Annotated in this window: 84 protein-coding genes; 38 read left to right on the top strand and 46 right to left on the bottom strand. The window is 64.4% G+C overall.

What is annotated here, in order from left to right:
- Positions 1–69 precede the first annotated feature (69 nt).
- Entirely contained in the window at positions 70–888 is an 819-nt protein-coding gene (locus tag QM672_RS22410; RefSeq protein WP_415085224.1) for an aldo/keto reductase, read from the bottom strand.
- A gap of 173 nt (positions 889–1,061) precedes the next feature.
- Here QM672_RS22410 and QM672_RS22405 point away from each other — a divergent pair, with 173 nt between their 5' ends.
- Positions 1,062–2,654: an acyl CoA:acetate/3-ketoacid CoA transferase gene (locus QM672_RS22405; RefSeq protein WP_415085222.1), complete on the top strand. Its 1,593-nt coding sequence runs from the start codon at positions 1,062–1,064 to the stop codon at positions 2,652–2,654.
- Positions 2,654–3,424, top strand: coding sequence for an enoyl-CoA hydratase/isomerase family protein (locus QM672_RS22400; RefSeq protein WP_415085220.1), 771 nt, complete (start codon positions 2,654–2,656; stop codon positions 3,422–3,424). Before QM672_RS22405 ends, QM672_RS22400 begins: the two co-directional genes overlap by 1 nt.
- Before the next feature lie 129 nt (positions 3,425–3,553).
- Here QM672_RS22400 and betI read toward each other — a convergent pair whose 3' ends face one another.
- Positions 3,554–4,201 carry a transcriptional regulator BetI gene (gene betI / locus QM672_RS22395; protein WP_149249479.1) on the bottom strand — a complete coding sequence of 216 codons (648 nt, stop codon included), beginning with the start codon at positions 4,199–4,201 and terminating at the stop codon, positions 3,554–3,556.
- Between the two features lie 174 nt (positions 4,202–4,375).
- Here betI and QM672_RS22390 point away from each other — a divergent pair, with 174 nt between their 5' ends.
- Together QM672_RS22390 and QM672_RS22385 are read left to right on the top strand one after the other, a co-directional pair.
- A complete protein-coding gene (locus tag QM672_RS22390; protein WP_415085219.1) occupies positions 4,376–5,407 on the top strand; it encodes an alcohol dehydrogenase catalytic domain-containing protein in 1,032 nt (343 codons plus the stop codon).
- A 206-nt stretch (positions 5,408–5,613) separates the two neighbouring features.
- Positions 5,614–6,522: a choline ABC transporter substrate-binding protein gene (locus QM672_RS22385; RefSeq protein WP_415085229.1), complete on the top strand. Its 909-nt coding sequence runs from the start codon at positions 5,614–5,616 to the stop codon at positions 6,520–6,522.
- 179 nt (positions 6,523–6,701) lie between these two features.
- On the opposite strand, the gene QM672_RS22380 is transcribed toward QM672_RS22385, so the two are convergent.
- Positions 6,702–7,175, bottom strand: a complete 474-nt coding sequence (locus QM672_RS22380) for a MaoC family dehydratase (protein ID WP_415085217.1) — start codon at positions 7,173–7,175, stop codon at positions 6,702–6,704.
- Entirely contained in the window at positions 7,172–8,188 is a 1,017-nt protein-coding gene (locus tag QM672_RS22375) for an aldo/keto reductase (RefSeq protein ID WP_415085215.1), read from the bottom strand. Before QM672_RS22375 ends, QM672_RS22380 begins: the two co-directional genes overlap by 4 nt.
- A gap of 154 nt (positions 8,189–8,342) precedes the next feature.
- On the opposite strand from QM672_RS22375, the gene QM672_RS22370 reads away from it, so the two are divergent.
- The 5 genes from QM672_RS22370 to QM672_RS22350 all read left to right on the top strand — a co-directional run bounded on the left by QM672_RS22370 (position 8,343) and on the right by QM672_RS22350 (position 13,431).
- Entirely contained in the window at positions 8,343–9,488 is a 1,146-nt protein-coding gene (locus QM672_RS22370; RefSeq protein WP_149249484.1) for an acyl-CoA dehydrogenase family protein, read from the top strand.
- Positions 9,485–10,267, top strand: coding sequence for a 3-ketoacyl-ACP reductase (locus QM672_RS22365; RefSeq protein WP_415085213.1), 783 nt, complete (start codon positions 9,485–9,487; stop codon positions 10,265–10,267). Before QM672_RS22370 ends, QM672_RS22365 begins: the two co-directional genes overlap by 4 nt.
- 10 nt (positions 10,268–10,277) lie before the next feature.
- The gene (locus QM672_RS22360; RefSeq protein WP_415085211.1) at positions 10,278–11,423 is read left to right on the top strand and encodes a dihydrodipicolinate synthase family protein; all 1,146 of its coding nucleotides are present in this window, start codon (positions 10,278–10,280) and stop codon (positions 11,421–11,423) included.
- Between the two features lie 9 nt (positions 11,424–11,432).
- Positions 11,433–12,293, top strand: a complete 861-nt coding sequence (locus QM672_RS22355) for a sugar phosphate isomerase/epimerase family protein (protein ID WP_415085209.1) — start codon at positions 11,433–11,435, stop codon at positions 12,291–12,293.
- A 358-nt stretch (positions 12,294–12,651) separates the two neighbouring features.
- Positions 12,652–13,431: a WYL domain-containing protein gene (locus tag QM672_RS22350; protein ID WP_415085207.1), complete on the top strand. Its 780-nt coding sequence runs from the start codon at positions 12,652–12,654 to the stop codon at positions 13,429–13,431.
- A gap of 45 nt (positions 13,432–13,476) precedes the next feature.
- Here the strand turns inward: QM672_RS22350 and QM672_RS22345 are convergent, their stop codons facing one another.
- Positions 13,477–14,415, bottom strand: a complete 939-nt coding sequence (locus tag QM672_RS22345; RefSeq protein ID WP_415085205.1) for an AEC family transporter — start codon at positions 14,413–14,415, stop codon at positions 13,477–13,479.
- A gap of 92 nt (positions 14,416–14,507) precedes the next feature.
- Here QM672_RS22345 and QM672_RS22340 point away from each other — a divergent pair, with 92 nt between their 5' ends.
- A complete protein-coding gene (locus QM672_RS22340; protein WP_415085203.1) occupies positions 14,508–15,425 on the top strand; it encodes a LysR family transcriptional regulator in 918 nt (305 codons plus the stop codon).
- 81 nt (positions 15,426–15,506) lie between these two features.
- Here QM672_RS22340 and ureG read toward each other — a convergent pair whose 3' ends face one another.
- The 15 genes from ureG to QM672_RS22265 form a co-directional block, all read right to left on the bottom strand.
- Positions 15,507–16,142, bottom strand: a complete 636-nt coding sequence (gene ureG / locus QM672_RS22335) for an urease accessory protein UreG (protein ID WP_367626083.1) — start codon at positions 16,140–16,142, stop codon at positions 15,507–15,509.
- Positions 16,139–16,828, bottom strand: coding sequence for an urease accessory protein UreF (locus QM672_RS22330; RefSeq protein WP_367626099.1), 690 nt, complete (start codon positions 16,826–16,828; stop codon positions 16,139–16,141). Before QM672_RS22330 ends, ureG begins: the two co-directional genes overlap by 4 nt.
- Entirely contained in the window at positions 16,785–17,252 is a 468-nt protein-coding gene (locus tag QM672_RS22325; protein ID WP_311936454.1) for an urease accessory protein UreE, read from the bottom strand. Before QM672_RS22325 ends, QM672_RS22330 begins: the two co-directional genes overlap by 44 nt.
- 191 nt (positions 17,253–17,443) lie before the next feature.
- A complete protein-coding gene (gene ureC / locus QM672_RS22320; protein WP_367626082.1) occupies positions 17,444–19,156 on the bottom strand; it encodes an urease subunit alpha in 1,713 nt (570 codons plus the stop codon).
- Positions 19,156–19,461, bottom strand: a complete 306-nt coding sequence (locus tag QM672_RS22315) for an urease subunit beta (protein WP_068281454.1) — start codon at positions 19,459–19,461, stop codon at positions 19,156–19,158. Before QM672_RS22315 ends, ureC begins: the two co-directional genes overlap by 1 nt.
- A 3-nt stretch (positions 19,462–19,464) precedes the next feature.
- The gene (locus tag QM672_RS22310) at positions 19,465–20,049 is read right to left on the bottom strand and encodes a HupE/UreJ family protein (protein ID WP_394311282.1); all 585 of its coding nucleotides are present in this window, start codon (positions 20,047–20,049) and stop codon (positions 19,465–19,467) included.
- Between the two features lie 164 nt (positions 20,050–20,213).
- Complete coding sequence (locus QM672_RS22305; protein ID WP_311936445.1) at positions 20,214–20,516, bottom strand: urease subunit gamma; 303 nt, start codon at positions 20,514–20,516, stop codon at positions 20,214–20,216.
- 14 nt (positions 20,517–20,530) lie between these two features.
- A complete protein-coding gene (locus QM672_RS22300) occupies positions 20,531–21,373 on the bottom strand; it encodes an urease accessory protein UreD (protein ID WP_415085199.1) in 843 nt (280 codons plus the stop codon).
- Positions 21,348–22,043 carry an urea ABC transporter ATP-binding subunit UrtE gene (gene urtE, locus QM672_RS22295; protein ID WP_367626098.1) on the bottom strand — a complete coding sequence of 232 codons (696 nt, stop codon included), beginning with the start codon at positions 22,041–22,043 and terminating at the stop codon, positions 21,348–21,350. The genes QM672_RS22300 and urtE overlap by 26 nt, the downstream gene beginning before the upstream one ends.
- An 8-nt stretch (positions 22,044–22,051) precedes the next feature.
- Positions 22,052–22,801 carry an urea ABC transporter ATP-binding protein UrtD gene (gene urtD, locus QM672_RS22290; protein ID WP_367626079.1) on the bottom strand — a complete coding sequence of 250 codons (750 nt, stop codon included), beginning with the start codon at positions 22,799–22,801 and terminating at the stop codon, positions 22,052–22,054.
- Complete coding sequence (urtC, locus tag QM672_RS22285) at positions 22,798–23,964, bottom strand: urea ABC transporter permease subunit UrtC (RefSeq protein WP_415085197.1); 1,167 nt, start codon at positions 23,962–23,964, stop codon at positions 22,798–22,800. Before urtC ends, urtD begins: the two co-directional genes overlap by 4 nt.
- On the bottom strand, positions 23,961–25,529 hold the full coding sequence (urtB, locus tag QM672_RS22280; RefSeq protein ID WP_311936434.1) for an urea ABC transporter permease subunit UrtB: 1,569 nt from the start codon (positions 25,527–25,529) through the stop codon (positions 23,961–23,963). The genes urtC and urtB overlap by 4 nt, the downstream gene beginning before the upstream one ends.
- Before the next feature lie 225 nt (positions 25,530–25,754).
- Positions 25,755–27,002: an urea ABC transporter substrate-binding protein gene (urtA, locus tag QM672_RS22275; protein WP_311937478.1), complete on the bottom strand. Its 1,248-nt coding sequence runs from the start codon at positions 27,000–27,002 to the stop codon at positions 25,755–25,757.
- Between the two features lie 284 nt (positions 27,003–27,286).
- Positions 27,287–29,572, bottom strand: a complete 2,286-nt coding sequence (locus QM672_RS22270) for a penicillin acylase family protein (RefSeq protein ID WP_415085195.1) — start codon at positions 29,570–29,572, stop codon at positions 27,287–27,289.
- Positions 29,573–30,071: 499 nt separating this feature from the next.
- Positions 30,072–31,328, bottom strand: coding sequence for an ROK family transcriptional regulator (locus QM672_RS22265; RefSeq protein ID WP_311936429.1), 1,257 nt, complete (start codon positions 31,326–31,328; stop codon positions 30,072–30,074).
- 330 nt (positions 31,329–31,658) lie between these two features.
- Here QM672_RS22265 and QM672_RS22260 point away from each other — a divergent pair, with 330 nt between their 5' ends.
- The 4 genes from QM672_RS22260 to edd all read left to right on the top strand — a co-directional run bounded on the left by QM672_RS22260 (position 31,659) and on the right by edd (position 36,608).
- Positions 31,659–32,693 (top strand): sugar ABC transporter substrate-binding protein, encoded by a 1,035-nt coding sequence (locus tag QM672_RS22260; RefSeq protein WP_311936426.1) that lies wholly within the window; start codon positions 31,659–31,661, stop codon positions 32,691–32,693.
- 105 nt (positions 32,694–32,798) lie between these two features.
- Positions 32,799–33,881 carry an ABC transporter permease gene (locus QM672_RS22255; RefSeq protein ID WP_311936424.1) on the top strand — a complete coding sequence of 361 codons (1,083 nt, stop codon included), beginning with the start codon at positions 32,799–32,801 and terminating at the stop codon, positions 33,879–33,881.
- Positions 33,881–34,663 carry an ATP-binding cassette domain-containing protein gene (locus tag QM672_RS22250; protein ID WP_311936420.1) on the top strand — a complete coding sequence of 261 codons (783 nt, stop codon included), beginning with the start codon at positions 33,881–33,883 and terminating at the stop codon, positions 34,661–34,663. Before QM672_RS22255 ends, QM672_RS22250 begins: the two co-directional genes overlap by 1 nt.
- Positions 34,664–34,796: 133 nt before the next feature.
- On the top strand, positions 34,797–36,608 hold the full coding sequence (gene edd, locus QM672_RS22245; RefSeq protein WP_415085191.1) for a phosphogluconate dehydratase: 1,812 nt from the start codon (positions 34,797–34,799) through the stop codon (positions 36,606–36,608).
- A 7-nt stretch (positions 36,609–36,615) separates the two neighbouring features.
- On the opposite strand, the gene QM672_RS22240 is transcribed toward edd, so the two are convergent.
- A complete protein-coding gene (locus tag QM672_RS22240) occupies positions 36,616–37,959 on the bottom strand; it encodes a PLP-dependent aminotransferase family protein (protein ID WP_415085190.1) in 1,344 nt (447 codons plus the stop codon).
- 173 nt (positions 37,960–38,132) lie between these two features.
- On the opposite strand from QM672_RS22240, the gene QM672_RS22235 reads away from it, so the two are divergent.
- The 4 genes from QM672_RS22235 (at position 38,133) to QM672_RS22220 (ending at position 42,153) form a co-directional block, all read left to right on the top strand.
- Positions 38,133–38,372, top strand: coding sequence for a DUF1127 domain-containing protein (locus QM672_RS22235; protein WP_415085189.1), 240 nt, complete (start codon positions 38,133–38,135; stop codon positions 38,370–38,372).
- A gap of 70 nt (positions 38,373–38,442) precedes the next feature.
- Positions 38,443–39,201 carry a sulfite exporter TauE/SafE family protein gene (locus tag QM672_RS22230; RefSeq protein WP_415085226.1) on the top strand — a complete coding sequence of 253 codons (759 nt, stop codon included), beginning with the start codon at positions 38,443–38,445 and terminating at the stop codon, positions 39,199–39,201.
- 184 nt (positions 39,202–39,385) lie between these two features.
- On the top strand, positions 39,386–40,519 hold the full coding sequence (locus QM672_RS22225; RefSeq protein WP_311936404.1) for an HlyD family secretion protein: 1,134 nt from the start codon (positions 39,386–39,388) through the stop codon (positions 40,517–40,519).
- On the top strand, positions 40,516–42,153 hold the full coding sequence (locus QM672_RS22220; protein WP_367626072.1) for an MFS transporter: 1,638 nt from the start codon (positions 40,516–40,518) through the stop codon (positions 42,151–42,153). Before QM672_RS22225 ends, QM672_RS22220 begins: the two co-directional genes overlap by 4 nt.
- 227 nt (positions 42,154–42,380) lie before the next feature.
- Here the strand turns inward: QM672_RS22220 and QM672_RS22215 are convergent, their stop codons facing one another.
- The 8 genes from QM672_RS22215 to QM672_RS22180 all read right to left on the bottom strand — a co-directional run bounded on the left by QM672_RS22215 (position 42,381) and on the right by QM672_RS22180 (position 54,587).
- A complete protein-coding gene (locus tag QM672_RS22215; RefSeq protein ID WP_415085186.1) occupies positions 42,381–45,212 on the bottom strand; it encodes an autotransporter domain-containing protein in 2,832 nt (943 codons plus the stop codon).
- A 656-nt stretch (positions 45,213–45,868) separates the two neighbouring features.
- The gene (locus tag QM672_RS22210; protein ID WP_415085184.1) at positions 45,869–47,524 is read right to left on the bottom strand and encodes a glycerol-3-phosphate dehydrogenase/oxidase; all 1,656 of its coding nucleotides are present in this window, start codon (positions 47,522–47,524) and stop codon (positions 45,869–45,871) included.
- Positions 47,525–47,564: 40 nt separating this feature from the next.
- Entirely contained in the window at positions 47,565–49,088 is a 1,524-nt protein-coding gene (locus tag QM672_RS22205) for an FGGY-family carbohydrate kinase (RefSeq protein WP_415085182.1), read from the bottom strand.
- A 69-nt stretch (positions 49,089–49,157) separates the two neighbouring features.
- Positions 49,158–50,024 carry a DeoR/GlpR family DNA-binding transcription regulator gene (locus QM672_RS22200; protein ID WP_415085180.1) on the bottom strand — a complete coding sequence of 289 codons (867 nt, stop codon included), beginning with the start codon at positions 50,022–50,024 and terminating at the stop codon, positions 49,158–49,160.
- A gap of 139 nt (positions 50,025–50,163) precedes the next feature.
- Positions 50,164–51,111 (bottom strand): D-ribose ABC transporter substrate-binding protein, encoded by a 948-nt coding sequence (locus QM672_RS22195; RefSeq protein WP_068281436.1) that lies wholly within the window; start codon positions 51,109–51,111, stop codon positions 50,164–50,166.
- A gap of 106 nt (positions 51,112–51,217) precedes the next feature.
- Positions 51,218–52,261, bottom strand: a complete 1,044-nt coding sequence (locus QM672_RS22190; RefSeq protein WP_394313527.1) for an ABC transporter permease — start codon at positions 52,259–52,261, stop codon at positions 51,218–51,220.
- 128 nt (positions 52,262–52,389) lie between these two features.
- Positions 52,390–53,934, bottom strand: a complete 1,545-nt coding sequence (locus QM672_RS22185) for a sugar ABC transporter ATP-binding protein (protein WP_415085177.1) — start codon at positions 53,932–53,934, stop codon at positions 52,390–52,392.
- The gene (locus QM672_RS22180; RefSeq protein WP_415085175.1) at positions 53,931–54,587 is read right to left on the bottom strand and encodes a DUF2291 family protein; all 657 of its coding nucleotides are present in this window, start codon (positions 54,585–54,587) and stop codon (positions 53,931–53,933) included. The genes QM672_RS22185 and QM672_RS22180 overlap by 4 nt, the downstream gene beginning before the upstream one ends.
- 727 nt (positions 54,588–55,314) lie before the next feature.
- Here QM672_RS22180 and QM672_RS22175 point away from each other — a divergent pair.
- From QM672_RS22175 to QM672_RS22125, 11 genes are all read left to right on the top strand, one after another.
- Positions 55,315–56,916: an FGGY-family carbohydrate kinase gene (locus tag QM672_RS22175; RefSeq protein ID WP_415085173.1), complete on the top strand. Its 1,602-nt coding sequence runs from the start codon at positions 55,315–55,317 to the stop codon at positions 56,914–56,916.
- The gene (locus QM672_RS22170; protein WP_415085171.1) at positions 56,913–58,454 is read left to right on the top strand and encodes a glycerol-3-phosphate dehydrogenase; all 1,542 of its coding nucleotides are present in this window, start codon (positions 56,913–56,915) and stop codon (positions 58,452–58,454) included. Before QM672_RS22175 ends, QM672_RS22170 begins: the two co-directional genes overlap by 4 nt.
- 7 nt (positions 58,455–58,461) lie before the next feature.
- Positions 58,462–59,394, top strand: a complete 933-nt coding sequence (locus QM672_RS22165) for a sugar phosphate isomerase/epimerase family protein (protein ID WP_415085169.1) — start codon at positions 58,462–58,464, stop codon at positions 59,392–59,394.
- Entirely contained in the window at positions 59,387–60,376 is a 990-nt protein-coding gene (locus QM672_RS22160) for a sugar-binding transcriptional regulator (RefSeq protein WP_367626062.1), read from the top strand. The genes QM672_RS22165 and QM672_RS22160 overlap by 8 nt, the downstream gene beginning before the upstream one ends.
- Before the next feature lie 64 nt (positions 60,377–60,440).
- Positions 60,441–61,208: a triose-phosphate isomerase gene (locus tag QM672_RS22155; protein WP_415085166.1), complete on the top strand. Its 768-nt coding sequence runs from the start codon at positions 60,441–60,443 to the stop codon at positions 61,206–61,208.
- Positions 61,209–61,253: 45 nt separating this feature from the next.
- Positions 61,254–61,691 carry an RpiB/LacA/LacB family sugar-phosphate isomerase gene (locus QM672_RS22150; RefSeq protein ID WP_149249587.1) on the top strand — a complete coding sequence of 146 codons (438 nt, stop codon included), beginning with the start codon at positions 61,254–61,256 and terminating at the stop codon, positions 61,689–61,691.
- Positions 61,692–62,015: 324 nt separating this feature from the next.
- Positions 62,016–63,050 (top strand): NADP-dependent oxidoreductase, encoded by a 1,035-nt coding sequence (locus QM672_RS22145; RefSeq protein ID WP_415085164.1) that lies wholly within the window; start codon positions 62,016–62,018, stop codon positions 63,048–63,050.
- A gap of 179 nt (positions 63,051–63,229) precedes the next feature.
- A complete protein-coding gene (locus QM672_RS22140) occupies positions 63,230–64,240 on the top strand; it encodes an ABC transporter substrate-binding protein (RefSeq protein WP_415085162.1) in 1,011 nt (336 codons plus the stop codon).
- A 47-nt stretch (positions 64,241–64,287) separates the two neighbouring features.
- The gene (locus tag QM672_RS22135; protein WP_415085160.1) at positions 64,288–65,196 is read left to right on the top strand and encodes an ABC transporter ATP-binding protein; all 909 of its coding nucleotides are present in this window, start codon (positions 64,288–64,290) and stop codon (positions 65,194–65,196) included.
- Positions 65,193–66,077 (top strand): ABC transporter permease, encoded by an 885-nt coding sequence (locus QM672_RS22130; protein ID WP_311936358.1) that lies wholly within the window; start codon positions 65,193–65,195, stop codon positions 66,075–66,077. The genes QM672_RS22135 and QM672_RS22130 overlap by 4 nt, the downstream gene beginning before the upstream one ends.
- 154 nt (positions 66,078–66,231) lie before the next feature.
- Positions 66,232–67,302, top strand: coding sequence for an LLM class flavin-dependent oxidoreductase (locus QM672_RS22125; protein WP_415085157.1), 1,071 nt, complete (start codon positions 66,232–66,234; stop codon positions 67,300–67,302).
- Positions 67,303–67,318: 16 nt separating this feature from the next.
- On the opposite strand, the gene QM672_RS22120 is transcribed toward QM672_RS22125, so the two are convergent.
- The 13 genes from QM672_RS22120 to QM672_RS22060 all read right to left on the bottom strand — a co-directional run bounded on the left by QM672_RS22120 (position 67,319) and on the right by QM672_RS22060 (position 76,397).
- Complete coding sequence (locus tag QM672_RS22120; protein ID WP_311936352.1) at positions 67,319–68,104, bottom strand: putative hydro-lyase; 786 nt, start codon at positions 68,102–68,104, stop codon at positions 67,319–67,321.
- A 222-nt stretch (positions 68,105–68,326) separates the two neighbouring features.
- Entirely contained in the window at positions 68,327–69,133 is an 807-nt protein-coding gene (gene sctT, locus QM672_RS22115) for a type III secretion system export apparatus subunit SctT (protein WP_311936350.1), read from the bottom strand.
- Entirely contained in the window at positions 69,133–69,405 is a 273-nt protein-coding gene (locus tag QM672_RS22110; protein WP_068281421.1) for an EscS/YscS/HrcS family type III secretion system export apparatus protein, read from the bottom strand. Before QM672_RS22110 ends, sctT begins: the two co-directional genes overlap by 1 nt.
- Positions 69,406–69,429: 24 nt before the next feature.
- Positions 69,430–70,083, bottom strand: coding sequence for a type III secretion system export apparatus subunit SctR (gene sctR / locus QM672_RS22105; protein ID WP_311936348.1), 654 nt, complete (start codon positions 70,081–70,083; stop codon positions 69,430–69,432).
- Positions 70,076–71,017, bottom strand: a complete 942-nt coding sequence (gene sctQ / locus QM672_RS22100) for a type III secretion system cytoplasmic ring protein SctQ (protein WP_415085154.1) — start codon at positions 71,015–71,017, stop codon at positions 70,076–70,078. The genes sctR and sctQ overlap by 8 nt, the downstream gene beginning before the upstream one ends.
- Positions 71,018–71,162: 145 nt before the next feature.
- A complete protein-coding gene (gene sctO, locus QM672_RS22095; protein WP_311936342.1) occupies positions 71,163–71,663 on the bottom strand; it encodes a type III secretion system stalk subunit SctO in 501 nt (166 codons plus the stop codon).
- Positions 71,656–73,008 (bottom strand): FliI/YscN family ATPase, encoded by a 1,353-nt coding sequence (locus QM672_RS22090; RefSeq protein ID WP_415085152.1) that lies wholly within the window; start codon positions 73,006–73,008, stop codon positions 71,656–71,658. The genes sctO and QM672_RS22090 overlap by 8 nt, the downstream gene beginning before the upstream one ends.
- Positions 73,005–73,628: a type III secretion system stator protein SctL gene (gene sctL / locus QM672_RS22085; protein ID WP_415085150.1), complete on the bottom strand. Its 624-nt coding sequence runs from the start codon at positions 73,626–73,628 to the stop codon at positions 73,005–73,007. The genes QM672_RS22090 and sctL overlap by 4 nt, the downstream gene beginning before the upstream one ends.
- Before the next feature lie 3 nt (positions 73,629–73,631).
- The gene (locus tag QM672_RS22080) at positions 73,632–74,246 is read right to left on the bottom strand and encodes a hypothetical protein (RefSeq protein WP_415085148.1); all 615 of its coding nucleotides are present in this window, start codon (positions 74,244–74,246) and stop codon (positions 73,632–73,634) included.
- Complete coding sequence (sctJ, locus tag QM672_RS22075) at positions 74,243–75,055, bottom strand: type III secretion system inner membrane ring lipoprotein SctJ (protein WP_311936335.1); 813 nt, start codon at positions 75,053–75,055, stop codon at positions 74,243–74,245. Before sctJ ends, QM672_RS22080 begins: the two co-directional genes overlap by 4 nt.
- A gap of 32 nt (positions 75,056–75,087) precedes the next feature.
- On the bottom strand, positions 75,088–75,522 hold the full coding sequence (locus QM672_RS22070; protein ID WP_415085145.1) for a hypothetical protein: 435 nt from the start codon (positions 75,520–75,522) through the stop codon (positions 75,088–75,090).
- 48 nt (positions 75,523–75,570) lie between these two features.
- Positions 75,571–75,753, bottom strand: a complete 183-nt coding sequence (locus QM672_RS22065) for a hypothetical protein (RefSeq protein WP_068281412.1) — start codon at positions 75,751–75,753, stop codon at positions 75,571–75,573.
- A complete protein-coding gene (locus QM672_RS22060) occupies positions 75,750–76,397 on the bottom strand; it encodes a type III secretion protein (protein WP_415085143.1) in 648 nt (215 codons plus the stop codon). The genes QM672_RS22065 and QM672_RS22060 overlap by 4 nt, the downstream gene beginning before the upstream one ends.
- 339 nt (positions 76,398–76,736) lie before the next feature.
- On the opposite strand from QM672_RS22060, the gene QM672_RS22055 reads away from it, so the two are divergent.
- Positions 76,737–77,384, top strand: a complete 648-nt coding sequence (locus tag QM672_RS22055; protein ID WP_415085141.1) for a L,D-transpeptidase — start codon at positions 76,737–76,739, stop codon at positions 77,382–77,384.
- 246 nt (positions 77,385–77,630) lie between these two features.
- On the opposite strand, the gene QM672_RS22050 is transcribed toward QM672_RS22055, so the two are convergent.
- The 3 genes from QM672_RS22050 to QM672_RS22040 all read right to left on the bottom strand — a co-directional run bounded on the left by QM672_RS22050 (position 77,631) and on the right by QM672_RS22040 (position 86,479).
- Positions 77,631–77,798 (bottom strand): hypothetical protein, encoded by a 168-nt coding sequence (locus QM672_RS22050; protein ID WP_367626048.1) that lies wholly within the window; start codon positions 77,796–77,798, stop codon positions 77,631–77,633.
- Positions 77,799–77,920: 122 nt separating this feature from the next.
- A complete protein-coding gene (locus tag QM672_RS22045; RefSeq protein WP_415085139.1) occupies positions 77,921–85,525 on the bottom strand; it encodes an SH3 domain-containing protein in 7,605 nt (2,534 codons plus the stop codon).
- An 84-nt stretch (positions 85,526–85,609) separates the two neighbouring features.
- A complete protein-coding gene (locus tag QM672_RS22040; protein ID WP_367626046.1) occupies positions 85,610–86,479 on the bottom strand; it encodes a MurR/RpiR family transcriptional regulator in 870 nt (289 codons plus the stop codon).
- A gap of 211 nt (positions 86,480–86,690) precedes the next feature.
- Here QM672_RS22040 and QM672_RS22035 point away from each other — a divergent pair, with 211 nt between their 5' ends.
- The 7 genes from QM672_RS22035 to QM672_RS22005 all read left to right on the top strand — a co-directional run bounded on the left by QM672_RS22035 (position 86,691) and on the right by QM672_RS22005 (position 92,836).
- A complete protein-coding gene (locus QM672_RS22035; protein ID WP_156771301.1) occupies positions 86,691–86,867 on the top strand; it encodes a hypothetical protein in 177 nt (58 codons plus the stop codon).
- A gap of 112 nt (positions 86,868–86,979) precedes the next feature.
- Complete coding sequence (locus QM672_RS22030) at positions 86,980–88,005, top strand: FHA domain-containing protein (RefSeq protein ID WP_415085136.1); 1,026 nt, start codon at positions 86,980–86,982, stop codon at positions 88,003–88,005.
- Complete coding sequence (locus QM672_RS22025) at positions 88,002–88,439, top strand: hypothetical protein (protein WP_311943935.1); 438 nt, start codon at positions 88,002–88,004, stop codon at positions 88,437–88,439. The genes QM672_RS22030 and QM672_RS22025 overlap by 4 nt, the downstream gene beginning before the upstream one ends.
- Before the next feature lie 152 nt (positions 88,440–88,591).
- The gene (locus QM672_RS22020; RefSeq protein WP_367626043.1) at positions 88,592–88,777 is read left to right on the top strand and encodes a hypothetical protein; all 186 of its coding nucleotides are present in this window, start codon (positions 88,592–88,594) and stop codon (positions 88,775–88,777) included.
- Entirely contained in the window at positions 88,764–90,926 is a 2,163-nt protein-coding gene (gene sctV / locus QM672_RS22015) for a type III secretion system export apparatus subunit SctV (protein WP_415085133.1), read from the top strand. Before QM672_RS22020 ends, sctV begins: the two co-directional genes overlap by 14 nt.
- A 78-nt stretch (positions 90,927–91,004) precedes the next feature.
- On the top strand, positions 91,005–92,348 hold the full coding sequence (locus tag QM672_RS22010; RefSeq protein WP_415085131.1) for a type II and III secretion system protein family protein: 1,344 nt from the start codon (positions 91,005–91,007) through the stop codon (positions 92,346–92,348).
- Positions 92,349–92,362: 14 nt separating this feature from the next.
- Positions 92,363–92,836 carry a hypothetical protein gene (locus QM672_RS22005; protein ID WP_415085129.1) on the top strand — a complete coding sequence of 158 codons (474 nt, stop codon included), beginning with the start codon at positions 92,363–92,365 and terminating at the stop codon, positions 92,834–92,836.
- A gap of 139 nt (positions 92,837–92,975) precedes the next feature.
- Here QM672_RS22005 and QM672_RS22000 read toward each other — a convergent pair whose 3' ends face one another.
- Positions 92,976–93,800, bottom strand: a complete 825-nt coding sequence (locus tag QM672_RS22000; protein WP_311943942.1) for a tetratricopeptide repeat protein — start codon at positions 93,798–93,800, stop codon at positions 92,976–92,978.
- Between the two features lie 142 nt (positions 93,801–93,942).
- Between QM672_RS22000 and QM672_RS21995 the strand changes: the two genes are divergently transcribed.
- Complete coding sequence (locus tag QM672_RS21995; RefSeq protein ID WP_367626039.1) at positions 93,943–94,986, top strand: EscU/YscU/HrcU family type III secretion system export apparatus switch protein; 1,044 nt, start codon at positions 93,943–93,945, stop codon at positions 94,984–94,986.
- Positions 94,987–95,037 lie beyond the last annotated feature (51 nt).

Raw genomic sequence — 95,037 nt, 5'->3', positions numbered from 1 at the left:
GCGAGATCAGACCCCCTTCAAGGCATGACACTCGCTCAACTACAGTTGCCAGGAAGAGCCGGAAAGGCTTCAGTCCCACTCCGGCGCCCAGGGGATGAGGTCGCGCCCGACGATGCGCAGGTTCTTCTGCGTCTGCGCGTCGATCCGCGCCATGTCGATGCTCGACAGCGTGAAATCCATGATGTCGAAATTCGAGCGGATGTTTTCCGGTTTCGTCGACATCGTGTTCAGCGGCACGCCTTTTTGCAGAATCCAGCGCAGGACGACCTGTCCCGCCGTCTTGTCGTAGGCTTGGCCGATCTCGGCGAAGAGGGGCTGCTCGAACACCTTTCCGCGTGCGACCGAGCAATAGGATGAAAGCGGGATGCCGGTCTCGTTGGCGGCAGCCAGCAGGACGTCCTGATTGAGGAAGGGGTGAAACTCGACTTGGTTGGTGACCAGCGGCGCGTCGACGATCGATCTCGCCTGCCTCATCATGCCTGCCGTGTAGTTCGAGACGCCGATGTGGCGGGCGAGGCCGAGCTGCCGTGCCTTTTGCAGGAGCCCGAGCGAGGCGGCGATATTGCCGTCGGCCGGCGCCCAGTGCAGCAGCAGGACGTCCGCGAAGTCGACCCGAAGGTCCCTCAGGCTCTGTTCGACCGACGGGAGAAAGCGCTCTTCGGAGAAATTGTGGATGCTGACCTTGGTGGTGATGCAAAGCTCGTCCCGCCTCACGCCGCCATTGGCCAGGCTTTCACCGACCTCGGCTTCGTTCTCATACATCTGCGCGGTATCGAAGGCGCGGTATCCGGTGGCCAGAGCCGTCTCGATCGCCTGCCGGCAGGCGTCGCCGCGCAGGGGGTAGGTGCCGAAGGAGCGCTGGAACGTCCGCGTGAAATAGATGCTCATCCCTGTCGTTTCCATTTTTATCGCACTATCTAGTTACTTATATATCGCATCCTGGCGGCGGGCAAGCCACTGAATGCTCCCGGCAACCTGGCCGCGGAGAAAAGAAGTTGAAGGTGCCAACGCTATAAGGTACTAACCATATAGTTACTTATAAAAATCCTCGCGAGGAGACGATGTCCAAAATCAGGAGTGCGCTCGAGGCGGCGCGGCGTATCGGCGACAAGGCGGTGGTTGCCGTGAATTCCTCCAGCGGGCTTTGCTGCCCGGACCTGGTTCTCCAGGCGCTCGGCGAGCGGTATCGCGAAGAGGGGCATCCCCGCCAGCTCACCATGATCCACCCGATTGCTGCCGGCGACATGTTCGGCACCAAGGGCGTCGACCATCTGGCCCAGGACGGCCTCATCGATACGATCATCGGCGGGTCCTATCCGTCGGGACCGTCTTCGGCGGAGCCGCCGCTGATCTGGAAGATGCTCGGCGAGAACAAGATCAGCGCCTACAACGTGCCCAGCGGCATCGTGTTCGACATTCTACGGGAAGCGGCCGGCAAGCGTCCCGGCGTCCTGACCAAGGTCGGGCTCGACACCTTCGTCGATCCTGCGCTCGACGGCTGCGCCATGAACGATCGCGCCCGCTCGCGGCCGATCGTGCGCAGGGTCCAGTTCGAGGGCGACGAGTGGCTCTATTTCCCGGCGATCGCACCCGACGTCGCCATCATCCGGGCCTCGACGGCAGACGAGCGCGGCAATCTGACCTTCGAGCATGAAGGTGCCTATCTCGGCGCGATGGAGTTGGCGCTGGCTGCGCACAATTCCGGCGGCACCGTCATTGCGCAAGTCAAGCGGATCGCCCAGTCGGGCACTCTGCGTCCGCATGACGTCAGGGTGCCCGGTATCCTCGTCGACATCATCGTCGAGGCGCCGGACCAGTTGCAGACGACGGCGACCGCCTATGACCCGGCCATTTCGGGCGAGTTGTTCCGCCCCCTCGATACGTTCACGATCCCCGCCTTCGATGCGGCCAAGGTGATGGCCCGCCGGGTGGCCATGGAACTCGAGAACGGCTGGGCCGTGAATATCGGCTTCGGCATTTCCGCGAATGTTCCGCGCATCCTGCTGGAGGAAGGCCGGCATGGCGAGATCACCTGGGTGATCGAGCAGGGCGCCGTCGGCGGCATTCCGCTGCTCGACTTCAAGTTCGGTTGTTCCTCCAATGCGGAGGCGTTCGTGGCCTCGCCGCATCAGTTCACCTATTTCCAGGCCGGTGGCTTCGATGCCTCCCTGCTGTCCTTCCTGCAGATCGGCGAGGATGGTTCCGTCAACGTCTCCAAGCTGGCGGTGCGGCCGCATGTGACGGCCGGCGCAGGAGGCTTTGTCGACATCACCGCTCGCGCCAGGAAGATCGTGTTCTCGGGCTACTTCAATGCCGGCGCGAAACTATCGGTGGTCGATGGCAAGCTGAGGATAGACAAGGAGGGCAAGGTCGCCAAGCTCGTGCCCGAGGTCGATCAGGTCTCGTTCTCCGGCAAGCGTGCCACGCTGCAGAACCAGGACGTGACCTATGTCACCGAGCGCTGCGTGCTGAAGCTGATCGAGGGCCGGCTCACCGTCACGGAGATTGCGCCCGGCGTCGATCTCAAGCGCGATATCCTCGACCAGGCGGCCTTTCCGCTCGCCGTCGCCGACCCGCTGGTGTCGATGCCGGCAGACCTGTTCGAGCCCGATCGCCGCAGCCGGCAGGCGGTCACCAGAGAGGCGGCCGAGTGATGAGCGGGAATGGTGTGCGTCTGAAGATCGAGGGGCCGGTTGCGATCATCGTCATCGAACGCGAGGGCAAGCTCAATGCCTTCGATGCTGCCATGGTGGCGGAGCTGCAACATCTGTGCGCCCTCATCGAGCACGATGCGGCCATCCGCGTGGCTGTCATGACCGGGGCAGGGGCGAAAGCCTTCTCGGCGGGCGGCGACATCGAGGCCTGGAGCCGGGAGACGCCGGAGGATTTCGGTCGGTTCTGGGTGCGCGAGGGGCACGCAGCCTTCGACGCGCTGGCGCGGCTGCGCCAACCTCTGATCGCCGTGCTGAACGGCCATGCCTTGGGCGGCGGCCTGGAGCTTGCCGCCTGCGCGGACTATCGCATTGCGGAGGCCCACGCCAAGATCGGGCAGCCGGAGACCGGGCTCGGCATCATTCCGGGATGGTCGGGTACGCAGCGCGCGACACGCCGCTTCGGTGCGCAGGCCGTGCGGCGCATGGCGGTCTTCGGCGATATCCTGACCGCGAAGGGTGCGTGCGAACTTGGTATCGTGGACGAGGTGGTGGAGAGCGGCCAGGGGCTTGCCCGGGCCATGGAAGTCGCGGAAAAGGTGTGCTCGCGCGCGCCCCTGGCAACCGAGATGACGAAGATGCTGGTGAACGCCGCCGAAGCGGAGGAGACGGAGCGGGTCTTCGACTGCCTGGCCGGCATGGCCGCCGCGCAATCGAAGGAGTTGCAGGCTGGCCTCGCCGCCTTCCGCGAAAGGCAGCCGCCGAAATTCTGACCGGCCATCTTACGGCCGGCACATACTTGTTCCCAGTCGCTCGCTACAGCGAATCGAGATTATCACGCCAGGGCGATCTGATTGCTGGCTCCCCTAGGCATCTCAGCGGGGAGCGATGACCTCTTGAGGCTATGCAGGCGCGAGAACGGAAGCAGGAAGCTGCTTCAATCTCAAAACCGTCTCTCCGCCAAGCATCTTCTCGGCATATTCGACCAGCAGCGCCTTCGCGTGCTCGCCGGAGATGATGCCATCGGCATGCCCGCGACGCAGCCAGAAGCCGTCCAGCATCGCGGCAAAGCCGATGACGAAATGGTCGATCCAGTCCTTTGAGCGGATCGGAAAAAGCGCCGACATCATGTTGGAGCGCAATCTCTTATAGAAAAGCTCCTGCAGCCGGGCATAGCGGGGCGAATGAGCGGCCTCCGCATAAAAGGAGACCCAGGCATTCGCCGTGTTGCGATCGAATTTCGACTCCGGAAAGTTGCCGTCGATGATCGCGATCAGGCGCTCCCAGCGGGTACGGGCCTGGCGCAGATTGATGACTACTGCGTCCATCAAGAGCCGGTTTGCGAACCGCACCATCTCGAACAGAACTTCGTCCTTGTCCTTGAAATAATAGGTCAAAATGCCTTGCGACATCCCCGCTTCATGGCAGATGCGGGTGGTGGTCAGGCCCCTCAGGCCTTCACGCAGGAAAATGCGATGGGCGGCCTCGATCAGCTCGACCCTTCTGATGTCCTCAATCCGAGTCTTCTGTTTCTTGCGCGTCCCGGCCATGGAAAATCAATAGCTGAACAAGATTTTGTACGCTCTAACAAAATTTTGTCTTGTCAAAAAAATTAGCAGGCGTAGTCTTCCTGACAACGGCTGGCCGCCGGGGGCGGCGCCTGCCCGTGAATTCTTCGCGGGGCGATGGCTCACGACAATGGATCGAGATCGGGGAGAGACTTGATGCTGGCAAGCCCAGACAGCATGAGTGCGGCCGTGCTCGCGGCTTTTGGCGAGCCCCTCGAAATCGTTCGGTTTCCGCGTCCGGTTCCCGGCCCGGGCCAATTGCTCGTGCGTCTCCTGGCCTGCGGTGTCTGCCATTCCGATGTTCACATCTGGAGGGGCAGCGGCATACCCCAGCATCCGGCCTCTCCTTTCGTGATGGGGCATGAGGGGATCGGCGTCATCGCGGCCCTGGGCGAGGGTGTAACCGGCTGGGCGGTGGGCGACCTGGCTGGCATACCATGGATCCACGACACCTGCTGCCGCTGTGACGAGTGCCTGGATGGACATGAATCCTTTTGCCAGCACCATCGCGCTCATGGCCTGAATGTGCCGGGGGCCTTTGCAGAATATGTGATCGCCGATGCGAGGTTCGCCGTTTCCCTGCCCCCGACGATTGATGCGCTCACAACCGCTCCGGTGATGTGCGCAGGTGTCACCGCATATGGCGCAATCAGGAAAGCCGAACTCGAAGCCGGGGACAGTTGCATCATTTTCGGCTGCGGCGGCCTTGGGCTCTACGCCGTGCAGCTTGCAAGCCGGCTGAACATCAGGGTCCTGGCCGTCGATCGCGATCCGGCAAAGCTTCAGATCGCAAGAACCTATGGTGCAACGGAAACCGAAATCGCCGACGATGGCCTGCCTTCCCGGCTGGCCGCGGGGGATACGCGCTATCATGCCTGCATCAATTTTGCCCCGACGACGGCCACCTGGGACTCGATGATCGCAGGTATCCGCCCTCGCGGTCGCATCGTCGCGGCGGCGATGGTCTTCGAGCCGGTGCCCCTGATCCAGGAATGGCTGACGGCAACCGGCGTCGTCATCACCGGGACCAGCGTCGGCACACGCCAGCAGATGCGCGAGCTGATCGCAATACATCAGGAACACCCACTCGAGGTCGAGATCGAGGTGATCTCGCTCGAGCAGGTCTCGGATGCGTTGCTCGCTCTTGAACGGGGCACCTCCAGGGGCCGTTTCGTCATCGAATTCTAGAGCGTTTTGCGATTTCTTGGAATCACCAAGAATCGCAAAGACGCGTCGAAACAATGAGTTAGAGAAAAGAAGCGGTTACGTGTAAACGCGCTTTGCTCTAGGGATTCGCCGCCCTCGCCAACGAGCGCAGGGCGGTACGTATAAGAAAGAGGGGAGATCGTGTGATGAGACGTATCGGTGTTGCGTTCGCAATTGCTGCCCTGGTCATGGGCGCGAGCGGCAAGCCGGCGATGGCCGGCGAGCCGGAAGCCTGCAGAACCGTCAGGTTCTCGGATGTCGGGTGGACGGACATCACCTCGACGACCGCGATCGCTTCCCACGTTCTCCAGGGCCTTGGCTATACGCCCAAGACCACCGTACTCTCGATCTCCGTCACCTATGCCTCGATGAAAAATAAGGACATCGACGTCTATCTCGGCGACTGGCAACCCAGCATGGTGAACGAGCGCAAGCCCTATCTCGACGACAAGTCGATCGTCGTCAGCGGTGCCAACCTGCCGGTCGGCGCAAAATACACGCTCGCCGTGCCGCAATACACCTATGACAAAGGGCTGAAGGACTTCGCCGACATCGCGAAGTTCAGGGATTCGCTGCAGGAGAAGATTTACGGCATCGAACCCGGCGACACCGGCAACAACCTCATTCACGGGCTGATCGACGGCGACAAGCACGGGCTAAAGGGATTCCAGCTGGTTGAGTCGAGCGAACAGGGCATGCTGGCCCAGGTTCAAGGTGCTGTCGCCCGCGGGGAGGACATCGTCTTTCTGGGCTGGGCGCCGCACCCGATGAACGTCAATTTCAAGATCCAGTACCTGACGGGCGGCGATGACACGTTCGGCCCGAATTTCGGCAGCGCCGTCGTCTACACGGACATTCGAGCGGGATGGGACGGTGAGTGCCCGAACGCCGCCAAATTCATCGGCAATCTGAAATTCAATGTCGATCTGGAGAACCAGGTCATGAACACGATCCTGACCGAGGGCAAAGAGGGGGCAGCCGTGGCAGCCGAATATCTGAAAGCCAATCCAGGCGTCCTCGACGCCTGGCTCGACGGTGTCACGACATTTGACGGTCAGCCCGGATTGCCGGCAGTCAAGAAAAGCCTGGGCCTATGAGTAAGGCAGCTCATTCGAGTGTCTGCGAGTTCGCGCGACCTTTGTCATTGCCGGGCTCGACCCGGCCATCCAGTTCTTCCGGCTGGTTGCGCCTGTGGCTTCTGGATAGCCGGGTCAAGCCCGGCTATGACAAATCGTGGCGTTTCCTCCTCTAAGCAAACGGCATTGGGGCCGTCGTCTCAGCGATAGACCATCAGCTGGTTTTCCCCGGATTGGACGGTCTCCCCGGTCTGCTTGCGCACGCAAAAGCCCAGTGTGAGGATGGCCCGGTCCGGCCGGGATGTCGTCCGCTTGTCCTTGATGCGGACGCGGGCGGTGATCGTGTCACCGGCCAGGACCGGGCGTTCGAAGCGAAAGTTCCAGCCCAGCGAGGCGATGGCGAGGAAGCGGGCCTGCGCCTGGTTCTTCAGCCCGTCGACGAGGGACAGGATCAGGAGGCCGTGGGCGACACGCGAGGGAAAGCCATGCGCGCGCGCCGCATCGTCATCCATATGGATTTCGAAGCGGTCTCCGGTCAGTTCGGCGAAGGCATCGATCAGTTCGATGCCGACATGCCTTGCCGGCGTCTCGAACCAATCCCCGATGGCGACATCCTCATAGCGCAGTCCGGTCGCCGTCAGGCGGCGACCGGTGTCGGGTGCGATCTCGTTCATGCCGGCACCGGCGCGTCCTCGCGCAGCAATTGCTTGCTTTTCAGCTCGGCCCAGAAATCCGAGGGTATGGGGTGGCTGAACCATGCCAGGTTCTGGTCGAGCTGCTCCACCGTGCGCGTTCCCGCGCAGAAGGCCGGGATGGCGGGGTGGGCGACGACGAATTGGAGCGCCGCGGCGGCAAGCGGCACCTTGTGGTCGCGGCACACCGCCTCGATCCTGGCGACCTTCTCCATCACCGCGGCCGGGGCGGGGGCGTAGTTGTACTTCGCACCGGGCACCGCCCCGGTTGCGAGGATCCCGGAATTGAAGCCGCCGCCGACCAGAATGGCCGCACCCCGCTCCTCGCAAAGCGGTAGGAAGCCGTCAAGGGCCTCCTGTTCGAGCAGCGTATAGCGGCCCGCCAGGAGGAAGCAGTCGAAATCGCGCTGCTTGAGCGCCTCGTGGCAGACTTGCCATTCGTTGACGCCGACGCCGATCGCCTTCACCGCGCCCTCCGAGCGCAGGCGTTCCAAAGCGCGCCAGCATCCGTCCATGGCCTGCCGGAAGACTTCGGGCTGGTCGTCGCCGCGGGTGAAGCGGTCGATGTCGTGAATGAACAGCATGTCGATGCGTTCGAGCGCGAGCCGCTGCAGGGAATCCTCGAAGGCCCTCATCGTGCCGTCATAGCTGTAGTCGAAGCTCATCGTATTCGGCGCCGCATTGACCCAGGGCGCGAAGTCGATCTGGGAGCGCCGGGCCGGGTGCAGGACGCGCCCGACCTTCGAGGCGACGACGAAATCGTCGCGGTTCTTCCAGCGCAGCGCCTGCCCCAGGCGCAGTTCCGAAAGGCCATGGCCGTACATCGGCGCGGTGTCGTAGAAGCGCACGCCGGCATTCCAGGCGTGCTGCACCATCTCGTCGGCAACCGGTTCGCTGATCTCGCGCAGGAAATTCCCGATCGGCGCCGTCCCGAAGGCAAAGGCGGTGACCTCGATGTCGCTGCGGCCGAATTTCCGCTTTTCCGATGGCTTCATGGCTTTCTCCCTTGGCATCGCTCTTGAATGGCTTGCCTGACCTGGCCTCGATCAGGTCGGTGACCCGCCGATTTCGAGGGGATCGTCAGGCTTGACCCGTTTGATCCACGTGCGTTATAGCAGTAACTAGATAGTTACAAAAGGGGAGAAGCGCATGTATCCGAGCGAGACGCAGATGCAGGTGCGCGACATGGCGCGGCAGTTCGCCGACGAGGTCGTCAAACCGCTGGCCGAGGGGCTCGATCGCGAGGAGCGTTTCCCCCACGAGATCTATGAGCAGATGGGAGAGCTCGGGCTGTTCGGCATCGGCGTTCCCGAAGCCATGGGAGGCCCGGGGTTCGATACGCTGACCTACGCGCTCGTGATGGAGGAGCTTTCGCGCGGCTATGCCTCGGTTGCCGATCAATGCGGCCTGGTCGAACTCATCTCCACGCTGCTGGTCAGGCACGGCACGCCGGCCCAGCGTGAGACCTGGCTGGCGCCGGCGATGCGTGGAACCAAGCGCGTGGCCTATTGCATCACCGAGCCGGAGGCCGGCACGGATGTATCCGGCATCAGGACCACGGCAGAGCGGGACGGAGAGGGCTGGCGCCTCAACGGTGGCAAGATCTGGATCCACAACGCGCCGGTCGCCGATGTCGGTTTCGTGCTGGCCCGGACGGATAAGGATGCAGGCCATCGCGGCATGAGCATCTTCATCGTCGATCTCAACGCCAAGGGCGTCGAGCGTGGCCCCAAGGAGCACAAGATGGGGCAGCGCGCCAGCCAGGTCGGCGCGCTCAATTTCACCGATGTCGTGCTCGGGCCGGATGCCTTGCTGGGAGAACTCGGCAAGGGCTTCCACATGATGATGAGCGTGCTCGACAAGGGCCGCGTCGGCATTGCGGCGCTCGCGGTCGGCATCGGCCAGGCTGGCCTGGAGGCAGCCGTCGACTATGCCCGCCAGCGCAAGCAGTTCGGCAAGGCGATCGCCGAGTTCCAGGGTGTGCAATGGCTGATTGCCGACATGGCCAAGGATATCGAGGCGGCCCGTCTTCTGGTGCACAGCGCGGCGGTGAAGATCGATCGCGGGGACAATGCGACGAAGGCCTGCTCGATCGCCAAATGCTTTGCGGGCGACATGGCGGTGGCCCGCACGGCCGATGCCGTACAGGTCTTCGGTGGTTCCGGCTACATCCGCGGCTTCGAGGTCGAGCGCCTTTATCGCGATGCCAAGATCACCCAGATCTATGAAGGCACCAACCAGATCCAGCGTATGATCATCGCCCGCGAATTGTTCAAGCATGGAGCGTTGGCATGAGCACACCACTCCGGCAGGCGGCCTTCATCACCGGCTCGAGCCGCGGGATCGGCCTGGCGGCCGCCATCGAACTGGCCAGGAGCGGGTTTGCGATCGCCTTGAACGGGCCCGTCGACGATGCGGAGCTAAAGGCTGCCGAGGAACGCGTGCGCGCCTTCGATGTGCCCGTCACCCGCGTCGCCGGCGACATCGCCGATATCGGTGCGCATGAGGCGATGCTCGACCTGGCCGAAAAGGCACTAGGGCCGCTCTCGACCCTCGTCAACAATGCGGGCGTATCGGTTCTGAGCCGCGGTGACCCGCTCGATGTCAGCGAGGAAAGCTACGACCGCTGCCAGGCCGTGAATGCCAAGGCGCAGTTCTTCCTGTGCCAGAAATGGGCAAGACGCGTGCTTGCGCGCGACCGCAATGACGGCCGCTTCTATGCCATCGTCAATGTGTCGTCGTCGAATGCCGATGCGGTCGCCGAGCCGCGCGCCGAGTATTGCATCTCGAAAGCGGGCTCGGCCATGGTCAGCAAGATATTCGCCGTTCGCCTGGGGCGCGAGAACATCGCCGTCTACGATATCAGGCCGGGCCTGATCGAGACCGCCATGACGCAGTCGGTGACCGGCCAATACCAGCGGCGCATCGATGAAGAGGGCCTGACCCTGATGCGGCGCCTGGGCCGGCCGGAGGATGTCGGCACCGTGATGGCGACGCTCGCCACCGGCAAGCTGCCCTATACGACGGGCCAGGTCATCGCCGTGGATGCCGGCATGCTGGTGCCGAGATTTTGAGGAAACTACGATGATCCGTCTTCCCGACGCCAAGGGCGTTTTCTCCGACTATCGGCTCGGCGGCAAGGTGATCTCGGCCGCCCGCCTGTCCGCCGGCGCGGCACGCGTCGTGTTTTCGGCGGCCCATGTCGTGGCCGATCCGTTCACCGCCAACGATCCTTCCGGCCCAGCCACGGTCGATTGGAAGGCAACGATGGCGTTTCGTCACCATCTGAACGATCTCGGCCTCGGCATTGCCGAAGCGATGGACACCGCCCAACGCGGCATGGGCCTGGACTGGCCCCGGGCGCTCGAGCTTATCCGGCGCACCCGCGAGGAGCTTCCGCAGGCACTGGTCTTCAATGGATGCGGCACAGATCAACTTGAGCCGATTGAGGCGCGAGGGCTGGACGACGTCCGTCGCGCCTATTTCGAACAGGTCGAAGCCATCCAGGCTCTGGGAGGGCGCCTCATCCTGATGGCGAGCCGAGCCCTTGCTGCGGTGGCCGGCTCGCCGGAAGACTATGTGAAGGTCTATGGCGATGTCCTGGCCCGTTGCGACCAACCCGTCATCCTCCACTGGCTTGGCGACATGTTCGACCCGGCGCTGAGGGGTTACTGGGGCAGCGACAGTTTCGAGGCCGCCATGGAAGTGGCGCTGCGTGTCATCGAACAGAACGCGGCAAAGGTGGACGGCATCAAGATTTCGCTCCTGGACAAGGACAAGGAAATCGCGATGCGGCGGCGCCTGCCCGCCGGCGTCAAAATGTATACGGGTGACGACTTCAACTATCCGGAATTGATCGCCGGCGACGAGATCGGCTTTTCTCACGCCCTTCTCGGCATTTTCGATCCCCTCGCGCCGGCTGCGGCCTTCGCCATCCAGAAACTGGGGGAGGGCGACAGGCAAGCCTTCCATGCGACGCTGGATCCCACCGTTCCGCTGGCACGGCTCATCTTCCGGGCGCCCACCCAGTTCTACAAGACAGGCGTCGTCTTCCTCGCCTGGCTCAATGGCTTCCAGGAGCATTTCGTCATGCTGGGCGGAGCGCAGGCCATGCGGCCGCTGCCCTATTTCGTCGAGCTCTTCAAGCATGCGGATGCCTGCGGCCTGCTGCGCGACCCGGAGCTGGCAACCGATCGCATGCGTAGGCTGCTTGCCCTTTACGGCGCCTGAGAGGTCGCGATGCGCGATTTCTCGACGGATCACTCGGCGCTCGCCCTGAATACCGCGACGCTCGGGCACAATCTGGATGGGCATGGCGCGGGCTGGCCCGTCGAGCGCGTCATCGATGCCTGCGCCGAGCGCGGCTTTGGCGGGATCGTGTTCTGGCGCCGGGAAATCGGGGACCGAGCCATCGAGATCGGCAATCGTGCCCGTCAGGTGGGCCTCGAAGTCGCAGGCCTGTGCCGCAGCCCCTTCCTAGTGGGGCCGATGGCGCCGCGGCCTCTATCCGCCCTCCGCGACGACTTCCGGGCTTCGATCGACATGGCGGCGGGGCTCGGGACCTCGATCCTCACCATCGTCGTTGGCGGGGTCGAGCCGGACAGCCTCGGGGTGGAGGAAAGCCTGAAACGCGTGGCGGAGCGGGTCGCTGAAGCCGCGCCCTACGCGGCGCAGCGGGGCGTTCGCCTCGCGCTGGAACCGCTCAACCCGGTCTATGCGGGCAATCGCTCCTGCCTGGTGACGGTGCGTGACGCGGTTGATCTCTGCGAGGTGATCGGGGAGGCCAATGTCGGCATCGCCGTCGATGTCTATCATGTCTGGTGGGACACTTCGCTTGCGCGCGAAATCCAGCGCGCCGGCAAGGAGCGCATCCTAGGATATCATTTGTGCGACTGGCTGGCCGAGACGCGCGATGTCCTGCTCGATCGCGGCATGATGGGGGATGGCGTCGCCGATCTCAGATCGTTGCGCGCGGCGGTGGAAGAGGCGGGCTATCGCGGATTTTGCGAGGTCGAGGTCTTTTCGGCCGGGAACTGGTGGAAACGTGATCCTGCCGAGGTGCTCGACACCTGCGTCGAGCGCTTTCGGTCCGTTTGCTGAAGCTTCCGCCGGTCGGCAATGGGGGCTCGAAAGGCCCTTATATTCCATCGGCAGGATTGCGCTCGAAGAGGCAATTCGCCTCCAGGCTGGTGAGGCCAGTGAATTCATCCTCGAGCCCGGCGATCCATCATCTGGACTGTCGCTCTTGCTGGCGGCGGGGACATGCCGATGCCGGCTGCCGCGAAAATTCCAGGCAAATCGGCCGTTGCATCCATGGCCCGCCCTGTTGACGCTCATGCGTCGCCCCTTCAAACATCGACCAGTCGCAATCGTCGAGGCCGATGGCCGCAGCCTTTCCGGTCCAGGGTTGCAGCCGCCTGATTCCCGTCACCCGGCGCCATGTGTCGAGAGGTCACCAATGCCCCAGAGAACGGGACCTCCTCCACCATCCGGATCCTCGCCCGATAAGGCAGGGCCGCCTTCGGGTGGCGCGGGCGTCAACGGTCTCCTCCTCGTCATCGAATATCAGGACGCGGCCGGCCGCCGACGGTTTCGGCCGGTCACGCTCTGGTCGGTCAAGCCGGGGCGCGACGGCATTCCACGTCTTCTCGGCTACAGCCACGATCGAGGCGACCTTCGCTCCTTCCGTCTCGACAGGATCCTGTCGATCGCCGACGCCGATGGCGTACTGCAGGAGCCGCTGGATGAGTTCTATCGGCAGGTGCTCGGCCTGTCCTGGCCGCAGGCGCGTGCCAGGCCTTCCACGGAGGAACAGGCGGGAGAGCGCTGGGCCGTCATTCGCAGGGTCGCGCGCGAAAGCGGCCTCGTCCTCGCCGTGGCGGTCGGCAGGGCCGACCTGCAAATGTCGGGCGAGGAGGTCAAGGTCATGCTCGATCATGTCGCGGCGGCCTGTGCCGCGGAGGGCATCGACCTGGACGCGGGCGAGATCGAGCGCACCCGCCAATGGATCCGGCGCATGAGGCCATCGACCGACGCGGTGAAGACAAGCTTGGGCGAGCTGGACGCGGCAGCACCGGCCGTAAAGGCCAGGCTGATCGAAATCTGTCTGGCGGTGGCGGACAGCGATGGTTTTCGTCATCATCGAGAACTCGCGCTCATCGATGAATTCTCGTGGGCACTTCTCGGCGAAAGCCTGCTGTCGCGCGGCCCGCCGCCGAGTGACGGCAAATCCGGCTGAAACGCCGAATGACGTCGAGAATCCGGTGCCGGGCGCAGAGCCTGCCTATCGTGAAACCGCGAGATACAGGGAGAGCGTCGCGACGGACAGGATCGTCGTGGCCAGGACGACACGGCTGGTGACCAGGGCCTGGCGTCCGTAGAATTCGGCCAGCATGAAGGGGCCTGTCCCGGTCGGCAGGGCCGCGAGGAGGACGGCAGTATGGACCGCGTCCGGCGCGAGGCCGAGGATGGGTGCGGCAATCACCCAGGTCGCGACGGGGTGGGCCACCAGCTTCAACCCGATCAGCAAGGCCTCGACCTTGCGCCCTGCCTCCGCCGCCCTGCCGGTGTTCTCCGCCAGGAAAAGGCCGAGCGCGATGAGTGCGCAGGGCGAGGCGGCGCCGCCGAGCAATTTGAGAAACCGGTCCAGCGTCTGGGGAAGGGGCCAGCCCGAAACCATCACCAGCGCCCCCAGGGCCGGTGCGACCAGCAGGGGATTGCGGATCAAGGCGAGCAGCGTCTTGCGAGCGATATCCCGTCGACGGGCTTGGGACTGCAGGCTGGCTTCGATCAGGACGATGGCGACGGCAAACAGGACACAGACGGTCACGATGGTCGCGACCAGGGTCGGTGCCATGCCGGATTGGCCGACCACTGCGAGGATCAGCGGGAAACCCATGAAGCCGGTATTGGCATAGCCGGCATTGAGGCCGTCGATGGCCGCATCGGCGAGATGGCAGCCCTGCCGCAGGCGGATCGTCAGGGCGAGGACGAAGATGAGGGCGCAGCCCAGGGCAAAGGCCAGGATGAAGCCGGGCTGCCAGATCCGGGCTGGGTCCGCGTTGGCCATGATGTCGAACAGCAGCGCCGGGAGCGCCAGATAGACCACGAGCCTGTTCACCTCGCGCGTGGCGTGCGGGCCGAGCGCATTGCTGCGCCGCGCGAGCCAGCCGGCGAGGATCAGGGCAAAGACGGGCAGGACGATGAGAAGGTTGGAAAGCATGGCAGGCCGATTGGGATGCCGTCTTTCATAGAAGAGGCAATCGATATAATCCAATCCAATGCATGGCCATTATCAATGCCCTGGAGGTATCGATGGATTCGCGCCAGATGCGCTATTTCGTGGCTCTCGCCGAGACCCTGCATTTCGGCCGAGCCGCTGCACGACTGCACATGACCCAGCCGCCCTTCAGCCGGCAGATCGCCAATCTGGAGCGTGAACTCGGCGTGCAACTGGTCGAGCGGAACTCGCGCCACGTCACCCTGACCCAGGCTGGGGAAAGGTTCCTGGCTGACTCACGCGCGGTCCTCGCCCAATTCGAGGATGCCTGCCGCGATGCGAGGCTGGTCGCTGAAGGCCAGAAGGGCGAGTTGCGCCTGGGCTTCATGATGCATGCCGCCCATCGCATCGTGCCGCAGATCGTCAGTTGCTATGCCGGGTTGAGGCCGGACATTCGCATCGTTCTCCTGGAGACGACGCCGGCCGAGATCGAGCACAGGCTTCTCGGCGGCGAACTCGATGCCGCCATCACCTTTGCCGGCCGGCCATTTCCTCAATTGCGGACAGTACCTGTCATCACGGACCATCTGTGCCTCATCGTTCCCCGCGAGCATGCCTTGGTCGGGCGGGACACCATTGCTCCACACGATCTGGCAGCAGAGGATTTGATCGCGGCGCCTGCAACCGTGGCGCCGACGCTCCGCGAGGCCATCACCGGCTATTTCGAGATGGCCGGCATCGTTCCGCGGTTTCGCTATGAACCGCAGTTGCAGCACACCATCGTCCGCCTCGTGGCGGCGCGGCTCGGTGTGGCCCTGGTGCCGGCATCGATATGCGACGAGTCGATCGTAGAGGTCGTGCCAAGGGCGCTCGCGGCTGCGCCGACATTGAAGGTCGTTCTCTCGGTTCCCGCTGAATCCGGCAATCCTGCCATCGCCCCCTTGATCGACATCATCCGGGATTGGAAAGGGCCGCTCGCTGCCGCAATGCCTGTGGCCCAGCCGACGCGCTGAGTCGAAGGTTCTGTGACTACAGTCGCAACTACAATCGCAATGACGCAGACCCAAGGTCTCCGTCAAATCAGGACTGCAGCGCTATGCTGTCAGGCCGCCTTGCTGTTCGATGAAGGCGACGACATCGGTGAGCCCGATGCGCCGGCGCATATCGGTGAAGACGAAGGGCCGCTTACCGCGCTGCTTCTCGGTATCGGCACGCATGATGTCGAGGTCGGCGCCGACATGGGGAGCCAGATCCATCTTGTTGATGATCAGGAGATCGGAGCGGGTGATGCCGGGACCACCCTTGCGCGGGATCTTCTCGCCCGCCGCGACGTCGATGACGTAGAGCGTGATATCGGCGAGGTCCGGCGAGAAGGTCGCCGCCAGATTGTCGCCGCCGGATTCGATGAAGACCACGTCGAGGTCGGGAAAACGCCGGCGCATTTCGGCGATCGCCGCCAGGTTGATCGAGGCATCCTCGCGAATGGCGGTATGGGGGCAGCCGCCGGTCTCGACACCGATGATGCGGTCCTGGGGAAGTGCCTGCACCCGGTTGAGGATGAGCTCGTCTTCCTTGGTGAAGATGTCGTTGGTGACGACGGCGACCGAATAGCTTTCGCGCATCGCCTTGCACAGCATTTCGGTCAGGGTGGTCTTGCCTGCGCCGACCGGGCCGCCGATGCCTACGCGCAAAGGACCGTTGCTGGAATGGGGGCCGTTGCTGGCGTTCATGAGCGGAAGATCCTCGAATATTGAGTTTCGTGTTGCATCGAGACGATGTCGGACATCAGGGTGCAGGCGCCGAGGTCATCGAGCGTCGCGAGGCAGGCGCGCCTTGCCGTGGCCAGCATGATCGGTTCGAGCGCGGCGAGCGCCTGGACGCCGTCGCGCTGGCCGAGCGGGACCAGCCGGATGGCGGCCTGGACCAGATTGGCGGTGAAGGCGTGCAGGAAGCCGGCCAGCGCCTGTTCGAGCCCGATGCCGTGCTGCGCAGCGGCCTGGCCGACGGCGACGGCATAAGGCGCAGGCTCGATCGCCTCGCCGGTCCAGTGGGAGACGGCCTGCCCGAAGGCCTCGCCCTGCAGCGTGGTTTCGCGGTGGCGTTCGCGCGTGCCGGCCATGGCCTCGGCAAGCTCCGCGACGGTGGCGCAGCTCTCTCCCCGAGAGGCAAGGCGCCAGGCCTCGCCCAGCAAAACGGCATCGTTCCAGCCAGACCCCGACCGGACGATCTCGCCGAGCCAGTCGACCAGCGTGGCTCGATCCTCGATCAGGCCATCGTGAACGGCCCGTTCCAGGCCGTGGCTATAGGCGAAGGCGCCGACCGGAAAGGCCGGCGATAGCCAGCTGAGCAACCGCACCAGACGCGCCGTATCGTCAATCATGACCATGCCCGTGATCGTGATGGTGGCCGTGGGCATGGCCATGATAGGCGCCGTGCACGGGCTGGAAGCCGGAGACCACCTCCTGGATTTCGGCCCCGAGACCCTGCAGCATCGTCCGGATTACGGGATCCCGTTCGATCAGGATGATTTCGGTGCCGATTTCGGCGGCGAGATGGCGATTGCCGAGATGCCAGGCCAGATGCGCGAGCGGGCATTGCCGGCCGGGCCGGACCGCGTAGAGTTCCTCGGGCGCTGCGAGGATGGTGAGGGTGCGGCCGTCTTTGAGCACGAGGGCATCGCCATCGGCGAGCAGCACGGCTTCGGGCAGGTCGATCATGACGATATCGCCCTGATCGGTGATGAGGCGCTTGCGGCGCAGATGACGGCCCCTGTGATCGAGCGTGATCGTGCCGACGGGAAGTCGGCTGTCATGATGGCAATGGGAAGTGGCGTGCAGCATGGTCAGTATCCGTTCAGAAATATGCGCTCCGTCATCCCCGGCCGAGTTTCTCACGAGCGCAGCGAGAGAGGGCGAGGGGAAGGGGATCCAGAGGTCATGAATTGCACCTGCTGGCCCTGGATCCCCTTCCCTCGGCCTATGGCCTCGCCGGGGATGACAACCTCTTCAATTCGACGATTCGTGCTGTCGCCTCAAAACAGGAAATAGCGTTGGGCCATCGGCAGTTCGGTTGCCGGTGGGCAGGTCAGGAGTTCGCCGTCGGCGCGGACTTCATAGGTTTCGGGATCGACCTCCATCTGTGGCAAGGCATCGTTCAGCACCATGGAGCGCTTGGAAAGGCCGCCTCGCGTGTTCTCGACCGCCACCATCGGTTTGGCGACGCCGAGCCGCTCCTTCAGGCCGTTGGCGAGGGCCGCTTTGCTGACGAATGTCAGGGAAGAGGCTGCCGGAGCACCGCCGAAACCGCCGAACATCGGGCGGTAATGCATCGGCTGCGGCGTCGGAATCGAAGCGTTGGGGTCGCCCATCGGAGCGGCGGCGATCGTGCCGCCCACCAGCACCATCTCCGGCTTGACCGCGAAGAAGGCCGGGTTCCACAGGACGAGATCGGCGCGCTTGCCGATTTCGATCGAGCCGACATGGGCCGACAGGCCCTGCGCGATGGCGGGGTTGATGGTGTATTTGGCGATATAGCGGCGCACCCTGAGATTGTCGTTGTCGCCGCTCTCGCCGGGCAGGCGCCCGCGCTGCAGCTTCATCTTGTGGGCGGTCTGCCAGGTGCGGATCAGGACCTCGCCGACGCGGCCCATGGCTTGGCTGTCGGACGAGATGATCGAGAAGGCGCCGATATCGTGGAGGATGTCCTCAGCCGCGATGGTTTCCTTGCGGATGCGGCTTTCGGCGAAGGCGATGTCCTCGGCGATCGCCGGTGATAGATGATGACAGACCATCAGCATGTCGAGATGCTCGGCGATGGTGTTCTTCGTATAGGGCCGGGTCGGGTTGGTCGAGGACGGCAGCACGTTGGCGAGGCCGCAGACCTTGATGATGTCGGGCGCATGGCCGCCGCCGGCGCCTTCGGTGTGAAAGGCATGGATGGTCCGCCCCTTGAAGGCGGCGACCGTGTCCTCGACGAAGCCGCTCTCGTTGAGGGTGTCGGTATGGATCATCACCTGGACGTCGTAGTCGTCGGCCACGCTGAGGCAATTGTCGATGGCTGCCGGCGTCGTACCCCAGTCCTCGTGCAGCTTGAGCGAGCAGGCTCCGCCCTCGATCATCTCGACCAGGGCCTCGGGCCGGGAGGTATTGCCCTTGCCCGACAGCCCCAGATTGATCGGGAAGGCGTCGAAGGAACGGATCATGCGGGCCAGGTGCCAGGGCCCGGGTGTGCAGGTGGTGGCGAGCGTGCCGTGGGCGGGGCCCGTGCCGCCGCCCAGCATGGTGGTGACGCCCGACATCAGGGCTTCCTCGATCTGCTGCGGACAGATGAAATGGATATGGGCGTCGACGCCGCCGGCGGTGAGGATCTTGCCCTCGCCGGCAATGATTTCCGTGCCGGGACCGATGACGATGGTGACACCCGGCTGGATGTCGGGATTGCCGGCCTTGCCGATCGCTACGATCAGGCCATCCTTCAGGCCGACATCGGCCTTGACGATGCCCCAGTGATCGATGATCAGCGCATTGGTGATGACCGTATCGACCGCGCCGGCGGCACGGCTCGCCTGGCTCTGGCCCATGCCGTCGCGGATCACCTTGCCGCCGCCGAACTTCACCTCCTCGCCGGGAATGGTGAAGTCCTTTTCGACCTCGATGAACAGCTCGGTATCGGCAAGCCTGACGCGATCGCCGACGGTCGGTCCATACATTTGGGCGTAGGCGGCGCGGGAAAGAGTAGCGGGCATCACAGTGCTCCCATGATCTTGCTCTGAAAGCCGAAGATGACGCGCTTGCCGCCGATCGGGATCAGCCGCACCTGCCGCTGCTGCCCCGGCTCGAAGCGGACGGCCGTGCCGGCGGGAATGTCGAGCCGCATGCCACGCGCCGCCTCCCGGTCGAACAGGAGCGCCGCGTTGACCTCGAAGAAATGATAATGGGAACCGACCTGGATCGGCCGATCGCCGGAATTGGCGACGACGAGAACGCTCGCCTCCGCTCCGGCGTTCAGCACGATGTCTCCAGCCATCGGCAGGACTTCGCCCGGGATCATGGTTTAGCCTCCCACGATCAGGGCCAACCCGGCGAGGGCGGTCAGCCCCCCGGCGAAGCGCGTGACCAGCCGACCGGCCTTGTCACCCGCGAGGCGGGCGATCCCCGGCCCGAGCAGGACACCGGCCGCGTGCAGCAGGGCCGTCGCCAGGGCAAAGCCGACCAGGAAGGGTGTGGCGCTGGCATTGCCCAGTTCGCTGCCATGGGCGAAACCATGGAACAGGGCGAAGAACCCGACGACGACCATGCCGATCGGCGTCGGCACCTTGAATGCCATCAGGGCCAGCAAGCCGAGCACCACGACGGAGGCTGCGATCGCCGGCTCGATGAAGGGCAGGGGCATGCCGGTGAGGGAGGCGCCGAAGCCTGCCGTCATGACGATGACGAAGGTCGCGGGAACCGCCCACAGCGCACGTCCGCCGAGCTGGGCGGCCCACAGGCCGACGGCGACCATCGCCAATATATGGTCCGCGCCCGAAAGAGGGTGCAGGAAGCCCGTGGAGAAGGAGGCATGCTCGGCCGGGTTGATATGAGCCATGGCCGGCGTGGCGGTGAGCATGGCGGCGAGTGCGAACAGATATTTCTTCATTCTGGCCTCTGAAAAATTGCCCTTGTCATGCCCGGGCTTGACCCGGGCATCCAGGGATTGGGGTCTGCATTGCCCGACAGGGGGGGGCTGGATTGCCGGGTCAAGTCCGGCAATGACAAAGATTGAGTTCGTTCGGTTCACCTATTCTCTGGTTCTCCGGCGGTCTATCGGATGGGCTCATGCACGGTGACCAGCTTGGTTCCGTCCGGAAAGGTTGCTTCCACCTGCACGTCGTGGATCATCTCGGCGATGCCGGGCATGACCTGCTCGCGCGTCAGCACATGCGCGCCGGCCTCCATGAGATCGGCGACCGAGCGCCCGTCCCGCGCACCCTCGACCACGAAATCGCTGATGAGGGCGATCGCTTCGGGGTGGTTGAGCTTGACGCCGCGTTCGAGGCGCCGGCGCGCCACCAGGGCCGCCATGGCTATCAGGAGCTTGTCTTTTTCGCGGGGCGTGAGGTTCATGCGGGTTCCGGTGGTTAGAGCTGCCATACTTTCGGCAGGGGACGGTCGACGAGCAGAAAGGACAGGAGAGGCTCGAGGCGATGCCTGAGCGACAGGCTGTCTTCGGCGAGGAGGCGCACCACCAGCTTGCCGTCCCAGGCGCTGGCGCCGCCATGGCTGCCGATGATGTCGCGTACCGCCTCGATCCGTTCCTCCGGCTCCGGGCAAACGGCAAGCATTGTCGCCATGGCGCGGTGTCCGCCCAACGTCGCGGGGGCAGCAAGGCGTTTGGCGATATCGCCGTCTATGCGGAAATCATCGGCGAAGATCAGTTTTCCGTTGCTGCGTACCCGCCAACGATCCATCAAGGCGCCGCTGCGCAACACTTCGCCCATGGCCGCGCGGCCGAACAGCACGGCTTCGACGGCAAGCAGTTGGGCGCCCTCGGCTAGGTCGACCTCGAGACGCCGGACGAGGCGGCCACCGTCGAACAGGATGGTCTCCTGCGGCAGCCAGGCGAGGTGAGAGCCGGCCTCGGCGGTCAGCCGGTTGACGACAACCGCGTCCTCGCCCGTCGAGCGGTAGATGCGTTCGCAGGCCTGGGTGGTGATGGTGGCCGAACTTGCCGCCCCCGCCACGACCTCGAAGGCGAGCCTGTCGCCACCAGTCAGACCGCCCGCCGTGTTGATGAGGATAGCCTCCGGCTGAGCTCCAGGCAGTGGTTGCGGCAACCGTATCTTGGCGCATCCTTCCTGATACAGGGTCGCTAGTCTGGAGGCCCCGTCACGCTGGCGAAAGGCCAGGCGGGCGACGCCCTCGGCCCGTTCGAGGCGGAGCGGGGCCTTCCTGACGTCAAAGCAGGAGATGTCGGCGTACATCGGGCTTGTCCAGGTCGGCGGCCTCGCCGGAAAAGACGATCTCGCCGCGATCCATGATGACGACACGATCGGCCAGTTCGCGCGCGAAGTCGAGATATTGCTCGACCAGGAGGATGGTCATGCCCATCTGATCACGCAGGAACGCGATGGCCCGGCCGATATCCTTGATCACGGAAGGCTGGATGCCCTCCGTCGGCTCGTCGAGCAGCAGGAGCTTGGGTCGGGTCACCAGCGCCCGGCCGATGGCAAGCTGTTGCTGCTGGCCGCCCGAAAGGTCGCCGCCCCGGCGCTGCAGCATCTGGGCGAGCACGGGGAACAGCTCGAATATATGGCTCGGAAGGCTGCGCTCGGCGCGCTTGAGCGGCGCAAACCCGGTCTGCAGGTTTTCCTTTACCGTCAGCAGGGGAAAGATCTCCCGGCCCTGGGGCACGAGGGCGATGCCGAGCCTGGCCCTGTCATGGGCAGGGCTGCGGCCGAGTGGCTTGCCCTCGAAGCTGACGGAGCCGGCGCTCGGCCGGTGCTGTCCGGCGATGGTGCGCATCAGGCTGGTCTTGCCGACTCCATTGCGGCCGAGGATGCAGGTGACCTTGCCGGCTTCGGCCTGCAGGGAAACGCCGCGCAATGCCTGGGCGGCGCCGTAATGCAGGGTGAGATCACTGACGGACAACATCATCTGCTCTATCGCCCCAGATAGACTTCGACGACCCGCGGATCCGCCGAGACATGGTCGAACCGCCCCTCCGACAGCACGCTGCCCTCATGCAGGCAGGTCACCTTCACCCCGAGCTCACGCACGAAATGCATGTCGTGCTCGACGACGACGACCGAATGCGAACGGGCGATCTGCCTGAGGAGATCACCGGTCTGCGCCGTTTCGGCATCGGTCATGCCGGCCACCGGCTCGTCGACGAGCAGGAGCTTCGGGTTCTGGGCCAGCAGCATGCCGATCTCCAGCCATTGCTTCTGGCCGTGCGACAGCCCGGCTGCCTTGTCGTCCCGCCGCTGTTCGAGACGGACGGTGGCGAGAATCTCGTCGATGCGCTCGCTTTCGGAGCGCGAGCGCTGGTCGAACAAGGCGGCGAAGATGCCGCGCCGGCCCTTGAGGGAGAGGGCGATATTGTCCTCGACCGTATGCGTTTCGAATACGGTCGGCTTCTGGAACTTGCGGCCGATGCCGAGATTGGCGATGTCGGTTTCATCGAGCTTGGTCAAATCATGTTCGCCATCGAAGAAGACCTCGCCGGTATCGGGCCGGGTCTTGCCGGTGATGATGTCCATCATCGTGGTCTTGCCGGCCCCGTTCGGGCCGATGATGGCGCGCATCTCGCCGGGCTCCAGGATGAGCGAGAGATTGTTGATGGCTTTGAAGCCGTCGAAGCTGACGCTGACGCCGTCGAGATAGAGAATGCTGTGCGTTTGCTGGGTCATGAGGTCGCTTCCTCCGCGGCGTCGCTTTGGGCGGGCACGAGCGCCTTGCTCGCAGAGGCCTTGCGAGGGGATTTGGACCGGCGCCAATGCTCGAAGGCGCCGACCAGGCCCCGTGGCAGCAGGAGCGGCATGACGACGAAGAGGGCACCGAGTGCGAACAGCCATAGATCGGGCAAGGCGGCCGTGAACCAGCTCTTGGCCCAGTTGACGCCGACGGCGCCGATCACCGGCCCGATCAGGGTGCCGCGGCCGCCGATGGCGGTCCAGATCACCACCTCGATGGAGTTGGCCGGCGAGAACTCGCCGGGATTGATGATGCCCACCTGCGGAACATAGAGCGCACCCGCGATGCCGGCCATCACCGCCGAGAAGGTGAAGGCGAACAGCTTGATGTTTTCCGGCCGCCAGCCGAGAAAGCGGGAGCGATATTCGGCATCGCGTACGGCAATCATGAGCTTGCCGAGCTTGGAGGCGGTGATCATGGCGGTAAGCGTGACGAACAGCGCCAGCATCAGGGCGCTGGCGGCGAACAGGGCCGCGCGCGTGCCCGGCGCCTGCAGGGAAAAGCCGAGCAGATCCTTGAAATCGGTCAGGCCGTTATTGCCGCCGAACCCCATGTCGTTGCGGAAGAAGGCGAGCATGAGCGCATAGGTCATCGCCTGGGTGATGATCGAGAGGTAGACGCCGTTGACGCGGCTGCGAAAGGCGAACCAGCCGAAGGTGAAGGCGAGCAGGCCCGGTACGGCCATCACCATCAGCGCGGCGAACCAGAACCTGTCGAAGCCGTACCAGAACCAGGGCAGTTCCTGCCAGTTCAGGAATACCATGAAGTCGGGCAGCACGGGATTGCCATAGACGCCGCGATCGCCGATCCCACGCATCAGATACATGCCCATGGCATAGCCGCCCAGTGCGAAGAAGGCGCCATGGCCGAGCGAGAGAAGCCCGCAATAGCCCCAGACGAGATCGAGCGAGAGGGCGAGCAGGGCATAGGTGAGATATTTGCCGAGCAACGCCACGAGATAGGCGGGCATATGCAAGGCGCTGTCTGCCGGTACCGCCAGGTGAAGCACCGGCACCAGCACGGCCGCCGCCACGAGAAGCGCGACGAGGATGGACAAGCGGCGGTCGAGGCCGTTCTTGAGCAGGGTTGCGAGGATCATGCTTCCACCGCCCGCCCCCGGGGCGCGAACAGGCCGCGCGGGCGCTTCTGGATGAAGAGGATGATGAAAACGAGCACGATGATCTTTCCGAGGACCGCGCCGGCATAGGGTTCGAGGAACTTGTTGGCGATGCCGAGCGTCAGCGCGCCCAAAAGCGTGCCCCACAGATTGCCGACGCCGCCGAACACCACGACCATGAAGGAATCGATGATGTAACCCTGGCCCAGATTGGGCGAGACATTGCCGATCTGGCTGAGGGCGACACCGGCGATGCCGGCGATGCCGGAGCCGAGGCCGAAGGTCAGCGCGTCGACCCTGGGCGTGCGGATACCCATCGAGGACGCCATGCGCCGGTTCTGGGTCACGGCGCGCATCTGCAAGCCCCAGCGGGTGCGATTGAGGATGAGGCGCAGGGCGATGAACACCGCAATCGAGAAGGCGAAGATCCACAGCCGGTTGGCGGTGATGGTCAGTTCGCCGACGCTGATGCTGCCGGACATCCAGCCGGGATTGGCGACCTCGCGGTTGGTCGGTCCGAAGATCACGCGGATGCCCTGCTGCAGGATCAGCGAGACGCCCCAGGTCGCCAGCAGGGTTTCCAGCGGGCGGTCGTAGAGAAAGCGGATGATGCCGCGCTCGATCACAACGCCAACGGCGCCCGCGACCAGGAAGGCCAAGGGCAGGGCGATCAGCAGCGACCAGTCGATCAGGCCAGGTGCATAGGCGCGTACGGCCTCCTGCACGACGAAGGTGGTGTAGGCGCCGATCATCACCATCTCGCCATGCGCCATGTTGATGACGCCGAGCACGCCGAAGGTGATGGCAAGGCCGATGGCGGCGAGCAGCAACACCGAGGCCAGCGAGATGCCGTACCAGACGTTCTGCGCCAGATCCCACAGCTTCAGGCGCGCATCGATGGTGCCGATGCCCGCGGCGGCTTCATCTTTCAACGCTCCGTCGGCGCCGGCCTCGAAGCGGCCGAGCAGCGCGGCGGCCTCGCGGGTGCCGAGAGAAGCAATGAGCCCGACGGCCGCGCTCTTGTCGGCCTGGGGCCTGTCGGAGAACAAGGTCGCGGCAGCCCGCGCCGTCTCCAGCCGGGCCTTGACGGCGGTATCAGCCTCCCTGGCGATGGCGCTGTCGAGCGCCGGGAGAGCACCGGGGTCGGGGGTCTGGGTCAGCGCGTCGGCAGCCGCGAGGCGTGCCGCCTTGTCGGGGGAGGAGAGCGTGAGCGAGCCGCTCGCCTCCCTTATCGCCCGCCTGATGGCATTGTTGACCTTGATCCTGACAAGTTCCCCCTTGCCCGCCGTCCCCACGCCGGCGCCAGTGAGCGGATCGGTGATCGCGAGCGGATCGCCGCTGCCCGAAGCGATCAGGACCGCCTTGTCGGATTGGCGCCAGTAGAGATTGCCGTCTGCCAGCGCCGCGAGGGGGCGGGCCGCCAGTGCATCGCCGCTTCCGGCCAGTTCACGCACCACCGCCTCGACCTGCTGGAAATTTCCAGCAGTGGCCAACTTGGCAAGGCCGGCCCTGATGCCGGCCTCATCGGCGTGACCAAGTCCGGGCATGAGGAGGCAGGCCCACAAGGCCAGGACGAGGAGACGAGACCCGTGCATGGCGGAGCGCAACCGGAGACGGGAAGGTTCACAGGACAGCATATTGGAGCCTTAAACCAAGCTTCGAAAATGCTGAGGCATTCTCGGCTTGAACAGCTGATGATTTTCGATGCCAAATCAGAGATTTGACGAAAATCACCAGAAAGGACCAAGGGGCATTGATAGTGCTTCTTGGCGTTAGTTCGTGCCCTGGCCGCCGCATTTGCCGGTTGCGACGTTGAAATTGCCGCAGGACAGCGGCTTGCGCCAATCGGCGATCAGATCCTTGGAGTCCGGCAGGTAGTCGGACCATTCATCGCCCACCACCAGTCCCGAACTCTGCCAGACGGTCTGCATCTGGCCGTCGGCCTGGATTTCGCCGATCAGGACCGGCTTGGTGATGTGATGATTGGGCATCATGGTCGAATAGCTGCCCGAAAGGTTGGGCACGGATACGCCGACGATGGCGTCGATCACCGCGTCGGGATCGGTGGTGCCGGCTTTCTCCACCGCCTTCACCCACATGTTGAAGCCGATGTAATGGGCTTCCATCGGGTCGTTGGTGACGCGCTTGTCGTTCTTGGTGAAGGCGCGCCAAGTCTTGATGAACTGGGCATTGGCTGGGGTATCGACCGACTGGAAATAGTTCCACGCCGTGAGGTGGCCGACCAGCGGCCCGGTATCGAGGCCAGCCAGTTCCTCCTCGCCCACCGAAAAGGCGACGACGGGAATGTCCTCGGCCTTGATGCCCTGGTTGGCGAGTTCCTTGTAGAAGGGCACGTTGGCATCGCCGTTGATGGTGGAGATGACGGCGGTCTTCTTGCCGGCGGAGCCGAATTTCTTGATGTCGGAGACGATGGTCTGCCAGTCGGACTGGCCGAACGGCGTGTAGTTGACCATGATGTCGTCCTTGGCCACGCCCTTGGACTGCAGATAGGCCTGCAGGATCTTGTTGGTGGTCTGGGGGTAGACATAGTCGGTCCCCGCCAGCACCCAGCGCTTCACGCCTTCCTGGCTCATCAGATAGTCGACGGCGGGGATGGCCTGCTGGTTCGGTGCTGCGCCGGTGTAGAAGACGTTTCGCTCGCTCTCCTGGCCCTCATATTGCACCGGGTAGAACAGGAGGCCGTCGAGTTCCTTGAAGACCGGCAGCACGGATTTGCGGCTGACCGAGGTCCAGCAGCCGAACACCGCCGCCACCTTGTCCTTGCCGAGGAGGTCGCGGGCCTTCTCGGCGAAAAGCGGCCAGTTCGAGGCGGGATCGACCACCACGGCCTCGAGCTTGCGCCCGAGCACGCCGCCTTTCTTGTTCTGCTCGTCGATCAGCATCAGCATGGCGTCCTTGAGCGTCGTCTCGGAAATCGCCATGGTGCCGGACAGCGAATGCAGGATGCCGATCTTGATGGTGTTTTCTTCGGCGCTGGCTGCGCCGCAGGTGATCAACATCGCGATGATGCTGCCCGACAGGCAATGACCGAGTCTTCCGAGCTTCGACATGACGCCTTCCCCTTGCTTCTTGTTGGATCCCGCAGGGCTCCTGCAAGCGGCGTGCCAATCGGGGCGGGGCAGTCCTCGAAAGCGCAGAGCCTGCTGGCAGGCGGCCGGGACAAGGTGCTGAAGTGTTTCGATGGGAGGGCAATAATTTAAGCATGCCTAATAATTAGGCGAACTGCTGCCTTTCGGTGCCACCCGGTGGCGCCGAAATGGGTTCGTGGCTCCTGCCGCTGTCACTATTTCACGGGCGTATAGGTCACGATTTCGCTCGCTGCATTCTCGACTGCCGGCTTGGAATAGAGCAGGGGCACATATTGTCCGTTGGCCCATAGCGGTGCGAGATCGCGGTAATGCGGGCTGAAGGGATTGCCCGATTGCCCCGGTGTATTGATGGCGCGGCTGGCGTCCCAATTGCCGACATCCAGTACCATGCGGAAGGAGGCGCCGGAGGTCAGGCGAAAGTCCGAGCTGCGATAGCTGGCGGCGTGGGGCACGTTGCTGGCGCCGCCGAGCTCGAGCGGGCCGACGCGCATCTGCGCTTGGGTCGAGAGATCGGCCAGAGGCATCAGCGCGTGATCGAATTGGGCATGGTGCAGCCTGCCCCAGCGCCATTGGCCGGCATCCTCGCCGAGAAGCTTGGAAACCTCCGCGACCGCCGTGCCGATGCTCTGCAGCAGCAGTTTGTCGCGCGCCTTGGCCGGATCGGGACCGAGGGAGGCGTCCGGCTTTTCCAGAAGCTCGAACATCGCGCCGACACTTGGCCTGGGAATGAGGGCACGAGCGCCTTGCGGCACGCTGGCATTTACCAGGGCCGGGCCGATATGCCTGCTGATCCATACCTCGAACAGAGCGGCGGCGGCGCTGTCGCGATCGTCGCTCGCATTCCAATCGCGCAGGAGCTGCAGTCCTTTGGCGATTTGGGGGTCATCCGACTGCAGCGGCTTGAGGAGCGCGATCAGGCGGCGGCCCAGCATGCTGGTGTCGTCATTCTGCAGATCCATCGCGTCGGCGAGGCTGAATTTCTTCTTGTCCTGCAGCACTTCGACGATGCGGTCCCAGCGGGCGGGATTGGCCCAGGAATCGAAACCGATGCGGCGCTGCTCGATGGGATAGCCGGGCGGCAGGTTCATCTGGTTGGCGGTGGCGAAATAGCCGGTCTTCGGGTTGAAGACACTCGGCAATTCGTCCAGGCGCAAGAAGCCCTGCCATTCATAGCGCCCGTCGCCCGGTACCGGCAGCAGCCCGTCATAGCTCAGGCGGCGCGGCGCCATTCCGCCCGGCTGCCAGCCGATATTACCCTTGGTGTCGGCATAGATCTGGTTTTCCGAAGGGGCGCCCCAACGCTTCATGGCGGCTTGGAATTGCGGCCAGTTTTTCGCCGTCATGTAGTCGGATGAGCCGAAATAGGCCGAGGTTCCCGGCTCGAACCAGACGGAGCGAATGGTGAAGGCGAGGTTTCGCTTGGCATCGCTGGCAAGCACCGGTCCGTGCCGGGTGAAGCGCATCTCGATATCCTGCGGGGCGCCGCCCTTGACCTCGACCTTTTCGTGCACGATCCGGACAGGTTCCCAATTCCCGTCGAACTTGACCTGATCGGGATTGCTCGGATTGAGCGCCTCGACATAGAGGTCTTCCTGATCCATGCCGAAGATCGTCAAGCCGAAGGCGATGCGGCCATTATGGCCGATCGAGATGCCGGGAAGTGCCGGTTCGCCGGCGCCGATCACGTTCATGCCCGGTGCAACGAGATGAACGATATAGCGAAGGGACGGCACGCTGTGGTCGCGATGCGGATCATTGGCGAGGATCGGCCGCCTGGTTGCCGTGCGCTTGCCGGAGACGACCCAATTGTTGGAGCCGATCGTATCGACCTTGTCCTGTGCCTGCGCCAACAGGGCGTCGGGGTCATAGGCCTGTGCGGCCTTTTTGGCCGGTCCAAACTTCACCGGATCGGTCGCAAGTGTGTAGTCTTTCAGCACGTCCCGTGGAATGGAACAGGGGTCGAGGCCGTCGGGCAGCTTCGTCGTCCATTCGGGCTCGAGCTGGGCCTGGAGCTTGTCGGCCTCGAGCCCGGCTGCGCAGGCAATTTGCGCGCGCTGCACTTCGAGTTCGACATTGCGCGTCAGGCCATGGCTGCGGATGCGCACGATATCGTCGACATGCCACAGGTCAGGACGCGATCCGGCGATCCTGAACTCCTCGGGCAGGGGCTGCGTGCCGTCCCGGGTTTCCTGGACATAGGCATTGACGCCGGCGATGAAGGCGTTCGCATAGTCCTTCGCGTTGGGGCCATAGGACTGCCATTCCCTGTCCATGTCACCGCGATAGAGGAACAGGCGTGCCGCACGGTCCTGTTCGACATAGGCCGGACCGAAATCCCGGGCTAGAAGGCCAAGGCCGCGCTTGCGCCACAGGTCGATCTGCCACAGGCGGTCGCGCGCAGCATTGTAGCCCTGCATGAAGAACGCATCGCGCCGGCTGGCAGTATAGAGATGCGCGATGCCCCAATGATCGACGATCATCGTGGCAGGTTGCTGCAAGCCTTGGATATTGTGGCTCTGTTGCCGTACGCCTGATGAGATTTCCGCAAGAGCAGCTGAACCCCAGGCGACCAAAGAAACGGAACTCAGAAAGATTGCCAGGCTGCGAACCATATCAATGACCTTATTTTTCTATGCGGTACACTTTTAGAAAATTATGATTATTTTTAATGAGACGCAGATAGTGGCGCCATTTCTAACGTCAGACAAGAAACTTATCTTCGCCGCCCAGGAACGTCTACCGTCATGCCGTTGCGTTCTGGCTGGCGCCAGACGGGCGGTGGGAGCGCGAGGTCGGCCCTCGCCATCCTGCGTCGATGGCGTTCGAGAGCGCAGCTGAGACCGGATATATTGCGCAGAAATGCGCATTGGATATTTTTAAAAAATAAGCAATATTAATTACTTGTTTTATGATCTTAAATTTATGATCGAGCATCGGCGCTGTGGCAGTGAGGTGCCTCATGCCACCATTCGCGCTGGCTTATCGGCTATGCAGGTCGCCGCTCTTGACCGTGTTGCTCTCTTTGGAACTATCGGCGAGCAGGAGGAAGCGGGCCGATAGCGGCAGGCTGGCGCCGCCGAGCGCGCGGGCATGGATGCCCACCGTTCCCTCGCGCACATGGGGCGTTCTCAGCCCTTCCACGTCGATCCTGCCGAGTGCCTCGCGTACGGCGCCGACCAGGCGCGCCCGGACATCGGTCGGCATCCAGCCGTCGATGACGGCTGCTTCGAAATCGATCACGGCGCAGGAAGAGACGATGGCATAAGCCAGGGCATCGGCCGCCTGGTTGATCCAGATCTCGACGTCCTCACCCAGGTCGCCCCACGCCTCGGGCGAGGTCCAAAGATGCGCGGCATCGATGCCGCGTGCCTTCAGGGCCTTCTCCAGCATGGCGATGGAGGCGACGTCGATGAGCTGTGTCGGCCTGCCGTCGGGGCCGGGGACCGGCATGGAGCCGAGCGCGCCGGCATTGCCGGTCTGCCCGCCGAACAGGCGGCCATTCAGCACGATGCCGCCGCCGGCAAAGGCACCGATATAGAAATAGACGAAGTCGCGCACGCCCGAGAACTGGCCGAAAACGAGTTCCGCGCCACAGGCGGCAGTGGCATCGTTCTCCAGATAGACCGGAAAATCGCAATTCGACTGGAGGTCGGCCTGGATGCTGCGATGGCGCCATTCGTCGAGGACATCGGGTGGGGCGCCCGCCGCATCGGCCCAGTTCCACAATTCGAAGGGCATGGCGATGCCGAGCCCCGCAATACGTCGGTTCGCTGCCGGGCTGAGCGTGGCCCTGACGGATGCGATGCCGTCGAGCGCGAAGCGGATCGTTTCGCCCGGGGCAGGGTAGCGGTAGGATTTGTGCAGCATGGCACGCACATTGCCCAGGAAATCGATCAGCACCAGATCGGCGCTGCGCCGCCCGATCTTCAGGCCGAGGAAATAGGCACCTTCCGGATTGAGTGCCATCGGGATCGAGGGCTGGCCGATGCGCCCGCGCACCGGCTCCTGGCGCGTCAGCAAACCCGCTTCCTCCAGCTCGCGCATGATCACCGAAACGGTCTGCAGCGACAGGCTGGTCATGCGGGCGATGTCGGATTTGGCCAGGGCGCCATGCTCCCGGACGAGCGAGAGGACGATACGCTCATTGTGGTCGCGCATGCCGCTCTGATTGGTGCCGCGATGAAATCGGCTCTCGGCCAGTTCGGACGAACCGGCCTTCTGGGTGCCAGCCTCCATCCCGTTTCCTCCCCGTCGGCAGAATGTCTCGATTGGCTGTGAACAGGCAATGGCAAGAAAATTCTGCAAGTGTCTGAAATTTTACAGCTTTCACTCGCTTGAGCTTGTGACTCGAACGGGGGAGGCTGCATTGGGCAACATTGTTTCTTTCGCCCACAATGAGTGCTTCGTGCAAGGGCGTCAATAAATAACTAAATAAGACTTATTTATTTATTGACAGGGTAGGCGGGGATGGTGTTTTTTCATGTCCAGGCGCCGACACGGCAATGAGGGGCGCCCCGAAAGCGAGGCCCGGCTAGCCGGCCACGCGTTCCAAAAGGGAGGAATATGATGAAGAAACCGGTCCTGAAGTCGGCGCTGCTGTGCGCCAGCGTCCTGTCTCTCGGTATTTTTGCAACCCCGGGTTTTGCGGCCGATGTCGGCGCCTGCCTGATCACCAAGACCGACACCAATCCCTTCTTCGTCAAGATGAAGGAAGGTGCCAGCGCCAAGGCCAAGGAGCTCGGCGTCAACCTCAAGGCCTATGCGGGCAAGATCGACGGCGACAATGAGAGCCAGGTCTCGGCCATCGAATCCTGCATCGCCGACGGGGCCAAGGGCATTCTGCTGGTACCTTCGGACTCCAAGGCCATCGTCGACTCCGTCAAGAAGGCCCGCGCTGCCGGCATCCTCGTCATCGCGCTCGATACGCCGCTGGAGCCGATCGACGCGGCCGACGCCACCTTCGCCACCGACAATTTCAAGGCCGGCGAACTGATCGGCCAGTGGGCCAAGGCCACGCTCGGCGACAAGGCCAAGGAGGCCAAGATCGCCTATCTCGATCTCAATCCGAGCCAGCCGACCGTCGACGTCCTGCGTGACCAGGGCTTCATGAGCGGGTTCGGCGTCTCCAAGATCGAAAATCCGACCAAGATCCAGGATTGGGGCGATGCCCGCAACGTCTGCCACGACGTGACCAACGGCAATGAGGAGGGCGGCCGGGCTGCCATGGAGAACTGCCTCCAGAAGGACCCGACGATCAACGTCGTCTACACCATCAACGAGCCGGCTGCCGCGGGGGCCTATGAAGCGCTCAAGGCCGTCGGCCGCGAGAAGGATGTGCTGCTCGTCTCGGTCGACGGCGGCTGCCCGGGCGTGAAGAACGTCGCGGAGGGCGTCATCGGCGCGACCTCGCAGCAATATCCGCTCAAGATGGCCGCCATGGGCATCGAGGCCATCAAGAAGTTCGCCGATGGCGGCGAGAAGCCCAAGCCCACCGAAGGCAAGGCGTTCTTCGACACCGGCGCCACCCTCGTCACCGACAAGCCGGCTTCCGGCGTCGAGTCCATCGACACCAAGAAAGGCAAGGATCTGTGCTGGGGCTGACCTGAGGCCAGCCCGGCCAGCGTTCAATCTTGTTCTTAGGGAGGAGCGGCCGCCGCGCCGCTCCTTTTACGAGGGGCGACCGCCCCACGGGAGGAGACCAAAGATATGACCGATCCTTCGGCAAATGTCGGCCGTCCACAGGACTTCGAGAAAGTCCTCTCGGGCAGCGACACCAGCGTAGCCAGCTTCGACGTCCACAACAAATCCGCCCTGGAAAAGGCGCAGCACTTCCTGCACGGAAACCCGGCCATGGTGCCGCTGATCGTGCTGGTGCTGTCCACCGCCGTCTTCGGCATCCTCCTGGGCAGCAAGTTCTTTTCGGCCTTTTCGCTGACGCTGATCCTGCAGCAGGTGGCCATCACCGGCATCGTCGGCGCAGCCCAGACCCTGGTCATCCTGACGGCCGGCATTGACCTGTCTGTCGGTGCGATCATGGTGCTGTCATCGGTGGTGATGGGGCAGTTCACCTTCCGCTACGGCCTGCCGGCGCCGCTCTCAATTCTCAGCGGCTTCGCCTGCGGTGCGCTGTGCGGCTACATCAACGGGCTGCTCGTCTCCCGCATGAAGCTGCCGCCCTTCATCGTCACGCTGGGCAGCTGGCAGATCATCCTGGCCGCCAACTTCCTCTATTCGGCCAATGAGACGATCCGCAGCCAGGACATCGCGGCTCAGGCCCCGTTGCTGCAGCTCTTCGGCGCGAGCTTCCGCTTCGGCGGTGCGGTCCTGACCGCCGGCGTGATCGCCATGGTGCTGCTGGTCGCGGTGCTGTGGTACGTGCTCAACCACACCGCCTGGGGCCGGCATGTCTATGCCGTGGGCGATGATCCCGATGCGGCCGAGCTTTCCGGTGTCGGCACCAACAAGATGCTGCTCCAGGTCTACACCCTGTCCGGCATCATCTGCGCCCTGGCGGGCTGGGTGCTGATCGGCCGTCTCGGCTCGGTTTCCCCGACCTCCGGCCAGTTTGCCAATATCGAGTCGATCACCGCAGTGGTCATCGGTGGCATCTCGCTGTTCGGTGGCCGGGGCTCGATCCTGGGCATGATCTTCGGCGCCCTGATCGTCGGCGTGTTCCAGCTCGGCCTCCGGCTGGTGGGCACCGACCCGCAATGGACCTACCTGCTCATCGGCGTGCTGATCATCGGCGCCGTGACCGTCGACCAGTGGATCAGAAAGGTTGCAGGCTAATGGCACAGGAACCCATTCTCTCAGGGCGTGGTCTGATCAAGCGCTATGGCCGGGTCACCGCTCTCAACAATTGCGACTTCGACCTCTATCCCGGCGAGATCCTCGCCGTGATCGGCGACAACGGCGCCGGCAAATCCTCGCTGATCAAGGCCTTGTCGGGCGCGGTTACGCCCGATGAAGGGGAAATCAGGCTCGACGGCAAGGTCGTCAACTTCAAGTCGCCCATCGATGCCCGCGAAGCGGGGATCGAGTGCGTGTACCAGAACCTTGCCCTGTCGCCGGCCCTGTCCATCGCCGATAACATGTTCCTGGGGCGGGAGATCCGCAAGCCGGGCATCCTCGGCCAATGGTTCAAGATGCTCGACAGGCCGGCCATGGAAAAGCGGGCCCGCGAGAAGCTGACCGAGCTCGGCCTGATGACCATCCAGAACATCGGCCAGGCGGTCGAGACCCTGTCCGGCGGCCAGCGCCAGGGCGTCGCGGTGGCGCGTGCAGCTGCCTTCGGATCGAAGGTGGTCTTCATGGACGAGCCGACTGCCGCTCTCGGCGTTAAGGAAAGCCGCCGCGTGCTGGAGCTTATCCTCGACGTCAAGCGGCGTGGGCTGCCGATCGTGCTGATCTCGCACAACATGCCGCATGTGTTCGAGGTGGCCGACCGTATCCACATCCACCGGCTCGGCCGGCGGCTCTGCGTCATCAATCCACGCGAATACACGATGTCCGACGCGGTCGCCTTCATGACCGGCGCCAAGGCCCCGCCCGAGGAGTTGGTTGCGGCCTGACAGAGACGAGGGCCGGGGGGCTTTGTCCCTCCGGCTGGCGTGTTTCTTGCTTCGCCTCATTATCGACGAAGCCCTCCGGAGACGATGCGCCGTATCAACGCCGGCATCGTCTCCCAACCCGAGAAAGGTCACCATGGCGCTGAACCCAACGCTCGCACGGGTTACCGATCGGATCGTGGCGCGGTCCGTGGCCCTTCGCCGCCCCTATCTCGAGCGCATGGCGCGCGCCCGTGCCGCCGGCACCGTGCGAGCCCATCTGTCCTGCGGCAACCAGGCCCATGCCTACGCCGCGATGCCGGTGGATGACAAGGCGGCCCTGGTCAAGGGCGGCGCGGGCAATCTCGGCATCATCACGGCCTATAACGACATGCTCTCGGCCCATCAGCCCTATGAAAGCTACCCCGACCTGATCCGCGCGGCGGCGCGCACGGCCGGCGGCACCGCGCAGGTCGCTGGCGGCGTGCCGGCGATGTGCGATGGCGTCACCCAGGGCCAGGCCGGCATGGAATTGTCGCTGTTCTCGCGCGATGCCATTGCCATGGCGGCCGGTATCGCGCTCAGCCACAACACCTTCGATTCCACCGTCTATCTCGGGGTCTGCGACAAGATCGTGCCTGGCCTCGTCATTGCAGCGGCCGCTTTCGGCCATATGCCGGCGGTCTTCGTGCCGGCCGGGCCGATGGCGAGCGGCATTGCCAATGACGAGAAATCCAAGGTGCGCCAGCTCTTCGCCACCGGCCAATGCGGGCGCGACAAGCTGATGGAAGCGGAGATGGCGGCCTATCACGGGCCGGGCACCTGCACTTTCTACGGCACCGCCAACACCAACCAGATGCTGATGGAGTTCATGGGCCTGCATCTGCCGGGTTCGAGCTTCGTCAACCCCAACACGCCCCTGCGCGATGCACTCACCGTGGAAGCCGCAAGGCGGGCCCTGGCGATCTCGGCGCTCGGCAACGACTATACGCCGGTTTGCGACGTGCTCGACGAGCGCGCCTTCGTCAACGGCATTGTCGGGCTCAACGCCACCGGCGGCTCCACCAACCTGCTCATCCACATGATCGCCATGGCGCGGGCGGCCGGCATCGTGCTCGACTGGCAGGATTTCGCCGATCTTTCGGAGGTGACGCCGCTGATGGCGCGCGTTTATCCGAACGGGCTTGCCGATGTGAACCATTTCCACGCTGCCGGTGGCCTCGGCTTCATGATCGGCGAACTGCTCGAAGCCGGGCTCCTGCATCCCGATACGCGCACCGTGGCCGGCGAGGGGCTCGCCCGCTATACCAGAGAGCCGAAGCTCATCGACGGCGCCCTGGTGTGGTCGGAGGGGACGAGCGCCTCCCTCAATCCCAAGGTGCTGCGACCGGCCGGAGAGCCGTTCCAGCCGACGGGTGGCCTCAAGCGGCTCCAAGGCAATCTCGGCACCGGCGTGATGAAGGTCTCGGCCGTGGCGCCGGAGCGCCATGTCGTCGAGGCGCCGGCACGCGTCTTCGCCGACCAGGAGGCGATCAAGCAGGCCTTCCGGGCCGGCGAGTTCACCGGGGATACCGTGGTGGTGGTGCGTTTCCAGGGGCCGAAGGCCAATGGCATGCCGGAACTGCACAGCCTGACCCCGCTGCTTGCCGTGCTGCAGGATAAGGGGCTGAAGGTCGCTCTGGTCACCGATGGGCGGATGTCGGGGGCGTCGGGCAAGGTGCCCGCGGCGATCCATGTCAGCCCCGAGGCGCTCGACGGAGGACCGCTTGCCAGGCTCAGGGACGGTGACCTCGTGCGCGTCGACGCGATTGCGGGCACGATCGACGTGCTGACGGCGGGAGCGCTCGAACGGGAGAATGCCGAGCCGGATCTCGACGGCAACGAATTCGGTGTCGGCCGCGAACTCTTCGGCCTGTTTCGCCGGCAGGTCTCGGCCGCGGAACATGGTGCTTCGCCCTTGTTCGGCTGATTGAGGCTCATTCGGTCGAGTCGAAATCATCCTCCCGCATGACCAGCATCGCGGCCAGCGTCGCCAGGCCGCTATCGAGCTGATCCATCGACGGGCTGGCCAGCGCCAGCCGGACGGCGTTGGGCGCATGGCCTGGCGTTACGGCGAAGGTCGTGGAGGGAGACAGGGCAATGTCGCGCCTGGCCGCCGCCGCGACGAAGGTTTGCGAGCGCCAATGCGCCGGCAATGTCAGCCATAGATGGTAGCACTTTTCGTTGGTTTGAATCTCGAAGCCCGAAAGGCGCTCGGCCGCCAGCTTCTGGCGCGCGCGGGCATCCAGGCGTTTCAGCCTGGAGAGTTCGGCAGCGGTGCCATCGCCCATCAGTCGCTGCGCCGCCGCAAAGGCAAAGCCGGAGGCGGTCCATCCGCCCGAGCGCACCGAAGCCATGATGGTTTCACGCAGGTGCTGGGGCGGCACGATGAAGCCCAAGGACAGGCCCGGCGCGACCTTCTTGGACAGGGAGTCGATGACGATGCACCGTGCCGGCGCGAGAGCTGCGAGCGGCGGCACGTCGTCGAGGAAGCCGTAGACATTGTCCTCGATGATCGGAAGGTCGAGCTTCTCGGCGACATGCAGAAGGTCGGCCCGGCGCGCCGCGCTCATCGTCATGTTCAGCGGGTTTTGGACAGCCGGCTGGACGTAGAGCGCCGAAAGATGGGCTTCATGGTGCGCCTTTTGTACCGAGTCGGGACGCAGGCCGCCCTCGTCCATCGCCAAGGGCACCAGCGTGATGCCGAGCCGCGCGGCAACGCCCTTGATGAAAGGGTAGGTCAAGGCCTCGACGCCGCAGCGCCCGCCGGTCGGAACGATGGCGGCAAGGGCGGCCGCCAGGCTCTGGCGGCCATTGCCGGTAAAGACGAGTTGCTCCGGGGTTGGCGACCAAGCGTCCCGCGAAAGGAAGGAGGAGGCAAGGGTTCGCAGCGCCGGCGTTCCGATACTGGTCGCCTGTCTGAGTGCCATGTCGAGGGCGGCAGGCTGTTCCAGGCCATCGAGGCTCCGGGCAATGAGGGCGGTCTGATCGGGTAGCAGCGGATAGTTGAACTCGAGATCGATACGAATGCCGCTCGGCTCGCCCGGTGCCGCCACGCCGCGCCTGGCATTGCCCGAAATGAAGGTGCCTCGCCCGGTTTCGCCGACCGCCAGGCCCCGACGCAGCAGCTCCGTGTAGACGCGGCTTGCCGTCGAGGCGGCGATCCCGCGCTCATAGGCGAAATTGCGCTGCGGGGGCAGGCGATCGCCCGGCATGAGCCTGCCGCCCGATATATCGGCAGCAATCTCGTCGGCCAATTTCAGATATTCGGACTTCGACATTATTGCACCGAGAGCAATGTTATAATTGCACCGAGAAAAATATCAGAGCATTTTGCCTATATCAACCGGATTGTACCGGGCTCTGTGAAAATTTCTACCATTCATGTCGGCCGGCACATCGTGGTTTGCGGCAACGGCGTCGCTTGGCCTGACGTCATCACTGGAGATTGGAAATGCCTGTTTCCTTTTCGACCGTCGTCCATCCTGAATTCGTGAAGAAGCCTGCCACCCGATATCGGGCACTCGGCGCACTTCGCGATGCAATCGTACGTTTCCTGGCCCGGCGCGCCGCCCTTGCTGACCTTCGCGACCATGATGATTTCGCGCTACGCGACATCGGCCTTGCACGCGGTGATATCGAGGCCGCGGTCTATGGCCGGCCCATCCCCCCCGGTGGGACCAAAGCGTCATGATCCCCGATTGGGCCACGACGGCCCTGCACAGGCGGGAATGCTCATGTCCGTCGGCGATGCAGGCGGCACCATGGACCTGAGCGCTGCCACCATCCTCGTCGCTTTTGCCGGCGTATTCCTGATCAGCTTCATGAGGGGCGCCTTCGGTGGCGGCTTTGCCATCGTCGGCATTCCGCTGCTCTCGGTGGTCATGGATCCCGTCATCGCGGGCGGATTGCTGGCGTCTCTCTTCATCGCGATGGATCTCTACGCCTTGCGCTACTGGAAGCCGTCGACCTGGTCGAAGCCGGACCTCATGGTGCTGCTGCCCGGGCTTGTGATCGGTATCGGCTTCGGCTTCCTGCTGTTCCGCGTGCTCGACCATCGCGCCATTGCGATCATGATGGCTGCCGTCATCCTGGTCTTTGTCGGCCTCTGGCTCGTGCGGGGCGGGGAATTGACGCATCGCCCGCGCTCCATGCCGAAGGCGGTCGCCGCCGGCCTCACTTCGGGCATCACCACCATGGTGGCGCATTCGGGAGGGCCGCCGCTTGCGATGTATCTGTTGCCTCTCGGGCTGGGGAAGGAGATCTACGCGGGAACCACAAGCCTGTTCTTCACCGTCGGCAATGCGACCAAGCTGGTGCCATGGCTGCTGCTGGTACAGCCTGCGGCCACGACCTGGGCGCTGATGGCGATCTGCCTGCTCGCCATTCCCGTTGGTGTCTGGTCCGGCTGGCGGCTTCATGGCGTGTTGGATCAGCGTCAGGTTTATCGTGCCTGCTATGGCTTGCTCGCCGTGACGGCGTTGAAATTGCTGTGGGACGGCGTTTCCGGCTTCTCGGGATGAATGTGAATGCCAGGCATGCCCGCAAGGCTCGGGGATGATGCCGATTTCCGCGCCCTGTAGAGCCCCACTAGGATAGGCTCGATCGAGCCCGGCAAGTCCGGTGTGCGTATTGGAATATTTTTGTATCGCCATCCAAAATCCTTCGCCAGGATCGGCAGCGTTGGAATATGGGTGCGAGGATCAGATGTCGGATGCTGCGGAAAAATCGACCGTATCCGAAACGCCGCCGCCCGCGCGCAGCATGCGGTCACGTTGGCTCTATCCGGCCTTGCGCGTCGGCTTTCTTCTGCTCGCCGCCTGGCTGGTCTGGTACGTCGCCGGCAATTGGAACCGCTGGACCGGTGCTGCCCGCCTCGCGGAAACCGACAATGCCTTCATCGTGGGAGATGTCACGCCCTTGTCGGCGCGTGTCTCCGGCTACATCAAGGAAGTCCCCATCCACGACTATCAGGCGGTGGAGGCCGGCGATCTCATCGCCGAGATCGAACCGTCGGACTATCAGGCGCAGCTCGCTTTGGCCCAGGCCAATCTCGCCGCGGCCGAAGCCAGTCTCGCCAATGTCGCCAATCAGAAGAACGTCCAGAATGCCCTGATCCGGCAGGCCGGTGCCAATATCGATGCGGGCAGTGCGGATGTGCGGCGCTACCAGCTCGAAGCCACGCGCCAGCGCGACCTGCTCAAGACCGGCACGGCCGGCACCCAGCAATCGGTCGAGCAGGCCGATGCCAATGCCCAACGCGCTCTGGCCCAGAAGACGCTCTACGAGGCCCAGCTCGACCAGCAGAAGGCCCTGCTTGTCGGGCTTGACGTGCAGGAGCAGCAGGTCAGGGCCCAGATCAAGGCCGCGGAGGCGCAGGTCACCCTCGCCACCAACAATCTAGGCTACACCAAGATCCGGTCGCCGGCGAAAGGGCTCGTCGGCCAGCGCCAGGTTCGCCCGGGCCAGTTCGTCAATGTCGGCACGCAGGTCATCGCCGTGGTGCCGCTGCCCAATATCTGGGTGGTGGCGAACTACAAGGAAACCCAGATGACCAATATCCGTCTTGGTCAGCCGGCGCATGTTACCGTCGATGCCTTTCCCGACCTGGTTCTGACCGGACGGGTCGAAGCCTGGTCGCCCGGCACCGGCAGCACCTTCGCCCTGCTGCCGCCCGACAATGCCACCGGCAATTTCACCAAGGTCGTGCAACGCATTCCGGTCAAGATCGCCCTCGATCCCAACCCGGCGCTGGGAACCCTGATCCGGCCCGGCATGTCGGTGGTTGCGACCGTCGATACCGGTGACAGGCCAGGCACCGGCGCGGCGGCTTCGCCATGACGACGGCGGGCGTGACGATGGCGGGTATGACGGCGACGGCCGCCCCGCTGACAGCGGCCGGGGCAGCCCTCGAACCGGCGACGCACGCCCCGCCGCGTTTCCGCGCCGATACGCTGCGTCCCTATATCGGCATCCTCGGCGTGCTGCTCGGCTCCATCATGTCCACGCTCGGCAGCCGCGTCACCAGTTTCGGTCTTGCCGATCTGCGCGGCGGGCTGCATCTGGGCTTTGACGAGGGGGCCTGGATGACCACCACCTTCGCCGTCGGCCAGATGCTGGTCGGCGTGGCCTGTCCTTATCTCGGCGCCATTTTCGGGGTGCGGCGCATGCTGCTGCTGGGCATCACCCTGCTCTTCGTCGCCAGCCTGCTGGCGCCCCTCTCTCCCAATCTCGGCGCCTTCCTGGCCGCCCAGTTCCTGGCCGGGGTCGGATCGGGGACGTTCATTCCGCTGACCATCAGCTTCATCGCCCGCAGCCTGCCGCCGCGCCTGATCATCTACGGCATCGCTGTTTACGCCATGAATTCGGAGCTTTCGCAGAATGTCGCGGCCTCGCTGGAAGGCTGGTATGCGGACAACCTGTCCTGGCGCTGGATCAGCTGGCAATATTGCGGCCTGCTGCCGCTGATGTTCACCTGTGTATGGTTCGGCATTCCGCGCGAGGACGTGAAGACCGAACTCCTGCACCATTTCGACTGGCCGGGCCTGGTCTATGCCGGCGCCGGTTTCAGCCTGCTCTATGCCGGGCTCGACCAGGGCAACCGGCTCGACTGGACCAACAGCGGCCTGGTCAACGGCCTGCTGATCGCCGGCGGCCTGGTGACGGCGGCCTTCGTCGTGCGCGAGCTGTGGGTCAGCCGCAGGCCCTTCCTCAACCTGCGGCTCCTGATGCAGCATCATCTCCTGTTGTTGCTGCTGCTGCTGGCGGGCTTTCGCTTCATCATCCTGTCGACCGCCTACATCATTCCCAACTATCTGCAGTCGGTGCAGAACTTCAGGGAATTGCAGGTCGGCGCCGTGCTCTTGTGGATCGCCTTGCCCCAGCTCATCATCGTGGTGCCGCTCGGCTATGTCCTCAAGCGCGTCGACGGACGATGGGTGCTGGCTGCCGGCACGGCCCTGGTCGGCATCGCCTGCCTGATGGCGGCGCAGCTCACCAGCGCCTGGGCCACCGACGATTTCCTGCAATCCCAGATCCTGCAGGCCCTCGGCCAGTCCTTCGCCCTCACGGCGCTGGTCGTCCTGGCGGTGCAGTCAATCAATCCGGCCGACGCGCTGACGATCGGCGCCCTGCTGCAGATCAGCCGCATGTTCGGCGGCGAGATCGGCACCGCCTTCATGCAGACCTTCGTGCGGGTGCGCGAACAGGTCCATTCCAATCTGATCGGCCTGCATGTCGACAGCCTTGCCGGTGCGACGGTCGACCGGCTCGCCGCTTATCGCAATGCCGTCAGCGCCCACACGGCGGACGTGGCGATCGCCAGCGCCCGGGCGACGAGCCTGTTGTCCTCGGCCATCGCCAAGCAGGCGGCGGTGCTGTCCTATATCGACGGCTTCCTGGCTGCTGCCGGCGGTGCCTTCGTCTGCCTCCTGCTGATTGCCCTGCTGCCCAGGCCCAATCGACTTCCCATCTAGATGGGATTTCTATTTCTCTATATATTTCTTTATTTTATCTAACAATTCTAATCTAATTTCTTAGTTGTTCCACTCCAATGATGTGCCTTGCCACGAACGAAACAGGCGAGTGGTCGAAGGCCATATGATCGGAATATCGTCGGGCTGCGAATGAGGTTCTTGCGCCTTGCATCCAGAAGACAAATGCTTGGCGCGATGTCCAGCAACGCGCCCCGTTTCTTCCGTGGTCAGAATCTCCAGACGAAATTGCCCCTGACGCTCTGGTCGACGGCCTTCTCGCCGAATTGTCCGCTGTAGGACACGCCGAGGCTGACCGCGTGGGACAGAGCCACGCTGATGCCCGTGTCGACCACCAGGGCGTCGCGGGCGATCGGCGTGCCGCTGGCGTTGAAGACGGAGCCATTGGCCAAGGCGAGCGCGGTCGTCGGCCTGACATCGCCGAAGGCGTGCCGCCAGCCCAGGGTGGCCTGGAGGGTGGTGCTCATGCCTTCGACGAGATCGAAGCTGGTGGCCGCACGCAGCCCCAGGGTGGTGAAGCCCAGATTGCTGGTATCGCCTCGGCCGCTCAGAGCCGCATCGCCGCCTGTCTCCCGGAAGCCATCGGTGTGCAGGTTGAGATAGGCGGCGTTGACGAAGGGCTCGAAGCGGAAGGCCTGGGTATCGATGCGATAGCCGAGCTCACCGAAGAGCTGGGCCGTGCCGGCGTCGTAGCTGGTGCTGAGCCTGTCGGCGAAACCCGGCAGCGCCACGGTACGGTCGCTGTCGATGTCGTGCCAAGTGTAGCTTGCGCCCAACCGCAGGGCGAGGGCGTTCCACTGCCGGCCGGCATAGAGGCCGACGTGATAATTGTCGGCCGTACCCGAGGCGGCGCGCGCATCGACGTCGAAGCTGGAATGGCTGTAGCCGGCAAAGGCGCCCAGGCGCCAGTCCTGCAGGAACGAACCCTGGACGAGGGTATCGAAGCCGATGAGGAAGCCGCCGGTATCGTGATCGACCCGGGCGTCGCGACCGCCGCCGCCGAGATGGCCCCAGGATCCGAAGCCCTGGGCCCAGAAGCCGGACAGGGCCACCGGGGTGGCTGAGCCGAACGGCGCCGGCGTGGTCGCCGGCACATTCTCGGCATAGGCGATCGGGCCCGAGAGCATAGCCGCAGGTGCGATGGCACCGAGATCAGCGGTGTAGAGCCGGTTCAGCACGGCATCGCGGATGAGGCCGCTATCCTGGACCAGCACGCTGCGGGCCGAGGCATGGATGTCGCCGGACAGGGTCGAGAAGGCCTGGCGGGCGCTGGCGACGTCCGGCGCCTTGGCGACGGCCTGATAGAGCGTGCTGCCGTTCGCCAGCGTCTCCACGCTGTCGGCCACGGCGCGCTGGCTCTCGCTGCTGGCGACCGAGGCGAAGGAGGTGTCGTTGCGCGTGACCTTCAGATAGACGTTGTTGGCATTCTGGGACAGGCCGAGATCGACGAACGGGGCGTTGTCGACCACCTTGGCGAACTGGCCGGTGATGCCGCCATTGGCGGTGAGGATCTTGTAGGTCTGGCCGATCGTGTAGTCGCCCGTGGCAGGGATGACGGAAACCGTGCCGCCATTGAGGGTGGCGGTGCCGGTGGCGTGAATGAAATCGTTCTGCCCGGCGGCGTTGATGTTCACCTGGATGGTGCCGCCTTCATTGACGAAGTTGCGTACCGTCAGCGTGGTCGGGCCACCGGCCTGGAAGGCGATCTTGCCGGCATTCTTCACCGTGCCGGTGACGCTGGAATTGCCGCCCCCGGGGATCGCCCAACGGGCCGTGGCGGAACTCAGCACGACTGTGCTGGCGTTGGTGGCCGAGCCTGTCCAATGGGCAGAATCGGCCAAGGTTACATTGCCCCGCGAGGCGCCATTCACAGTGAGATTGCCGGTCCATGTCGTGGTGCCGCGCAGGCTGGCCGACAGGGTGTTTGCTCCATCCGCGGCAGGTGCGTCCACCGCCATGTCTCCGGAGAGCGTGGAATCGATTGCGGTAAGGCTGAGCGCGCTGGGCAGATGGAAGATCCGACCCGTTCCGACATCGGCGAGCAGGCCGCCGCTGCCTTTGAAGGCCGTGACGTCCGAGCCGGTCAGACGCACCGAGGCTCTTCCGCCATCGGCATAGATGGCCGCGCCGGCCGAGTTCATCGTAAGCTGGCTGTTGTCCAGGACGAAGGTCGCGTTTTCCGTCACGGCGTTCGAGACGTGGATGCCCCAGATCGCTCCCCCTGAATTGGCGCCATCCAGCTCGCTGTTGGAGACCCTGATGGTGCTGACACTGCCGCCGCTCAGCAAGGAGGTGCCGCTGCTCTGGTTGGTATCGGCATGGATCTTCATGCCGGTCGCCGTCAAAACTCCGTCGGCGACCGCCGAAAAAACGCCTTGGCCTGCTCCCGTCAGTGAAATGGTTCCGCCGCCTTTCAAATCGACCCGGCTGCCATCGCTGCTGTTGGCGACGTAGAGCCAGGCACCACTGGCATTGATCGGGCCATTCACAGTGATGGTGCTGTCGAACTGCGCAGAAAGGCCATCCGACCAGGCACCGTGGCCCACCAGGGTGGTTTGGCTGCTGAACGTCATGCGGCTGCTCCGGGAGGCTATCGCACCCCTGGCAACGTCTGCGACGTCAAGGTTCAGATCGGTTGCATAGATCGTGGCCCCCGCTACGTCTCCCCAATTGGCTTGCAGCCCCGTCGAGCTCCCGCCGACGCGAACGGTTCCTCCGCCCTTCAGATTGATGGTCGCCCCATCCTCGGCAAAGATGCCGATGTCGTAGTCGTCGCCATTCGAGGCAGGCGGTACCGTGACGTCGATGGGTGTGTCGGCATTGCTGTAGAGCAACGAGCCCTTGTCGATGGCGTGAAAGCAGATCTCGTTCTTGCAGGTTGCCTGGGCAGGCGTGATGCGCACCGTCTGTCCGCCGCTGGCCGTTACCTGGGCATAGGCGGACTGGCACAGCATGACGGCGCTCGATGCCAACAGGAAACTCAGAAGCGAGCGCCTGGTCAGGTGGGAGCGAACGCAAGCGTTTCCGATCGACGACGTCATGGGATTCCTCCTTCCACGTTGCCGTGTCAGTTCAGGTCTGCGCAACCGCCTGACGGGGCCTGCCGGGTGCCTTTGACGCAGGCGCACCGAACGTTTGGAATATGAGTTATATCTCATTATTCTTTAGAATATGAGTCAAAGTTTTCTTGTTTTGATGATACTTTCAAGTGTGTTAGTTTTATATATTAAGTTGATATGAAAGAATTAATTCTCCTGGAATCACCGATTATGAGCAATATGCGGATATTGAATTGATACAATTGAGGGGCGTCTACGAATCGTTTGCCGAGCGTAGAAGTTTTTGTTGAGATCGGTATATCTCTAGCCATGTTCTGTTGCGAGAAGCAGGGCCTGCCACCGTCGCTACGGATCGATGCAAGTGTGGAACGTCCGGTCTTGCCGATCCCTGAAGGCAGCCGCAACGGTTCCGGCCGCGCGGTGAGAGCGCGGTTGCCGGCGCCACCCTCGGATAGAGTGCGCTTCGCCGTCCGGATCAGGTCGAGGGCAAAAGGGAGCTAAAGCGTTTTGCGATTTGGTTGAATCACCAAGAATCGCAAAGACGCGTCGAATCAGAGAGTTAGAGTAAAAAAGCGTTCACGCCTGAACGCGCTTTGCTCTAGGGAGGACGACCCCGGTAGTCCCTCGACGGAAGCGGGCTATTTTTCGAACCGAATGCGATGGCGCGCCGCGAGTATCTCCCGCGTTTTTGCCAGCTGTTCGTTGCGTTGCTCTTCGTTCCATCCAAGGGCCTGGGCCGCGATGTCGGCAATCGTCGCGAGGTCACGGCTGCTGAGGCGGCCGGTGATGGCCAGGGTACTGCGCCGCATCACGATGTCCTCGAGTGTCACGACCTTTTCATGGCGCGTCAGCCAGTCGATTTCGCCCCAGGAATAGTCGTCCGCATCGGCCAATCGGGCTGCCTGCGGTCCCTCATGGGCAAGGATGGCCCGCGCCGTCGTGCCATAACGCCCGAGCAACTCGGCGACGCGTTCGGCGGACGCACCGGTTGCCTTTGCCGTCTGATCGATCCAACGGGCATGGCTGGCCGGTTCGCCCGGATAGCCGCGTCCGCCGCCGATGGCGAGGTCCCGCGTGCCGCGCCTGCGCGCCTGGCCGAGGCGTCCCAGGACGAGATCGCAGACCTCCTCGGCAAAGCCGCGGAATGTCGTCCACTTGCCGCCGACCAGCGAGATGATCGGGTAGGGACGGTCCTTGGCGGGTTCCAGCACGGGAGCCGAATGATCGCGGCTGATCAGCCCGGCAGCCGTATTGCCGGAGGCGGGCAGGGGGCGGATGCCGGAATAGGCGTAGACGATCTGATCACGCGAAAAGGCCAGGCCGGGCAGGAGATCGCGCAGGCTCTTGAGGAAATAATCGATCTCCTCGTCGTCGCAACGAACCGTGTCGGGATCGTCGGCCCGGATGTCGGTCGAGCCGACCAGGGCCCGGCCGAGATAGTCGTAGACCAGGCAGATGCGTCCGTCATTGGCCTCGAAATAGATCATCCGTCCCTTGAGCGCCGCGAGCAGCTCGGGATGGTCGAGCAGGATGTGCGAGCCCTTGGTGCCGCCGATCAGCTTGGTGGGCGAGCCGAGGGCCTGGTTGACGTGATCGATCCAGGGGCCGGCCGCATTGACGACGATTCGCGGGCGAACGGCCCGCTCCGTGGCGTCTGGTCCGCGCAGGCCTATGACGCCGTTCTCGGCCGACACCAGGCTCGTATAATTCAGGGCCTCGGAGCCCGAGCTGGCCGCTATGCCGTCCTGCAGCAGTTCCAGCACCAGCCGTTCCGCACAGGTGACCTTGGCGTCGTAATAGGTGCCCGCGGCGACGATCTTCGGCGTCATCGGTGCGATTTCGGTGAGCGCGCGGCCCCGGGACCACAGGGCATGTTTGGGCATGACGCGATGGCGGGCGCCATAGAAATCATAGAGCGCCAAGCCGATCTTGATGAGCACGGCGCCACGGTTGCGCGGCGCCGTGGTCGAACCGAACAATGTGCGCAACGCCGCCGGGATGCCCTGCAGCCAGGAGAAGATCGGGATCACGGTGGACAGGGGCTCGACCAGATGCGGCGCATTGCGCAGCAGGAGGTTGCGCTCCAGCGTCGACTGGGCGACGAGGCGCAATTCCCCCGTTTCCAGATATTTGATGCCGCCATGGATCAGCCGGGACGGCGCGGCGCTGGTGCCGGAGCCGAAATCAGCCTTGTCGGCGATCAGGCAGGTCAGGCCCTGCTCGCAGAGATCGCGAAACAGGCCCGCGCCGTTGATGCCGGCGCCGAGGATGAGAACGTCAATGTCTTTGGTCATGTCAAATACCGAAAGGTCGTGCGGCGCGAGATCCGCCGCGCTAGGCCGCTTGCGAGGCGAGGGCTTCGATGCGCGGCCACAGGGGCGCAAGTTGCGTGGCGATGTCGCAATGCAGCGCGTAGCGCTCCTGCAACTGCTGGCTGCGCGTGGGATCCGGCTGGTAATGCCGGGCGAGCGCTGCGAGATCGCGCGGATCTTGCGTTGGCGACGCATAGAGGCCGGCACCGGCGCCGGCACACAGGGCGGCGCCCCAGGCGGCTGCCTCCTCCGTTTCGTTCACGGTGACGGGCAGGCCGAGCGCATTGGCGAAGATCTGGGCGTAGAGGGGATTTCTCGAAATGCCGCCCGTCAGGCTGATGGTCCGGGGGGAAAAGCCTTCGCGCAGGGCATCGACATGCACACGGTGGTTGAAGGCGATGCCTTCGATCACGGCGCGCAGCATGTCGCCGCGATCATGCCAGCCGCGTAGCCCGAGAAAGCCGGCGCTGGCGGTCGCGCCATGCGGTGAACCGTAGAGATAGGGGTGAAAGAGCACCGTGGAAGGCCGGGCAAGCGCGGCCTCGATTTCGGCCCCGATGGCGGTATGGATGGAGCCGTTCGTCTCATCGGCGCTGCGCCGTTCGATCGCGCAGAGCGTATCCAGGAACCAGTCGTAATTGGCGGCGGAGGCCGGCGATATGCTCATATGGTTCCATTCGCCCGGCTTGATGCCGTTGCGGCAGAACCAGCGTGCATCGGTCTTCGGCGTGCTGGCGATCGTCTCGTTGATCGAATAGGTCCCCGCGACGATCGCGACGGTGCCCTCGCGATGGCCGCCGATGCCGAGGGCGGAGGCGACGACGTCGTGCACGCCGGCCACCACCGGGGTGCCGGCCCTCAGGCCGGTCGCCGCGGCTGCGGCCTGCGAAACCGTGCCGATGATCTCGTCCGGCCGGGTAACCGCAGGCAGGGCACCGGCAAGGCCATCGAGGCCGAAGATCGAAAGGATGTCCGGCTCAAAGACCTGGCTTTGCACGGATGTGAATGAGGTGCTGGCCTCGGTGAGATCCGTGCCGAGCGTTCCGGTCAGGCAAAAGCGCAGCCAGTCCTTGCAGGCCAGGACATGGGCGATCCTGGCGAAGCGCTCGGGCTCGTGGCGTTTGATCCAGGCCAGCAGCGCCGAGGGAGCCGAGGCATGCGCGACCTGGCCGGTGCGGGCGAGGGCGGTGGCGGCGGTGCCATCCCTGTCCCACTCGGCGACGATGGCCGCTGCGCGGCTATCGAGAGACAGGATGCCGTTGCCCAGTGGCCGGCGCTCCGCATCGAGAAGATAGAGGCCGTCGCCATGGGCGGTTGCGGCAACTGCCGCGACATCGCTCGCGGGACGCCCGGCTTTTTCGAGTGCTCCGGCAATGGCCTCGGCCGTCGCCTGCCAGAGGCCCACCATGTCGCGTTCGACATGATGGGGATGGGGGATGATCTGGGGAATGCGCCGGCGGGCAACCGCGAGCAGCGTGCCTTTTTCATCGAAGACGGCTGCCTTGGTCACCGTCAGCCCATTATCGATTCCGATGAGGGTCGGCATTGGCAGGCACTCCGTCGCGAAGGGTTGTTGCAGATGATGCGAGACCGCCGGACGAAATGCCGGATATCGTCACGCAGGATGGGATGAGCGCAGCTTGAGCGGCGCGATCACGATGTTGATGCCGCGCGAGCGCAACAATTCGACCTGGAGCGGGGCCATGCCGTCATCGACGATGATGGCATCGAACTCGCTGAGATTGCCCATCGCATGCAGGGCACGACGCTGGAACTTGGTGTGATCGGCAAGCAGGATCCGCTTGGCCGCACTGTCGAACATGGCCCGCTTGGTCTCGACCATCTCGGCGGACTGGTGGAACACCATGTCGTCGGTGATGGCGGACATCGACAGGAAGACGCAGTCGGCGCGAAGGCGGCGGATCTCGGCCGTGGTGGCCGGACCCATGAAGGCGTTGCACCAATTGTAGTAGCGGCCCCCCAGGCCGAGCAGGGTCACGTCGTTCATTTCCTTCAGCTCGTTCATCAGGATGATCGAGTTGGTGATCGCCGTCAGCGGGACGCGGGCCGCAATATGCGGTGCCATCTGCAGCACGGTGGTCGAATCGTCGAAGAAGACGGCCTGGCCGGCTTCCAGGAACTGGGCGGCGACCTGGGCGATGGCGCGCTTTTCCACGGCCTGGCGCATGGAGCGATAGACATCGCTCGATTCGACCAGGCTGGTGGGCGTCGCCGACACGATGCCCCTCGACTTGCGCAGCAGGCCGCGATTGATCAACTCGTCGAGATCGCGATGCACGGTCATCAAGCTGATGGCGAAACGTTCCGCCAGTTCCTCGATGCGCATGGTGCCCTCGGCCATTACCGCCTGCATGATGAGCTGGCGGCGGGCCAACTGTCGGGCATGGCGGCTGTCGCTCGGCACCTGATCGGCGATGATCTGTTCCAGCGTTTCGTCCTGCGTGGCTCTCGTCGATGTCATGTCGGTCTGTTTCCGGATTGTGCCGGGGCAGAATATCCCGAAGCGCGGGAATATGCCTGCCTGCAGCAATCACCGCTGTGGAAGGACGCGACACGCCCTGCGAGAGCCGGGATGGCCAACAGCCATCCCGGCTTCGTCATTACTTGGCGAGCGTGAAGGCCGAGACATACTTGTCGACATTGTCCTTGGTGATCAGGACGCAGTCGAAGAGCTGCTTTTCGGTCGCCGCGCCGGTCTTGCCGGTCTTGATGAAGGTGTCGGCCTGGACGACGGCTTCCTTGGAGAAGACCGCGACCGGCTGCAGGACGGTGTATTGCAGCTCGCCGGCCTTGATGGCGGCGACCGCATCGGGCGAGCCGTCGAAGCCGCCGACCTTGACCTGCTTGAGCTTGCCGGCTTCCTTCAGCGCCGCGACGGCACCGAGGGCCATCTCGTCATTGCCGGAGATCACGCCGATGATGTCGGGATGGGCCTGCAGCATCGACTGCATCTTCTGGTAGCCCTGGGCGCGATCCCAGTTGGCGACTTCCTGGGCCGACTTGGTCAGGTCGGGATATTGCGTCAGCACGGTTTCATAGCCGTTGGAGCGGGTGGCGGCGTTGTTGTCGGCGGGGTTGCCGAACAATTCGACATATTTGCCCGACTTGGCGACCGAATTCACCCACTGTTCTGCGCCGACGGCAGCGCCCTGCGCATTGTTCGAGACCAGCTGGGCCTTGGCCAGACCCTCCTTGTTGATCTCGGCATTGACGAGGAACACCGGAATGCCGGCATCGACGGCCTTCTTGACCGCACCGACCGATCCGTCGGCGTTGGCCGGATCGAGGATGATGGCGGCGGACTTGTTGGTGATGGCAGTGTCGATCAGCGTGCTCTCGGTGTTGGTGTCGCCCTTATGGGCGGCGACCGAGGCGGTGTAACCGAGCTGCTCGGCGGTCTTCTTGGCGACCTCGCCCTCGGTGAACCAGTAAGGATTGGCCGGATCGGTGACGATGATCGAGATCAGGCCCGCCGCCGAGGCCGAGCCGATCAGCAACGGGGTCACGGCGACGGCCGCAACCAGTAAACGCATGCCTTTTTTGAACATTGGGCATCTCCCTTGATTGGTGAAGTTGTCTGCCGTCGCAAGACGGCAACGATCCCACTGCAGATCTGTTGTTGTTGCCGAAATGGGAAAGTTTCTGCGCGGACTCCTAGCCTTGCCGGCCGCGGGCCTTGTACTGGATCGAGTTGAGCAGGACGGCGAGCACGATCACCGTGCCGGTGAAGACGGTCTGCCAGTAGGAGGACACGCCGATGATCACCAGGCCGTCCGACAGGAAGCCGATCACGAAGGCGCCGAGCATCGTGCCCTGGACCGTGCCGCGCCCGCCGGTGAGGGCGGCGCCGCCGATCACCACGGCGGCGATGGCCGTGAGTTCATAGGTCGTGCCTGCGGTCGGGCCGGCGGAGGTCAGCTGCGAGGACAGCACCAGCCCGGCGATCGCCGACAGGATGCCGGAGACGGTATAGACGGTGATCTGCACGCGCTTGACCGGCACGCCCGACAATTCGGCGGCGCGGGCATTGCCGCCCGAGGCATAAAGCCAGCGGCCGAAAGCGGAGCGGCCGAGCACCAGGGCCGTGACGATGGCGAGCGCCGCCAGGATCAGCACCGAGATCGGCACGCCGAACAGGCGGTTGAAGCCCAGCCACTCGAAGCCGGTATTGCCGAGATCGGCATGGCCGGAGAGATTGTTGTAGGTGAGGCCGTTGGTCATCAGCAGCGCCACACCGCGGGCGACATACATCACGCCCAGCGTCGCCACGAAGGCAGGCACCCGGAACCAGGCGATGAGCACGCCGTTCAGCGCTCCCACCAGCCCGCCGACCACCAGGGTCAGGATCACGATGGCCCAGACCGGCGGGTAGAGGATGACGCCTGCGACTTGCAGGGTCACGCCGCCCATCAGGAAGCCGGCGACGCAGCCGGACAAGGCCAATACTGAGCCGACGGACAGATCGATTCCGCCGTTGAGGATCACCAGCAGCATGCCGAGCGCCAGGATGCCGTAGATGGCGACGTGCGAGGCCATCGTCAGGAAATTGCCGAGCGTGAAATAGTTGGGCGACAGGAATGAAAAGACCGCGACGATGAGGATCAGGGCGAAGAAGGCGCGTCCCTCGAGCAGCAGCCGGCCGAGGCCGGGCCTCGATCCTTGCCCCTTGGCGCTCGTACTTGCAGCGGTTTGCGACATGGGCAGGCCTCCTAAAAGCCTAGAGCGTTCTGCGATCTGCCGGCATCGGCAGGGGTCGCAAGGTCGTGTCGAAACAAAGAGTTAGAGCAAAGGTGCGGTTCATCTGAATGCGCCTTGCCCCGGGGGGATCAGTGGACGACGGCTTCGCCGGAGGCGGCCATGATCTCGTCCTTGCTTGCGGTTGCGTCGAATTCGGCGACGATGCGGCCCTTGCGCATGACGATGATGCGATGCGCGACGGAGAGGCATTCGCCGACTTCGGAAGTGGAATAGACGACGGCAAGACCCCGGCGCGCGCCCTCGGCGAGAAGCCGGAACACCTCGGCCTTGGCGCCGATGTCGATGCCGCGGCTCGGCTCGTCGAGCAGGATCACCCTGGGGTTGGTGGCCAGCATCTTGCCGATCACCACCTTTTGCTGGTTGCCGCCGGACAGCGAGCCGATGGGTGCTCCGCCACCCGCCGTCTTGACCGTGACCTTGCGGATGGTGTCGTCGATCAGCTGCTGCTCGATCCTGAGCGAGGTAAACAGGCCGCGCGTGAAGTCGGCGATCGAAGCCAGGGACAGGTTCTGGCCCACGCTCATGGTCTGGACCAGGCCATCGCGCTGCCGGTCTTCGGGAACCAGGGCCAGACCGGCCTGGATGCGCCGGGCGATGGTCAGGCCCGAGACCTCGTCATCCTCCAGCAGGATCTGGCCGGACGAGGCCTTGAGGCGCCCGGCCAGGGTTTCCAGCAATTCGGTCCGGCCTGCGCCCATCAGGCCGTAGATGCAGACGATCTCGCCGGCCTTGACGTCCAGCGACAGTTTGTCGACCACGTTGTAGCCGCCACCGGCCGGATCCGGCACCGTGAGTTCGCGCACCGAAAGCGCGGTGGCGCCGAACGCGTAGCCCACCGGCGGGGAGCCGAGATCGTAGTTCTCGCCCACCATGTTGCGCACGATCCATTTGAGGTCGATCTCGGCACGCGGGGCATAGGCCGTCATGGTGCCGTCGCGCAAGACGACGGCGTGATTGGTGATCTCGAGCGCTTCCTCGAGGTGGTGCGAGATGTAGACGATCGATACGCCCCGGCTGGTGAGGTCGCCGATGACCTTGAAGAGCACCGCCACTTCCGTTGCCGACAGGGCCGAGGTCGGCTCGTCCATGATCAGGATGCGGCTCCGGACCGAGAGGGCGCGTGCGATCTCGACGATCTGCTGCTGGCCGAGCCGCAATTCGCCGACCGGGGTCAGGGGATCGATGTCCTCTTCGAGTTCGGCCATCAGGGCGCGCGTCTCTTCTTCCTCCTTGGCGAAGTCGACGCCGGTGAGGCCCATGATCTCGCGCCCCATGAAGATATTGTCCCGCACCGACAAATTGGGTGCGAGGGAGAGTTCCTGGTGGATGATCGAGATACCCCGGTCGCGGGCATCCGACGCCGAGGAAAACACCACGGGCTGGCCATCGAGGAGGATCTCGCCCGATGTCGGCGTCACGATGCCCGACAGGACCTTCATGAGCGTCGATTTGCCGGCGCCATTCTCGCCGAACAAAGTCGTGACCTGGCCGCGATGAATGTCGAAGTTCACGCCTTTCAGGGCGTGGACATTGCCATAGGACTTGGCCACGTTGCGGGCGGCCAGCACGACCTCGGGTGCCTGCGCGTCGGAAGGAGAGGGGGCCTGGCTCATTTCACCGTCACCGCCACGGGTGTGATCAGCCAGTTTTCCGGGTTCACCAGCCGGAAGGCACCGACGATCTCCAGGGTCTTGCCGGTGAGGTTGGCGGTGTCGATGCCGGTGAGTACCTGTTTCTTCATCTCGCGATTGATGGCCGAGCCGGCGTTCTGATACTCGATCTGGTTCTTGAACTGGCCGAAGGCGATATCGCCCGGCGCGTCGCGAAGATCGGTTCCGTTGATGGCAGGGCCGGTCTGGACGCGCACGCCGATGGAGGCCGGCAGCCCATCCACCGTGAGCTTGTAGATGCCCGCCTTCTGCTCGCCGGCGACGCCGGTGAGGCGGACGGGAATGATGGAACCGGTGGAGGCTGCGGTTCCGTATTTCGTGGCGGCTGCCGCCTTGTCGGCGAGAATCTCGGGTGCGAGGGTCTTGGCCTCGACGGCGCGCTGCTCGATGGCCGCCTTGACCTGCGGGAAATGCTCGGCGCCGTAGCTGTCGGGCGAAAAGGCCGCCTGGCGCACATCGTCCTTGGAGCCGATCTGCACGATGCGGGTGTCGAAGGCGATGCCCGCGGCGACGAGAACGGCAAGCGCGGGCACGATCAGCCGACGCCAGCCAGCGGCGGCCGGTGCCCTCGCGGATGCACAATGACTATTGCTCATGACGAAGCCCACCATTTTCGCTGCATGCGACCAGGAAACGGGGATGAGGGAATGCCCGGCCGAGGCTCGCGCCGGTCTGTGCCGCAAGCGCGGACCCGGTGCGCCGAATGCGCAGCATGGCTCCTCCCATTCTGCCGCTGATCCGGCCCGCTTTCGCGGGGCCGGAACGGCTCTCTCGCTGATCATTGAGATATGTTATATCTGTGTTTTATAAAACGTCAACAGAGTTATAACAAGGACTCGTTGGACCGGTGTAAAAGTTTCCTGGAAAGAACAGTCTCGCCGTGCGCATCCTTCGATGATGCGGGGGCGGCCTCTGGCGTGGCAGTGCGGTCCACTGCGTGGCCGTCAGCCCGAAGAGTTGGTGTGTAAAATATCGAAAAATATGATTTTTATGTATATTAATCAATAAGTTAAATCAGTTTAATCAGCTCAGGAAATTGAGGAGTCTCGCGATTTTCGGCTTCGTTTTGGCTGCGGTGTCCGGAGGGTGGCTCCGGCTTTTGGATGCGCGTTCGTCTTTTAGAGGCAGGCGCAATCGAATGAAATAATATGTTATCTCAGCAATAAATTACGTGACGTATGATATCTTTGTGATATATGAAACACAGTGATCGAAGATCGATGCGCACGGCGGAAATCGTCGGCGACGTGGGAGGCCTGGCCCTGCCTGGGAGATGGTTCATGCGCGGAAGTGTCGACCCGTCAGTTCGCAAAGGATGTTGCGATGCCCGCTGATCTGCTGATCGGGGTGGATGCCGGGACCTCGGTGATCAAGGCCGTCGCCTTCGATTTCGGCGGCCGACAGATCGGGGCCTCGTCCGTACCCAATCGCTACCAACGTGGGCCTGACGGTTCGGCCACCCAGTCACTGGAGGTGACCTGGGCCGATTGTGTCACGGCGCTACGCGGATTGGCCGGCAAGGTCGAAAACCTCGCGGCGCGCACCGCTGCGCTCGCCGTCACGGCCCAGGGCGACGGCACCTGGCTGGTGGGAGCGGACAATGTGCCGATGGCCGATGCCTGGCTATGGCTGGACGCACGGGCTGCGCCCACAGTGCAGGGCCTGGCGGCCTCGCCGCTGAACCGGGCACGCTTCGAGGCCACGGGCACGGGCCTCAATACCTGCCAGCAGGGGTCGCAAATGGCCCATATGGACCGTCACGACCCGTCCTTGCTCGACAGGGCCGAGGTGGCGTTGCATTGCAAGGACTGGCTCTATCTGAACCTGACGGGCGTGCGCGCCACGGATCCGTCGGAAGCCAGCTTCACCTTCGGCAATTTCCGCACCCGCCGCTATGACGATGGGGTGGTGGAGGCCCTCGGCCTGACGCATCGGCGTAAATTGCTGCCGGAGATCATCGACGGCAGCCAGATCACGCATGCCCTCACGGCGCGCGCGGCCGAGCAGACGGGATTGCTGGCGGGCACGCCGGTGAGCCTGGGCTATGTCGACATGGTCATGGCCGCGCTGGGGGCGGGTGTCTATGGTGGTTCGGGCGATGCGGCCTGCTCGACCATCGGCTCGACCGGCGTCCATATGCGGGCCAAGAAGGCCGCAGACGTTCATCTCAATGCTGAAGGCACCGGCTATGTCATCGCCCTGCCGGTGCCCGGTGTCGTCACCCAGGTCCAGACCAACATGGCGGCCACGCTCAACATCGATTGGGTGTTGACGATCGCGACCGACATCCTTGCCCAGATGGGCCAGAAGGTCACGCATCAGGATTTGGTGAAGCGCATCGATGGCTGGCTGGCCGACAGCCGCCCGGGATCGCTGATCTATCATCCCTATATTTCCGATGCCGGGGAACGCGGTCCCTTCGTCGATGCCGATGCCCGTGCCGGCTTCATCGGCCTCTCCGCCGGGCATCGCTATGCCGATCTGGTGCGTGCCGTCGTCGAGGGGCTCGGCCTGGCCATGCGCGATTGCTACGCCGCCATGGGTGACCTGCCGGCCGAGCTGCGCCTGGCCGGCGGTGCCGTGCGCTCGCGCGCTTTGCGCGGCGTGCTGTCAGCCGCGATCAACGCCCCGTTGCGCGTTTCCTCACGCGAGGAGGCCGGGGCCGCCGGCGCGGCGATGATGGCGGCGGTCGCCGTCGGCGCCTTCAAGGACATGGATGCCTGCGTCGCCCAGTGGGTGACGCCTCTCCTGGGCGCACCCGAACCGCCCGATCCGGCCCTGGCGAGCCTTTACGACCAACTGTTCCCCGCCTTCAGGGCCTCGCGCCTCGAATTGATCCCGGCCTGGAAAGCGCTTGCGGCCGTCCGGCACGATGCCGGCGGGGTGGGCGCTGCATCGGCAGCGGGAAGGAGCCTTGCAGTATGAGTGAGATGATCGACCTTCTGGTGATCGGCGGCGGCATCAACGGTGCCGGCATCGCCCGCGATGCGGCAGGCCGCGGCCTGTCCGTGACGCTGGTGGAAAAGGACGATCTGGCCCAGGGCACCTCCTCGCGCTCGGGCAAGCTGGTGCATGGCGGTCTGCGCTATCTGGAATATTACGAGTTCCGCCTGGTTCGCGAAGCGCTGATCGAGCGCGAAGTCCTGCTGAACTCGGCCTGCCACATCATCTGGCCGATGCGCTTCGTGCTGCCGCACAGCCCGCAGGACAGGCCTGCCTGGCTGGTGCGTCTCGGCCTCTTCCTCTACGACCATCTCGGCGGCCGCAAGAAGCTTCCCGGCACGCGCGTGCTCGATCTCAGGCGCGATCCGGTCGGCGCGCCGATCCTCGACCAATATGCCAAGGGCTTCGAATATTCGGACTGCTGGGTGGATGATGCGCGCCTCGTCGCGCTCAATGCGCTCGGTGCCGCGGAAAAGGGCGCCACCATCCTAACCCGCACGGCGGCCGTCTCGGCGCGGCGGGAGGAGGGGGCCTGGACCGTCACCACCCGCGATACCGTGACAGGCGAAACCCGCACGCACCGGGCGCGCTGCATCGCCAACGCGGCGGGGCCGTGGGTCTCCGATATCATCGCGCAGGTGGCAGGCTCCAATTCCACCCGCAATGTGCGCCTGGTCAAGGGCAGCCACATCATCGTGCCGAAATTCTGGGAGGGGCAGCAGGCCTATCTGGTGCAGAACCACGACAAGCGCGTGATCTTCATCAATCCCTATGAAGGGGACATGGCGCTGATCGGCACCACCGATATCGCCTATCAGGGGCCTGCCGAGGATGTCGCTGCCGACGAGAAGGAAATCGACTACCTGATCACGGCGGTGAACCGCTACTTCAAGCAGAAGCTGCGGCGGCAGGACGTGCTGCACGCTTTCTCGGGGGTCCGGCCGCTCTTCGACGACGGCAAGGGCAATCCGTCCGCCGTCACGCGCGATTACGTCTTCGATCTCGACGAGACCGGCGGAGTGCCGCTGCTCAACGTCTTCGGCGGCAAGATCACCACCTTTCGCGAACTCTCCGAGCGTGCGCTGCACAGGCTCGGCAAGTTCTTCCCCAAAATGGGCGGCGACTGGACGCGTGAAGCCAAGTTGCCTGGCGGCGAGATCGAGAATGCCGACTATGTCAGCTTCGTCGAGAGCCTGCGCACGGCCTATCCCTGGATGTCGAACCGGCTGCTCCAGCACTATGGTCGTGCCTATGGCGCGCGCACGCCACAGGTCGTCGGCCCGGCGCGCAGTGTCGCCGATCTCGGCCGCCATTTCGGCGGCTGCCTCTTCGAGGCCGAGGCGCGCTATCTCGCCGGCCATGAATGGGCCCGCAGCGCCGAGGACGTCCTGGTGCGCCGGACCAAGCACTATCTCCATCTGAGCGAACCTGAAAAGGCGGCCTTCACCGCCTGGTTCGAGCGCGAGATCGCTGCCCTGGGCGCAGCGGCGCCGACTTCCTATTCCAACGCTTCCGCCTGAGGGGCCGATGCCTCTGACGCTGTCCCTCAATACCAATCCGCTCGTGAACCGCTTCGCCGATCCCAACGATCTGATCGACACGGTGGCTGGTGATCTCAGGCTGCGCGACCTGCAGCTCACCCATGAATTCATCAATCCGAGCTGGCCGGCGCCCACCATACGGCGCCTGGTCCGCCAGATGAGCGGTGCCTTGGCCCGCACCGGTGTGCGCGTGACCAGCGGCATGACCGGGCCCTATGGTCGGCTCAACCATTTTGGACATCCCGATCCGGATGTGCGCCGCTATTATGTCGACTGGTTCAAGACCTTCGCCGACATCATCGGCGATCTCGGCGGCACGTCGGTCGGCACGCAATTCGCCATCTTCACTTTTGCCGATTACGACGATGCCATCAGGCGTGAGGAGCTGATCCGGATCGCCATCGACTGCTGGGCCGAGGTCGCCGAGCATGCCAAGACCGCCGGCCTGACCTCCGTCTTCTGGGAGCCGATGAGCATCGGCCGCGAATTCGGCGAAACCATCGAGGCCTGCCTGTCACTGCAGCGGCGCCTGACGGCGGCCGACATGGCCGTGCCGATGTGGATGATGGCCGATATCGATCATGGCGACGTCACCTCGTCCAACCCCGACGACTACGACCCCTATGCCTGGGCGCGGGCCGTACCGAAGGTGTCCCCGATCATCCACATCAAGCAGAGCCTGATGGACAAGGGAGGGCATCGGCCCTTCACGGCCGAGTTCAATGCCAGGGGCCGGATCCAGCCCGAACCGTTGCTGACCGCCCTGGCCGAGGGTGGTGCCGACGACAACGAGATCTGCCTGGAGCTGAGCTTCAAGGAACGCGAGCCCAACGATCGCCAGGTCATTCCCCAGATTGCCGAGAGCATCGCCTTCTGGGCGCCCTTCATCGAGACAGGCGCGGAGGATCTTCATGTCTGACGCAAAAGGAACGGGGCGGGGAGGCGGGACCGGACGCGCCGTCACCGAGAACGAGCTGGAGGAATCCCTCGCCTGCCGCGCCGCCTGGCTGCATTATGTTGGCGGCCTCACCCAGGCGGCGGTGGCCAAGCGGCTCGGCCTGCCCTCGGTGAAGACCCATCGCCTCATTGCGCGGGCGGTGGCGAGCGGGGTGGTCAAGGTTTCCATCGACGGCGACATCGTCGAATGCGTCGAGCTGGAAGCGGAACTCTGCCGGCGCTTCCATCTCGATCATTGCGAAGTCGCGCCCGATCTCGGCGAGGAGGGCATCCCGCTGCGCGCGCTCGGCCAGGCCGGGGCGGGGTTCCTGCGGCGCGAGATCGAACGCGGCGACCATCGCACCATCGGCCTCAGCCATGGGCGGACCCTGACATCGGCCGTCGCGCATATGTCCCGCATCGCGGCCGGCCAAATGCGTTTCGTCTCGCTGCTCGGCGTGCTTACCCGCAATTATGCCGTCAACCCGCATGACGTCATGCACTCCATCGCGGAAAAGACCGGTGCACAGGCCTATGTGATGCCGGTGCCGTTCTTCGCCAACTCCGCTGAGGACAAGGCAGTCCTGCTCGCCCAGCGCGGCATCAGCGAGGTGCTCGCCATGGCCAATGGCGCGGAGCTGAAGGTGGTGGGCATCGGCTCGGTCGATGCCGACGCCCAGCTCGTTTCGTCCGGCATGATGCACCCGCAGGAGATCCGGGACATCAAGGCCGAGGGCGGCGTGGGCGAAATGCTCGGCTATTTCTTCGACGCACAGGGGCGGGTGCTCGAAAACCCGCTGACCGCGCGGACCCTGGGCGTGGCCCTGAACGGACGGGCCGATGACCACATCGTCGGCATTGCGGGCGGGGCGCACAAGCTCGAGGCGATCCGGGCCGTACTGCTCAGCGGTCGCCTGCGAGGACTGATCACCGACGAGGCCACGGCACGGGCGCTGCTCGGCTAGGTCTGTCTGAAACGTACCGATTTGCAAGTCGGCCGGTCGTGGTCGGCACGGAGATACTTGGAAAATGACACGTCACTGGGTCGGCACCAGCTGGAAGATGAACAAGACCCTGGAAGAGGGTCTGGCTTTCGCGAAAGCCTTGGCTCAGGCACTGGCTTCGGTCGACGATCGCCTGCAGCCCTTCGTCATCCCGCCCTTTACCCTGGTGCGCGAGGTCAAAAAGGCGCTCGCCGGGACGCGCGTGAAGGTCGGTGCGCAGAACATGCATTGGGCCGATGCGGGAGCCTGGACCGGCGAAATTTCGCCGCCGATGCTGCGCGATTGCGGCCTCGACCTGGTCGAGCTCGGCCATAGCGAGCGGCGGGAGCATTTCGGCGAGACGGATCGCACCGTCGGCCTGAAGACGGCGGCAGCCATCAAGCACGGCCTGATACCGCTGGTCTGCGTCGGCGAGACCTTGGCGGAACGCGAGAGCGGCAGGGCCGAAGAGGTGCTCGCAGCCCAGGTCGAGGGCGCGCTCGCGCAGCTTGGCGACGGCAAGCCTGCTGTCGAGATCATCTTCGCCTATGAACCGGTCTGGGCCATCGGCGAAAACGGCATTCCCGCCAGCGCCGACTATGCCGATCGCCAGCAGGCCCTGATCAAGAAGGTGGCGGCGAACCGGCTCGGGACATCTCCTGCGGTTCTCTATGGCGGCAGTGTCAATCCGGCCAATGCCGCCGACCTCATTGGCCAGCCCCATATCGACGGGCTCTTCATCGGGCGCTCCGCCTGGCAGGCCGAAGGCTATCTCGACATCCTCGAACGCACGGCCCGGGCCCTGTCGGCATAGCCCCTAGTGCAACCGATCTCACTTATACAAGGAAGGAAGACCGTCATGAAAATCGCACTTGGAGCCGACAGCGCGGGCAAGCCCCTGCTCGACGTCATCGCTGCGCATCTGGCCAATCGCCCGGACCTGGAGGTCACAGATCTCAGCCAGTCGGGCTATTACGCAGACCTCGCCGCAAAGGTCGGGCAGGACGTCGTCGATCACAAGCATGATCGCGCCATCCTGTTTTGCGGCACCGGCATCGGCGTGTGCATCTCCGCCAACAAGGTGCCGGGCATCCGGGCGGCTCTCACCCATGACACCTATTCGGCGGAACGCGCAGCCAAGTCGAACAACGCCCAGATCATCACCATGGGTGCGCGCGTCGTCGGTCCGGAACTCGCCAAGGCCATCGTCGATACCTGGCTGTCGTCGAATTTCGATCCTGAGGGCCCTTCGGCCGGGAACGTGCAGGCTATCGACCAGCTCGACGCCCGAAAGTGATCGACGATCTGCGGTGAGAGACGGAAGCCTCCTGGGCTTCCGTCTGAAATGCATCAAAAAGGATGGGAAGCAGGCAGCCGAAGGAGAGATGATGCGCGGGACACAGGGGCCGTCTCCCGCTGGTCGTCATCCTGGCGTCGGCTCGCGGCTTGGGTGATCCGTCATCCGGGCCGGTGCTCCATCGCACGAAAATATGAGCGGGACCGGCGATGACATTTCCGCAAGCGCGCTTAAATGCAACTGGCGTCCTGTTGCCGGCGCCTGACATTCGGTAGCCGGAAAACGGGCGTTCTTGAAACACACAGAACGGAGGCCGGCTCGAGCATGACGACGTCAACCCTCATCAATCGGCGAATAGTGCTTGCCTCCCGGCCCGTCGGCGCGCCTTCCCCGAACGATTTCAGGTTCGAAAATGTGCCGGTCGGCGAGCCTGCGGACGGGCAGCTCCTCCTGCAGATCCTCTATCTCTCGCTCGATCCCTATATGCGCGGCCGCATGAGCGCCGCCAAATCCTATGCCAAGCCCGTGGCGATCGGGGATGTCATGGAGGGAGGTACCGTCGCCCGCGTGATATGTTCGCGCCATCCCGATTACCGGGAGGGCGATATCGTGCTCTCCCATTCCGGCTGGCAGAGCTTCGCGCTGTCCGATGGCGTGGGGTTGCGCAAGCTCGACCCCAAGGCGGCGCCGTTGAGTACGGCGCTCGGGGTGCTCGGCATGCCCGGCTTCACGGCGTACGCCGGGTTGCTGACCATCGGCCAGCCCAAGCCCGGCGAGACCGTCGTCGTTGCTGCGGCATCTGGTGCTGTCGGCTCGGTCGTCGGCCAGATTGCCCGGATCAAGGGCGCCCGGGCCGTCGGGATTGCGGGTGGTGCCGACAAATGCGCCTTCGTGCGCGATGAACTCGGCTTCGACGCCGTGGTCGATCACCATGCTCCCGATTTCGCCGCCCAGCTCGCCGCTGCCTGCCCCAAGGGGATCGACATCTATTTCGAGAATGTCGGCGGCCGCGTATGGGATGCGGTGTTTCCGCTGCTCAACGATTTTGCCCGTATCCCCGTCTGCGGCTTGATCGCGCAATACAATGCCGGCCCGGATGCCTTTCCTGGTCCCGATCGCTTGCCCTCGATGATGCGGGATGTCCTGAGCAAGAGCCTTCTCATCCGCGGTTTCATCCAGCGCGAATTCGCCGACCAGCGCGCCGCCTTCTATCGCGAGGCGGCGGAATGGATCGCCTCGGGGCGTCTCCGCCACAAGGAGGATTTCGTGGACGGTCTGGACAAGGCGCCGCAAGCCCTCATCGGCCTGCTCGAGGGCCGCAATTTCGGCAAGCTCGTGGTGCGTGTCGCTCCCGAATAGCAGCGCCGTTCCCGGGTGCGCGGACGTCCCGTCCGCCTCTTCCCGCCAACCGGACGCAACGTTTCCAAGAGCGGACGAGACGTCCGCGCGCTCCGAAAAGGCTCGCTCGCAGCATAAAATTGACTAATTCAATAGACTTTCTATATTTGGAGGAATTTCCAGCGACGAACGGGTGTTTCATGAGGCGTCATATGCGGGCGATGATCGGGCTGCTGGCCGGTGCGGGATTGCTGTTTGCCTCGGCGGCAGAGGCAGAAGAGGGCAAACTGCGCATCGCCCAGCAATTCGGGGTCGTCTATCTCACGCTCAATGTCGCGCAGGCCCAGAAGCTGTTCGAAAAGCACGGCAAGGCCGCAGGCGTCGACATCGATGTCGAATTCGTCAAGCTCTCGGGCGGGGCAGCGGTGAACGATGCGCTGCTGTCGGGCAGCATCGACATTGCGGGGGCTGGGGTCGGACCGCTCTTCACCTTGTGGGATCGCACCCATGGCAAGCAGAACGTCAAGGGCGTCGCTTCGCTGGGCAATTTTCCCTATTACCTCGTTACCAATAACGCCAATGTGAAGACGATCGCCGACTTCACCGACAAGGACCGCATCGCGCTGCCGGCCGTCGGCGTCTCGGTGCAGTCGCGCATCCTGCAATGGGCCTCGGCCAAGCAATGGGGCGATGCCGATTATGACAGGCTGGACAAGATCTCGGTCGCGCTGCCGCATCCGGAAGCCGCGGCGGCGGTGATCAAGGGTGGCACAGAGATCACCGCCCATTTCGGCAACCCGCCCTTCCAGGAACAGGAACTCGCCGACAATCCCAAGGCGCATGTCGTGCTCAAATCCTATGACGTGCAGGGCGGGCAGGCCTCCTCGACGGTGCTCTACGCCACGGAGAAATTCGTCGAGGAAAGTCCCAAGACCTACAGGGCCTTCCTCGACGGTCTCGACGAGGCCGCCAGGTTCATCCGTGACAATCCCGAGGCGGCGGCCGATATCTACCTGGAGGTGGCCGGCGCCAAGACAGACCGCAACCTGCTCCTCAAGATCATCAAGAACCCGGAAGTCAGCTTCAAGATCGCTCCCGACAACACGCTGGGGCTTGGCCAGTTCCTGCACCGCGTCGGCGCCATCAAGAACGAGCCGAAGAGCCTGTCGGACTATTTCTTCGACGAGCCGCGCATATCCGGCGGCAGCTGAATGCGCCGTTCCAAAAATGGTACTGAGATGAGTGATCGGCGGACCGCATGACGGACAGCCTCCTGCAGGGTTTTTCCAAACCAGTCTTCTCCAAGCCGCGTGATGTTTCGCGTGCACTGCAGCCAGCTGTCGAGAACGCCTTGCCAGCCCCTTTGCTGCAGGCGCGTTCGGTGACTTTGGAATATGCAACCCGCCATCAGGTCGTCCGGGCCACACATAGGGTGGATCTCGACGTCTATGAGGGCGATCGTTTCGTCCTGCTCGGGCCGTCGGGCTGCGGCAAGTCCACACTGTTGAAGGCAGCGGCGGGGTTCATCAGGCCGGTCGAAGGGGAGTTCGTGCTCAGGGGGCGGCCGATACGCGCGCCGGGCCCCGACCGTATCGTGGTTTTCCAGGAATTCGATCAGCTGCCGCCGTGGAAGACGGTGTTGCAGAATGTGGTCTTCCCGCTCGTCGCATCCGGACGCCTGCCGCGCCACCAGGCGCGGGAGCGAGCCCTGCATTACCTCGACAAGGTCGGGCTTGCCAGCTTCGCGGACGTCTTCCCGCACCAGCTCTCGGGGGGCATGAAGCAGCGGGTGGCAATCGCCAGGGCGCTCGCCATGCAGCCGGAAATCCTGCTGATGGATGAGCCTTTCGCGGCGCTCGATGCCCTGACGCGGCGCAAGATGCAGGAGGAACTGCTGCGCCTGTGGGACGAGGTGCGCTTCACCCTGCTGTTCGTCACCCATTCCATCGAGGAAGCGCTTGTCGTCGGCAACCGCGTGGCGCTGCTCTCGCCACGTCCGGGCCGGGTGCGCGCGGAGATCAACAGCCATGAATGGGACCTGACGAGCAGTGGCGGGACGGCCTTTCAGGCCGCGAGCCAGCATATCCATCGCCTGCTGTTCGAGGAGGAGGCGAAGGAGCCGGAAGGCGCGGTCGAAGCGAGGATTGGCATGCGAGGACGGGGATGAGCATGGTCTCGAACGGATCGCTCGTTCCACCTGTCCGCCCGGAATTCGAGCGCGACCTCCCGCCCTTCGTCGAAGTGGCGCTCGAACGCCGGCTGCCGCTGGCGACCCGTCTCTGGCAACAGGGCTGGCTGCGCAAGAGCCTGATACTCATGGCCCTCGCGCTGCTGTGGGAAGTTCTTGCCCGCTATCAGGACAATGACCTCTTGCTGCCGACCTTCATGGCGACCGCGCGGGCCTTCATAGCCGACATGGCCAGCGGCGAGCTGCCCGAGCGGGTGAGGCTGTCGCTCCTCGTGCTCGTCCAGGGATATGTCGCCGGCATCGTCCTCGCCTTCGCGCTGACCACGCTCGCGGTTGCAACCCAAGTGGGCCGGGATTTGCTCTCGACCCTGACGGCCATGTTCAACCCGCTGCCCGCCATCGCCCTGCTTCCGCTGGCGCTGCTCTGGTTCGGGCTCGGCGCCGGCAGCCTGGTCTTCGTGCTGATCCATTCGGTGTTGTGGCCGCTTTCCCTCAACATCTTCGCCGGTTTCCAGGCCGTGCCCGAGACCCTGCGCATGACGGGCCGCAATTATGGCCTGCGGGGCGTGCGCTACGTCCTTCAGATCCTGGTACCCGCCGCCTTGCCCGCCATCCTTTCCGGGCTGAAGATCGGCTGGGCCTTTGCGTGGCGCACGCTGATCGCGGCGGAACTGGTGTTCGGCGCTTCGTCCGGCAAGGGTGGGCTCGGCTGGTTCATCTTTCAAAACCGCAACGAACTCTACACCGACCGTGTCTTCGCTGGCCTCGCCCTCGTGATCCTGATCGGGCTCGTCATGGAGAATGTGGTGTTCGCGACATTGGAGAGGATCACCATCCGTCGCTGGGGGCAGGTGCGCTGACCTTGCCCGTCGTCTCACAGTCCGTCTTCGACTGGCGGTCGCCCTCGAGGACATCAGGAATGCTTACGGAAAGACCGACCATGTCGAGTAGCGAAGCGCGCCAAACCGGCGATCACCACGGCTCCGCAGCCACGGGCAATGGCGGGCCAACGCCATGAGCGGGACGGGCGAATATCTGTGGTACATCCCCAATGACGTCGGGGCCGGCCATCGCGGCGACGCGGCCGCCGCGGATCACAACAGCCTGGAGACGCTGACCAGCCATGCCCGGGCTCTGGAGGACCATGGCTGGAAGGGCGCACTGATCGGCACCGGCTGGGGCCGGCCCGATACCTTCACTCTTGCCACTGCCCTTACCGTACGGACCACCACTTTCGAGCCGCTGATCGCCATCCGGCCCGGCTATTGGCAGCCGGCCCAGTTCGCCTCCGCCGCCGCCACGCTCGATCAGCTCAGCGGCGGCCGCGTGCGCGTGAACGTCGTGTCGGGTCTGGACAATCTGGCGGCCTATGGCGATGCTGAGGGGGAGCAGGCGCACCGTTATGCCCGCACCCGGGAATTCATGCGCCTGGTGCGCAGGCTTTGGACCGAAGAGAACGTCACCTTTGAAGGCGAGCACTTCCGGGTTGCCGGCTCTGCCGTGGCGCCGCGCATTGCCCCGCGTGGCGAGCGTCGGCATCCCCGTCTCTATTTCGGGGGCGCTTCGGAGGCGGCGGAACGAGTCTCCGCAACCGAGGCCGATGTCCAGCTGTTTTGGGGGGAGCCGCGCGGTGGCGTCCAGGAGCGCATCGAACGCCTCAAGGCTTTGAGCAAGGCGCTGGACCGCGATCTTCCACCCCTGGAGTTCGGCCTGCGGATCACGACGCTTGTCCGTGACACCAGGGAGCAGGCCTGGGCCGATGCCGAGGCGAAGGTTGCCGAGATGGCCAGGACCAACGGCGCCGGCTGGCACGACCACCGCCAGGCCGTCGCCGAGGGGCAGCGCCGATTGCTCGATCTTGCCTCGCGCGGCGACGTGCTCGACGACAATCTCTATACCGCCCCCGGCAAGTTCGGCGGAGGCGGTGCCGGCACGACCTGGCTGGTCGGCTCGGCCGCCGATGTCGCCAATTCACTGCGCAAATATCGCGATCTCGGCATCACGCATTTCGTGCTTTCCGATACGCCCTATCTGTCCGAGATCAAGCGCCAGGGCGAACGATTGCTGCCACTGCTGCGCGATTGATGCCGGTGCCGAACAGCTAAAACAGCCTGATCTGGCCGACATCGGCATCGGCGTCGAGATCGGTTATCAGCATGTGCCCTGGCGTATTGGTGATGAACATCTCCGGCGTCGAGCATTTCAGCACGCTTTGCGCCGTCAGGCCGGAAGCCCAGAAGACGGGAATCTCGTCGGGACGGACATCGACGGCATCGCCCCAGTCGGGGCTGTCGACGTCGTCGATGCCGATCTCCGCGGGATCGCCGACATGGACCGGCGAGCCATGGGCGTGCGGAAAACGTGCCGTCATGGCGCGAGCCCTGTCGACGAGATCCTTTCGGATCGGCCGCATCGAGACGACCATGTAGCCGCCGAACATGCCCACGCCCTGGGTACGGATTGAGGAGCGATAGAGCGGCACGTTCTGGCTCATGGCGACATGGCGCACCTCGATCCGGTTCCGTCGGAGCATATGCTCGAAGCTGAATGTGCCGCCGAGTGCGAAGGCGACCAGATCGTCACGCCACAGGCTGATGATGTCGGTCCTGCTCCAGGTCTGTGGCCCGGCATGGAAGACATCATATTGCGGCAGGTCGGTACGCACGTCGATTTCGCCGAGAGTAGGCAGGCTAGGATCTCCGGCCCGATTGACGCCGACCAGGGGCAGCGATTTGGGGTTGCGCATGCAATATTCCAGGAAGTCGTCGGCAAGGCTGTTCGGCAGGATGATGACGTCTGCCTGCAGCTTGCCATCCGCCAGGCCGGCGGTGTGGCCGCGATAGTGGCCGAGCCTGATCGCTTCGCGCAGACTGGTCGCGCCGACCATGCGGAATTCTTCGTACCTCGTCGCGATGTGTGGACGTCCCATTGATTTCTGTGGCCCCCAGCTTGCTGCGAGAGTAGAGAAATCTCGAACAAGCGATTAGAATTATTATATTTTTTGGTTCTTTCGATGGCTGGAACGGCTCTTTGTTGTTCGGCTGCCGGCCCGAGCGCTCGCACAGGTTCCTTATGACCGGGCAGTTTGTTTTGGCTTTTGCGACCATCGCTACCTCGCTCCACCGACAAGTGCTTTGAGGTCGTTTACGCCCTGGTCCAGGAAGGCGAGATCGCTGGTCATGTAATGGATGAGGAAGGCGGCATAGAGCACCGAGACGAGGCTGAAGACGAGGGTCTTCACCACCAGCGACAGGGCAAAAATATTGAGGTGCGGCGAGGCGCGGGCGAGAAAGGCGAGCACGACGTCCGAAAGCAGCAGGCTGACGATCAGAGGCGCCACCAGTGTCAGCGCCATGCCGAGAATGCGCGTCAGCAAGGTCAGCAGGATGGCGCCAGCATCCCGGCTGAAGATCGGCGAGAGACTGTCGATCGCCCAGAGCGCATAGCTGTCGTACAGCGCGCTCAAGGTATGATGAAGGCCGCCGGCGGCCAGATAGATGCCCACCATGACGATCATCAGCAGCGTGCCCGTGGCGCTCGTCTCATGCGTCATCATCGGATCGATCAGCGTGCCCATGGTCGAGCCGCGCTGCAGGTCGACGATGTTGCCAGCGGCCTCTGCTGCCCAGAACGGGATGCCGAGCACGAAGCCGAGCAGGGCGCCGATCACCACTTCCTTGAGCATCAGCATGAGCATCATGGGCGCGTCGACATGGCCGCGCCCGGCAATGTCGACGGTCATCGGGATGACCGGCAGCGCCAGCGCCAACGCCACGCCGGTGCGCAGGATCCCGGCCAGCCGGGTACGGGAGAACAGCGGCATCAGCGCGACCAGGCCGACGATGCGCGCCGTGGCCAGGGCACTGGCCAGGACCAGGGTTTCCAGCCCCTTGAGGGATGCAAACAGGTTTTCCATCACTGGCGCGTCACGACGGGAAACTCGTCCATGACCTTGGACGCCTCGTTGGCGATCTGGTAGCCGAGGAGCGGGCCGACCAGCAGGATGACGACGAGAACCACGACCAGCTTGACGGTCTGCGGCAGGCTCTGGTCCTGGATCTGGGTCAGTGCCTGGGCAAAGCCGATGAGCAGGCCGACGACCAGCGCCGCCACGATGGCAGGCCCGGAGAGGATCAGCACCATCCATAGGGCACTCTGGACCTTGGCAAGAATGAAATCATTGGCCATCGGGCGGTCCTTGCGGTGCAACCGTCAATTGTAGCTGAGGATCAGGCCGTGCATCAGGCGCGACCAGCCGTCGATCGCCACGAAGAGCAGCAGTTTCAGCGGAATGGATATCAGTGTCGGCGAGACCATGATCATGCCCAGCGTCATCAGCACATTGGCGACCACCACATCGATGATGAGGAACGGCAGGTAGAGCAGGAAGCCGATCTCGAAGGCCCGCGTCAGTTCGGAGGCGACGAAGGCCGGCACCAGGATCTGCAGGTCGTCATCCTTCACTTCCGCCCGTGCCGGTTCCGGCCACAGCCGCTTGGTGCCGTCCAGGAAGAACTGGCGCTCCTGGGGCTGGGTGTAGCGCAGCAGATGCTGCTTGAGCGGTTCGCGGGCCAGCTCGGCCGCGCGCGTCAGGTCCTGCGTGGTCTGGAACTGGATGTTTTCCTGCTGCAGACGTCCCGAGATCTCGCCGATCAAGGGCGTCGTCACATAGACCGTCAGCACCAGGGCGATGCCGTAGATCACCAGGTTGGGCGGTGTCTGCTGGACGCCGAGCGCGTTACGGATGAGGAAGAGGACGACGGAGATCTTCAGGAAACCCGTCATGGTCACTACGGCCAGCGGCAGAATGCCGACCAGGCCGACCGCGACGAGAAGGCCGAGAAGATTGGGCGAGCCCTCAAGCATCAGTTGCCGTGCGAACGATACGCACTCCCATGCCGTCACCGACCTTCACGATCTCTCCGCGACCGATGCGCTTGCCATTGGCCACGAGATCGACCGCAGGCTCGGAAAGCTCGGGGAGCGGCACGATGGAACCGGCAGCGAGCCGGCTGACCTCGTGCAAAGGCATCGTCATGCGGGCGAGTTCGAAGACGACCGTCACCGGCAAATCCTCCAGGCCCGCGTCGTCAGGCTGTCCGCTTGCCGATTGTGGTTCATCCATGATCCATCCCCATCTCGTTTTGCTGATCGGCATCGGCGCCGAAACAAGTCTGCCGCTCTGTCCGATCGGCTCCGCCAGCGCCGCCCGGCGCCCGGCCAGCACCACCAGGACCGTTTGCGCTCCGCGGGTCCAGCCATCGGTCATGACGATGTCGCCGGGCTGGAGGGTACGCAGTTCCCCCACCGAAAGGCTGGTCGCGGCCCACCAGAGGCTGACGGGCAGGGGCAGATCGAGCCGGCGAACGGCAGGCTTGCCCGATGCGGTGTCGAGGATACGGCCGATCCTGGTGGCGAGCGTGGTGTCCGCCTGCAGAAAGCAGGCGCTTTCGGCCTGGCCAGTGGGCCGGAGGGCAAACGCGAAGGGCATATCGGGCGGGGAGCTGAGCCCGGTGGCTGCGATCAGCTCGATCGTCCCGTCCAGTTGCTGTTCCAGCCAGGCGATCTCATCCCGCAGGTAAGATTCCAGCAGCAGGGCAGCATGCGCGGGGGCCGGCGGCCCGACTGTGGCGCCGGGATTGGCCCGCGCCAGCCAGCGTTCGAACTGTGCAGGCGCGAGACAAAGACGGCCCGTTGCGGCACCGACCTTGAAGTCGATGGCGGTGGTCGTGTCCGGATCCACCGCCGGTTGCCACAGGACGGAAAGCAGGAACTCCTCACCGGCAATGCGGATCTTCACAGGCGGACGATGGCGATAGAAGGCGTTGAGGGCCGCGGCATCCGCAGGGGTGATCGCTTGCAGGCGGGCCGCCGAGACCGGGGGGGCGGCCGCAGGGCGCTGTCGCGTTTTTCCAAGTGCCGCTAGTCTCTGATGCATGCGAAAATCACGCTCTTCCTGGCTTGAGCTTTGACGCGGCCGCGAGGGTCGCTTCCTCCTCGATCGTGATTTCCTCGATCGCCTCCAGCCGGCGCCTGCTGCGCGATCTCATCTCGTCGACGAGACGGGTCAGTTTCTCGACGGCCTTGCGCCGGGCGTGGTGGTCCTCGCGTACCTGCATCAGCTTTTGCTGCTGCCCGGCTTCAGCCTGCCTCGCCTCTTCCGTCGCCTGCCGCAGCTGCTCCACTTCGCTGGCGGTAAGCTGGAAGCGGCCGCGCAGCGCCAGCAGGTCCTGGGCCGTCAGCGGCCGGCCCATGAGATCGACGAAGGAGGCTCGTTCGTCGGCCGCAGCCTGCTCGAGGCGAGTGGCGAGCGCGCTGGCCGCCGATCGCGCCCGATCCTGTGCTTCGCGAGCCAGGCGCTGCTGGTGGGCAACCGCTTCCAGGGCGCGTCGCTCGCGCAAGCTGCGGATCCTGTGGAGCTGGGAGATGATCGCCGGCCTAGCCATTGACGATATCCCGCAAGCGTTCGGCAGTGTGTTCCATGGCTTCCTGCTGGTCGGAGGGCTGACGCAGGAAGGCATTGATCCGGTCGATCTTGGCGACGGCTTCATCGGCGACGGCGTCGCTGCCTTTCTGGTATTCGCCGATGCGCACCAGCAGTTCCACCTCGGCGTGGCGCGACATCAGCTCGCGTATGTGGGTCGCGTCGGCGCGGTGCTGCTGCGAGACCACCGCATTCATCAGGCGGCTTCTGCTGCGCAGGATGTCGATGGCCGGGAAATGGTCGCGCCGGGCCAGATCGCTCGACAGGAAGACATGGCCGTCGAGCAATGCCTGCAGCTCCTCGGCCACCGGGTCGAGCGTGCCGTCCCCTTCGAGCAGCACACTGTAGAGGCCGGTGATGGTGCCGATCTGCCCCGGGCCGGCCCGCTCGAGCAGGCGCGGCAACGCCGCGAAAAGGGAGGGCGGAAAGCCGCGCCGTGTCGGCGGTTCGCCCGAGGCCAGGCCGATTTCGCGCTGGGCTCGGGCGAAGCGTGTGATGTTGTCCATCGCCAGCAGGACATGCTGGCCCCGGTCGCGGAAATATTCGGCGATGGTGGTGGCGACGAAGGCGGCCTTGACGCGTTCGATCGCCGGCCTGTCCGAGGTTGCCGCAACGATGACGGTACGCGCCATGCCCTCGGGGCCCAGCGCATGCTCGACGAATTCGCGCACTTCGCGGCCGCGCTCGCCTACCAGCGCGACCACAGCCACATCCGCGTCGGTGCCGCGTACGATATTGGCGAGCAGGGTCGATTTGCCGATACCTGGCTCACCGAACAGGCCGATGCGCTGGCCGCGGGCACAGGTAAGCATGCCGTCGAGCGCGCGGATGCCGAGCTGGATCGGTTCGCTGATCAGCCCGCGCGAGAGCGGCGACGGAGGGAAAGCGTGTACGGGGCGCCGGTCATCGAGGGTATCGCCATAGAGCGGCCGGCCGTCGAGCGGCTCGCCAAGAGCGCTTACCACGCGGCCGAGCAGGCCCGGACCGACGCCGATCTGCAGCTGGGCCGCCACCGGAATCACTTCGGTCAGGCTCGACAGGCCGGCCAGGTCGTCGAGCGGAACCAGCACGGCAGAACCATCGGCAATGCCGACGACCTCGGCCCTGACGCGGCGGCCCGTCTTCGGATCGACCAGGTCGCAGATTTCGCCGAGCCGCGCCTCTTCCACCGTGGCATGGATGACGACCCCGACGACTTCGCGCACCCGCCCGCTTCGTGTTCGCTGGTTCTCTTCCCGCAGCCGCTTGCCGAGGCGCGGAACGATGTCGGCGAGTCTCGCGTCGATGTCGATGGAGGCGTCGGTCATGACGCCGCCTTTCTCGCCGACCCGAGTGCAGCGGCGACGGCATCGAGCTGGGTTCCGATACCGGCATCGATCACGGCGGCCTCACTCGCTACGATGCAGGCATCACGCGCGAGGGCAGGATCGGTCTCGACCTCGATGGGGAAGCCGAATTGCCGCTCCCGCGTGAGTGCGTCGAGTTCCTCGCGAACCCTGCCATATGAATCGGGGTGAACGGTGAGCCTGAGATATTTGGCCTGCCTGACCTCGGCGACGGCCTGGCGGGCGATCTTGGCGACGAGTTCGTCGAGATCGAAGCTGCCCAGCAGGCGCCGGGCGACTTCCAGTACCAGGCCGCTGACCTGGTTTTCGACACCCTCGAAATAGCGATCGAGCTTGGCCGTCGTCTCGGTGACGAGACGTGCAGCCTCCCGTTTGCCTTGGGCAAGCCCGTCTTCATAGCCCTGCGCATATTCGGCGGCATAGGCCCGCCGTCCTGCCTCGCGCAGGTGTCCGGCGTCCTGCCGCGCGGTTTCCAGAAAGCCATAGCCGTCCTGCCAGGCCCTTGCCTCCGCCGCGCGCAGGATGCGCCCGGTCGGGCGCCTGGGTCGATCGGCCAGGGGGCCTGTGTCCTGCCCTGCCATCTTCTACCTCGAGCCAGCGGCCCGCCGCACGATCGGCGGGCCCAATTGCGTAGAAGGCGCCGGTCCGATGCCATCGAGTTCCGGACGGGGCGGCAGCTTGAGGCGGACCCGCATCCCGACACCCGCCGGCAGGGCATCGCACCAGGCGCCGAGGCAGCGCCAGCCATCGGCCGTGACCCGCCCCGCCAGGCCGGCGATCGGATCGAGGTCCTGTTCGGGACCGGCAAGGTCGCGATTGACCACCGCGAATTCACAGAGCGCTTCGCCGAGTTGCGCATGCAGTGCCGCCGTGGTCTCACGGCGGATCACGCCGGCGAAAGCGGCGGCCCAGTAGATCGCGCCGGCTTTCAGCGCGATATCGGCCAGCGCGTCCGGGTCGCAGAGCGCGATGGCCCGGTCGCCTTCATCGACCTGCGGCTCCTGGGGAGAAAAGCCGTAATGCTCGCCGATCAGGCTGGAGAGCCTTGCCTCCAGCCGCCCGGCAGTCAGCATATGGGCGCAAGCCTCGTCACCCAGCGAGCCGCCGAAACAGGGAACCAGGCGCGCCGCAATCGCATGAAGGGCCGGCTTGTGCAGAAAGGACTGCCAGGCCTGGTCAGCATCGATCTTGCCGGTCATGGCGCCCTCTTCACGGCGCGAAGGGGAGGAGCGCTGTCGAGAGTGTAGACATCGCGCCGCCGCCGCCAGTGAAGATAGGCCAGGCTCCCGACCAGGAGCACGACCATGGCGATCAGCCCATAGACGATCCACATGGCACGCGCGAGGTCGTCGGGATGCAGCCAGATGCCCATGAAGTTCGTGAGGCCCGGCTCGCTCGTGGTCGGCTCGACCGCCGCCGCGACCGGCACGAGGATGACCGAAACATTGTCATAGGTCAGGCCGGCAACGCCGTTGGCAACCAGCATCTTCACCTGCGGCACCAGTTCCTTCATGTCGACCGAGGTGCGATGGCGGATGAAGACCGATGCCGAGGACGGCACCAGTTGCTGCTTGAGCGGATCGTTCTCCGGCAGGACGAGATGGACGCGGGCCGACAGCACGCCGTCGATGTCGGAGATGGTTTGCGAGAGTTCCTGGCTGAGGCCGTAGATCATCGCCGCGCGTTCCTCCACCGGGGAGGAGACGAGCCCGTCGCGCTTGAACACCTGGCCGAGGGTGGCGAATTTCTCCTTCGGCAGCCCGATCGCGTCGAGCACGGACATGGCTTCGGCAAAGCGCGCCTTGTCGACCAGGACGGTCACCGTACCTTCCTTGTCGATCTGGCGCTGGGCGGGAATGCCCTTGCGCACCAGGGCGGCGACCACTTCGTTGCCCTGGCGCTGGCTGAGGCCGGTATAGAGTTCCACTGTGCAGGCCTGCAGGAACAGCACGCCGACAAGAGCAAAGACGGTGCCGAACCGGCGCAGCCAGGCCGGCAACCGATGCATCGATACTGGCCTCACGGAGCCCCCGCCACGCACTATTGCTGTTTGATCAGCGTGTTGACCGAGCCGGTGGCGGCCGTCACGCTGTTGATGGCGACGGAGACATTGGCTGCCGCCCACATGAAGGAAATGGCGCGATCCAGCGTCAGATCCGCGTTCGGCTGGCCCGGTGGCCCTTCATTGCCGGCCGCCGCATTGCCGGTTCCTTCGCCGGCCGGCGGGGCGGAACCCGTCTGGGGCCCGTTCTTGGCAAAGGCCGACTGGGCCTGCTGCACCACCCCTTCGAGCGAGTGGAGGGCACCGCCGACGAGGGCGGCGGGATCATTGGGCTGCCCGGTTCTGCTAACGCTCTTTTCCATCTCCACGAGATAGTCGAAGAGCTGATGCTCGACATTCGCCTGTGGCTGGGGCGGTTGGAACTGGGTGGGTGCCGCCGAAACCGCGCCTATGGCAGCGTCTGCAAGCTGCATGTTCATTCCTCATCGATCGCCGATTGGGGCCTGCCTTCCGGTTCCAGCTCAGCCTTCCTCGTTGCGGGCCTGCTGCATGCCTTCCAGAGCCCGGTCGCCCTGCTGCTGGGCCATGCTCACGGCGAAGTTGGCGAGGGTTTCTTCCATCTGCTTCTGCAGGGCCGCTTCCTGGCTTTCCTTGCTCGGGTCGGGCTGATTGGTCGGGCTGATGCCGTTGCTCTCGATCTTCATTTGCTCTCTCCTGGATGCTTGGCGGCGGGCGGGGTCTCGACCTCGGCGCGCCGGCCTCGGAAAACACGCACCGGCACGACATTTTCGGCCGAACCGTCGACTTCGCGCGCCCGCGTCGGACCGGATGGCTCGGTCAGCACGCCGAGCGCCTTGCGGACGGCGTCGATATAGGCAGGCGGGCCGGAAACCGAGACGACCCGCTCGTTCTGGGCGATCTTGATGGGGTAGCGTGCATCGGCGACGCCGAGTTCCCGCAGTCGGCCGGGGATGCCGGGCAGGGTGGCTGCGTCGACCTTGAACATGTCGGTACGCATTTCGGCTTCGGTCGCCACGGCCAGGCTGGAGCCATCATAATACCAGACCAGTCCGTAGCGGTCGCAGACCCATTGCAGGAACTCGCGCGCCGTGCCTATCGGCATGCCGGCACTCAGGCGACCTTTCACCCCGTCGCTGAGCTTTACCGGAACGTGGATGTTGCGGCCGAACTCGGTCAAGGCGTCGCGTACCGACTGGTCGATGGTGATGTATTTGTAGGGACCGGCAGGCCAGTCAGGCTCGGCTGCGCGCGTGGGCAAAGCCGCCACGCACAGGCAAAATCCGACTGCGAAGCCGAGAATGGCAGGGGAGCGACGACGCGTTCCCATAGCCATCCTGCTGGTCTCAAATTCCATGCCCCTTACCTGTGCAACGACGCGTCCGCTCTTCGAGCGTGAGTCCCATGCGGCATGATTTGCCTGCCAAACCGTGCCGCACATTATCGTGATCGTCGCTGAAATGAAAGTCCAATTGGATTATAGAGCCATAGGCAAGTGCCAAACGCTTCAGATTCGTGCTGCGGATGGAGGTACGTTGTTACGGTTTTCGAACGAGGCGACGCGCAGGGGAGAGCAGGGAAAATGACGGTCGAAGCAGGGCGTCTTCATGCGTGCCGCTGGCTGCGAGGCAAACCCATGATCCTACAATCCGTCATGCGCAGAGCCGCGATGGCTGTCGCTGTCGCCGGCACCTTGTCATTGTCGATGATGGGTATCGCCGCGGCCCAGGCCGGCGGCTACGATCCGCGCACATGGGTCTATGACGGCGAGGATGACGTGGTCATCGCGCCCTCGGACAATCCGGGGGATGTCGTCGGTGAGCCCGCCCCTGGGGCCGCCCGTCAACCGGCGACGCGGCGCACGCCGCCGATCGCGCGCCAAATCGTGGCCTTCGCCGAACCCCATCCCAAGGGATCGATCATCGTCGACACCGGCGAGCGCCGCCTCTACTACGTGCTCGGCGACGGCAGGGCGCTCAAATATGCCATCGGGGTCGGACGCGAGGGTTTTTCCTGGTCGGGCCGGGACCGCATTCTCGACAAGAAGGAATGGCCCGATTGGCGTCCGCCTGCCGAAATGCGGGAAAGAGAGGCCGCACAGGGACACTACCTGCCGGTGCGCTTGGCCGGTGGGCCCAACAACCCGCTCGGCGCGCGTGCGCTCTATATCGGCAATACCCTCTATCGCATCCACGGCACCAATGCGCCCTGGACTGTCGGCACGGCCAATTCTTCGGGCTGCATCCGCATGACGAACGATGACGTGATCGATCTCTATCAACGCGCCTCGATTGGCGCCGAGGTCGTCGTGCGGTAGTCGGAGGTACGAAAATACTGATAAATTCTTGTAGAAATTGCCGACAAGGGCGCTCCGCAACCCTTCCGGGTGCTGTGTTGGCTTCCAGGGCCGAGGCTGGCGTTTGGGACGAACCTATCGGATGCACAGAGCCATATTCGGGAAGAGGATCCGGTTTCTGGCCCACGCTTTGGCATAAATCATTGTTTTGGCATCATTTTTTTAGGTCCGACGGTCAGTCTTCCCGGGAAGGTCGCCCTGGAAGAATCAGGTCTTCTTTCCGCCTGCCCAGAAAGCCGCGATCACGCCGACGGCGATGAAGATCATCATCGCGAAGAACACCTGGGCGATCTGGAAATTGAGGGAATCCCTGGCCACGAAAAGAGCGGCGACGGGCGCCGCCACGAACAACAACAATCGAATGATCACGCCCATCTGTGCCTCCATGGCTCGCTTCGAAGCCAGGGAGCAGATTGGGCTTGTCATCGGTGCCTTGCATTGACCTGAATCAAGGCGAGATCGGACTCCTGCGGGCTCGGAATGCTTCCGAACTCATCTCATGCCGTCGCGCCAGGCAGGTAGATGCGGTCCCCGGCAAAGATGACGTCCGGGATAGCGATGTGGCCCATGTTGAGCAACACCGTTTCCCGCACATCGGCCGAATGGTTGCGCGCGATGCCGCCCATCGTATCGCCGTCGCGGGCGATGATCGGCTGATAGCCCTGGCGTTCGAGTTCGGGATTGAGACGTCCCTCGCCATCCTGTGCTCCGGCCGGATGGGTCTGCACGAAACTGGCTTCGACCCAGCCCTGATGCTCCGTGCCATCCGCGCCATGGGCACTGACGGGAACCCAGGTCCTGCCGGATTCGTCGGTTTTGGAAACGCCCGTTTCCTTGACCAGGGAACCTGGCCGGATCACCGTCTCCACACCGGAATCGCCAGCCGGCTCGTCCCGCAGATTGAGCCCGTCATCCGCCGAGACGACGAACTGGGCCGGCGTCGCCTCCGATGTGCCGGGTTCTCTCGGCAGAGGCTTGTTCGGGCCCGCTTTCGTCGTGGTCGGCGAGGGAGTTGAGGAACTGGTGGCGGTAGGCGAGGTGGTGGGCGTTGGCGTCGTCTTTGACGGCGTTGGTGTTGGCGTTGCTGGCGCCGGTGTCGTCGGCGTCGGGGTCGGCGTGGAATTGTTGCCGGAGGGCTGTACCCCTGGGGCATTTGCCTTGTTCTGCTGATCCAGCCAATTCGCGATCACGATGCCGCTGAACAGGATCATGCCGCCGCCGAAGGTGACACCGAAGACGACACGATCGAAGCCTGACATGCTAGGCTCCCATTTCCCGCGTCCCAGTCCTGTCCGGGCACCGCGTGCCCACAGATAGGCCGAACCGAGGAGGAAGGCGGCGTTGTCGACCGTATCGGCGGCGCCCGGAACGAAGTCGAACCCTTTTGACACGAAATCCGGCACGCCAGGCAGGCTCGAGAGGTTCGAGCCGTCCTTGGGGATGGAATCGCCGAGCGAGAGGCCGCTCCCGATCGCATAGGAGGGCAGGTTCCATTTGTCGGCCATCGGCATGGTGGGCCGGCCGGTGCGGGCTTCGCGCACGGCCTTGGCGAAATAGAAGGCGTTGCTTCCTTCAAACAGGGCTCCGCCGGCACCGCCCAGAGTGACCGAGGTCGGGATGCCGGCCGCCTGGGTCGGCAGATAGCTCAGCGCATCGCCGATCTTCATGATACGGCCCAGCGGCGTGTGGAGCGCCGTCCATTTGCCCGGCAGGGCCGCAGCGGCGCTCATGGTCAGACCGCGCCAGGCGAGACCACCGGCTCGCATGTAGGCTTGGACATGCGGTGGCAGGGCTGGCCAGACGGCGGCAAAGGTGGCCGTGGCGGTCGTGGTGAGAACGAGATCGTCGACGCCCATCGCGCGCATTTTTGCCAGCGCCCGCACTGGCGCCGAGGCGGGCGTGTAGCCGTTGAGGGCCGAGCGCTGGTTGCCTTTCAGCAGGGCGGTCTGGAAAGGCTTGAGCACATCGACCTGGGCTGGCGTGAGGGCCTGCAATTGATCGTCCTTCAGGCCTGCCAATTGGTTCGGCCTGAGTTTCTTCACCTGCTCCGGCGTCAACTCAGCCAGTTGCGAGGGGTTGAGCTCGGCCAGATCGAGATATTTGATGCGTTTGGGCGCGATGGCGCGCAATTGGTCCGGCGTCAGATCCCTCAATTGATCGGGCGTGAGATTGACGATTCCACTCGGCGAGAGGCGGGCGATGTCATCCGGAGACAGGTTGCGGACCTCGATGAGTTCGTCCAGGAGCTTGCGCCCTTCCTCGCTCATCGCTTTCTTCTGGGTGTCGCCAACTGCCTCCATCTGCGCCAGCGTCAATTCGGGAATCTGCTTGCGTGTCAGGGTGGCTGCCATATCGGCGACAGATGCATTGGGCAGAGCGCGCAGCTGTTCGCCGGAAAAGGCTCTGATCTGCGACTTGGTCAGTGCCGAAAGCTGATCGGGTTTCAGCCATCCGGCCTGCTTGGCGTCCAGACTGGCGATATCGAGATATTTGACGCGATTGCTCGGGATCGCGCCGATCTGGGCCTGCGTCAACTGCCCCTGCAGGCCGGACCGCTTGAAGGCTTCCCATTGCTTCAAGGTCAACCAGGAGACCTGCTTGGGCAGCATGGAGCCGATATTCAGGTCTGCAATACGGTTCTCTGGGATCGAGCGCGTTTGAGCCCGCGACAGATGAGGCAGCAGCCCCGCCTGATTGAAGGCTTTCCATTGGCTGTTGGTCATTGCCGCGATCTGGGCCTGAGAGAGACCCCCGATCTGTCTTTTCGTCAAACTGGCGCTATCGAGATATTGGACGCGATTGTCGGGTATCGCCCCGATCTGGCCCTGAGTCAGGTGCTCCTGCAGGCCGGCCTGATGGAGCCCCTGCAATTGCTTGCCATTGAGGGCCGCGACCTGAGCCTTGGTCAGCGAGCGAACCTGGGATTTCGTCAGGGATCCGGCGTCGATATTCCTGATCCTGTTTTCCGGAATCGCCTGCAATTGGCCGCGCGTGAGCGAACCCTGCAGTCCGGCCTGTTTAAAGGCTTCCCACTGCTTGGGCGTGAACGCGGCGACCTGATCCGGCTTCAGCCAGGGCACGTTCTTGGCGTTGAGCTGGGTAAAGTCCAGCTGTTTGGGATCGGTGGCTTGCAATTGCTTGCGCGTGGGAGGCGTGATTTTCGGCGATTGGCCCGAAGGGGTGGGGCCGGTCTTCTTGCCCAGGGTGATCGGGTCGATGGGGCCGTCGCCGGCACCATGTACGCTGCTCGGGGAGGCAGGAGGCGCCGCATCCCTGCCGCCTCCAAACCAGAAGTCGCTCTGGGCGGCATGGTTGGGCTGCTGGAGCGTTGCGCCACCGGAAACATCGGTTAGCGGCAGTCCGGGCAGTTCGACCACCTCCTTGCCTCCTTCGGCAGGCTTGATGGCGTCGGCAAGCTCGACAGGTCCGTCATAGGCGCGCGTCCGCACGCCGAGCCTGTCGGCCACCTCGCCGGCGAGGGACCGCGTGAGGGGACTGCCGGTTTGATGGTCGAGGGAACCGGCGCGGCAGGCGAGGATCGTGATGCCCTGGCCGTCGCGATAGCCGGCATTGCGCAGGTCCTCGATCAGCTGGGTCGCGCCAGGCAGGTTGGTCTCGTCGGCGATCACCAGGAAAGTGTCCTTGTCGACCGCGCCCTTGTTGGACAGCCCGATCGACAGGTCCTTGGCAGCCACAGGCTGCCCGCCGATCGTCACCGTACCGTCGGGAAGATAGTTCAGCGTGCGGCCGTTTTCCGAGCCGAACGAGCGTGTATTTACCGAGGCAGGCAATGCCGTCGAAGGGGACCCGCCGGCCGACTCGTCGGCCGCGGCGAGCGGCTTGGTGGCTCGCAGCCCCTTGACGCCCAGGCCCGTGCCGGCGACGCCGACGCCGAGGCTGGTCAACGCGCTGGCGAATTCAAGGCCGCTCATCTGGTCGCCATAAGCGGCCAGGTCATGGGCCGACACTGCCGTCAGCGGCACGCCCGTGCCGATGGCCGCCCAGTCGAGGCCGCGCGCGGTGCGGTTCAGCCCGCCCGAACTCCTCATATAGGCGTCTGCCGTCGTGGCGACGGAGCTGCCTTGCCCGGTCATGCCGATGCTGGCCCGGAACGCCTGCGTCACCGACAATTCCGTGGTTTTCGCCATGCCGATGGTGCGCAACACGCTCGATCCCATCGGCAGGACGGTGGTGGCCACCGTGCCGATGTTCATCATCGATTCCATGTCGCCCAGCTCGCCGCCATGCTGGAGATAGTCCACTTCCTTGATAACGGCGCGGGTGCCGAGATAGGCGCCTCCGGCATAGGCCACGCCGGCAGCGAGCGGCGAAAAGGGATTGGGAATGACGGCGACGGCCGTGGCGAGGGCGGTGCCGATGCCCACGATCGGATCGATGATCTTGTCGAAGGTCGAGACATTGCGGGCCTGCACGACCTCCAGGTCGATCTTGCCGTCGGCCCCGGGCTTCATGCTGAGGCCAACAGGCACGATCAGCTTGCCGCTTTCCTGGAACTGGCGGTTGTTGTCCTGGAAATCCTTGATGGACTCGAATTTCTGGCCGGTGGCATCGACATACCAGGTCTTATCGCCATCCTGGACGGCGAAAAGCGAGACCTGTTGCGCACCGACCTTGTCGTCGACATAGAACAGGGGCACGACCTTGACCGAGGCGGTGTTGCCGCCGATGTCGCGGATCTCGTCGACGACCTTGTCGAGGGTCGTGCGGCCATCGTCGCTGGAAGTGTCGATGCCGAGGGTGCGCGCAACCAGCCCTTCCTGGGCCTGGCGCCCCTCGAGCGGCGTGAACTGGTCATTGTAGCCGGAATTGTAGAGGTTCTGGAACGTGGCCTGGTAGACCGACATCGCCTGGTCGGGATGGTCGTCGAGATAGACGCTCTGCAGATGGGCATAATAGGGCGCCGATCCCGCATCGTCCAACAGCTTGAGCGGCTGGGTTAGCAGGAAGGAATACCATTGCTCGGAGCGCTCGGCCGATTGGCGGGCATTCTCGACGCTGGCGCGCTGATCCTGCGCCGCATCGAGCCGGATCTGGGCCGCCGCGACGTCGGGATGGACCCATAACCACTGGCCATTGATCTCCATGCGAACAGGCTTGCCGCTCTTGACGATGGCATCGATGCCGCCGCGCTGCACGTCGCCGGCCATGTCCGGGGTCACCTGCACCTTCTGGCCATTGACCGTGACCTCCACGGGCTGGGTACCCTGGGGCAGCAGGCCTGCCGGCGCCTCGACACTGCCCGGGCCGTGCTGCTTGAGGGCGCCATCGAGATCGGTCTTCAGCCCGGTGATCTGCTTGTCGAGACCGTCCCGCACCAGACCGAGCTGGTCCTTCATCATCGCCTGGATCTGCTGGCCGGCCGAAACCTGCGCAGCCTTGGCCGCCGCCAGGCCTCCCCGGCCGTCGGCGTAGCACATATTGGCGTTGGCGGGGTTGTTGAGAAGCGCCTGCCACTGCTTGTTGAGTTCGCCGTTGCGCAGGTCCTCGCGGATGTTCTTGTCGCTGGTCGTGAAGGTCAGTTGGACCCGTTTGGTATCGTGCTCGTATTTGGTCTCCAGGTAGAGCTGATGATCCTTGGGATCCTCTATGACGTGCTGTTCCTTGATCTTGCCCAGATAGTCGCCGCCATAGGTGGAATATTCCTTCTCCATATCGAAGGAGCCAGGATTGGCGGCGCGGTACTGTGCCAGAATCTTCTGCCGGAGATCGGTGGCCTGAACTTCCTGGCCAGAAAGCGTGCTCGTGGCCGAATAGAAGTTGGAATAGGTCGTGGCTGCATCGACCTGCTTGCCGGCATTCTCGCTCAATGTCTTGGCATCGCTGAGATTTTTCTCAGCCGCCGTGCGCTCCGGCGTGCCCGGCTTGGTGGCGTTGACCTCCTGCTGCCGGACGCCGACGAGATAGTCCGCCAGTGCCTTGTCGCCCTGGCTGGAAGACAGCCCCGCCTGGTAGAACAGCGCAGTGACGTCGTCATGGGCCGCCTTGGACTGGGCGTCCTTCAATTCGTAGTTGGTATGATCGTCGGCGGCGGTGGCCCTTACCGTCGTCTGCCCGGGGAGGGGGGGCGGAGGCGGCAATGTCGCCTGCTTGCTGATCGCCTGGTCGAGAAGGCGTTGGGCCTTCTCGTAGTTCTCGCGCGCCGTCGTCGCATTGGTGAGCTGGCTGTTGGCATCGGTGAGGGCCTTCTTGGCGTCGGCGAGCGAGCCCTCCGGCGTCGGCGCGTTCCATTGCAGGCCGAAGGGGGCCAGCTTGTCGTCGAGCAGGACCTTGGCGTCGGTCATCGCGCCCTTATAGGCGGGATCGAGCGCGTAGACGTTCAGCTGTGCCTGTGACTGATTGACCTTGGCACTGGCCTCGGCCCGCTGCCCGATGGCGACGTTTTCGGCGTCCATCGCCTTGGCGACCACCGGATCGACCCATTTGCCGTTCTTCGGCACCCAGTCGCCTCCCGACGGTGCCTTGCCGGGGGGCGGGGTGCCATAGGGGTTTTCCGCCGTCGGGTTGGTTCCAGGCTGGCCCTCGCCATATTTTGCGATGGCGTCCTGGGTTTTCTGGTGCAGGTCGGTGACGGCCTGCTGCAGGCTTGGCAATTCCTCGCCGGCGAAGATGCCGTCGAGGGTGGTCTTGATGATCTCGGCCTTCTTGGCTTCCTGCGGATCGGAGCTCTTGGGGTCGATGGAGACGAGGGTCTGGGCGAGCGCGGCCTCGGCGCTGTCGGGCTTGACCTTGACGTCGCGCCCGGTGGCGTCGTCATGCAGGGTCATGCTGCCATCCGGCTTGGTGGTCAGCGTGTAGCCGTTGAAGGTCACGGAGACGGTGGTGTCCTTGCCCTGCTTCACGGTGCGCGTGGTGCGACCATTGCCCTCCACGACGCTCTTGGTCTCGGTCCCGTTGGCTTCCGTGCTGGTGGTGACCGCATTGCCCTTTTCGTCGGTCGTGCGCACCGTTCGGGAATCGTGCTGATAGTCCTGGTAGTAGCCGGTGACCGTCTTGCCAGTCTTCTGGTCGACGATCTCCGTCGATTGCACGTCGCCATTGTCGCTGGTGGGCTGGCTCGTCTTGACCTCCAGGCCCGCGGCCGCGAGCTGCGCGGTCACCTGCTCCTTGGTCAGCCCGCGTTCGGCGGCGATCTGGTCGATGCTCTTGCCGGCGGCGACATCCTTCCCGATGCCCTCGGCCCCCTTGCGGGTTGGGTCCTGGCTGGCGGCAAGCGTGGTCTTCTGCCCCTTGGCATCGGTCACCACCGTGGTGGACTTGCCGTCCGCGCCGGTCGTCTTCACCGTCGTCACGCCATTGGAGAGCTGCGTCGTCTGGGTGATCGTTCCCGTTCCCAGATCGTCCTCGCGGCGGGTTGTCGTCGTTCCCGTCTTCGGGTCGTAGTTGGTGGTGATCTTCTGGCCGGATTCGTCGCGCACCGGCGTGTCGGTCTCCTTGCCCTTGGCGTCCTTCACCTGGGTGTAGTAGGTGCCGTGCTGGAAATCGTAATATTCGGTGACGGTCTGGCCGGTCTTGGGGTCGCTGATCTCAGTGGTGCGGACGTCGCCATTGTCGCTCTTCGGATCGGTTGTCTTGATGTCGAGGCCGCCGGCCTTGAGCTCATTGAGCACCTGGTCGCGCGTCAGCCCGCGTTCGGTGGCGATCTGGTCGACGCTCTTGCCTGCCTGAACGTCCTTGACGATGGCGCCGGCATCGGCCCCCGGCTTCGGCGTATCGACGGGAGCGGGATTGTCGACGAGGGTAACGGCCGGCGTGCCGCTCTGGGGCGTGACGAACAGGGCCGGGGTCACCGTCGGCGTACCGGATGAAGGGAGCAGAGGCGTGCTGTTGGCAAGGGCCAGCGGCGTGACGACCGGGCTTGGTGCCGTCGCCGGCGGTTCGAGTTTCGTCAGCTCCGTATTGGTCTGCTTGAGTTCCTTCTGCAGCTTGGTGGCCTCTTCGGCCTCGCCCATCTTCTGTGCGAGTCGGATCTGCTCGCGCAGCTTCTGCGCCTGGGCCCGAAGTTCTGCGATGCGGTCGATGTCGTTCTTGGGCGTGATCTTCGGCGGAGGTGGCGGCGGCAGAAAGATGGGACGAACGACCATGCGTTGAATCTCCAAAGGCAGCCCGATTTCCTGCGCACCTCCACCGGAACGCCTGAGCCGGGTTTCAAAGTGGCTGTGGCGCCCTCATCGCGAGGGCGTCCAGTAGACATCGTATTCGCTGAGATGCTGCTCCACGGCGCGCATCGCTTCCTTGACGTCGACGCCGGACCGTTGAGCGATGAGAGCGATGAGGATCTCCGCCGCCGCGAGGGCCGGGGTGACGCTCCTGAAGAAGGAATGGGATTCGACCGTGACGATGACGCTGGCACGCGCCAGGCGTGCCAAAGGCGACACGCGGCTGTCGGTGATCGCCACGATGGTCACGCCGCGCTTGGCCGCACGGCGTGCCACCTCGACCGTGGCGCGGGCATAGGGCGCCATGCCGACCACCAGCATGACGTCTCCGGGACCGGCATGACGAAGGGCATCGACCTCGCCCTTGGCGGCGGCATCGAGCAGCGTGCCACGATCGTCGAACAGCGAGAGCAAGCGGGAAAAGTGAGTCGCGACGACCTGTTCCGACCGCAGTCCCAGGCAATAGACGCGCCGTGCTTCGATCAGGATGTCGGCGACGGCGACATGCTGCATGGCGCTGGTATATTCGCCGAGGCGGGCGACCTGGGCGGCGAGCATGTCAGTGGTCGCGCTGACCGTCGAATAGCCCTGGCCGTCCTCCGCCACGCTCGGTGTCTCCACCGCTTCGGCCGGCTTGGCGGCCGATTTGGCCCCCGGCTCGCGCAGTGCCTGCGCATAGAGGGCCCGCATGTCCTCATAGGCTTCCAGGCCCAGCCAGCGGGCAAGGCGCATCATGGTGGAATGCGAGACACCGGCCCGCTGCGCCTGCTCGCGCATCGATATCAGCGCAACCTCCTGGGGGTGGTCCAGCACGAACCGGGCCGCCAGCTTCAGTTGCGACGGCATGGTCTCGAACCGCTCGACCAGGAGCTGCGTCAACGGACCTTCTCTCATTGCGGCGACCCAAATCTGTTGATGACAAGAGTATGACATGGCCTTCGCCAATGCAACAATTGGAACTTATTAATAGCGTGCATTCCAAATGGACTTTCATTCCGAGATTCACTAGCATGCCGGCGACGGCGATCCGAGCGATGCCCTTCGCAGTCTTGTGATCTCGCCGTTCGAAGCGCGATTCAAGGAGTGAACGATGTCCGTGTCTTCCCTAAATCCAAACGCATCCAGCACCCCCAGCGGGGCTGTCGACGATGCGATCGCGAAAATGGAAAAGATGTTCTTGCTGAACCTGAAGCTTCAGGTGGCGACGACTGAAATCGGCGTCAAAAACAAGGCCGCCGACAACATCACCCGCGGCAGCAAGACCTGAATGACGAGCGCCGCCGGCCCCGGCCGGCGGCGCTCGAACCGTATTGTCCGAGCCGTTTTCCGAAGGCGCAGATCGGAAAAGGTGGCCCGACTGGGGATTGGGGACTGGAACGATGCCCACCGGAATGATCGACAAGGCTCAAGGTGAGGCGCATGCCCTGCGTCGGCCCTCGCCACCGCCGGCTGCGGACAAGACCCGATTCGAGCCCGAATCGGCCGTGAATTTCCAGGTGACCGATGGCCTCCACAAGGATGCCAGCCTCGGGTTGGACGAGGCGGAGCATACGATCGGTTCCGGCAGGGATGCCGACATCGTCCTGAGGGATGCGGGGATTGCGCCTCTTCATGCGCGCCTGCGCTACCGGGGCGGCCGGGTGGAGATCGAGGCCCTCGGTGGGGCGCTCAGCCTTGCAAAGGGCGAGATCCTGCCTGAGGGCCATGGCCGCCGCTGCCGCCTGCCGCTCGAAGTCGGCATCGGTGAAGCGCGGTTTCGCCTGGAAGCCCGGCGTGGATCGTCAAGGGCCGCACGTTTGGGTGGCGGAACCTGGCTCGGGCGCTTGCTTTTCGCGAGCGGTGCCGTGATCGTCACGGTGGTGGGAGCCTCGCTTGCCCTGAACTGGCTGCCGAGCGCCACGGCATTTTCCTCCCAGCCCCACCGGACGGAAGCACCGCAGACGCTTGCTGACATCACCGAAAAACCCGCCGCACAGCCGGTCGTCGCGAGCTCGACCGATGCGGCTGCTCCGGCGAGCCGTGCTCGTGACGACCTCGCGGGCCGTCTGGCGGCTGCGGGATTCTCCAATCTGACCATCGCCACGGAAAAAGACCGGCTGGTCGTCTCGGGGGTGCTGCCGGCGCAGCAAGGCGAGGCCTGGCGCGACGTCCAGGCGCGCTACGACCAGGCTTATGGCGACCGCGTGCCGCTCGTCTCGCGTGTCGAGACGGGCAAGCCCGCACAGTCGCCGCCGCTCACGCTGCGGGCGATCTGGTTCGGCGAGCGGCCCTATGTCATCGCCAGCGACGGCGCTCGCTATCACGAAGGGGCATTCGTCACCGGCGGCTGGACCATCGAGAAGATCGGCGAAGATGATCTGCGCCTGGCCAAGAACGGCTCGACACTCACCTTGAAATACCGATGACCCGACGGCTGGATGCCATTCGCCTCGATGCACCCCATCTCGGTTCGTCCAGTCAGGAGACGAACGTCAAGGGCTTGCAGGGGCCTCCGGTCAACCGGCGGCGACTGCATTCGATCGAGTCACGCTCCGAAGAGGCCGGCAAGGCCGGTAGAAGCGAGCGTTCGGAAGCCACGCCGCGATCGGCGGGCAGAGCGGCCGGACCATCGGCCAAGCGCTCCCTCGACGACGAACTGCAGGATCTGGTGATGCCCAAGGGAGCCGGCTCGGCCATTCTGCGCCGTTCGGTACCCATCCTGCGCTACTGCATCACCGATCTGGTGCCCCAGTTGGAAGGTGGAGACCAGCTTCGCAGCCTCGCCCGATCGCTGATGGAAGAGGAAATCGAACGTCATCGCGACCTGATGGCGCGGCTGCAGAAGGAAACCGAGAGCTGACCGACCGGCAGGACACCGTAAAGCTGCTGCACCTGCTGGGCTATCTCTATGGTCGCCACGGCCAGGTCAAGCGCGGCACGGCCTATCTCCTGATCGCGGCGCAGCTCGAGCCGGCGAATGCGGAAGTCCTGCAGACCCTGGCCCATCTACTCGTGCTGGGCGGCGAGGCAGGCAAGGCGCTCGCCACGATCGAAAGGCTGGAGGAACTGGAAAGCGCCGACCATCCCGCCCTCGCCTTGCTCAAGGGCAAGGCCTTGCTGGCGGCGGGGCGCCCCGTGGAAGCGCGGCGGTCCTTTCAGGACTTTCTGGCGCAACGAGAGCTGAATGAGCATGCCTGACCGCCTTCTGACGTTCCTTGCCAAGGCCGCCAAGCGCGCCGATCTCGTCATCGCGATCATGATGCTGGTCGCGGTGATCATGATGCTCATCCCGTTGCCGACAGAGCTGGTCGACGTGCTGATCACCATCAACATCGCCATCAGCGTGCTGGTGCTGCTCGCCGCGCTCTACGTCACCCATCCGCTCGATTTCTCGTCCCTGCCATCGGTGATCCTGGTGGCGACGCTGTTTCGCCTCGCCATCACCATCACCACGACCCGCCTCATCCTGCTCCAGGCCGATGCCGGCCAGATCATCACGGCCTTCGGCACCTTCGTGGTCGGCGGCAGTATCGCAGTGGGACTGGTGGTGTTCCTGATCATCACCATCGCGCAGTTCCTGGTCATCGCCAAGGGCGCGGAGCGGGTCGCGGAAGTCGCCGCGCGCTTCACTCTGGATGCTCTGCCGGGCAAGCAGATGAGCATCGACGCCGAATTGCGCAATGGCGACATCGACAAGACGGAGGCGCGCCGGCTCCGGCAACGTCTGGAGCGCGAAAGCCAGCTCTTCGGCGCCATGGACGGTGCCATGAAATTCGTCAAGGGCGACGTCATCGCCGGCATCGTCATCATCCTGGTCAACCTGATCGGTGGTATCGCCGTCGGCACCCTGCAGCACGGCATGTCGGTTGGCGTGGCGGCCTCCACCTATGCCCTGCTGACGGTAGGCGATGGCCTGGTAGCCCAGATCCCGGCGCTGCTGGTGGCGGTGGCTTCGGGCACCATGATCACCCGCGTTTCAGGAGCGGAGGGCGAAGGCGATCTCGGCGGCCAGATCGCCGGGCAGCTGTTGCGCGATTCGCGCACGCTGGGCCTGGCTGCGGTCATCCTGGCCGGTCTCAGCCTCGTGCCTGGCTTCCCAACCATCATCTTCCTGATTCTCGGTGCCATATTGGGTGTTGGCGCCTATGCCCTCCATCGCAATGCCAAGGGGACGAAGGAGGAGGGACAGAGCTCGAACTCCGCGATTGCCTCCGATGTCGCGCGGTCCGGCAAGGCTTCCGGTTCCCTCACGGCCGAGGAAGGGGAGGAGACCCTGCCTTCGAGCCGGATCCTGGTTCGCTACGGCAAGGGCACGCTGCTCGACAGGGCCGTGCTGGACGAGCATGTGGGCGGTATTCGCCAGCGCCTCTACGATGATCTGGGCGTAGAGCTGCCCCGTATCGGGGTCTATGAAGACCCGGCCGTGCCGGGCCAGCACATCCGGATCGACGTGGAGGAGGCGCCGGTCCTGGAGGCGGATCTGCCCGAAGGCCGTATCAAGGTCGAGGGCGATGTCGCCAACCTCGCTCTGCTCGGCCTCGCCTACGAGGAACATCCCGCCGGCCCGCGTGACCAGGCCTTGTGGGTCGACGCCGGTGCGGCACCGGCCTTGGCAGAGGCTGGACTGGTCTCCTCCGAGCCGGGAGAAGTCGTCGGCCAATGGGCCGAGGACGTGTTGAGGCGCTATGCCGGGCACTTCGTCGGCATCCAGGAGACCCGGGCACTGCTTTCCGAAGCCGAGCAGGACTATGGCGAGCTGGTTAGGGAAGCCCGCGAAACGGTGCCGCTGCAGAAGATTGCCGAGGTGCTGCGCCGTCTGGTGGCGGAAAACGTGCCGATCCGCAATCTGCGCATCATTCTGGAAGCCTTGGTGGATGCAGGCGCCCACCAGCAGGATCCGGCCCTGCTTGCCGAGCATGTGCGCGTTGCGCTGAAGAGGCAGATCAGCTTCCGAGCCGCCGACCGCAACCGCGTCATCGCCGCCTATGTCATGCAGCCCTCGGCAGAGGAACTGCTGCGCGCTGGCCAGCAGACGGCGGCGATGGGCGGCTTCCTCGGCCTGCCGGAGGAGCAGGCCCAGTCCATCGTCACGCAGATCGGCCGGGCTCTCCGGGAAACTGCGCCCGATGCCGCACCGGTCGTCCTGACGGCGGGAGACGTCCGGCGGCACATGCGCACTTTCCTGGCGCAGCACGGCATCGAGCTTGCGGTTCTGTCCTATCAGGAGCTCGCACCGGAATTCAACGTGCAGCCGCTCGCCACCATCACCAGCCTGCAGGGCCAGGGCGCTGCCCGGCCTTCGCTCGCAACCACCCGCCCGGCCAAACAACATGAGGGGGCCGCCTGACACGGGGCAGGCACGGGCGCCATCGGTAGACGACAGGAGAGGAACGGAATGACAAGTCACGGCAGGGCCGGCCTTTGCATGGTCACACATGCAACGGGTCTCGCCCCGGAAATCGGTTGGTCTCTCCTGTATCGGCAACTGGCCGTGCTTGCCGCTTTCGCGCTTCTCCTGCTGGGCCTGGTGCAAGGCGCCTATGCCCAGACCATGACCAGCCTGCCGAGCAAGCCCAGCGTCGACCTCGCCGTGGGGCAGGGGCGGCTGTTCCGCTTCAAGCAGCCGGTCGAATCCGTCCTGGTCGCCGATACCACCATTGCGGATCTGCAGATCGTCTCGCCGCAACTGGTCTATGTCTTCGGGCTGAAGCCGGGCCTGACCAATCTGATCGCCGTGACGGCCGACCAGAAGGTCGAGGCGACCACGGAATTCCGGGTCAGCACCGATCCCCGACCTGCCCAGCGGGCCCAGAAGGTGATGCAGCCGCGCGGGGCGACCAATCTCACGATTTTCGGGGACCGCATCGTCGCCAGCGGCAATGCCGGCAGCGTCGACGAGGCGCTCGATACCGACGATGTCGCGCGTACCTACTCGCAGCCGGATCGGCCGCCGATCAACGACACCACCATCTCCGGCTCTCAGCAGATCAACATCCGCGTGCGCTTTGCGGAGATCTCGCGCTCCGAATTGCTGTCCTTCGGCGTCGACTGGGGCGTCTTCGCCAATTCGGGCAACTTCTCCTTCGGCCTCTTGAAGACCGGCGGTGTGAGCGAGGGCGGCGGCAATCTCGGCATTGGCCTGCGATCCAATGCCGTCAATGTCAGCGCGCTCATCGAGGCGCTGCAGCGCAACGGCATCGTCAAGATCCTGGCCGAGCCGAACCTGACCGCGGTCACCGGCCAGACGGCAAGCTTCCTCGCCGGCGGCGAGATCCCCGTGCCGATCCCGCAAAGCCGCGATACCGTGACGGTGGAATACAAGTCCTTCGGGGTCTCGCTCAACTTCACCCCGACCCTGCTCCCCAACAACCACATTGCCATTCACGTCAAGCCGGAGGTCAGCTCGATCTCCGATTCCGGCGGTGTCAGCCTGAACGGCTTCAACCTGCCGAGCTTCGTGGTGCGGCGTGCCGATACCACGGTGGAAGTCGCAAGCGGGCAGACTTTCGCGATCGCGGGGCTGTTCCAGCAGAGATTCGCGAAAAGCCTGCAGAAATTCCCGTTCCTGGGTGACGTGCCTGTGCTCGGCACGCTGTTCCAGTCCGAGCGTTTCCAACGCGAGGAAACCGAACTGGTGATCCTGGTGACGCCCTATCTCGTCCAGCCGGTGCGAGGCCATGACCTTGCTACCCCGATCGACCGGCCCGCCCGAAACAAGAAGGCTCGCAAGCCAGCGAATACCGCCGGCATGGGCCTCATCGTGAAATAGGAAGGACGGGAGCGATGCGCGCGAATTTGCTGCGGGCGGGTCTTTGCCGGGGTGTGGCTCTCCTCGGCGTGATGGGACTGGCCGGTTGCTCGGCCGGCCCGACAGCCGATTATTCCCCCGGCTACAGTTATGTGGCGACCAATGCCGGCCATGGTTCGGCCAAGGGCGCGACAGGTTCGGTGCTGGTGCCCGATGCCTGTCTTGGCCCCCCGGCCGATGTCCAGCGTCCGGCCTGGGGCACGGTGGAAGCTGCCATGCCCGATCTCGGAGCCCATCTGCCGCCGGGCTGCGCCAATGCCTATAACCTGCAGCGCATGACCGAAAGACAGGGGGATCTCGTCGAAGGCCGGCGCATGGGGCCGGCTGCCGGGGTCACGACCGCGCGCGCGGCCCGCAAATATCTGCTGGGAGAGAAGGAGGGGGATGCATCCTCATCGGAAAATCTCGGCGGTGCCGGCGGCGGCGCGACGCAGCAGTCCTCCGACTAGGGCCGGATTCGGACCGAGGGAAGGACCGGGCCATCGCCTAAAGCATTTTCCAGGAAATTTGACAGACTTTTCGGCTAAGAAAATGCGTCAGAACAAAGATCTAGAGAAGAATGACAATTCGGAGAAAAGTCGTTTTTCCCTAGCTGGCGCTGGCCCCGCCGTTCATCAGGCCGAGCGCCTCGGCGCGCTCCTTGGGACTGGACTTGGCGCGGATCGAGCGGGTGCGGGCCAGCAGCGCATCGACCTCGCTGCTGGAAAGGCCGACAGGCGGAGCGGAGCGGACCTGGCTGTCCTGGCCCAGCAGGCCGTAGCAGACCACGAGGTTGCGTTTGTGATGCAATTGCGCGTCCGGAGCCGCGGCGACCTGCTGGATGAACGGCATCGCCTTCGGCGCGTCGCCGGCGAGGGACGCGGCGAGCGCCATATTGGCCTTGATGTCGAGGTCCGCGGGCGACAGCGCCAGGGCGCGCGAGAAGGAGGCCTCGGCCGGGCCGGTCTGGCCGGCCACGGTCTGCGCGACGCCAAGCCGATTATAGGCGCTGGATGTGTTGACGATCTGCGCGCCCTCGCCGAGGGCGCGGAGCCCGGCCTCGTTGTCGCCGGTCGCCATCATGGCCGAGCCCAACCCAACCAGGGCCTTGCCATCCTTCGGCGATTTCGCCAGCGCGGTGCGATAGGCGCTTATCGCGCTGGGATAGGAGCCGGCACGGACATAGGCATCGCCGACCTCGACATTGGCCGTCGCGGAGGCGTCCGGCGCTGCAGCTGCCCTTTCGTAGAGGGCGAGCGCAGTTCCCTTGTCACCATGCGACTCGACATCGGCAGCCAGCCGCATCAGGCGGGAGGATTGCGTGTTCGATGCGCTCCCCAGGCCGACAGCGGGCGTGTTGGCAGTATGCGCCGTGGTGCAGGCCGAAAGCACCATCATCGCAAAGACGGGACAAAACGCCGTGCGCAGCCGCATGCCGATCCTCCTGAAAGCCGCCGGATCATATCGCAAGCCTCCTGCCGCGGAAACCATATACGCAGGTCATCCACGAGGAACCTCGCGAACATGCACAATCGCGCAGGAAATAGCGTTATCGCGCATGGTATAGGGCGCTGAGATGTCCCAGGAAAGCGAAGAGAAAAAGCTTCCCGCTTCGGAAAAGAAACTGCGCGATGCACGGCGCAAGGGCCAGGTTTCCAACAGCCGGGACCTTGTTTCAGGCTTCTCGATCTTCGCGGCGCTGGCTTTTCTCTATATTGCCGGGTCCGGCATCATGGATCGCATCAAGCAATTCGCCGAGCTTGTCGCGAGTGCGCAATCGGCTCCCTTCGCCCAGACCGCCAGTGCCCTCATTCATCAGGCCATGCTCACGCTTCTCTATATCGTGGTGCCGCTGGCGGGTGTCGTCGTTGCCGTGACGATTCTGGTCAGCACCATCGCGACGCGCGGGCCGGTGTTTTCCTTCGAACCGCTCAAGCCGCAATTCGAGCATGTCAATCCTGCCAAGGGGTTGAAGCGCATCGCATCCCTGCGCAATGTCGTCGAGTTCGCCAAGAGCCTGATGAAGACGCTGCTGCTAGCGGCCGTCTTCGTCGCCATCATGGCCGCCTGGCTGCAACCGCTCTTCGAGGTTCCAGCCTGCGGCCAGTCCTGCCTCGAGCCGACGCTGCTGGCCATCCTTACGCCCCTGGGGGGGGCGGCGGCGCTCGCCTTCATCGTGGTCGGCCTCGTCGACATGCCGATCCAGCGTGGCCTCTTTCTGCGCGACATGCGCATGACGAAGACCGAATACAAGCGAGAACACAAGGACTTGGAGGGTGATCCTCTGATTCGACAGGAACTTCAGCGCCAGCGTCGTGACACGGCCAGCCGGCCCTATAGGCTCGGCCTTGCCAATGCGGTGCTGGTCATCGCCGGCCCGGAGCGCCTGGTGGGTTTGCGCTATGTACGCGGCGAAACCCCCGTTCCCGTCCTGGTCGGCAAGGGCGAGGGCGCTGCTGTGCCGGGCCTGCGTGTGCAAGCCCGCGAACTCGACCTGGCAATCGTCGAGGATGGAGCCCTGGCCGAAGTCCTGTTCGAGCGCACGGCTCCCGGCGCCTATGTCGAGCCCGACTATTTCCCGGCCATCGTCGCCCATCTGGTCAAGAACGGGCTGGTCTAGGAGTTGTGGACTCTTGGGATTCCCAAGAGTGGGGGGTATGTGATTCAAAGC

Source organism: Labrys sp. (in: a-proteobacteria), assembly GCF_047605565.1.
Taxonomy (GTDB): domain Bacteria; phylum Pseudomonadota; class Alphaproteobacteria; order Rhizobiales; family Labraceae; genus Labrys; species Labrys neptuniae.
Note: the sequence above shows the minus strand (reverse complement) of the source record. Positions and strands in the feature narration are given on the sequence as shown.

Coding starts and splice junctions, on each gene's coding strand:
- QM672_RS22170 (WP_415085171.1), top strand. CDS start 56,913: ATGAGTGAGATGATCGACCTTCTGGTGATCGGCGGCGGCATCAACGGT.
- QM672_RS22390 (WP_415085219.1), top strand. CDS start 4,376: ATGCTGGCAAGCCCAGACAGCATGAGTGCGGCCGTGCTCGCGGCTTTT.
- QM672_RS22145 (WP_415085164.1), top strand. CDS start 62,016: ATGACGACGTCAACCCTCATCAATCGGCGAATAGTGCTTGCCTCCCGG.
- QM672_RS22235 (WP_415085189.1), top strand. CDS start 38,133: ATGCCTGTTTCCTTTTCGACCGTCGTCCATCCTGAATTCGTGAAGAAG.
- sctR (WP_311936348.1), bottom strand. CDS start 70,083: ATGCTTGAGGGCTCGCCCAATCTTCTCGGCCTTCTCGTCGCGGTCGGC.
- QM672_RS22185 (WP_415085177.1), bottom strand. CDS start 53,934: ATGAGCCAGGCCCCCTCTCCTTCCGACGCGCAGGCACCCGAGGTCGTG.
- QM672_RS22210 (WP_415085184.1), bottom strand. CDS start 47,524: ATGACCAAAGACATTGACGTTCTCATCCTCGGCGCCGGCATCAACGGC.
- QM672_RS22155 (WP_415085166.1), top strand. CDS start 60,441: ATGACACGTCACTGGGTCGGCACCAGCTGGAAGATGAACAAGACCCTG.
- QM672_RS22220 (WP_367626072.1), top strand. CDS start 40,516: ATGACGACGGCGGGCGTGACGATGGCGGGTATGACGGCGACGGCCGCC.
- QM672_RS22365 (WP_415085213.1), top strand. CDS start 9,485: ATGAGCACACCACTCCGGCAGGCGGCCTTCATCACCGGCTCGAGCCGC.
- ureC (WP_367626082.1), bottom strand. CDS start 19,156: ATGCCCGCTACTCTTTCCCGCGCCGCCTACGCCCAAATGTATGGACCG.
- QM672_RS22065 (WP_068281412.1), bottom strand. CDS start 75,753: ATGAAGATCGAGAGCAACGGCATCAGCCCGACCAATCAGCCCGACCCG.
- QM672_RS22180 (WP_415085175.1), bottom strand. CDS start 54,587: ATGAGCAATAGTCATTGTGCATCCGCGAGGGCACCGGCCGCCGCTGGC.
- sctT (WP_311936350.1), bottom strand. CDS start 69,133: ATGGAAAACCTGTTTGCATCCCTCAAGGGGCTGGAAACCCTGGTCCTG.
- QM672_RS22265 (WP_311936429.1), bottom strand. CDS start 31,328: ATGGAGGCTGGCACCCAGAAGGCCGGTTCGTCCGAACTGGCCGAGAGC.
- QM672_RS22175 (WP_415085173.1), top strand. CDS start 55,315: ATGCCCGCTGATCTGCTGATCGGGGTGGATGCCGGGACCTCGGTGATC.
- QM672_RS22150 (WP_149249587.1), top strand. CDS start 61,254: ATGAAAATCGCACTTGGAGCCGACAGCGCGGGCAAGCCCCTGCTCGAC.
- urtC (WP_415085197.1), bottom strand. CDS start 23,964: ATGATCCTCGCAACCCTGCTCAAGAACGGCCTCGACCGCCGCTTGTCC.
- QM672_RS22010 (WP_415085131.1), top strand. CDS start 91,005: ATGGTCACACATGCAACGGGTCTCGCCCCGGAAATCGGTTGGTCTCTC.
- QM672_RS22135 (WP_415085160.1), top strand. CDS start 64,288: ATGACGGACAGCCTCCTGCAGGGTTTTTCCAAACCAGTCTTCTCCAAG.
- QM672_RS22035 (WP_156771301.1), top strand. CDS start 86,691: ATGTCCGTGTCTTCCCTAAATCCAAACGCATCCAGCACCCCCAGCGGG.
- QM672_RS22025 (WP_311943935.1), top strand. CDS start 88,002: ATGACCCGACGGCTGGATGCCATTCGCCTCGATGCACCCCATCTCGGT.
- QM672_RS22160 (WP_367626062.1), top strand. CDS start 59,387: ATGTCTGACGCAAAAGGAACGGGGCGGGGAGGCGGGACCGGACGCGCC.
- QM672_RS22385 (WP_415085229.1), top strand. CDS start 5,614: ATGGGCGCGAGCGGCAAGCCGGCGATGGCCGGCGAGCCGGAAGCCTGC.
- QM672_RS22110 (WP_068281421.1), bottom strand. CDS start 69,405: ATGGCCAATGATTTCATTCTTGCCAAGGTCCAGAGTGCCCTATGGATG.
- QM672_RS22000 (WP_311943942.1), bottom strand. CDS start 93,800: ATGCGGCTGCGCACGGCGTTTTGTCCCGTCTTTGCGATGATGGTGCTT.
- QM672_RS22215 (WP_415085186.1), bottom strand. CDS start 45,212: ATGACGTCGTCGATCGGAAACGCTTGCGTTCGCTCCCACCTGACCAGG.
- QM672_RS22055 (WP_415085141.1), top strand. CDS start 76,737: ATGGCTGTCGCTGTCGCCGGCACCTTGTCATTGTCGATGATGGGTATC.
- QM672_RS22070 (WP_415085145.1), bottom strand. CDS start 75,522: ATGCAGCTTGCAGACGCTGCCATAGGCGCGGTTTCGGCGGCACCCACC.
- QM672_RS22330 (WP_367626099.1), bottom strand. CDS start 16,828: ATGCCCACGGCCACCATCACGATCACGGGCATGGTCATGATTGACGAT.
- QM672_RS22225 (WP_311936404.1), top strand. CDS start 39,386: ATGTCGGATGCTGCGGAAAAATCGACCGTATCCGAAACGCCGCCGCCC.
- sctO (WP_311936342.1), bottom strand. CDS start 71,663: ATGGCTAGGCCGGCGATCATCTCCCAGCTCCACAGGATCCGCAGCTTG.
- QM672_RS22140 (WP_415085162.1), top strand. CDS start 63,230: ATGAGGCGTCATATGCGGGCGATGATCGGGCTGCTGGCCGGTGCGGGA.
- QM672_RS22030 (WP_415085136.1), top strand. CDS start 86,980: ATGCCCACCGGAATGATCGACAAGGCTCAAGGTGAGGCGCATGCCCTG.
- QM672_RS22005 (WP_415085129.1), top strand. CDS start 92,363: ATGCGCGCGAATTTGCTGCGGGCGGGTCTTTGCCGGGGTGTGGCTCTC.
- urtD (WP_367626079.1), bottom strand. CDS start 22,801: ATGACCCAGCAAACGCACAGCATTCTCTATCTCGACGGCGTCAGCGTC.
- QM672_RS22200 (WP_415085180.1), bottom strand. CDS start 50,024: ATGACATCGACGAGAGCCACGCAGGACGAAACGCTGGAACAGATCATC.
- sctL (WP_415085150.1), bottom strand. CDS start 73,628: ATGGCAGGGCAGGACACAGGCCCCCTGGCCGATCGACCCAGGCGCCCG.
- QM672_RS22310 (WP_394311282.1), bottom strand. CDS start 20,049: ATGAAGAAATATCTGTTCGCACTCGCCGCCATGCTCACCGCCACGCCG.
- QM672_RS22045 (WP_415085139.1), bottom strand. CDS start 85,525: ATGGTCGTTCGTCCCATCTTTCTGCCGCCGCCACCTCCGCCGAAGATC.
- QM672_RS22300 (WP_415085199.1), bottom strand. CDS start 21,373: ATGTACGCCGACATCTCCTGCTTTGACGTCAGGAAGGCCCCGCTCCGC.
- QM672_RS22325 (WP_311936454.1), bottom strand. CDS start 17,252: ATGCTGCACGCCACTTCCCATTGCCATCATGACAGCCGACTTCCCGTC.
- QM672_RS22050 (WP_367626048.1), bottom strand. CDS start 77,798: ATGGGCGTGATCATTCGATTGTTGTTGTTCGTGGCGGCGCCCGTCGCC.
- urtB (WP_311936434.1), bottom strand. CDS start 25,529: ATGCCCGGACTTGGTCACGCCGATGAGGCCGGCATCAGGGCCGGCCTT.
- QM672_RS22125 (WP_415085157.1), top strand. CDS start 66,232: ATGAGCGGGACGGGCGAATATCTGTGGTACATCCCCAATGACGTCGGG.
- urtA (WP_311937478.1), bottom strand. CDS start 27,002: ATGTTGATCACCTGCGGCGCAGCCAGCGCCGAAGAAAACACCATCAAG.
- QM672_RS22230 (WP_415085226.1), top strand. CDS start 38,443: ATGGACCTGAGCGCTGCCACCATCCTCGTCGCTTTTGCCGGCGTATTC.
- sctV (WP_415085133.1), top strand. CDS start 88,764: ATGAGCATGCCTGACCGCCTTCTGACGTTCCTTGCCAAGGCCGCCAAG.
- QM672_RS22090 (WP_415085152.1), bottom strand. CDS start 73,008: ATGACCGACGCCTCCATCGACATCGACGCGAGACTCGCCGACATCGTT.
- betI (WP_149249479.1), bottom strand. CDS start 4,201: ATGGCCGGGACGCGCAAGAAACAGAAGACTCGGATTGAGGACATCAGA.
- QM672_RS22205 (WP_415085182.1), bottom strand. CDS start 49,088: ATGCCGACCCTCATCGGAATCGATAATGGGCTGACGGTGACCAAGGCA.
- QM672_RS22380 (WP_415085217.1), bottom strand. CDS start 7,175: ATGAACGAGATCGCACCCGACACCGGTCGCCGCCTGACGGCGACCGGA.
- QM672_RS22350 (WP_415085207.1), top strand. CDS start 12,652: ATGCCCCAGAGAACGGGACCTCCTCCACCATCCGGATCCTCGCCCGAT.
- QM672_RS22355 (WP_415085209.1), top strand. CDS start 11,433: ATGCGCGATTTCTCGACGGATCACTCGGCGCTCGCCCTGAATACCGCG.
- QM672_RS21995 (WP_367626039.1), top strand. CDS start 93,943: ATGTCCCAGGAAAGCGAAGAGAAAAAGCTTCCCGCTTCGGAAAAGAAA.
- urtE (WP_367626098.1), bottom strand. CDS start 22,043: ATGTTGTCCGTCAGTGATCTCACCCTGCATTACGGCGCCGCCCAGGCA.
- QM672_RS22240 (WP_415085190.1), bottom strand. CDS start 37,959: ATGTCGAAGTCCGAATATCTGAAATTGGCCGACGAGATTGCTGCCGAT.
- QM672_RS22315 (WP_068281454.1), bottom strand. CDS start 19,461: ATGATCCCGGGCGAAGTCCTGCCGATGGCTGGAGACATCGTGCTGAAC.
- QM672_RS22195 (WP_068281436.1), bottom strand. CDS start 51,111: ATGTTCAAAAAAGGCATGCGTTTACTGGTTGCGGCCGTCGCCGTGACC.
- QM672_RS22060 (WP_415085143.1), bottom strand. CDS start 76,397: ATGGGAACGCGTCGTCGCTCCCCTGCCATTCTCGGCTTCGCAGTCGGA.
- QM672_RS22370 (WP_149249484.1), top strand. CDS start 8,343: ATGTATCCGAGCGAGACGCAGATGCAGGTGCGCGACATGGCGCGGCAG.
- QM672_RS22130 (WP_311936358.1), top strand. CDS start 65,193: ATGAGCATGGTCTCGAACGGATCGCTCGTTCCACCTGTCCGCCCGGAA.
- QM672_RS22255 (WP_311936424.1), top strand. CDS start 32,799: ATGACCGATCCTTCGGCAAATGTCGGCCGTCCACAGGACTTCGAGAAA.
- QM672_RS22410 (WP_415085224.1), bottom strand. CDS start 888: ATGAGCATCTATTTCACGCGGACGTTCCAGCGCTCCTTCGGCACCTAC.
- QM672_RS22345 (WP_415085205.1), bottom strand. CDS start 14,415: ATGCTTTCCAACCTTCTCATCGTCCTGCCCGTCTTTGCCCTGATCCTC.
- QM672_RS22120 (WP_311936352.1), bottom strand. CDS start 68,104: ATGGTCGGCGCGACCAGTCTGCGCGAAGCGATCAGGCTCGGCCACTAT.
- QM672_RS22305 (WP_311936445.1), bottom strand. CDS start 20,516: ATGAACCTCACGCCCCGCGAAAAAGACAAGCTCCTGATAGCCATGGCG.
- QM672_RS22400 (WP_415085220.1), top strand. CDS start 2,654: ATGAGCGGGAATGGTGTGCGTCTGAAGATCGAGGGGCCGGTTGCGATC.
- QM672_RS22165 (WP_415085169.1), top strand. CDS start 58,462: ATGCCTCTGACGCTGTCCCTCAATACCAATCCGCTCGTGAACCGCTTC.
- QM672_RS22340 (WP_415085203.1), top strand. CDS start 14,508: ATGGATTCGCGCCAGATGCGCTATTTCGTGGCTCTCGCCGAGACCCTG.
- QM672_RS22375 (WP_415085215.1), bottom strand. CDS start 8,188: ATGAAGCCATCGGAAAAGCGGAAATTCGGCCGCAGCGACATCGAGGTC.
- QM672_RS22360 (WP_415085211.1), top strand. CDS start 10,278: ATGATCCGTCTTCCCGACGCCAAGGGCGTTTTCTCCGACTATCGGCTC.
- QM672_RS22270 (WP_415085195.1), bottom strand. CDS start 29,572: ATGATCGTCGATCATTGGGGCATCGCGCATCTCTATACTGCCAGCCGG.
- QM672_RS22080 (WP_415085148.1), bottom strand. CDS start 74,246: ATGACCGGCAAGATCGATGCTGACCAGGCCTGGCAGTCCTTTCTGCAC.
- QM672_RS22190 (WP_394313527.1), bottom strand. CDS start 52,261: ATGTCGCAAACCGCTGCAAGTACGAGCGCCAAGGGGCAAGGATCGAGG.
- ureG (WP_367626083.1), bottom strand. CDS start 16,142: ATGAACGCCAGCAACGGCCCCCATTCCAGCAACGGTCCTTTGCGCGTA.
- QM672_RS22250 (WP_311936420.1), top strand. CDS start 33,881: ATGGCACAGGAACCCATTCTCTCAGGGCGTGGTCTGATCAAGCGCTAT.
- sctJ (WP_311936335.1), bottom strand. CDS start 75,055: ATGCATCGGTTGCCGGCCTGGCTGCGCCGGTTCGGCACCGTCTTTGCT.
- QM672_RS22405 (WP_415085222.1), top strand. CDS start 1,062: ATGTCCAAAATCAGGAGTGCGCTCGAGGCGGCGCGGCGTATCGGCGAC.
- edd (WP_415085191.1), top strand. CDS start 34,797: ATGGCGCTGAACCCAACGCTCGCACGGGTTACCGATCGGATCGTGGCG.
- QM672_RS22260 (WP_311936426.1), top strand. CDS start 31,659: ATGAAGAAACCGGTCCTGAAGTCGGCGCTGCTGTGCGCCAGCGTCCTG.